Here is a 96,161-nt window from a genome sequence, read left to right on the forward strand (position 1 = left end):
CCGGCGTGTCGTGGTGAAGGCGCGTATCGTGAAGCTGGGTGGCAAGGGCCAGGCGGCAGCACTGGCGCATCTGCGCTATCTCCAGCGCGACGGTACGACCCGCGAGGGCGAGCGCGGCACGCTCTATGGCGCCGATGCGGATCGCGCCGATGGCCGCGCGTTCCTGGAACGCGGGCAGGGCGACCGTCACCAGTTCCGGTTCATCGTCGCGCCCGAAGACGGCGCCGAATATGACGACCTCAAACCCCTCGTCCGGCGCTGGATGAAGCAGATGAGCCAGGACCTCGGGAGCAGCCTCGACTGGGTAGCCGTCGATCACTTCAACACCGGCCATCCCCATGCCCATGTCATGCTTCGGGGTAAGGACGATAAAGGCAAGGACCTTATCATCGCCCGCGAGTATATGACCCACGGCCTGCGCGCCCGCGCCGCCGAACTGGTCGACCTGGATTTGGGGCCCCGCTCGCCCCAGGAAATCCTGCGCGCGAAGCTGCGCGAGGTCGAGCAGGAGCGGTTCACGACCATCGACCGGCGCCTGCTGCGCGAAGCCGAGGACGGGCTGGTCCGTCCCGCCCATCGCGATGGGGTCGAGCAGTCGCTGCGCGCGGGTCGCCTGCAGACGCTCGGGCGCATGGGGCTCGCCCATGAGGAGAGAAGGGGGCTCTGGCGGCTCGATCCCGGCCTCGAACAGACGCTGCGCCGCATAGGCGAGCGGGGCGATATCATCCGTACGATGCAGCGCGCGATAACCGAGCGCCTCCCCGAGCGGGCGCCGACCGACTATGCCATCTACGATCCTGCCCAAGCGCTGCCGGTCGTCGGCAAAGTGGTGGCGCGAGGCCTCTCGGACGAGCATGCCGACCGCCAGTATCTGATCGTCGATGGCGTGGACGGGCTCAGCCATTGTGTCGACATCGGGATCGACGCACCCGCCACGCCGGACCGGAGCCTGGTGCGGGTCGCACCCACGCGCATCCAAGTGCGCGCGGTCGACCGCACCGTTGTCGAGATCGCTGCTGCCCATGACGGCCTCTACAGCGTCGACCTGCACTTGCAGCACGATCCTTCCGCCAGCGAGGCGTTCGCCAAGACACACGTGCGCCGTCTGGAAGCGATCCGGCGGGGCACGGCCGGCGTCGAGCGCCGGCCGGATGGCAGCTGGGCGATTTCCGCCGATCATCTCGCTCGGGTCGAGGTCTATGAGAGGGCCAGGGCGAAGGACAAGCCGGTCGCGATCGAGATACTGTCCGATAGACCGCTCGCGGAGCTGGTCCGCCATGACGGGGCGACCTGGCTCGACCGGGAGCTGACCAGCGCAAATCCGATCCCGACCGGGCGCGGCTATGGCGCCGAGGTCCGCAAGGCGCTGGATCTGCGCCGGCAATGGCTGATCGAGCAGCAGCTGGCCGTGGGGGAGGGGGAGGCTATCCGACTGCGGTCCAACCTGCTGGCCACTCTCCATCAGCGCGAGCTGTGCCGCGTCGTCGGCCAGCTCAGCGCAGAACTGGGACTGCCGTTCGCCGAGGCGAGGGCGGGGCAGCCCGTCGAGGGCATCTATCGCCGCCCGGTGCAATTGAGCGACGGCAAATATGCGCTCATCGAGAAGAGCAGGGAGTTTACATTGGTGCCGTGGCGGCCGGTGCTCGAACGCTCGATCGGCCGGGAGGTGGCGGGGATCATGCGTGAGGGCGGCGTCAGTTGGACGATCGGCCGCAGCCGAAGCCGCGGCCTGGAAATTTCGTGATCTCGCGCCGGACCCGCCCGGACCCGGCCCAAGATGGCCTGTGAGAGCCATTCTCAGTCGATCGTCAATCGATCATGGTGACACCGAAATGCACCCTCCGTGCACCAGCGAGGTACTTCGCAATGGGCGCGTGAGGTCGCATCATCGCGGATAGTCTGGATCAGCGGATTGGTCGATGAAGACACTCAAGACCCGCCATCAATTTTACCTCCCCGATGACCTGTCGGAGACGCTCGCGGCCTTGGCAGCGAAGCCCGGCGCGTCCAAAACCGCGATCCTGACCGATGCATTGCGCGCTTGGCTCGAGCGCAAAGCCGGCCATGAATTGGACGAGCGGTTCGGCCCGCGGCTCGACCGTCAGCAGCGCATCGCCCAGCGCAGCGAAGCGACACTCAACGCCATGGCCGAGATGCTCGATCTGTTCGTCGCGCATCAGCTGACCCTCGTTGCCCACCAGCCCCCGTTCGACGAAGAGACGGGCAGGTTGGGACTGCAGCGCTACCGCCGGTTTATGGACCAGGTGGCCCGGCGGCTCGCCAGCAATCGAGGTGCACTCAGACTTGCCGGCTCCACAGCCGTGAAGGAGGACGGCGCATGATCGACAGCAATCCCCAGCCTATCACCGTCAGGATCAGGGAGGCCTGTCGCATGACAGGCATCGGGCGGTCCAAACTCTATGAGCTCATCGCACAAGGTGAGATCGAGATCGTCAAAGTCGGCGCCATAACGCTGGTTCCGGTGAAGAGCCTTGAGGCGATGGTGGAAAGGCGACGCGCCGCCGACGGGCAGCGCACAACGACAAGGAACCTATGACCATCGACCCGCTTGTGCTGCTTCCGATCCTGGTGGCTAGCCTCATTAGAACGCCCGCGCAGCAACGCAGCTATTTCGGTTCAGCTGATCCGCTGGCGCTGACAATAGCCGTCAACGCGATCGTCGATCGGGTTATGTCAGACCTCAGGCAGTTGGACAAACCAGAGGGCGCGGCTTCCGAATAGCGCCCGGAGCCGACGCTCCGCGACGATCCTGCCAATCTCAGAGCTCCGTACGTTTGGCAGCTAATGCCCCTGTAGCCGAAAGAACATCCTGCGCTATCATACGGCATGATCAAAGAGGACGAATACTTAGAGCGCGTAGTGGCCGGCATTCACGCCGTCAGTAGCGGCGACGCTGAGGTCATTTGGAACGAGAGCATCAATGGCCGCCAGTTCGACGTGGTGGTTCGCTTCCAGCTGGGCACACTTGCCTACCTTGTGCTGGTCGAGGTCAAGAATCGGAGCCGGCGGGCGAGTGCACAGGACGTCGAGGCGTTCGTGACCAAGGCCCGCGACCAGCAGGCGAGCAAGGCCGTGTTCGTCACTGTGGCAGGCTTCCAGGAAGGTGCCGTCGCCGTGGCTAAGCGCCACGGCGTCGACCTGTTCACCGTCGCGTTCGACAAGAATTTGCCGACGCTGTCGGCGACCGGGACGTACATCAGTCTCCACAACCCGGACTACGCGGGCGACCCGATTCCGCAGCTTTCAATAGGCGAGCCGACGCTTGTCGATGTCATCGAGGATGCGGAGCTGGAATACTCCGACGGCCGCCGGTTCGCCGTTCCGTCCGAAGCGTCGCAGATGAACTACTACGCCGCGAAGACCCTACTTGGGGACGGACGCACGCTCGGCGATGTGATGCAGACCGCGCCCCAGCGCTGGCTGGCGGAAGGTAGGAGCAGGACCGAGACCATCGAACTGCCGTCCGGCGTTGTCATCTCGCCACCGGATGAATACCACTTCCCGGCCGGGATGCTTGCGCGATTACGGCTGACGCTCGTCACGCGCATGTCGCGCCCGCTGTCGGGCAACATCGGCATTGAGCCGACTTCATTCCGCAATCCAGTGAGCTACACGAACGATCTCACAGGGGAAAAAACCACCTACACGCTGGACCAGCTGCCGCTCAACACTTCGCCCCTAGTGAAGGGTGGCTTCTACATGCAGCTACATCCACTGCGCTACTATCACTGCGCCGGGGTCGCCGGAGGCAGCGTTACATGGCGGTTAGTCGAGAGCTTTCAGCACCAGCAACTCATCCGCGGCACGTACACCCAGGAAGTGAAATACGGCGCCTTCTACGTACCCGTCAGCGATCGTGTCACGCTGAAGAGACTGCAAGGCCGACTTGAGGACTACCTTCGGCTCTCCGCTGCCCGCAGTCCGACGCGCACGGCATCGCCATAATGGGGACAGAGCACTGATGTTGCACCCTCAAGCTAAAAAACGGCTATTGGAGGAGTTGAAAAAGGCACTGCCCTCGCTCGCAATCCGCCACGGGCTGTTCCTCGAGTCCTTCATCGCCTTCTTGGCGCTGCACAAGGCAGAAGAGGTGATTCCGAAGACCGGAAAATTACGTGTCGTCTATGAGGAATGGATCGATGATACCCCGGTGACGACCTTCGTCGGAGGACGGCTACGGGAGGAGCTCAGACGCGACTCAAAATATGAGAGCGGGGATAAGCTTAAGAAGCTCGGAGAAATAGAAGGATTCAATGACACCGATGCTCTGGCACAGTCACTCGTGGAAGAGTTCGACCGCCTGCCTCACAAATATACTCTCACCATGCATTTTCCCGACGCGCTTCCGACCTTTCCGAAGGACCGAACGGCCGTACAACTAGGTCGGCGTTCACGTCTGGCGCTGTGTGATCTCTTTTTTCGAGAAGCGTACCCGACGCAACACGAGGATAAAGAGGTGATGGACCGCATCAGCGGTCGTTCTGGCATGTTCCTAGGGGTAGTTGATGATTTTAATTGGACCGACGACGCGCCTTACTTCCAAGTAGAGGCGACCGGATACATCGGTCCCTATGGTTCAGGCTCGCAGTTTGACGAAGCGAACCGCGCATTGCGGAGATTCGTCGGGCTCGGGCTGGGATTGAAACTGTTCGCCTACGAGCAACAGTACAAGGCGTTTCCCACGAAGCGCTTCTGGATCATCCACACCAAGGACAGCGATCACTGGCGAATTCATGATCGTCTGGACGTGGACGGCGACGATGCCGGAGTGTTGGACGGCTTAAAACTCTGGAACAGTTTTGAGTCATCGTATCCTGAGGAGCACAAGATACCGTGGCTCCAATCGGTGCTAATTCATCTTAGCGCTGCCCTTGGGGCGCCTGCCACGACGAACGTGGCACTTGCTGCGGAATGGTTTTTCGACAGCTTCAAGGGTCGGGATGAGACGCTGACTTATGTCCGCCGGATGACCTGCATTGAGATTCTGTGCGGGGAGCACGCTGACACCTCGAAGGTGAGCCTTGGAGAGTTGCTTGGGAATCGCTTGGCGTACCTGATTGGCCGTAGCCACGCAGATCGAGAGAAGGTTCTCAGGGACTTTCGCGACATTTACAGCTTGCGCTCTAGGATCCTGCACCACGGCAAGCACCGCTTCTCGTTGGAAGAGAGGGCTCACCTTTGGGCGTTACGTGGCTTCTGCGAGCGCGCCTTGGAAGCTGAGGCAAAGATGCTCGCTGCGGACGCTGACAGCTGACGCCCAAAGACGTACGTGCAGCCCGATCGAGCTGCTGAGAGGCTAGATACGCTATACAGCTCAAATGCGGCCCTCTGGGAAAATAAGACGCGTGCGTCCACGACTCTTACCAGCCCTTACTATATCCGGTTTCTCGCACTGCCACTTCAAAGCTGACCGTCCGCTTGCGGCCAATCCTCGCCGCAGGCTCACCTTATAGGGGGCGATCAAAAGTGATGCGAATCACTCGTCCTGCGCCAATCAGCGAATCCACGTTCAGGTTGCTCCGCGCGACGCTTGTCCAAGAACAATGCGCTAACATCCACCGCAATCCTGCTACGGTTTTGCAGTAAATTTGCAGTAAGTACTGATCTGCAACGCGTAACGAGTGGCTAAGCTATTGAAATCACTGGTGACCCCTACGGGACTCGAACCCGTGTTTTCGCCGTGAGAGGGCGACGTCCTGGACCGCTAGACGAAGGGGCCGACGCGGATGCCCGCGTGGGCGAGGCCCGGCGCATATGAGGCGGGAGGCGAGTCTGTCAAGCCGTCAGGCGGCGGCCGACGCGCCGCGGTTCGGCTTCCGCAGCGTGTCGGCCAGCAACTGCGCCAGCTCCATCGCCTGGGCGGCATTGAGGCGGGGATCGCAATGGGTGTGGTAGCGATCGGAAAGGTCCTGCTCTGTGAGCGCCGCCGCGCCGCCGGTGCACTCGGTGACATTCTGCCCCGTCATCTCGATGTGAATGCCGCCGGCGCGAGCGCCCTCGGCCGGGCAGAGGGCGAAGAAGGCGCGGACTTCGGCGAGGATGCGGGCCATCGGGCGGGTCTTGTAGCCGTTGGCCGATTTGATCGTGTTGCCATGCATCGGATCGCAGGACCAGAGGACCGGATGACCCTCCCGCCCGGCGGAGCGGAGGAGCGGGGGAAGGGCGGCCTCGATGCGGTCATGGCCCATGCGGGCGATGAGGGTGATGCGACCGGGCGCGTGGTCCGGGTTGAGCCTGTCCAGGAGGCGGCGAAGCGTATCGGGATCAAGGCTCGGTCCGCATTTGATGCCGATCGGATTGGCGAGGCCGCGGGCGAATTCGACATGAGCCGAGCCGGGGAAACGGGTGCGGTCGCCGATCCAGAGGAAATGCGCCGACGCTCCGTAATAGCGGCCGGTGTGTTCGTCCCGGCGGACGAGCGCCTGCTCGAAGGGCAGGAGCAGCGCCTCATGGCTCGTGTAAAAGGTCGAGCCTTCAGAAGCGGCGAGGTTTTTCAGATGCGCAAGCGTCGCCGTGGCCTGGCTGTAGGCGCGGAACATGCGCTCCGGATCCGGCATGCGTGCTGTCTCGTCGAAGGCGATGCCGTTGACGATGTCGCCCCTGTAGGCGGGAAGGGCGCGCCCGTCCTTCTCCTCCTCGCTGATCGAACGCGGCTTGGCGAACTGGCCGGCCATCCGGCCGATCCGAATGACGGGCAGGCCCGAAGCCGCGGTGAGGATGTCGGCCATATCGGAGATCAGGCGGTGGCTGGCGCGGATATTGTCCGGTGAGAATTCCGCGAAGCTTTCCGCGCAGTCTCCGCCTTGCAGAAGGAAGGCACGGCCCGCCTGCGCCTGAGTCAGCGCGGCCCGCAAGGCGTCAGTATCGGCCGGACTCACCAGCGGCGGATAGGCGGCGAGCTCGCGGGTCGCGGCGGCGAGAGCGCCGGCGTCCGGCCATGAAGGCTGCTGGCGTACGTCATGGCGTTGCCAGCTCGAGGGGGTCCAGTCCGGCATCATCGGCGATGCCATAGGACTTGCGGCGGGCAGTGCAAGGGGGATTGGTCAGAGGCGGTCGGCGCGCTGCGGTTCGAGCAGGAATTCGGCGATGGCCTCGGCGATCCTCTGGGCCGCGTCGCCTTCGCCGAACGGGAAGGCCGGCGTGGCCATCCGCGCATATCGCGCTTGGTCCGCCACCAGCGCCGCGACGGCGGCGACGATGCGCTCCGGATCGGTGCCGCCCAGCTCGGCGCTGCCGCTGGCGATTGCCTCCTCCTGCTCCCTCACGTCGCGCAGGATGAGGACGGGCCGGCCGAGCGCCGGTCCTTCCTCTTGCAGGCCGCCGCCGTCGCTGAGGATAAGCCAGCTTTGCATCATCAGCGCGACCATCCCCTCATAGTCGAGCGGTTCGATCAGGGCGATGTGTTGTTCCTGTGCGAAGTGGCGTTCGTATCGCCCTGGACCAGGACCAGATCGGCGCGGCGGCGGACGAAATGGCCGCACAGCGCATGATGGATGCTTCCGCGGATTTCGCCGGCGCTCTGGTGGCTGGGGTCGATGGCGAGGGCGCGCACGGGAAGGGGGCCGAAACGCTCAGCCAGCCCGGAGTGCTGACCCGTGAGGATGACCTGCTGATCGAAGCGGCCGCGTCGGCCAATCTCCCTTATGAGCGGCGCCATCTTGATGGCTTCGGGACGAGTCCCGATCACCGAAGCAATGAGAGGCCGCCTAGCTCCCACGCGGCACGCCGAGCTCCTCGGCGGCGCGATTTATCTGGGCGGTGGTCGTCGCGTCGCCCTCGAAAGCGGCGAGACCGGACCGTAGCGCCTGCGAAGCGGCGTCGGTTTCGCCCAGTACCATGCGGGCCCGCATCAGCCGGATCCAGCCCGTGGCGTCCTTGGGATTGGCCTCCAGACGCCGGGCCAGGCCGTCGACCATGCCCTGCACCATGGTGTCCTGCTGAGAGGGTGGAATCGAGGAGGCGGCGGCTATTTGCTCCGCCGTAGGGCCGGGAATGGCCGCCGTGGCGACAGAGCCTTGGGAAACCCACGGCAGTCGGCCGGCGACGTCGATATTCTGCTTCTGCGCCACCTGCTGGATGGTGCGGCGAAGGTCCGCTTCCCAGGGCGCGCCGGGCGGCGTGTCCTTCAGCAGCGCGATCCAGTCGCCGATCGCCGCCTCGTGCTGGCCCCTGAGATCCTTCTGCACGGCGAGAAAATAGCGGGCGCGAGCGTCCGCGGGGTCGAGCTTCAGCGCACGCTGGAAAGCGGCTTCGGCTTCGGGCGAGACGCTGGTACTGGCGGTCTGTAGAGCTTCGCCGAGGGAAGACCAGTTTTCCGCCTTGTCAGGTTCTATTTCGGCGGCGCGACGGTAGGCGGAGGCGGAGCGCATCAGGTCGCCGGTCTCGAAATAGGACCAGCCGAGCATTCGCCAGCCCTCGGCATTGTTGGGATCCTGCGCAAGGCGGGCTTCGAGACCCGCGATCATCGTCCCGACGTCGGCAACGGGCTCGTCCGGTGGGACACTGCCGTGCGGCCCGGCTTCCTCGGAGGCAGCCTCTCCCGAGCGGTAGACGGCCACTCCGGCCGAGGCGGCGGCGATGATGCCGGCCCCCACCAGGGCAATGGTGGCCATTTGCGGGCGCGACCTGATCGATGAAGAAGCTGTCATAAGTCGAAGGTGTCCCTCGCAAAATAATCGCCGTCAAGTCTGGCGTGAGGCCTTGAAGCTGCTACAGTATGTGACAGCTGTTCACCGGTGGAATTGTCGCGCGCAACCTGGGACGCGTGCGAGGGTCGCGGTGGCAGGGGGGAGAGAAAAGTGACCGCGGCATTCGACATCGCCATTGTCGGATCGGGACCCGCCGGCCTCAGCGCCGCGGCGCGGGCGGCGCAGCTGGGTCTCAGCCATGTGCTGCTGGAGAAGACCGACCATCTCTCCGACACCATCTACAAATATCAGAAGGGCAAGCACGTGATGGCGACGCCGAGCCAGCTCGTGCTGCGCTCGGACATGGATTTCGAGGCCGGCAAGCGCGAGAAGGTGCTGGGCGTCTGGGACGAGCAGGCGGCGGGCCGCAAGGTCAATGTGATGCTCAACGCCGACGTGAAGGCGATCACCGGAGAAAAAGGCGATTTTACGCTGACCCTCACCAGTGGCGAAGCGATCCAGGCGGGCAGCGTCATCCTCGCCATCGGGACCCAGGGCAATCCCAACAAGATGCGTTGCGAGGGCGGTGATTTGCCGCACATCCAGTATCAGCTCGACGATCCAGGCGAGTATGTCGACGAGCATATCACCGTCATCGGTTCGGGCGACGCCGGCATCGAGAATGCGCTGGGCCTGGCCGCGGACCCCGAGCAGGGCAATGTCGTCACCATCCTCAATCGCGGCGCCGATTTCGCGCGGGCCAAGGGTGCCAACGTCAAGCTGCTGATGGAGGCGCGCGACGGCGGCCGCATCAACGTGATGACGGAAACTTCGCCTTCGAAGGTGGAGCCGGGCTCGCTGGTCCTCGACACCCGCGACGGCGAGCAGAAGATACGCTGCGACCGCATCATCGCCCGTATGGGGTCGGCGGCGCCCAGGGCTTTCGTCGAGAGCTGCGGGATCGAATTCAGCAGCGAGGATCGCGAGGCCTTTCCGAAACTCAACCCGAGCTTCGAGAGCACGAAGGAGGGCATCTACGTCATCGGCGCGCTGGCCGGCTATCCGCTGATCAAGCATTGCATGAACCAGGGCTATGACGTCGTCGAGTTCATCAACGGCAACCGGTCGCTGAAGCCCGCGGACGAGCCGATCCTGGAGGCCAAGTTCAGGGGGCTGCCGGGCCGCAAGGCCGTCGACGAGTGGCTGGAGTTTCTCCGTGCCAACGTCACCATCCTCAATGAGCTGTCGCCGCTCCAGATACGCGAGTTCATGTTGGACAGCGAGGTTCGCTACTATCCCGCAGGGTCGCTGGTATTCGAGCGCAACGAGCCGGGCTCGTCACTCTTCACCATCGCGGACGGCTCGGTGCTGGTCGAAGTCAATCCGAAGGACCCGTCGATCACCGTTCCCATCGGCACCGGCTCGATCTTCGGCGAAGTGGGCCTCATTTCCGGACGCCGCCGCGGCGCCACCATAAGGACCGCCGAGGACTCCATCCTCGTCGAGGTTTCGCGGACGGCCGCGCTGAAACTGATGGCGACCGTGCCGGCAGCCAAGCGTGCGATCACCCGCATTTCGACCGAGCGGCAGCTTCTCCAGATGTTCGGCTCGGGGCTTATGCCCGACGATCTTGCCGAAGTATTGGAGACCTCCGAGATCAAGCGCGTTCGCGCCGGCGAGGCGATCATCACCGAGGGCGAAGAAGGCTATGACATCTATGTCATCCGCCAGGGCTCGATGGTGGTGGAGAAGGCGATCGGTGGAAAGCCCGTCTTCCTCTCCTATCTCCCGGCGGGCTCCTATGTCGGCGAGATGGCGCTGATCGACGGCGGCCGCCGCACTGCGACCGTTCGCGCCGCGATCAAGTCGGAAGTCATCAAGCTCGACGGCGACGCCTTCCGAAGACTGCTCGCCAGGAAGCCGCAGCTCAAGATGAAGGCCGAGACCGACATGGCCTCGCGCAAGGCGCTGACCAGCTTCGTCGAGTCCAAGAAGGATGGTTTCGAGGGCGTGGTCGACATGTATTCCTCGGTCGCCAACTTCCTCGTCGAGAACGGCATCGGCGAGGCGACCGACGTCCTCCTCATCGACGAGAATCTCTGCGTCGGCTGCGACAATTGCGAGAAGGCCTGCGCGGACAGCCACGAGGGCCTATCCCGCCTCAACCGCGAGGCGGGCAAGACCTACGCCCACCTTCATGTGCCCACCTCCTGCCGCCATTGCGAGCATCCGCACTGCATGGCGGACTGCCCGCCCAACGCCATCCATCGCGGCCCGGACGGCGAGGTGTTCATCGACGATACATGCATCGGCTGCGGAAATTGCCAGCGCAACTGTCCCTATGGCGTCATCCGCATGGACAAGGTGCCGCCCAAGAAGCCGAACCTGCTCGCTTGGATGCTGGCGGGGTTGGGCCCCGGCCCTGGCGAACCGCCCAAGAAATGGACCGAGGCGCGGGTCTCTCCGGAGACTCCGAAGAAGGCGATCAAATGCGACATGTGCGCCGGCATCTCCGGCGGCCCGGCCTGTGTCCGTGCCTGCCCGACCGGCGCCGCCATTCGCGTCGCGCCGGAACAGTTTCTGTCCGTGGCGCGGCTGGGGGAATGAAATGCCGTCCTTCGTCATTCCGGCGAACGCCGGAACCCCAGAACACTGCCGGCGGCTATCCTGTCAGGACGGTGTTCATGGATTCCGGATCAAGTCCGGGATGACGGCGAGAAAGGCGAGGGGGATCGTGCGTTAGACCATGGCCAGCAGGGGGATATCACGCACCGAGCTGAAGGATGGGGTGAGCCATGAGGGCTTTCTCCGCCATAAGCGATTCCGCTGGCTGAAAATCACGCTCGGGCTCTCGCTGCTGAGCTTGCTCGTCTACGCCTTCACCGATGTCCAGCCGCGCCACAATGGAGGGAGCTGGCTCGGTTATACGCTTGGTACGATCGGAGCGCTGTTGATCCTGTGGCTGACCCTGCTCGGTCTTCGCAAGCGCGCGATGACGAGTGGACGGTGGTCGCTGAAGGCCTGGACGTCGGCCCATGTCTATCTCGGCCTGTCGCTGATCGTAGTCGCGACGCTCCACACCGGTTTTCAGTTCGGCTGGAACGTCCATACGCTCGCTTATGCGTTGATGATGCTGGTCATCGCCTCCGGCGTCTACGGCATCTCGGTCTACGCGACGCTGCCCCAGGAGCTCAGCGACAATCGCGCCGAGATGACCAAGCCGCAGATGATCGATGCGGTGGCCAAGCTCGACCGGCAGCTTCAGGTCGCCGCGCAGCCGCTCACCGTGGGGGACACCGAAATCGTCAGCCTTTCGCTCGACGACAATGTCTTCGGTGGGGGCCTGATTCGGCGCCTTTCCGGCCGCTACCCGAGATGCGGAACGGCGCGGGCGCTGCGCGAGCTGCAACAGCGGCTGGCCGTTTCATCGGGCAGAGAAGCGGAGGCGTTGGAAACGGTCACGAACCTCCTGGAGCGCAAGCTCGCGGCGCTCGACCGTATCCGCCGCCAGCTCAAGCTCCGGGCGATGCTCGAGGTCTGGCTCTATATCCATGTGCCGGTCACCTTCGCGCTGATCGCGGCGCTCACCGCCCACATCATCAGCGTGTTCTTCTACTGGTGATCGGCGCGCGATGACCTTTCTCCTCCGTCAGATTTCGCGCAGCGCCGAAGGACGCGAGATCGTTCGCTCCTCGCGCGTCGAAGGCGACCGACTAACGATCGGCCGCGGCCCGGAATGCGACATCCACCTGACCGATCTCGCCGTCGCCCTTCACCACGCAACCGTCGAGCGAACCGGGGATCGGCTGAGCGTTAGGACCGAGAAAGGGCTCTATGTCGATCTGAACGGGCGCAAGGCGACCGAAGGGTCGTTCGACCTTCCCGCGGGCGGCGACATCCGCATCGCCAGCCACCGGATCCGAGTCCTTCCCGCCGCCGCCGGCGCCGAGGTCGCGATCGACATCTCGCGCGTCGAGGAAGCAGGGAGCAAGGACCGGTCCGCAGGCATGTTCTCGCTCACCTCGGTGATGCCGAGCAAGCGTGCGGCCGCCTGGGCGCTCATCGCGGTGGTGCTCGCCGTGTTTCTTGCCTGGCCGATCAAGGGCTATATCGACCGGCAACAGGAGAAAGAGGCAGTCGAGCGCTTTCATGCCGATGAGATGTGGTCCAGCGGCAAATTGTCGCTCGCCCATACCGCCCTCGAGAACGACTGCCAGGCTTGCCACGTAAGGGCGTTCGAGGCGGTGACCGACGCCGCCTGCAAGGATTGCCACACCGGCATCCACGACCACGCCGACCCGTTCCGCCTGGCGCGCGCCCAGCCGGGCCTCACCACCTGGGGCAAGGTCGAGCTCGCCTTCAAGGAAACGTTCGACATCCCGCCCGGCCGCTGCGTCGAATGCCATACCGAGCATGAGGGCGCGACCCAAATGGCGCCGACCGCCCAGCGTTTCTGCAGCGATTGCCACGCGACGCTGGAGGAACAGCTGCCGGATACCGAGCTTGCCAATGCCGGCGATTTCGGCACCGCCCATCCCGAGTTCCAGCCCGCCTTCATCACCCGCTGGGACGGCGATCGGCCGGTCCTCGGGCGCGCGTCGCTCGCGCGCAATCCCCGCGAGGACAGCAACCTCAAATTTCCGCACGACCTCCATCTGTCGAAGACCGGCGGCGTCGCGCAGATGGCGCGGCGCCTGGGGACCGATTTCGGCTTCGGCGACGCGCTCGTCTGCAAGGATTGCCACGACGCGACGCCCGACGGCGTGCGCTTTCAGCCGGTCAACATGGAGGCGGACTGCGCCATGTGCCACAGCCTCGCCTTCGATCGGGTCGGGGGGACGATCCGGACCCTGCGGCATGGCGAGCCGGAGCAGGTAGTGGCCGACCTGCGCGACTTCTATCGCTCCCGTTCGCCGGCTCCGCGCGCCGGCGCGACCCGGCGGCGCCCCGGGCAGGTCGGGCGCGCGTTCGGTTCAGTGGGCGCGGTCCAGGCGATCCGGGCGGTCTTCTCGCAGGGCGGTGCCTGTTATGACTGTCATCAGGTCGTCGCGCCACCGCCCGGCTCGCTCGCCTTCGACATCCGCCCAGTGGCCTTCCCGGTGCGCTATATGCACAAGGGCTGGTTCGATCATAAGCCGCACGAGACGGAGGAATGCACCTCCTGCCACCTGGCGGAGAAGTCCGGCGCGGCTAGCGACCTGCTGCTGCCGGACCTCGCCAGCTGCCGCGAATGTCACGGCGGCGAGAGCGCCCGCGCCGAAGTGCCGTCGGGCTGCGCCATGTGTCACGATTATCATATGGACGAGGGCGCCCCATCCATGCTGATCAGGCAGAGGGTGGGCGGTAAGAAGAAAGATACGGTCATAGCCGATACAGCAACCCTGCGGCGCGCCGCCGCCGAGAGACGATAGGCCGTCCATGCTGATAGCGCAGATCACCGACATCCATCTGGGCTTCGAGCCCAACAATCCCGCCGAGTTCAACCGGAAGCGGCTGGACCGGACGCTTCGGGCCCTCACCGCGATGACGCCGCAGCCGGACCTGCTGCTGGCGACCGGCGACCTATCCGACAGCGGCGACGACGAGGTATCCTACCGGCGCCTCAAGAGCGCGCTCGCCGCCTGTTCTTTCCCGGTCTGGTTCTGCATGGGCAATCACGACAATCGGGAGGCCTTCCTAAAGTATTTTCCGCACGTGCCGACGGCCGATGGCTTCATTCAATATGCGATCGAGGATTTTCCCGTACGCATCCTCGTATTGGACACCCTGGAGGAAGGGCGGCACGGCGGCGGCTTTTGCGAGATCCGCGCTGCGTGGCTGGAAGCGCGCCTCGCCGAACAGTCGGAGCGGCCGACCATCCTCGTCCTCCATCATCCGCCGATCGAAACTGGGCTAAGCTGGATGACGGAAAACCCCGATGCCGAATGGGTGCGGCGGCTCCGGGGCATTGTCGAAGCGCGCCGCAATATCGTCGCCATGGTGTCCGGTCATCTCCACCGCCAGATCACGACCCAGTGGGCCGGAACGACGCTCGCCGTCTGCCCTTCGACGGCGCCGCAGGTCGCTCTCGATCTGGCCGACATCGATCCCGACCGACCCGATGGCCGCCCGATGATCGTCGCCGATCCGCCGGGATATGCGATCCACTACTGGAACGGCGAGGGCCTAATATCGCATTACGACACCGCCGAGGACCACACTGTCCTCGCCCGCTACGAACCCGCGCTGCAGCCGCTGGTGCAGATGCTCGTGGCGGAGAGGAACGGCAAAGACTGATACCTTCGACGTCATCCTGAACTCGTTTCAGCATCCATCCAAGAGCCGCTGCGCCGCTGGAGAGCTGGATCCTCGAACAAGTTCAGGATGACGGCCTACCCTCACTGCACCCAATCGGCGAAGGTGCCGGTGTCGCTGACCTTGTAGGTGAAGCCGCGCCGGTTGAGGAACAGGCGTTCCATCTCTTTCCGGTTGAATGGGCGGGAGCCGAGGCGGCCGAAGACGGCGATCTGGCCGCCGGTCTCGTCGACCGCGCGATCTCGGTCGAGACCTTTGGATAGCGCCAGCGCAGGCTGCGGCGTCCGCGCCCAGGCGATGAGCTCCGGCTTGGGCGCGGGGGAGAAGCCGTAGAAATTGGGCTGGCTATCGGGCGAGGTGAGCTGGATCACCTTGAGGCCGTTCCTCCCGTCGGCGACATAGGCATAGAGCGAGGCGTTGGTGGAGCCGACGATCACGTCGCGGACGTCGTTCATCCGGCCGTCGAACGTCACCTTCTGATAGATTTTTGGCGCCTCCGGATTGGTGACGTTGAGGATCACCAGGCCTTCGGGGCCGCCGGCGACATAGGCATAGGTCCGCGCGACATAGAGACCCTGCGCATTGGCCAGCGGCACCGTCGCCTCCGGGATCAAGCGCGGCTCGTCCGTGCGCGTCACGTCCAGCACCTTCAGGCCATCAGCGTCCGTCACCCAGAGATAGCGGAACTGGAGGGCCGAGGCGCGCGGGTCGTTGAGCGGCACGGTGGCGACGTGGCGGGGATGAAGCGGATCGTCGAGGTCGATCACGACCAGCCCGGCGGCGGCGGTGATGTAGGCGTAATGGCCCGCCAGGGTGATATGGCGCGCGTCGGCGAGGACGCCGCCCTCGTTCCAGGTGACGGCGCGCTTGATGTTGTTGTTGCGCGGTTCGCCGTCGGCGAAGGTGTTGACGTCGACCAGGATGAGACCTTCGTCGGCATCGGTGACGACGGCGTAATTGTAGATCGGGTGGAAGGGCTGCTCCTGGTTCGCCTCGCGCATGGCCGGGGTGTTCCGCTCCGGCGCGATCGACTGGTTGGTCGGGAGCGCCATGCAGGTCGCGTTCTTCGTCTTCACATGGGCGTCGTGGCCGAGCGGGGAGAAGGGCGCGGTGATGATTCGCTCCGACAGGCCCTTGTTGCCGATCGAGGCTACGTCGTAGACGCGAAAGCCGCCCTTGCCTTCGGCCACGAACATGTATTCGCCGCGCAGTTGCAGGCAGCGGGCGGAGCCGTCCGTGTCCTGGACGACATTGGCGAACTGCTCCAGGGCCTGCGTCTCACCGCTGAAATTACTGTCGAAGGTTTTGCCGCGGGTCCATTCGATCAGCTCGCGATCGTTGCGCTCGACGTGGAGGCGCCAATAATCGGGGTAGGCGTAGCGGTGGAGGTAGGAGCCGAGCACCGCCTGCGGCTCCTCCCATTCGGTGACCCGGACCGCCTCGAAGCCGTCCTCCATCCCGACCCAGGCGTGGAGGCCGACGAAGTTCACGAAATTGGTACCCTGGAGCAGCAACTGCGCCATGATGGCGTTGTTGTCGTTCGCCTCGCTCAAATGGCAGTCGGAGCAGGTCTTGGTCTCGGTCTTGCGCACCGTGTGCGGGAAATGGGGCGCGAAGGCCTGGCTCGAAAAACCGATGGCGCTGATCGGCGGCTGCTGGATGTAGATGCGCTCGCGGTTGAGGTTGGTTGAGGAGAGGACCAGCGCCGAGCTCGAGCGGACCGGGGCGACAATGTTGCCCTTGGTTGTCTGATGGATACCAAGCTGGAACATCTGGTCTCGCGCGACCTGCGGATTGTAGGTCGCGAAGTTGCGGGTTTCGATGCCGTCATATTTGTGGCTGGAGGTCTTCCAGTTTGCCTCGATCGGGAGGTGGCAGCCGCCGCAGGACGTGGTCCAGCTGAGATGGCAGGTGAAGCAGGCCATCTCGTCGGGCTTGTGCGCCAGGTCTTCGTCGAAGACGCCGGGGCCAAAGGTGAACTGGCCAGTATCGGCGCCCGCTTTCGACATCAGCTTGGCCCGCGCCGACTTCATGTTGAAGCTCGGGTGATCGCGGTCGACGCTGTCTTTGACCAGGCTCACTTCCCATTCGAGGGTCGGGTCGATGATCGAACGCTGGATAAGGACGCGGCGGCCGTCGTCGCCCGTCATCCATTCGAAGCGGCGGCGGCCGTCCTCGTTGCGGATGAGCGCGAGGTTGTTGCCCTTGGGCGGCGCGGCGGGGCCGGAGGTGAGAAGGGTAGGATAGTCCTTGGCCGTGCCGTGGCAGTCCTTGCAGGCGATCTCGATGGCGTTGGCTACCTCGCCATAGATGAAGCCGGTGCCGTGGCTGTCCTGGGAGAAGTGGCAGTCCGAGCACTGCATGCCCTTTTCGGCATGGATATCCATGAGGTGAACGGCCTTGCCCGGGTTGACGCCGACATCGACGAATAGCCCCTCATTCTCCCGGCGGAATTTGTCCGGATCGTCGGGCGGGACGATATTTCCCCCGGCGTCGAGCAGATTGCCCTCGCGGTCGCGTTTGAAAACGGCGCGGAAGTTCCAGCCGTGGCCGTGATAATCGGCGAACTGCGTGTGTTTCGCCTTCGGATTTACATCGTCATAGACATTGCGGAGGAAATCGAGGTCGGACCATTTGCCGCGCGGCGCCGCGCCCTCGGGGTTGCGCTCCAGTGTCTCATGAACCTCTTCCGCCGTCGGATATTTCTGCTTCTCGGGCCACATCAACGGCGCGTCGGACTCATAGTCCCACATGGTGTAGCCGAGGTACGAGTTCAGGAAGATGTTGGGCTGGTGCATGTGGCAGTTCATGCACTGGGCGGTCGGGATGGCGCGGGTGAAGACGTGCCGGATGGGGTGGCCCTTTTCCTTCACCGCCTCATGATTTGAATCTGCGGGCGCCTCATGTTCGTCGCCGCCCTTCAAGGCGCCATGCTCCAGCTTGTTCGCAATGGTGGGATCGACGGTCGCGGTCTGCCCGTCGCGACCATATTTTGCGTAAAGGAGGCTGTGCCTGGGCTCGCGGTCGTTGGCGTAGACGACGTGGCAGCCGGCGCAGCCTGATTGCCGATAATCGCCGGGCTGGTCGTTCGTTCCCATGAACCACATGAAGGGGTCGTTGAGACGCGTCTTGTGAATGTTGAGAATAGGGATGGCGACGCGCAGGCCCGTGCCGGGGCCGCGGTTCGACTGGCGGATGTCCGGGCGGCCGGATTCCTCGAGGCGTTGGATCGAGCCAGTGGGCGAGGGGAGGCCGATCTCCGGGAACTGCGTGTTGATGGTGCGCCCGCCGCGCTCGAACACGCGAAAGATGTCGGCGGGTGGAATGACGTGCCAGGTGGGCAGCGGATAGAGTTCGGCGAGGACGCCGCGCGCCTCCTGTTTCTCGCTGAGCTTGCCGTCCGGCCCGGTCGGCGAGACGATCTTCGCGGGTTCGCCCTTGCGGGTATAGGCTTCGCCGAAGATGTAATTCTTCATCGGCGCGATGCCGTTATTGTAGGCGGCACCGCCCATGAACATCGCGCCGGTCGCCATCAGCGATCGTTCGGCGGCCTCGATGATCTCGATATGGCAGGCGCCGCAGCTTTCGCGCGCTACCCGATAATCGGATGGATTGACGAAGCGGACATATTCCGGCGCCTCCCGGTTCAGCAAGGTATAGCTGCGCGTCGGATTGGCGCTCGACGGCCAATGCCAGCTATCCGGATATTGGGGGAGCACATGCGCCTGGTTCCGGGCGGCGACATAGACGGGTGCATCGTGGTCCGACACGTCGGTTGCGACGATGCTGGGGTTGCCGCCGTGACAATCGGTGCAGCCAAGCACGACGGCAGTCGATTTGTGCATCGTCTTGGCGTCGCTCGCGGTGTGACAACTGACGCAGCCGGCGCTCTTGGCGTCCGCCATGTCCCATTCCTGGGTGCGCGGTGCCGGCTCGGCGCGCACGAGGCTGTAATCACGTTCGACCGCCTTTTCGATCTCGGCGGCGAGTAGGGGGGCGGTGATGATGCCGGCCAGAACCGTCATTCCGGCGAAAACCGGAACCCAAAAGCGCCGAAGGCGCAGGACTTTCGCGAGCCGTGTTCTTGGGTCCCGGATCAAGTCCGGGATGACGCGGGAAGGGGTGCGGAGCCAGACCATCAGAAGGTCAGCACCGCGTTGAACAGAACGGAATAATAGACGTCGTCGCGGTCGCTGTTGGCGAAGAGGTCCTTGAAGCCGTCGCCGGGGATGAGCGCGGCGGCCGACGCGCGGAAGACGATGTTCTGGGTCATCTTCGGTCGCCAGATGGTGGCGACCGAGAGATCGAAGCCGATGTCCTTGGGGATGCTGCCTTCATTGCGCAGCTCCTGGAGGACCGCTGTGTCGTCGAACCAGAGATGGTTGGCGTTGGCGCTGACGCGGAATTCGGGCGTGAGGTCGGCGTCGACGCCGACGCCGGCGAGGATAGTGCCGGGATTGTTGAAATTGGACTGACCCTGCTCCTTGGAGGATCGGAGCGAATTCAAAATGCCGTTGCGGCCGTTGATCGACACGGCGCGGCCGCCGCCGGCGAAGGGGATCGTCTGGCGAATCCAGTAGCTCGTGTCGGCGCCGGCGAAGATCGGGTTCTCGAAGATGGCGTCGAAGCCGGCTTCGGTGTCATTATAGGGATCGCTGTCGCCGCTGGCGTAGAGGAAGGAGCCGCGGAAGCGGAGCCAATCGACGTCGTAGCTGGGCTCGGCGGCGACGAACCAGGCGCGGATATCGGATTTCTCGCCGGTGAAGATGCTGTCCCGGTCGGTGCCGAACGCGCCATAGGCCTGGGCCGAAAGGTTCAGACGCCCGATCCGGCCGTCGGCGGCGTAGCCCAGGTAGAAGACGTCATAGTCGCGGGCGCGCAGGTTACCGATCAACGCGGGCCGTACAGGAAAGCCATTGTCGTCGACTTCGATCTCGCCTTTCTCGCGGTTGGCGTTCCAGGTGAGGCTGAGCTGGCTGGTGAGGCCGACGACCGGGAAATCCTGGCGATAGACGTTCGCAGTGACGACCCAATCGTCGCGCGGGCTTTGCGTCACGTCGTTGAGGCCGCTGTTGGTGTCCTTCTCCAGCCGCCAGAAGCCGGCTAGATTATACTGCCACCGGTTGTTGTCGCGGTTGCCGAACAGGCGCACGCCCAGTTGCTGGTCGTTGAACAGGAAGCCCCGGAAATCCGACTGGAACGGCTGGATGCCGGCCCGGACGGAATCGAAGTCGTAGCGGTCCGAGACGTTGCGGATGTGGTAGTCGACGAAGGCTTCCTGCACGCCCAGGAAATAGTCGAAGCGATCGGTGCCCTTGCTCGGCTCGACGAACAGGACGCGCCGTTCCGACACGTCGACATAATTAGCCTGGAGCGCGAGGGTGAGGCGATATTCGATGTCGGGCGGCTTGTAGGCGGTCGAACCCTTCAGGAGCGACACGCTGCCGATCAGCGTTTGGGCCAGGACCAGGCTGTCATTCTTGCCGAAGACGTCGATGCTACCGGGGCGATCGGTGGTCTGGACGCCGACGGGGATCGGGAAGGTGCGCGGCTCGATCACGGTGTCCGAAATGGCGTTGAGGACGAAGAACCAGTCGTCGCCTTCCAGGCCGAGGAATTTGGGCGTCCGGCATTTGGGAAGCCCGGCCTCGCGCCGCCGCGCCTGCTCCTCCTTGGTCGGTATGCAGAGCGGGCGATCTCCTTTCAGGGTGTTCTGGTTGTAGGGATCCCACCAGCGTTCCTTGACGATGCCCAGCGTCTCGATCAGCCGCCAGCGATCCGGCACGGGAATCTGGTCGGTAGGGAAGGCTTCCGGCGGCGGTGAGCGGAGGGCTCCTTCGTTGGTCTGGGTGATTTCGTCGGGAAGCTCGCGCTGCGGAACGCCGGGCCGGCGTCGGCCTTCGAGAAGAGGATCCTCGACCTGGGCTTCGCTGGGGAATGGCCCGTTTTGCGGCAGCGGCGAAGGCGCCTCGATGGCGGGCTTCTCATCAGTCGCGTCGGTAGCCTGTTCCTCCGACGCGGACGCTTTCGGAAGGGGCGAATGGATCGTTTCGACCGACGTCTCGCTGGTGAGCGCGACAGGCGCAGACCGAGGGCCGGAAACGCCAGCATCGGTCAATCCCGTAGATGGGGCGGCGTCGCGCTCGGAAGGAACCGGCGTCAGCGGGATATAGTCGCCATCACCCAGGAGTTCGGCTTCGACAGGCACGATTTCCAGAGCCGGAATGGGCGCCTCGCTCGTGGTCGATCCCGCGGACGCCACGAGAGTCCGGTCGGCACCTGCAGATGGCGCGGATTCTACTTTCTCCGCTTGCGCGACTTTTGAGGATTCGACCCTACGGTCCGTCAGAATATCGGTGATCTGATCGACATAGACTCTCGGATCGTAGAAACGCTCGTCCGGCGCCGGCGCCGGCGTCGCGGACAGCGCCTGCGCCATCGTCAGTTGCAGGGGCGGCGGAGCGATCGCCTGCTGCATCGTCAGCAGCAAGGGAGGCGGCGGCAACGCGCTCTGCATCGTCAGAAGGAGCGCGCCATCCGCCTCGGGATCGACCTCGGGTGGGGGCGCCGCCGCGACGACCAATGTCTGCGGATCGATATCGGCGCCGCCCATCGACGCGACAAGCTGGATCAGAGGGGCGGAGAGCTGCACCGATGCCGCCTACTTGCCCTGGCAGACGTTCTGGGCGCTGGTGTCGAGGAACGGCGCGAACGGGCAGTTGACGTAGCGCAGCCGCACCAGCGCATTGCCAAGGTCGACCTCGATCTGGTCGGCGCGGATGGCCGGATCGGCGTTGCCGATGCCGCCCGCCCGGAGACCGCCTTCGTGGAGGCCAAGGAAGCTGATCATGTCGTCCTGGTCGATGCCGTCGCCCGAGACGCCGATGCCGCCAACCAGCTGCGAGCCACGATAGATGGGCATGGAGCCGGGGAAGATCTGGACGCCGTTTTCCAGCGGGTTCTGCCCTGGCGCCACGTCGGGCGTCTGGGTGCAGCGCCGCGGCGTGTCGGCGCCGGCACCCAGGATGAAGGCGGCATGGTCGCGGATGTTCTTCTCGACCAGGGCCGACTGAAGGCCGGTCGAGAAAGGATTGAACTCGGCGACCGGGCGAGAGAAGGGACCGGGCGGGCGCCCGAGCTCGCCATCGGGGAAATAAGGCCGCGAGAGATTGCCGTTGGCGCGATCTGAGAAGGCGAACTGACCCGTTAGCGCCGAGGAATCGCCGAGGAAGGTCCGCGCGGCCGCGACATACATGCTGACGTCGGGGTCGGGATTGGCGTCTAGGAGCTGCGCGGCGCGGGCGCTGGAGAAGAAGGCTGCGGTGCGGGCCTTCTGCAGCGACACATCGATACCGAAGATCGGCGCGTCCGGCGCGCGAACGATGCCCAGCACTTCGCCATGCGTGTCGACGACCGAAATCGTGACCTGCGCCCGGCTGTCGAGCGGCCGCCGGATCTGAGCGCGGGCACGGCTCATGATCTCGAACGCTTCCTCGAGAACCGCCTCTACCTCGGCGCGGGTAAGGGGGCCTGCGACGTCGCCGGCGTCGGTGGCGCCGCGGACGGGATAACGGTTGGCGCCCGAGCCGTTGGAGAGGATGAAGGCGTCCGGATTGTCGAATTCGGACGCCGTCGCCGCGCGAATGCCCGACGCCTCGGTGCCGTAGGCGCGCCCGGCGACGAGGCCGCTGGAGCTGTCATAATAACCGCGTACCGAGGTCAGCACGCCCGCCTGCCGGTCGATCGTCGCGAAGCCGGGCGCCGTCGCGGGATCGCTGGCGAAATCGTCGGGCGTGGCTTCGGCGAAGCGCAAGGTGGTGCCGTCGACCGTGATGCGGTTGGCGCGTATCGCCTCCGGCGCCGCAAAGCCGGTCGTTGCGGCCAGCGCGATGATCTCTTCCGGGTCTTTGTCGACGTCCTGGATTTCCGGATCGAAACCATAGACGCCGTCGGCCATGATGCCGACGCCGCCGACGAGCACGCCGTTCTTGTAGAGCGGCAGGCCGCCCGGATCGGCGCTGAGGCCGAGCGGCGAGCGTTTGGGACCAATGAAGCTGTTCGCGGCGGTCGTGCCGTTGAAGCGGGCGGCGAGGTCGGAGCAAGGGAGCTGGCTGAACTGGACGCCGAACAGCGGTCCGCTTTCGAGCCCGCGCGTGGCGGCCGAGGGCGGGAAATGCTCCTGCACGATCATGCTCGCCGTGCGCGTCGAAAAGGCGTTGCCGCCAGACGAGAGGTAGGCACCGGTAATCGCCTTGGCGATCGCGCCCACGACCGCGGCGGGCAGATCGACGCCCTGCAGATCATGCGTGCTGCCATTGGGCCCGCGGGGCACGAACAGGCGCTGGTTGGCCCCGTTCATCGTGAAGACGGCGAGGACATTGCCGACCCGATCGACCACCGCGATGGTGGCGGGGAGGCTTTGTGCACTCGCTTCGGCTACGGCCTGGGCGATGACCTTGCCGACATCGGCGGACGTGAGCGCCAGCTGGGCGGGCGCCTGATAGAGGCGGGTCGGCGTGGGCGTCGGTGTAGGCGTTGGGGTAGGCGTGCCGCTTCCGCCGCCGCCGCCGCAGGAGGCGACGAGCAGAGAGGCGATCGCGACGAGGCTGGTGCCGGCGTAGCGCATCAGCGAAGACTTCTGATGGAGGACGCTGCCCGGCCGAGGCTCGCCCGGAAGTCGCGGGGGGAATAGGCGTTGGGATCGCGAACGGCGCGATAGGCCGCATTGATGTCGGAGCGGATCGCGTCGGCCTGGCCGGGGCTGACCCCGCCCATGTTGACCAGCGCCGAAAGCAACGTGTCGGTCGCCATCACGGCCTGGACGCTGCCGGCATAATCGGTGAAGCGGCTGGAGATGGCTTCGCTGGTGATCGCGTCGATGATCGCGAAAGCCTGTGTCCGGCCGAGGTCGGCGCTGGCGAACGCATTGGCGAGAGCGCGGGCGCTGCCGCGCAGGATGACGGCGGCGGCGACGGCGGCGGCACGGTCCCTACCCATCGCCTGGTGGAAAGCGCGGCTGTCGCGTGCGAAGCGCTCCGCGAGTTGAGGAGCGACCACCTTCGCCGCCGCCGACAGCATGATCATGTTCTCGTCGTTATAGGGCGGCATGCCCTCGGGGATGGGGCGGCCGGGATTGTCGAGCGCGGTCGGCTCGAAACGTGGATCGTCGGAAATGGGGCGATGGCAGCTATGGCAGTCGAGGAAGTAGAATTCTGGGAACACGCCCTCGGTGCCGCGCCGGGCGTCGGCGAAAAGAGTCAGTGAGCGGTCGAGAGCCATGGCCTGGCCGACCGCCCACATCTTCACCGAGTTGGTCCGGCCCTTGCGCCGGGCATAGTCGGCGTCCTCATTGTGATGCTGCTGCAGGGTCGAAAAGAGATCGAGCTCGAAGGCGATGCGGGGATGGCCGGCGGCCATGATGCGGTGATTGACGAACTGGCCCGGGTCGGCCGAACCGAAATGGCAGTCGAGGCAGACGCTGGCGCGCGCCTTGGGGTTGTCGAGCGGGATCATGCCGCGCGACACGTTGGCGGCATGACTCGCGCCGACGGCATAATGGCTGGAGAGCCAACCCGAGGCGGCGCCATGGCAGGCCTCGCAGCCGACGCCGTCCGAGGTCTGGAAGCGGGAACCCCGCGATCCGCCCGCCGCGGGCGTCGCATGGCAGCCGAGGCACATCGGCGCGCTCGCCGCCTCGCCGATGCCGAGGCGCTGGGCGATGGCGCGGGAGCGGGGCTCGGTCAGCACCTGCCAGGCCCGGCTGTGTGCGCCCGACGGGCTCGACGGGTCCTGCCAAATCATCAGCTCGTCCTGCCGAACGATCTTGCCGTCGGCCTCCGAGCGTCCATGGCAGGTTGTGCCGCCGCAGGTCGCTACGCCCACCAGCGTGCTGCCGCCGGCGCCTTGCGCGGTCGCCACGGCCGCGCCTGGCCGGAAAAGAAACAGCAGGACGAGCGCGAGCACGAGGCCCGCGGCCCCTGTCATCATCGCCAGTTTGCGACTGCGCCCCATTTCGTTCCCCCACGCCGCCCGAACGGGTCGGGCGGCAGCCCTCGCCCGCGACTATGTTCAAAGTCGCCGCCGCTTTCAAGCGCATGATACGCCTTCACTGGTTGGATGACAGCCGAAACAAAGCCCGATAGAGCTATGTCCCGGGGGAAAAGGGGACCGGTTGCGACTCTCCGCTCGCCCCGATGTGGTTACGTCGACAGTTCGTGCTCAAAAACAAGACTCAGCGGAGACGGCGATATGGCAATCAAGGCCTCGGACCTGTTCATCCAGTGCCTCGAAGAAGAGGGTGTCGAATATATATTCGGGGTGCCCGGCGAAGAGAATCTGGACTTCCTCGACAGCCTGTCGCGCTCCAAAAAGATCGAGCTCATCCTGACCCGGCACGAACAGGGCGCCGGCTTCATGGCCGCGACTTACGGGCGGCACACGGGCAAGACCGGCGTCTGTCTCGCCACCCTCGGCCCCGGCGCGACCAACTTCGTCACCGCCGCCGCCTATGCCCAGCTGGGCGGAATGCCGATGATGATGATCACCGGGCAGAAGCCGATCAAGAAGTCCAAGCAGGGCCGCTTCCAGATACTGGACGTGGTCGCGATGATGGGGCCGATCACCAAATACACCCACCAGCTCGCCTCGTCGGACAACATCCCGAGCCGCGTTCGCGAGGCCTTCCGCCTGGCCGAGGAGGAGAAGCCGGGCGCCGTCCATCTCGAGCTGCCCGAGGATATCGCCGACGAACGCACCGATTCCCGACCCTTGAAGGCCAGCCTCCACCGCCGCCCCACCGCCGACGTGAAGGCGGTCCGCGCCGCGGTGAACGCCATCGAAAAGGCGCGGTCCCCCGTCCTCGTTATCGGCGCGGGCGCCAACCGCAAGATGACCAGCCGGATGCTGGGCCAGTTCGTCGAGAAGACCGGGATACCGTTCGTCACCACCCAACTCGGCAAGGGCGTCCTCGACGAGACCAGCCCCAAATTCCTCGGCTGCGCGGCGCTGTCGGCCGGCGACTTCGTCCACCGCGCGATCGAATCGGCCGACCTCATCATCAATGTCGGGCACGACGTGATCGAGAAACCGCCCTTCTTCATGAAGCAGGGCGGCGTCGAGGTCGTCCACATCAGCACCAAGTCGGCCGAGGTCGATCCGGTCTATTTCCCGCAGATCGAAGTGATCGGCGACATCGCCAACGCCATTTGGCAGATCAAGGAGGACATCATGCCCTCCGGCGCCTGGAACTTCGATGCGATCATGAAGGCGCGGGCGGCCGAGATCGCGCACCGGGACGGCATGTGCGACGATAGCCGGTTCCCGATTTTCCCGGCCTGCCTCGTCAAGCATGTGCGCGAAGCGATGCCCGCCGACGGCATCATCTGCCTCGACAACGGAGTCTACAAAATCTGGTTCGCGCGTAATTATGCCGCGCGGATGCCGAACACGGTGCTGCTCGACAACGCGCTGGCGACGATGGGGGCGGGGCTTCCCTCCGCCATGGCCTCCAAGATGGTGCACCCCGGCCGCAAGGTGATGGCGATCTGCGGCGACGGCGGCTTCATGATGAACAGCCAGGAGATGGAGACGGCTGTCCGCCTCGGGCTCGACCTCACCGTGCTGGTCCTGAACGACAACAGCTACGGCATGATTCGCTGGAAGCAGGCCAATATGGGGTTCAAGGATTGGGGCCTCACCTACGGCAATCCCGATTTCGTCAAATATGCGGAGAGCTACGGCGCCAAGGGGCATCGCGTCGAAAGCGCCGAGATGCTGCCAGGGCTGCTGAAGCAATGCCTCGACACACCCGGCGTCCATCTGGTCGACTGCCCGATCGACTATGTCGACAATGATCGTATCCTCAACAAGGAAATCAAGGAGCTGAGCGCGGCGGTGTGACCGTCATCCCGGCAGATGGCGGGATCTCAGGACGATCACACACGGCCCTTCACCACGAGACCCCGCCTTCGCCGGGGTGACGCCAGGGAAAGCGACATGATCAAGCTGAAGGACGTTTATCCTCTCTACCTCGCCAATGAGGCGAAGCAGCCGAATACCGACCTGGAAGTCACCGACAAATATACCGGCAAGGTCGCGTTTCGGACGGCGCTAGCGGACGCGGGAACGATCGATGCGGGCATTGCCGCCGCCGTCGAGGCGGCCGAGCCGATGGCGCGGATGGCGAGCTATGAGCGGCAGGCGGTGCTCCAGCATTGCGTCGATCGGTTCAAGGAGCGGTTCGACGAGATGGCCTATGCGCTGTGCGTCGAGGCGGGGAAGCCGATCAACGATGCCGAGGGAGAGGTCACGCGGCTGATCGACACCTTCCGCATCGCCGCCGAGGAATCGGTGCGGATGACGGGCGAAGTGCAGCCACTCGACATCTCCAAGCGCGCGCGGGGCTATCTCGGCATCTGGAAGCGGGTGCCGATCGGGCCTTGCAGCTTCATCGCCCCGTTCAATTTCCCGCTGAACCTTGCCGCCCACAAGATCGCGCCCGCGCTGGCCGTCGGCTGCCCCTTCGTGATGAAGCCCGCCAGCCGGACGCCATTGGGCGCTATCATCATCGGCGAGGTGCTGGCCGAGACGGACCTGCCGAAGGGCGCTTTCTCGATCCTCCCCGCCAGCCGCGACGGCGCCGACCTCTTCACCGAGGACGACCGGCTGAAGCTCTTGAGCTTCACCGGCTCGCCGGGCGTGGGCTGGGAATTGAAGGCCAAGGCCGGCAAGAAGAAGGTGGTGCTGGAGCTGGGCGGCAACGCGGCGGTGATCGTCGATGCCGATGCCGATCTCGACGATGCCGTGGAACGCATTGCTTTCGGCGCCTTTTACCAGTCCGGGCAGAGCTGCATCGGGGTCCAGCGCATCATCATCCACGAAGCGGTGTACGACGATCTCAAGAAGCGACTCGTGGCGAAAACCAAGACGCTCGTCGCGGGCAATCCGCACGACCGCAAGACCTTTGTCGGCCCAATGATCGACGTCAAGGAAGCGCAACGCCTCGACAACTGGATTCAGGAAGCCGTCGAAGGTGGCGCCAAGTTGCTCGTGGGCGGCAAGCGCGACGGCGCGATGCTGGAGGCGACCTTGCTCGAAGGCGTCAATCGCTCGGCGACCGTCTATCGCGAGGAAGCGTTCGGACCCATCGCGATCCTCTCGAAGTTCAGCGACTTCGACGCAGCGCTGGACGAGGTGAACGACAGCAAGTTCGGCCTCCAGGCTGGCATCTTCACCCGCGACCTGTTCAAGACCCTGAACGCCTGGGATCGGCTCGAAGTCGGCGGCGTCGTCATCAACGACGTGCCCAGCTACCGCGTCGACAACATGCCCTATGGCGGCGTCAAGGATTCGGGGCTCGGCCGCGAAGGCATCCGCTTCGCCATCGAGGACATGACCGAAATCCGGAACCTGGTGATCCGGCGGCGGGAAGAGGGGTGATGAACGACGCGGCGATTCCGACGGAGGATCGCAAGACACCGCTGCGGCGGGTTGTCGCGGCGAGCCTGATCGGCACCACGATCGAATGGTACGATTTCTTCCTCTACGGTTCGGCCGCGGCGCTGATCTTCAACGAGCTGTTCTTTCCCCAGTTCGAGCCGCTGGTCGGCACCTTGCTCGCCTTCGCCACCTATGCGCTGGGCTTCATCGCGCGCCCGGTCGGCGGGATCGTGTTCGGCCATTTCGGCGACCGCATCGGCCGCAAGAAGCTGCTGATGTTCAGCCTCATCCTGATGGGCGTCGCCACTATCCTCATCGGATTGCTTCCCACCTACGCCCAGATCGGTATCTGGGCCCCGATCGCGCTCATCATCTTGCGGCTGGTCCAGGGATTCGCGGTCGGCGGCGAATGGGGCGGCGCGGTGTTGCTCGCCGCCGAGCATGGCGATGCCGCACGGCGCGGCTTCTGGGCGAGCTGGCCGCAGGCGGGTGTTCCCGCCGGAAGCCTGCTCGCGGCCGGCGTGCTCGCGATCCTCGCCGGGACTCTCAGCGAAGCCGATTTCGTCGCCTGGGGTTGGCGGGTCGCCTTCGTCCTGTCGGCAGTGCTGGTCGTGGTCGGCTGGTGGATACGGACGTCCGTCGCTGAGAGCCGGACGTTCGAGGAGCAGCTGGAGGCCGCCGAGATGCCGCCCAAGGCGCCGGCGCTGGACGTGATCCGGGAGTGTCCGCGCGCCGTGATCCTTGGCTCGGGGCTGCGGCTCGGCGAGAACATCTCCTATTACATCATCACCACCTTCTCGATCACGTACTTGACCGAAGTGGCCGCCGAGAGCCACAGCCTCGCGCTCAACGCGATCCTGATCGGCGCGATCGTGCAATTCTTCGCCATCCCGCTGCTCGCGCTGCTTTCGGACAAGATCGGGCGACGGCCGGTCTACGCGTTCGGCGGCTTCGGCCTCGCCGCCTTCAGCTTCGTCTTCTTCTCGATGCTGGGCAGCGGCAGCTCGGCGGCGATCGTGGCCGCCATCGTCATCGCTCTCGTCCTCCACGGCGCGATGTATGGACCTCAGGCGGCCTTCATCGCCGAGCTCTTCCCCACCCGCATCCGCTATTCCGGTGTGTCGATCGCCTATCAGCTCACTTCGATCGTGGCCGGTTCGCTGGCGCCGATCATCGCGCTCGCCCTCTACAGGGAATATGAATCCGCCCTGCCGGTGGCGATCTATGTCGGCGCGGCCTGCGCGATCAGCGGCATCACTGCGCTGCTGGCGCGTGAGACCAAGGGCGTGGAGCTGTCGACGATACGCTAGTCAGGAGCAGATCCGGACCGGCACCTCCTCCCGGTCCCGATCGCTCCACACCCATTGAGTGCGGCAGCTGACGGAAGCGGATTGGTCATGGAAGGCTGGCCCGCGGTCATAGCCGCCGTGGCCATAGTCGTAATGATCGTAGGGATAGCCCCGGTCGTAACGGTAGCGCGCCTCGCCGTTGACGACGTCGACAGCGCCGCTCGAATAGTGCCTTCGGTAAGGCCGATATCCGTATCGGTAGTGCCTGTATTGCAAGTCCCTGAAGAAACCATCGTCCCAAGACCATAGCGGGTCGCGCCCATAGCCCACCCAGACAAATCCGGGCGTCCACCGGCGATGAAAACGCCCGTGATCGCGAAAATCGTGACTTCGCGCTCCGGAGGATGGCATGAGGCCGATTCCAGGCGCGTCAGCCGCGAAGGTCGGGCTTGCACCGGTGAGGAAGATTGTCAGGACCGCTGTCAGGGTACGCTTCATCCTCACCTCCAGCCGATGAGATTATGCGAACTGGCATTTATAGCAGATAGGCGAGCTTCTGTCTTGGCTAGGGCCTAGGGCCGGTCACCCCATCGGCGGAGCAGGTTCGACTGGACGAGCTGAAGCCGGGTGAAATTCTCCGGCGCCATGTTGAGGCCTTCGAGCGCGGCGACCTCGTTGAGCTCATAGAGCAGCTCGCGGCGGGAGGTGTCGGCGATGCGGCTCTGAATGAAGGTGATGGCGACCCAGCGTTCGCCCTTGGTGATCGGCTCGACCTCGTGGAGCCTGTCGGACGGATAGACGATCGCCGTCCCCGCCTCGCCCTTGAAGCGGAGATCGCGCGTGCCGAGCTGGATGCGGAGCGCGCCGCCTTCATAGGTGTTGGGCTGGCCGAGAAAGATGGTGCAGCTGAGGTCGGAGCGGACCGACATACTGCCGAGCTGGAGGAAAGCGGCGTCGGCATGGGCACCATAATGCATGTCGGCGGTGTAGCGCGTCATCAGCGGTGGCAGCATCGCGACGGGGAAGGCGAAATTGCGGAAGTCCTCATGGGCGAGCATCGCCTGCGACAATAATTGCGAGGATTTGCGGTAGGCGGCCTCGTCGTGAAGCTGGAGATTCTGCTTCACCTTAGAGTGCGGGTTGCTGATGCGGCCGTCGACGAAATTGGCCGAAGCCGCGATCTGCCGCAGCTCCTCGATCTGGCTGGCGTTCAGCAGCTCGATTTCCTTGAACATCATGCTTCCCTTCGCGCGCGCCGAATCGCCTGCGCGACGGCAGGATAGTCGCTCGCTAAGGCATCGAGCCAGCCAAGAGCGTCGCTGATGGCGGGGCCATGCGTGGCCCGCGCCTCAGCCAGGATCTCGCGGCGAAGCTCAGGGCTGTATTCATATTCCAGCGCCTTGGAATAGCGGCGCATCAGCGGCCCGTCGCATACGGTTTGGGCGGTGGCGGCCTCGACCGGATGGCTGAAGAAGGCGGCGAGTTCGGCGAAATGGCGGGCGGGGTCGGCCAGAAACAGGTCGAAGTCCATCCAGCGGACGCTGTCAGCGGGGAGCTTAGATGCATTGAGTTCGAGGGAAGTCATCTCGCAGGCCCAACCCAGCGCCGCCTTGCGGGCTTCGGACATGGGAGCGAGGTCCAGTTCAAGACCCGGGCATCGGCTTTGGAGTCGTTGGAGGCGCGAAGGGCTCACGATCTGGAGCAGCTTCCGCGAATTCTCGCCGGCGAGGATGTTTTCGAGATAATGCTCCGGCGTCGCGAAGAGGAACAGGGTGTTTGAGGCGGGTGGGATGAGACGGCGGGCGATCTCGCTCGTGAAGCTGGTTGCCTTGACGATGGCGCGCTGCTCCGGCCGGAAAGTACGCGAGAGGAGCGCCGTAAGAGTGTCGAGCCGCCCATCGGTGTCGACCCAGGGCGACGGCGGCGACACGGGCCCCAGCATTTCCGCGAAAGCGCGGAGCAGAAGCGGCTCACGAAGAGCCAGCACCCCGGGCAACTCACCGAGCAGCCGTGAGATCAGAGTCGAGCCGACATTGCCGATGTGGAAAATATATTGGGCGTCACGCCGCGCGTCCCGCGGAACGTCATCCGCCAAAGCCTTCCATTCAACGGCTCGCATTTCTGCGCCTGGGCGGAGCGCCCGCTGGTCGAGGAAGCTGGCCGCGCGGTAGTCCGCCTCGCTCATGCGAAGCAGCACGACCCGGTCTGTGGCTAGATCGATCTGGTGCGGGAACCACTCGGGCGAGCGTCCGATCATGGCCACCCCGCGCGGAGCCAAAAGAAAGGCCGCCCGCTCATAGGAGCGGGCGGCCTTGTTCGTTGGGCATCATGCAGGATCAGCCCTGTCCGGCTGTCTCGTCCTCGGCGGTCTCGCCGTCGGCCTCAGCCTCAGCAGCGGCGACGGCCTCGGCGGCGGGCTCCTCCGAGGCGATGGTGCCGGGCTCGGCATTGGCATCGAACTCTTCGGTGAAGGTCGCGACATCCTTCTCGAACATCTCGGCCATGACATCGACGCCCTGCGCTTGGAGCTCGGCCTCTTCGGGCGAGCGGGCGACGTTGACGTGGATCATCACCGACACTTCCGGGTGGAGCGAAACCTTCACGTCCTGGACGCCGATCGCCTTGATCGGACGGTCGAGGATGATCTGGTTCTTGGCGACCTTGTGACCCTGGGCCTCGAGCGCTTCGGCGAGGTCGCGCGCGGACACCGATCCATAGAGCGCGCCAGCGTTGGACGCCTGGCGAATCAGCTGGACCTTGGCGCCCTCGATCCCCTTGGAATCCTTCTCGGCGACCTTGCGGCGCTCGGCATTGTCGGCCTCGATCTTCTCGCGATTGGCTTCGAAGACCTTGCGGTTCGACTCGTTGGCGCGCAGCGCCTTGCCATTGGGAAGGAGGAAGTTGCGGGCGTAGCCGTTCTTCACCTTCACCACGTCGCCGATGGCGCCGAGCTTCTCGATGCGTTCGAGCAGAATAACGTCCATGGGTCTGCTCCTTATTTCACGACGTAGGGGAGAAGGCCGAGATGCCGCGAGCGCTTGATCGCCTTGGCGAGCTCGCGCTGCTTCTTGGCCGAAACGGCGGTGATGCGCGACGGGACGATCTTGCCCCGCTCGGAGACGAAGCCCTGGAGCAGGCGTACGTCCTTATAATCGATGACGGGAGCGTCCTTGCCGGAGAACGGGCAGCTCTTGCGGCGGCGGAAAAATGGGCGTGCCATATGTCTGATCCTTCTCGCTTAGCTGTCGCGGTCGTCGCGGTCACGGCGGGGACCGCGATCGTCGCGGTCGCCCCGTCCGCCGCGGTCGCGGCCGCCACGCTCGCTGCGCTCGTTGCGGCGCATCATCGCCGACGGGCCGGCCTCATGCGCATCGACCTTGATGGTCAGGTAGCGGATGACGTCCTCGTTGATCTGCGTCTGGCGCTCCAGCTCGGCGACGAGCGGCGGGGGCGCGTCGACCTCGAGCATGACGTAATGCGCCTTGCGGTTCTTCTGGATGCGGTAGGCGAGGCTGCGAAGACCCCAGGTCTCGGTCTTTACGACCTTGCCGCCATTGTCCTCGATGATCTTGGTGGCGCTTTCCGCCAGCGCGTCGACCTGGGCTTGCGCCAGGTCCTGACGCGCGAGAAACACATGCTCGTACAGAGGCATGGAGTGCGTCCTTCATATTGGCCGATCGCTGACGCCGCACCGTGCGAACGCCCCTCCGGCTATCGTCTCATTCTTGTTTGTCGCGATTTTCGAGCCGGCGGCGTCGCCACCTCGAAATCGCTTCAGTTCAATGCAGACCGGGGCTGAAGGCAGCGCCTCCGCCCTGGACGAGCGGCCTAATGGCGGAAAGCACTCTGAAAAGCAAGTGCGGCTTGCGCTTCGCCGAAGCCTTGGCTTACCAGCCGCGCCAACAGGAGGACAGACATGCGCGCTTTCATCTTTCCCGGGCAGGGGAGCCAGTCTGTCGGCATGGGCAAGGCCCTGGCCGACGCGAGCACCGTCGCTCGTGCACTGTTCGAGGAAGTGGACGACGCGCTCGGCCAGCATCTAACGCGGCTGATGGCCGAAGGGCCGCAGGAGGAGCTGACGCTTACCGAAAATGCTCAGCCGGCAATCATGGCCAACGCGGTGGCGACGCTGCGGGTGTCCGGCATCTCGCTCGACAAGGCTGATTTCGTCGCCGGGCACAGCCTCGGCGAATATTCGGCGCTGTGCGTGGCCGAGGCGTTCGACGTCGCCACGACGGCGCGGCTGCTGAAGCTGCGTGGGCGTGCGATGCAAGTAGCCGTTCCGGTGGGCGAGGGCGCGATGGCGGCGCTGCTCGGTCTCGGCCTGGAGGCCGCGCAGCAAGTCGCCGCCGAGGCCGCCCAGGGCGAGGTCTGCACGGTCGCCAACGACAATGATCCGGGCCAGGTGGTCGTGTCGGGGCACAAGGCGGCGGTCGAGCGGTCGCTGGAGATCGCCAAGGCCAAGGGCGCCAAGCGGGCGCTGCTGCTTCCCGTGTCGGCGCCCTTCCATTGCCCTTTGATGCAGCCCGCGGCCGACGCGATGGCTGAGGCGCTGGCGCATGCCGGCCTTCGGGCGCCGGCCCTGCCGGTCTATGTCAACGTCACCGCCGCGCCGGCCAATGACCCCGCCGATATCCGGCGGCTGCTGGTCGAGCAGGTCACCGGAATGGTCCGCTGGCGCGAGAGCGTTGGCGCCATGGCGGAAGCGGGCGTCACCCACTTCGTCGAATTCGGCGGTAAGGTGCTGTCGCCCATGGTGAAGCGCATCGCGCCCGACGTGAAAACGACCAGCGTCATCTCGATGGACGACATCGACACGCTCGTGAAGGAGATTTGAGCATGTTCGATCTTTCGGGAATGACGGCGCTGGTGACCGGCGCGTCGGGCGGCATCGGTTCCGCCATCGCCAAGGCGCTGGCGGGGCAGGGTGCGCGGGTCGCGCTTTCCGGGACTCGGGAGGAGACGCTGAAGCGCGTTCAGGCGGAGATCGGCGGCGATCATATCGTCCTGCCGTGCAATCTTTCCGATTCCGCCGCGGTCGATGTGCTGGTCCCGCAGGCGGTCGAGGCGCTGGGGCAGCTCGACATCCTCGTCAACAATGCCGGCGTCACGCGTGACAATCTCGCCATGCGGATGAAGGACGAGGAATGGTCCGACGTGATCCGCATCAATCTCGAAGCCGCCTTCCGTCTCGCCCGCGCCGCGCTCAAACCGATGATGCGCGCGCGACATGGCCGGATCATCTCCATCACGTCCGTGGTGGGCGCGACCGGCAATCCGGGGCAGGCCAACTACGCCGCCTCGAAGGCGGGGTTGGTCGGCATGTCCAAGGCGCTGGCGCAGGAAGTCGCGAGCCGCGGAATCACGGTTAACTGTATCGCTCCCGGCTTCATCGCCTCGGCGATGACCGACGCGTTGCCGGAGGCGCAGAAGGAGTCCTTGCTCGGCCGCATTCCGGCTGGCAAGCTGGGTGAGGGGAACGACGTGGCCGCGGCCGCCGTTTACCTCGCGAGCCGCGAAGCCGCTTATGTGACGGGACAGACCCTCCACGTGAACGGCGGTATGGCGATGCTCTAGGGCGTCGTCGTAAGGCCTTGTAATTCCATGAGATGACCCCGGCCACTTGCCATCAGGCTTTGCGAACGGCTAGGGCGGATGACAACGATATCTAGGGAAGGCAAAAATATGAGCGAGACCGCCGAGCGCGTTAAGAAGATTGTCGTCGAGCATCTGGGCGTCGAAGCCGACAAGGTCACCGAGGAAGCGAGCTTCATCGACGATCTGGGCGCCGACAGCCTCGACATCGTCGAGCTGGTGATGGCATTCGAGGAAGAGTTCGGGGTCGAGATCCCCGACGACGCCGCCGAAAAGATCATGACGGTCAAGGACGCGATCGACTATATCGAGGCGAACAAGGCCTGAGCCGCAAGGCCCACGGCGTCCGGCCCGGCGAGATCGAGCCGTAGTTTGATAAACGGCTCCCCGTCGCAAGGCCGGGGGGCCGTTTTCGTCTGAATACAGGAGTTTTGAATGCGCCGCGTAGTCGTCACCGGTCTCGGACTCGTCACCCCGCTGGGACCGGACGTCGAGACCAGCTGGAAGAACATCCTCGCTTCGAAAAGCGGCGCCACCCGGATCACGCGGTTCGATCCGACCGACTATGCCTGCCAGATCGCGTGCGAGGTAAAGGCGCCCGACCACGAATACGGCTTCGATCCCGGCAAGCGCGTCGACCACAAGGTGCAGCGGCAGGTCGATCCGTTCATCGTCTACGGCATAGACGCCGCCGGCCAGGCGCTGGAGGATGCCGGCCTCACCGACATGGGCGACGAAGAGCGTTACCGCGCTGGCGTTTCGATCGGCTCGGGCATCGGCGGTCTGCCGGGAATCGAGAAGGAATCGATCGTCCTTCACGAGAAGGGCCCGCGTCGCGTATCCCCTCATTTCGTCCACGGCCGGTTGATCAATCTCATCTCGGGCCAGGTTTCGATCAAATATGGTCTGATGGGCCCGAATCATGCCGTCGTCACCGCCTGCTCGACGGGCGCGCACTCGATCGGCGATGCTGCGCGCATGATCTCCATGGACGACGCCGATGTGATGCTGGCGGGCGGCGCCGAGAGCGCGCTCTGCCCGCTGGGCATCGCTGGTTTCGCCCAGGCGCGGGCGCTCGCCACCAACTTCAACGACCAGCCCGAGAAGGCTTCGCGTCCCTATGACAAGGATCGCGACGGCTTCGTCATGGGCGAGGGCGCGGGCGTGGTCGTGCTCGAGGAATATGAGCGGGCCAAGGCGCGCGGCGCCAAAATCTATGCCGAGCTGATCGGCTACGGCATGTCGGGCGACGCCTATCATGTCACCGCGCCGCACCCCGAAGGCGCCGGTGGTTTCCGCGCCATGCAGGTGGCTGTGAAGCGCTCGGGCCTCGATCTGTCTGACATCGACTATATCAACGCCCACGGCACCTCGACGCCGCTAGGCGACGAGCTGGAGCTGGGCGCGGTCCGGCGCCTGTTCGGCAACGCCATCGGCGGCTTGTCGATGAGCTCGACCAAATCCGCCATCGGCCACCTGCTCGGCGGTGCGGGCGCGGTCGAATCGATCTTCTGTATCCTCGCCATGCGCGACCAGATCGTCCCGCCGACATTGAACCTCGACAATCCCGGCGACGGCTGCGCGGGCGTCGATCTGGTGCCCCATGTGGCCAAGGAACGGCCGGTGAAGGCGGTGCTCAACAACAGCTTCGGCTTCGGCGGCACCAATGCCAGCCTGATCATGCGGGCGGTGTGAGTCAGCGCCAGTGAAGCGATGGCTGCTGGTTTTACTCGGCCTGGCGGCGCTCGCCGCCGCCGGCGCGTATACCGCCTTGTGGACGAGCGCGGGTCCACAGGAGGGACCGCACACGCTCGTCATCGAACAGGGCGCCACCTTGACCAAGGTAGCGGAGCAGCTCGACGCGATGGGCGCCATTCCCGGCAGTGCCACGACCTTCCGAGCCATGGCCCGCCTGTTCGGATCGCCCGATCCGGTGCAGGCCGGGGAATTTCTCATCCCAAAAGGCGCGAGCGCCGCGGAAATTCTCGATCAGCTTCAACACGGCCAGCCGATCAGGCGCCTCGTCACCATTCCCGAGGGCATGCCGTCGATCCTGGTTCACGAGAGGCTGATGGCGGTCCCTTATCTCATCGGCACAATTCCGGTGCCGAACGAGGGGTCGATCCTCCCCGACAGCTACAGCTATCGGCGGGGCGAGAGCCGTTCCACCGTGCTGAAGCGTATGCAGGAGGCGATGACCAGGGAGCTGAACGCGCTCTGGGCGAAGCGGCAGCCGCACTCGGTTGTCGACACCAGGGAGGAAGCCCTCATCCTCGCCTCGATCGTCGAGAAGGAGACGGCGAAGCCCGCCGAGCGGCGGATGGTGGCCGGCGTCTACAGCAACCGGCTGGAGAAGGGGATGCCGCTCCAGGCCGACCCGACCGTCATCTATCCGATCACCAAGGGCAAGCCGCTCGGTCGCCGTATCCGCCAGTCGGAGCTGGACGCCCGGAATGGCTACAACACCTATGCGATGGCGGGCCTGCCCGAAGGACCGATCGCCAATCCCGGCCGTCTGTCAATCGCGGCGGTGCTCAACCCGGCCAGGACCGAGGCGCTCTACTTCGTCGCCGACGGCACCGGCGGCCACATCTTCGCCAACACCCTGGCCGAGCATAATGCCAACGTCGCCAAATGGTACGCCATCCGCCGCGCGCGAGGTGAGATGTAGGCTAGCGGAGGCGGCGGCGCTCGACGATGGCCGTCCGCGACGCGACCGCTTCCAGCGGCTCGATCGTAACATGGCCGCTATGGGCCGTGGCGTGGATGACGCGGGCCTCGTCCATCATCAGGGCGACGTGGCCATGGAAGAAGACGAGGTCGCCGTGCTGGAGCGGCGCCTCGGGGTCGAGCCGTTCCCCGAGCACATGTTGCTGGTCGCTGTCGCGCGGCGCATGCGTTCCGCACAGGCCGAGCGAAAGCTGGACGAGGCCGGAGCAGTCGATGCCACGGATGCTGCGGCCGCCGAGAAGATAGGGCGAGCCGAGAAGGCGCTCGGCGACATGCACCGGGTCATGCTCCCAGGCCCCCAATTCCCGCACATGGGTGTAAGGGATGAAGCCGCTGTCGGTGGCGAGGAAGCCGTGACCCTCATGGCCTGAGACCCGCGACCCCATCGGCAAATGCCCGATGGCGGGCGCATGGACATCGCTTTCCGGCAAGATTGGCGCGGCGGCGGCGGCGACGATGTGGGTGGGCGCTTGCGGCTCGACCAAAGCGATCGCCTCGACATAGCCGACATAATGGTCGTGGCGGCAATAGCCCCAGGCCCAACGGCCGGAGAATTCGAGGACGGCGAACTCCTCGCCCGGCAGGAGCTCGGAAGCAGGCTGGCCCTCGCTCGACGGCGTGGAAAAAACGAAGGTCGGACGCGAGCCGCACTGCCGGACGAGCGCGCGGGCGTAGTGCGGCGCGAAGAGCTGGCCGGCGAGGGCCACATCGGCGAGGTCGCGGCGATAGGCGTGGACGCGCGCGTCGAGGATCAGGGAGGGGCCGGCGAGACTGAAACGCTCAGCTGTGCTGGAGGATGAATCCTCGTTCCTTGGCGGAGCGGCGGGACGAGCCGTCCAGCTCGATATTTCGTTCGAAGCCGTCAAGGAATTCCTGTCCCGTATTGGTCTTGGCGACGAAGACGTTTCGCCGATCCGCTTCGTCGCGGACCCGGCGGAGATAGCCGAGCGAGCCCAGCGTGTTCAAGGCGCGCGTGATGACGGGTTTGGAAACGCCCAATATGTGCGCCAGTCCGCGCACCGTATGCGGGCCGGGGGTGAGATAGACCAGCAGCATCAAGGCCATCTGGCGGTTGGTGAGATCAGGCTGACCGGACCGCACATAGCCGATCAGCGTATGCATCCAGTTCTTCAGCGCGCGTTCCGACACGATGTTTCTCCGATATTCGCGCGAGTGATGTTTCGGAAGGTAAACCAGTCAAAACGCAAATCGTTTCGTTAAGCCGCCGGAATTTCGACGCATGGACGGGCATTTCCGTCTCATTTTCGATAGCGGGCCCTCAGCATGTGCCAGGCGGCGCGGAGGCCAAGGGCGTCGCCGCCCTTGGGTCGGCCGGGCTTGGCGGCGGGGCGCCAAGCGAAGGTATCGAAATGGGCCCAGGGAATGTCTTCCGGCACGAATTTCTGTAGAAAGAGCGCGGCGGTGACGGAGCCCGCCATGGCGCTGTCGGCCGCGTTGCCGAGGTCGGCGACGTCGGAGGCGAGCATCTCCTCATAATGTTTCCATAGCGGCATCCGCCAGACGCAGTCGGAGACGGCCTCGCCGCTCGTCAGTAGCGCCTCGGCGAGATCGTCGCGATTGGTGAAGATGGGCGGAAGGTCGGGGCCGAGAGCGATGCGGGCGGCGCCGGTCAGGGTCGCGAAATCGAGGATCAGCTCGGGCTTGCCTTCGGCGGCCTTGGCCAGGGCGTCGCCCAGGATCAGACGGCCTTCGGCGTCGGTATTGCCGATCTCGACGGTAAGGCCCTTGCGGCTCCTGAGGATATCGCCGGGACGGAAGGCGCCGCCGGAAATGGCGTTCTCGACCGCGGGGATGAGGAGGTGGAGGCGCACGGGCAGGCGGCTCTTCATGATCAGCCGGGCGAGCGCGAGGGCATGTGCCGCGCCGCCCATGTCCTTCTTCATCAGGCGCATGCCGGCCGCGGGCTTGATGTCGAGGCCGCCCGAATCGAAAACGACACCCTTGCCGACGAGGGCGAGGCGCGGGTTCTTCGGATCGCCCCATTCCAACTCGATGAGACGCGGCGCGCGTTCCGCTGTCGCCGCCATGCCGACGGCGTGGATCATCGGATAGCCCGAGACGAGGTCGGTGCCGGAGGTGATGATGACGCTGGCGCCGCATTCGGCGGCGACCTCTTCGGCCGCCTTCTGCAGTTCGGCGGGGCCGAGCGCGCCGGCCGGGATGTTGACCAGATCGCGGACGAGGTTCGTGGCCTCGGCGCTCAGCACCGTCTCGTCGATCCGCGCGGGTTCGTCGGTGAGGAGGACGCGCGGCCCTTTCTTCGACGGCTCCTTCTTGTAGCGCTCGAACTTGTACTGTCCGAGCAGCCAACCCAGCACCGCCGGACCGGGCCCGCGATCGGCGACGCGATAGGTGCCTTCGGATAGCGCCTCCGCAGCCTTGGCGAGGCACCAGGGGCTGAGCTCCTCGACGTTGGCGACGCCGAGCAGGGCGGACCAGCCCTCCTTTTCTCCGGGCAGGATAGCGAGCTGGAACCCTTCTCCCTTGAAACCCTGCGCCGACACCGCCTGTCGCACCCTTTCCGGCTGGCCACCGAGCCAGGCGTCGAAACCTTTCTTGTCGACGAGATGGAGGAGGGTGGCGGGCTGGCCCTGGTCGGGCTTCAGGAGGTTGTTCAGGTCGATCATCAGGCGGCCTTAGCGGAACGGCCCGGCGCCCGCCACGTTCGGAGCGACGAAAAGGAAGGTGCAATGTGTCAATGGAAGAAGACCTCTATGCGATCGAAGAAGGGTTCTGGCTGAAGGGCGAGTAGCATTTCCTCGATCATGTCGACGAGAAATGCCTGCTGGCCTTCCCGCAGATGGGGCAGATGCATGGCGTTCATCCCCGCGAGCGTATCGCGGCGACCGCGCAGATGCCGAACCGATGGAAGGGCTCGCGCATTTCCGACCGCAACCTGCTCCAGCCCGCGGACGATGTCGCGATCATCAGCTACCGGGCTAGTGTGAAGCGCGCCGACGATATGGCCTACGACGCGCTAATCAGTTCCGCCTATGTGCGGCGTGCCGAGGGATGGAAGCTCGCCTTCCATCAGCATTCGCCGATCGAGAAGGTGGAAAGCACCGCCACCTAGGCGGGCGCGCCGAAGAGGGTCGCGCCTTCCGAACGGCCGACCTCAGCCCGGGAGCTTGGCGGCGGGGATGGCAACTGTCCTTTCCATCAAGTGAGTCCGGCGAATTACCGTAAGAACCGCGAGGGCCTTCCGCCGGGGTGGCGTGCCGCAGCCAACCTTCCCATATGCGTGCCAGAGTCGTTGAGTGATAATGAAGATGCCGTGCGCCCCTGGCACTGACGAACAGATCGGGGATGCTCGGCGAGGCGATTTGCCGCGGCGCACGATTCTCGCCTTTGCAGCCGCCTTCTTCCTGTTGATCTTCGGCGTCAGCGCGCTGCGCTCGTGGTTGCGCGATCCGCTGGCGTTCGACGCGTTCCAGCTCAACCGTTTGGCGAGCAGCCTCCTCGGCACGGCCTTCTTCGCATCGATGATCGGCGGACTTGCCCAGCGGGCGACCGCGCCGCTCGCCGCCCATGCGAAACTTATCCTGAGTCGGGCGATGCTTGCCGCCGTGGCCGTCGCCGTGGCCCGTACCGCGATCGACCTCAACGCCGACCCGGCGCGCGGGCTTGTCGCGAGCCTGCCGCAGAGCGGTCGCTGGCTGATGGTCTGGCTCGGCTACTACCTGGCTGGCTGCGCCGTTTTCCTTGCCCTTCGTAGCGAACGTTTCCTGGCCGGGCAGGATAGGCGTGGGGCGCCGACGCCGGCAATCGCTTCCGATGGGGCGGCCGATGCGCTGTGGGTGGAGCGTCACCGCGAGCGCGTGCGCATCCCGATCGAGCTGATCGAATGGGTGGAGGCGGAAGGTGATTATATCCGCGTCCATACGGCCGACGAGGACGGCGGTGGAACGATCCGCATGACCCTCACCGCCGCCGCGAAGATGCTGGCCGGTGCGGGCATCGTTCGCACGCATCGCTCCGCCCTGTGTCGGCGCGACGCGGTGGTGGCGCTGGCGCGCTCGCGCTACGGCGCGCTCCAGACGCGGATGCAGAGCGGCGCCCTGATCCCGGTCGGGCGCAATCATCGCCATGCAGTGATGGCGCTGATGAAATCGCGATCGGATGTGCCGGGCTGACGCTCGTCGCGCAGGCTTGCCGTTCGTCGCGATCGGCTTGGACTCCATCCGGCATCGCGCCAGTCGGCTGTCATGTCCAGATTCCTTCTTACCGAGACCGATCGCTCCCGGGCCGCCGACCTGCTGATCCGCCAGCTGGCCGAGCTCATGGCTTCCGAAGGCAGGGGCGACCCTGCACTGCTCAAGGCGCGGCTCGAGGCGGTTCTGCGGCAGAGCGTTGGAGATTGCCCTGCCCCCTCGGCGGCCAAGCCCGCGCTCGTCTCCGTTACGCCTTTGAGCCTTGAAGCCTACCTGCCGCTGATGTTCCCGGACCCGTAGACCGGTCCACCGCAGCCGGGGCGCGAAGCGGCTGCCGGTCAGGCGAGCGGAACGCCGTAGAGGTCGTGCTCGTCGGCGTCCTCGACGAGGACCCGGACGATGTCGCCCTGGCCGACGCCGTGGGCATCGCGGAGGTGCACTTCGCCGTCGATCTCGGGCGCGTCGGCCTTGGAGCGGCCAGTGGCGCCGCCTTCTCCGTCGGCGAGATCGATGATGACGTCGATCGTGCGGCCGATCTTGGCCTGGAGCTTGGCGGCGGAGATGGCGGCGGTCTTTTCCATCAGGCGGGCGTAGCGCTCTTCCTTCACTTCCTCCGGCACGGCGCCGGGGAGGGCGTTGGCGGCGGCGCCTTCGACCGGCTCGAAGCGGAAGGCGCCGACGCGGTCGAGCTGGGCTTCCTCCAGCCAGTCCATCAGATACTGGAAATCTTCCTCGGTCTCGCCGGGGAAGCCGACGACGAAGGAGGAGCGGATCGTGATGTCCGGGCAGATTTCGCGCCAGCCCTTCAGCCGCTCCAGCACCTTGGCCTCGTTGGCCGGGCGATTCATGGCCTTGAGCACCTTAGGACTCGCATGCTGGAAAGGGATGTCGAGATAGGGGAGGACCAGCCTCTCGGCCATCAGCGGGATGACCTTGTCGACGTGCGGGTAGGGATACACGTAGTGGAGACGGACCCACGCGCCGAGCTTCCCAAGCTCGAGGGCGAGGTCGGTCATGTGGGCGCGGACTTCGCCGCCTTTCCAGGGCCAGGAGCCGTGTTTGAGATCCACGCCATAGGCCGAGGTGTCCTGGCTGATGACCAGGAGTTCCCTCGTGCCGGCGGCGACCAGCTTTTCGGCCTCTCGCAGGACGGCGTCGGGGCGGCGGGAGGCGAGGTCGCCGCGGATCGACGGGATTATGCAGAAGCTGCAACGGTGGTTGCAGCCCTCGGAAATCTTCAAATAGCTGTAGTGGCGCGGGGTGAGCTTGAGGCCGCCTTCGGGCACCAAGTTGAGGAAGGCATTGGGCGGCATCGGCGCGGCTTCGTGGACCGCACCCACCACCTGCTCATATTGATGCGGGCCGGTGACGGCGAGCACTTCGGGGAAGCGCTCGCGGATGAGGTCGGCTTCCTTGCCCATGCAGCCGGTGACGACGACGCGGCCATTCTCGGCGATCGCCTCGCCGATGGCGGCGAGGCTCTCCTCCTTGGCGGAATCGAGGAAGCCGCAGGTATTGACCAGCACCACGTCCGCCTGGTCGTAATCGGGCGACAGCGCATAGCCGTCGCTCCTGAGCTTGGTCAGGATGCGTTCGGAATCGACCAGCGCCTTGGGGCAGCCGAGCGAAACCATGCCGACTTTCGGCGGAGAAGGGAGCGTCGTTACCATGAGTGGCGCCCAAATAGGGGCAGACGCGGCATTTTCCTAGAGCGCTGTTGATCGGCAGGCCGGCGCCAGCCTCAAAGGAAGCGATGCATCGACATCATTCACAGGGTGGGGGTTGGTGCTTGTCGTACGGCAAAAAAAAGCGGCGGTGGGATTTTCCACCGCCGCTCCCGTCCGCTGATTATTGCGGGTTCGATTTCAACGCGGCCAATTCCGACGCGCTGACTTCGCCATTTCCGTCGGCGTCGGCCTGGGTGAAGACGGCCGACAGATCTTGATCGCTGGGCGGCGAATCCCAGGCCTGCGTGCGCGCCCAAGCCGAGAATTCGGTCTGATTGAGACTGCCGTTCTGGTCAGTGTCGTGGGCCGCGAAACCGTCCCCACCCTCGGTAGCCGGACTCGTCTCCGCAGGTGGCGTTTCCGTCTGGCCCGCCGGCGGATCGGTCGGCGGCTGCTGGATATCCGCGGCTGCGACCGGGGCGGCCAGGATCAGGATGGTGGCAAAGAAGATATTGCGGTGCATACTGTGCTCCGTTGCGATTGCGAGGTGACAAGGATGGATAGGAAGGGGCCCCCGCGGTCCCCGCCCAAAGCCAAAACCACCCTTGAAAATCTCCGTTCCCGGTCTGTTTTCGGCTCGTCCCGTGGAACCGTCGTTATTGGCATGAGTCGTTTCGCCGGGGCGACCACCGGCGCCGAATTCAGCGCGGTTCCGCTTCGGCCTTCGTGGTCGGCACGATCTCGACGATGACATCGCCGGAGATGAGCATTTCCGCCTCGGGCTCCCAAAAACCGTAGGGCTTGCCCTGGCGGTAGAGGCGGACCGCGATGCCCTTCGACACCTCGGAGAGCGGCTTGCCGTGCTCGTCGGGGCCGATCATGCGCTCCGCGAGCTGGACGCGGCCGCTGCTGGTGGCGAGGTCGGCGAGATAGTCGGCGATGTGCTCCCCATGGGTGGAGCCGGCGAGGAGAAGGCCGGCGAAGCTCACCGGATTGATGACGGTTGTCGCGCCGGCCTGGCGGGCGAGCAGCTCGTTGTCGGAATTGCGGACGGTGACGCTGATCGGGATATCGTGGGCGAGATGGCGGGCGGTCAACGTGATGAGGATCGAGGTGTCGTCGCTGCCGGCGGAGACGATCATCGCGCGGGCGCGGTCGATCCGGACCGCCGTGAGTGTCTTGTCCCTCGTTGCGTCGGCCTGCATCACCGCACAGCCAAGCGACTCGGCCCGTTCAAGCGCCGCCGCTTCGGCGTCCATGACGACGATGCAGGATGCGTCCGTGCCCCGCGCGATGAGCTCGTCCACCGCCTGGTTGCCACTGGTGCCGTAGCCGGCGACGACGATATGGTCGTGGAGGTTCCGCTGAATGATCGCCATGCGCCATCTATCCCATGTGCGTTTGAAAACGAAGCTGTAGGCCGTGCCGAGGAAGATCAGCACGGCGAAGATTCGGATGGGGGTCACGATCAGCGCGTCGAACAGCCGCGCCTGGTCGCTCACTGGGGCGATGTCGCCATAGCCGGTAGTCGTGACGCTGATCATCGTGAAATAGACGACGTCGAGGAAGCTGATGTGCCCGTCGAAATTGTCGCGTAAGCCGTCGCGCTCGAACCAGTGCACCGCCACGGCGACGCCGAGCAGGGCTACCACGAACAGCGCCCGCCAGCTGATCTGCGCCCAGACGGGAAGGCTTCCCTTGCGCTGCAGGGTAGAATAATCCGGCCCCCTGCGGCGACGGCGGCGCGGCATCAGGGATAAAGCTCCGCCAGGCGCCCGAGAGAGGGGCCATGGGTAAGGTCGAGATGGAGCGGCGTCACAGCGATATAGCCGTCGGCGACGGCTTCGAGGTCGGTGGAGTGGCCGGGCGTCTCGATCATGGGGCCGAGGCCGAACCAGAAATAGTCGTAGCCGCGCGTGTCGGTGCGCTGGACGATGCGCAGCCGGCCGTAATCGCGAAGGCCCTGCTGGGTGACGCGGATGCCCCTGACCTTCGTCGGAAGGAGGGCCGGGAAGTTGACGTTGACGAGCGTGCGGGGCGCCATTGGCGCGGCGATGAGAGGGCGCAGCACCTCGTCCGCCCATGCTTCGGCGGCGGCGAAGGGGACGGTGTCGCCCATGCCTTCGCGAGCATAGGCCTGGCTGAGCGCGACCGAGGGGATGCCGGCGAGCGCGCCCTCCATCGCCGCGGAAACGGTGCCGGAATAGGTAACGTCCTCGCCGAGATTGGCGCCGCGGTTGACGCCGGAGAGGATGAGGTCGGGCGGATCGTCCTTCATGATCCAGGCGATCGCCATCATCACCGAGTCGGTAGGCGTGCCCGTGACGCAGAAGCGGCGTTCGCCCAGCTTCCTGAGCCTTACTGGGAAGGTAAGGGTCAGCGAGTGGCCGGCGCCCGATTGCTCCTCGGTCGGCGCCACGACCCAGATATCGTCGGAGAATTCCCTGGCGATCTTTTCCAATACCTTGAGCCCGGCCGCGTTTACGCCGTCATCGTTGGTGAGGAGGATGCGCATCGGTCCTAGCTATGCGTTGGGGCGGGGGCGAGGCAAGCCTCGCGGCGGCAACTATCGCCACATTTCCGGCGTTGACGGAGTAAATCCAGAGGAGACCGATATGCGCGTTCCGCACAACAGCTTCGTCGTCGTCGCGGACGGCGAGAAAATGCTCTTTTTCCGCAATGATGGAGACAGCGACTATCTGAAGCTGGAAGTGGAACGCAAAAGGCAAAGCGAAAATCCGGCCAACCGCGACATCAAGACCGACAGCCCGGGCCGCGCCTTCGCGAGTGTCGGCAACGGACGCAGTGCCATGGAGGAAGCCGATTTCCACCAGATCGAGGAGGATCGCTTTGCCGCGGAGACGGCCGATCTGCTGCGCGAGCGGGCGTTGCGCAACGATTTCGACGCGCTGATCGTGGTGGCGCCGCCTCGAACCCTGGGCGAGCTTCGCAAGCATTATCACAAGGAAGTGGAGAAGCGGCTCGCCGGCGAGATCGCCAAGGATCTGACCGGTCACCCCGTCGAAGAGATTGAAAAAATCATCCGCGCTGAATAACGTGCCTCTCGTGGCCGCGGGAGCGGCGACGCTCCCCCGCTTGTCTGGAAGACAGTTTCTGTTCAGTTCCAATGATTTATAGCGGGACAGGCTTATATTCAGGAGAGACCATGACCATCCGCAAGACTTTTCTCGTTTCCGCCGCCCTGCTGGCCTCGGCCGCGCTGCAGCCGGCCCTCGCCCAGGCGAGTTTCGCCAGCGGCGCCAAGGTGAGTGACACGGCCGGCGGCGCCGTCGGCACGATCACCAGCGTCGATGGCGAGTTTGTCATCCTCAAGACGGACAAGCATGAGGTCCGCCTGCCCAAAGCCTCGTTCACCTCCGTCGAGGACGGGTTCATCATGGCGATGACCCAGGCCCAGGTGAACGCCGCCGTCGAGCAGAGCCTGGCCAAGGCGGACAATCTTGTCACCGTCGGCGCTATGGTGCGTGACACGAGCGGCGGCTTTGTCGGCTCGATCCAGAAGGTCGAGGGCGAGCTCGCGACCCTGAAGCTGGCCGGCAACTCGCTGGTGCAGCTTCCCGTCTCGGCCTTCGGCTCAGGTCCGAGCGGTCCGGTGATCGCCATGACCGCTGCCGAGCTCCAGACCCAGGTGGCCGCGGCCGTTCCCGCGCTCGCTGTCGAAGCGGCCGCGGAGACCGAGACGGGGACGGCCGTCACCGCGCAGGCGACCGAGTCGACCGAACCGACCGAGTAATCAGCCTCGTCGGAACAGGTGAAGGCCGCGCCTGAAAGGGTCGGGCGCGGCCTTCTTCCTGTCCGGATTCCCCCCGAGGCTCTAGTCCGCCGAGCGGGCGAGCCTTTTTCGCGCGACCAGGGCAGCCGCCGCGGCACCGAACAGGATGACGATGGGCGGCGCCGGGACCGGCACGCCGCCCGTGGACGTGCTCGTCGAGCCGCCGCTGGACGTAGACGAGCTGGTGCTGCTGGAAGTCGAGGTCGAGGAGCTGGTGCTGCTCGATGTCGAAGAACTGGTGCTGCTCGATGTGCTGGTGCCGCCGCCGAAGCTGCTCGAGCTGGACGTCGACGAGACATTGCCGCTGGAGGTCGAGGTGCTGGTCGAACCGCCGCTGGTGCTCGACGTCGAAGAGACGTTGCCGCTGGATGTCGAGCTTCCGCCGGTTGACGTCGATGTGGAGCCGCCGCTGGTGCTGGAAGAACTTCCGCCGGTCGACGTGCTGGTCGATGCGGTGAAGATGGTGTTGCCACTGCTGGTGCCGCCGAAGAAACCGCCGCTGAAGAAGCCGCTGCCGAAGCCGCTGCCGAAGCCCCCGCCGCCGATCACGATCGGCACCGCGCCGCCGGTCGCGGCCGGGACGACCACGGGCGGGAGCGGCGGCATTGGATAGGGCAATGGGGGCGGATAAGTCACGGTCCGCGTCGTGACCGTGGTTACGGGCGTCACCTTGCGTTTGGCCGCCTTGACGACCTTGGTGCGCTTGACCCTCTTCACTCTCTTTACGCGCTCCGGCCGGTCGGAGCGCTTGACGGCGCCGGCCTTCGCCTCCTTGACGAGCACGGGCCTGGCGGGCGGGTTCGCGGCCACGTTGATCGCGCCGACGCCGATGATCGCGCCGCCGCAGGTGCAGGCACCGAGTTTCGCCAAGGCCATCTTTATCGACATGATACCTACCCTGTTCTTAGCTTTTGCGGCGCCGGGTAAATTGACCCCAAACACCCGGCATCGCTCCAAGCTTCAGGAACAGTGATGTCAAAGGAGGGGGTAAGCGCAAGGGCGTTAACCATATTACATCTCGCAAATGGCCATTTGGAAGTGTTCCGTCCCAATTGAAGACAGAGTGTCCGAAGTCATGAACGGGGCCGGCGCTTCAGGTCCCCCTCGACTGTGGTTAATCGTTCGCCGCCGATGCGCCGAGTCGCGGGCCCCCTTCCCCCTCGAAAGGATCCCGGCGGCCCAATGGCGCTCGTGGCGGCGACAAAAATGTCACGCTTCACTCCGAAAATCCGCGGGATTTTCGATCGCCTTTTGAGTGACTTGTTCTTCGCCAGCCGCGAAGTTATAGGCGCGCTGGGGCAGGTGCCGACACAACGCGAAAAGCGGACGGCGCCCAGGTTCGCGGACCGGCCTTCAGGCCGGACGCCAGGTGAGTGGAGGGGTTTATGGCTACGGCTCTCAATGACGTTTACGAACCGCAATATAATCCGGCGGTGGGGATGATGCTCGATGCCGGCTATCGGCCGTGCGCCAGCGAAGAGTTCATGAGCCCGCTCCAGCTCGCCTATTTCCGCAAGAAGCTGCTCGACTGGAAAGAGGCGATCGTCCGCGAATCGCGCGACACGATGGCACAACTCAAGAGCGGCCCGATCCGAGAAGCCGACGTTACCGACCGCGCGTCGAGCGAAACCGACTGGGGTATCGAGCTTAGGACCCGCGACCGCCAGCGCAAGCTTATCTCCAAGATCGACGCTGCGCTGCGCCGGATAGACCAGGGCGAATATGGCTTTTGCGAAGTGACCGGCGAGCCGATCTCGCTCGCCCGACTCGAAGCTCGTCCGGTTGCGACCATGACGGTCGAGGCGCAGGAGCGGCATGAGCGGCAGGAACGCGTTTCCCGCGACGACTGACGGGCCACACGTTAACCCGATTTCGACTATTTGAGGCTAGGCCTCGGGCGGGCCGCGCATGGAGGCGGTCCGCATAGGTAGCCGTCCGTGATCGACACCAAGATCGTCCAAGGCGGAGTCGCCAGGCCGCCCACCCGGCGCACGTCCAGCCGGGACAGCCTTTTTCTTTCCGCGACGATCCAAAGGGTCGACGACGCGCTTGGCGAGCCGATGTCCGTGCGCGTTCGCAATCTCTCGGCGATTGGCCTGATGGCTGATTATAACGGTGTCGCGGTACCCGGAGAGCCGGTGATCGTCACGGTTCGCGGGATCGGCTCGGTCGCCGGGAAGGTGGCATGGATTAAAAAGGGCAGGGTCGGCGTCAACTTCGATGTCGAAGTCGATCCGCTGATGGCTCGAAAGCCCCTCGGTCGGCGGGCGCCATAGCGCCCGCGCTAGCTCTGCTCGGCTAGATGCCGAGCATCGCTTCCTTAACCCTGAGCTTCTCTTTTTTCAGTCGGGAAAGCGTGGCCATGTCCGGATGGGGGCGTTGATTCTCTTCACTGATGCGAGCGTCGAGACCAGCATGTTTCAGCTCCAGTGCGGACATATGCGCGTTTTGCATTCCCATCTCCTCTGCCTGGTGTCGTATGGATCATTAGAACGTGGAAGGTCGGGCTTGTCTCCCCTGATCAGACAGTCGGTCATCCCTGTTCGACGACCCGTTGATGCTCTATCTATACCCGGAATCTATACCCGGAAAAGACTAAGCTTGAGTAGCGGGAGGGCGGCCATGGCAGCGAATGAGAACGGCGACCCCGGCGCGGCGGCGAAACTCATTCAGCTGAAGATGGAACATCGCGATCTCGATGCCGCGATCGAGGCGCTGAGGAGCACGCTGGCGGCCGATCAGCTGCAGCTCGCCCGGCTCAAGCGGCGCAAGCTCCGCCTCAAGGACGAGATCGCGCTGCTCGAGGACCAGCTCGTCCCCGACATCATCGCCTGACCGACGACATCGCCACAACGGCTTAACCCATTTTCGCCGTTCACCGCGGCCGCCTCCTGTGGCACTGTCCGTCTATGGCGATTGAAGAAGCCCGCAGCCAGATGACCCACCGGTTGATCGACTCGCTCTATGTCGAGGCGATGGTGCTCGCCGATGAGGCGCGGGCCTATTTCGACCGCAATGGACGCGACGACCGGATGGCGCTGGATCCCGTCGTGCGAGTCGGATTTTCCTGCGAGTCGCTGAAAGTCACGACGCGGCTGATGCACGTCATCGCCTGGCTGCTGACCCAGCGCGCGGTGGAAGCTGGCGAATTGACCGCCCTGCAGGCGCGTAAGCCCGCGCGACGCCTCGGCGAGGCGGCGGAGAGCGACCCCGGTTTCCTGGAGCAGCTGCCCGAGGCGGCGTTGCATCTCGTGCGGTCGAGCAGCGACCTTTATGCGAGGGTCCGGCGACTCGACGAGGGCAGCGCGGACGTCCAGCCGCAACCGAGCCCTGCCCGCAGCCTGCTGCATCGCCTGGAACGCTCCTTCTGACGATTGCGCTGGTCCCGGCGGTCCGGCTAGCGTCGCATTCATGACCGACTACCGGTTCAGCTATGGCCCAAGGCTGCTGTCGGGGGAGGGGGCGACTCGGCATCTCGGCGAGCTTCTCCCCGACGGACCATGCCTCTTCGTCACCGACGCTCGGATCCTGTCGTTGGGTCTGGCCAGTGCCGCCTTGGAAGCGCTCGAGGCGGCCGGGGTGACGGCCGTTATCTTCGACGCGATCGAGCAAGACCCCTCGCGCGGGACACTGATGAAGGCGGTGGAGACAGGCGTGGCCCGAGGCTGCGTCTCCGTGGTCGCGCTGGGCGGCGGCAGCCCGATGGATGTCGCCAAGCTGGCGGCCTATCTGATCGGCAGCGGGGACGACCTCGACTCGCTCTGGGGAGTCGACAAGGCCATGGGCGATCGCCTGCCGCTGGTCCTGATCCCGACTACGGCCGGGACCGGCTCGGAAGCGACTCCGGTCTCGGTCGTCACGGTGGCGGGCGCGGAGAAGAGGGGAGTGAGCAGCCCGGCGCTGGTCGCCGACTGGGCGATTCTCGACGCCGCGCTTACCCTCGACCTTCCACGAGACGTCGCCGCCGCGACCGGCATCGACGCCATGGTTCACGCGATCGAGGCCTATACGTCCGCGCGCCTCAAGAACCCGATATCGGACATGCTGGCGCGCGAGGCGCTGACCCTCCTCGCCGCGAATCTGGCGACGGTGTGCGATCGGCCCGACGACATCGAGGCGCGCAGTGCGATGCTACTCGGCGCCCATCTCGCCGGCGTCGCCTTTGCCAACGCTCCAGTCGCCGGCGTTCACGCGCTCGCCTATCCGCTGGGCGGGCATTTCCATGTTCCGCATGGCCTGTCCAACGCGCTGATGCTGCCGCATGTTCTGGGGCACAACATGTCTGCCGCCATGACGTCATATGCGGAGCTCGGCGCGCTGCTCGACCCCGGCCTGCAAGAGGTCGGGGCACAGGCGCAGGCGCGGGCGTTCGTCGAGCGATTGGGCGAGTTGTCCCGCCGGACCGGTCTACCGCAGCGTTTGTCGGACGTCGGCGTCTCGGCCGCCGATCTCGACCTTCTGGCGCGGGAGGCGATGAAGCAGGAGCGGTTGCTGGTAAACAATCCATGTCCAATCGGCGAAGCCGATGCCTATCGCCTTTATGAGGCGGCGCTGTGACTCGGGAGGCGCTGAAAGGACGCGAGCATTACAAGGCCTGGCGCGAAATCGGCACCCGCTGGGCCGACAACGACGCCTATGGGCATGTCAACAATACGGTCTACTATCAATGGTTCGACACGGCCGTGAATGGCTGGCTGATCGAGGCCGGGCTGCTCGATCCGCGCCGGGGCGATCCGATCGGCCTGGTCGTGGAGACGGGCTGCCGCTATGCCGTTGCCTTGTCCTATCCGCAAGCCGTCGACATTGGCTTGGCCGTAGAACATGTCGGAAACTCAAGCGTTATCTATCAGTTAGGCGTCTTTGCTGGGAACGCGCCGAAAGCGGCGGCGGAAGGCCGGTTCGTCCATATCTATGTCGATCGCGAAAGCCGCCGGCCGACCCGACTGTCCGAACGGTGGCGGGATGCGCTCCGAACGCTGCGCGTCTAGCCTGCCCGTTCTAGGAGCGCGGCCTTCGCTTCGGCATATTCGGTAACAAGGCGTTCGATATAGTCTGCCGTCGACCGCACCTCGTCGATCGCTCCGATCCCCTGACCCGAGCCCCAGATGTCTCGCCACGCCTTCTTGCTGCCTTCGCCGGTGCCGAAATCCATGGTCTTGAGGTCGCCCTCGGGCAGATTGTCGGGATCGAGGCCAGCGGCGACGATCGACTGGCGAAGGTAGTTGCCGTGAACCCCGGTGAACAGGCTCGAATAGATGATGTCGCCTGCTTTTCCGGCGGTAATCCCGCCCTTGTACCCGGGGGTGGCGTTGGCTTCTTCCGTGGCGATGAAAGCCGAACCGATATAGGCGAGGTCGGCGCCGATCGCCTGGGCGGCGAGGATGGCGCGGCCGGTAGCGATGGCGCCCGACAGGATCAGCGGCCCCTCGAACCAGGCCCGGATCTCCTGCACCAGGGCGAAGGGCGATAGCCGTCCCGCATGGCCGCCTGCTCCGGCGGCCACGGCGATAAGCCCGTCCGCGCCTTTCTCGATCGCCTTGCGCGCGAAGCGGTCGTTGATGATGTCATGGAGCGTGACCCCGCCCCAGCCGTGCACGGCGTGGTTGAGCTCCTCGATCGCGCCGAGCGACGTGATGACGATCGGCACCTTCCACTTGGCGCAGGTCGCCAGATCATCCTGGAGGCGGCTGTTGGAGCGGTGGACGATCTGGTTGACCGCGAAGGGCGCGGCCGGCGCCTTCGGATGGTCTCGATCCCATTGGGCGAGCTCCTCGGTAATACGGTGGAGCCATTCGTCGAGCACCGACTGCGGACGCGCGTTCAGCGCCGGGAACGACCCGACGACCCCCGCCTTGCACTGGGCGATGACGAGATCGGGGTTCGACACGATGAAAAGCGGCGCGCCGATGACGGGCAGCCGCAGCCGGCTGAACAGAGGGGGGAGGGCCATTACCTTCCCTTAACGTAAGGCCCTCCCGCGTCAACGCGGACCGTTTCAGAAACGGGTGCTGATGGTGAAGGAGAGCCGCGGATTCCGATCGCCATCGGAGAAGGGGCTGTCGGTCAGCGGAAAACCGAGCTCGAGTCCGATGGAAATATCGTCGAGGTCCATCCGGACGCCGCCGCCGGCTGACGCCAGTGTCGCGCCGCCCCGCCCGTCTCCGTAATTGCCGACGGAGCCTGCATCGACATAGCCATAGAGCTGCGCTGTCTCGATCGGGGCGGGCAGTTTTTCGAGGTCGAAGCGCAGCTCTGCTGAGCCGGCAATGCCTTTGTCGCCCGAGGCTTCGCGATAATCGAAGCTGCGCAGGAAATTTCGTCCGCCGAGGCCCATTTCCTCGCTGGACAGTAACGGCCGCGAGGCGACCTGCCCTTGGGCCTCGAGCTGGAAGCTGAAGCTGTTGCCAAGCGGCTGCCGATATTCGGCCCAGAGCTCGAGCTTGGTGAAGATGGCGCTGCCGTCTGGACGGGAGGCGTCGGGATCGCCCTCGCGGGTCGCATCGAACGCGCCGGTCCCCTGCACGACGGCGAGGAGCCCGCGCACGCGACCGTCGCCGACCTTGGCGACACCCAGCGCGCTGGCGGTGACCTTCGCCACCCGATCATCGCGCGTGACGTCGCCCGTCCGCTTCTGCGTCGCGTCACGAAGAGCGAACTCCACCTTGCCCCAAAGGCTTGCGGCGCGAGACCGCAGCAGCGGGTGAAGGAGGTCGATCGATCCTTGATAGCTGCTGCTGTCGACATCCCTGCCGGAGAGAACGCCGCCCGGCTCCGACCAGGCGGCATAGCCGCCGAGACCCACCGTCGTTCCATCAATGCCCAAGGCCTTGGAATAGCCGGCCCGGACGAGCTGGAACTCTTCGGGCTCGAAGGGCGTGATCACGCCGCCGAGCATGAGCTGATCGTCGTCCGCCAGCACACCGTTGGCTTCGATGATGGCGGAGAGGCTCACCGGCCCGACCGCGGACGAGCCCCAATTGTCGATATAGGCCCGGCCCCGGATCCGGTCCCGGCGCGTATCGACATGCAGGATATTACGCTCGCCGCGCCGCTCGAGGCGAGCGTTTCCGACCCAGATGCCGGCGATATCGCCGGCCAGCAGCAGCCGGCGTTCCAGCTCGCCCGTGCGGACCGGTCGCCCGTCGGCGAGCGGAGCGAGAAAGCGTCGTGCGACATCGGCGGCGTCACCTTCCGCTTCGATGGCGTCGACCCGGCCTGGGTCGAGCCGCACGCGAAGAACGCCGTTCGTCACCTTCTGTGGAGGTATCCAGGCGGTCGCCAGCCCAAATCCGGCGCCGCGGGCGACATTGGCGATGTCGGTCACCAGCGCCTGCATGTCCGCGCTCGTGAGCGGGCGTCCCGCATAGGAGGCGATGACCGGAGCAAAGGCGGAAGCGGGCAGGGCTTCGGCGCCCTCGACCAGAATTGCACCGGCGACGACCGAGCCCGACACCGCGACGTCGGGCTGGCGCTCGGGCTGTATCGAAAGAGGCTCGCTCGGCCTCGGCGTGGGCACCTGCTGGTCCAGCAATTCTTCTTCGATGACCGATGGGTCGGCGCGATCGGCGGGCGTCTGCGAGGCGAGTGACGGGGCCTGCGCCAGGCAGATTGCCGCCGTCGCGGCCATTATCAATCGGATGCATCGCAGGGTCATCGATGGCTCCACCCCTTGTTGGGTTAAGGCCGCGACTACCCGAGCAATTCTAATTTTTCGTTATACGCCAACTAATTATCGGCGAATTAACTGATCCCCTTAGGTCGCCGGCAAGTCCTCTTGCTCTATCGGGCAGAGTGAGGACGTCCCTCAAGCCGCAGTTTTGCGGTCGTGACGGGGAAAGGAATCGACATGCGTAAGATCGTTCTGGGATTAGCGCCGGTCCTGATGGCCGTTCACAGCGGCGCCTTCGCCGCGGCTCCCGAATGGAAGGTGAGCGAAGTCACCGGCGACGTCCACCTCACCCACGATGGGCGATCCCGCGCCGCGACCAAGGGCGCACTGCTGTCATCGGGCGCGGTCATCGCGACCGGCCCCAAAGCGCGCGCCGTGATCGTTCGCGGCCAGGAGTTTGTGGTCGTCTCGCCCTCCAGCCAGCTGAGGGTGCCGGCCGCCGATTCGCCGAACAAGATAATGCAGATCATCGAGGATTTCGGCACAGCCCTCTTCAATATCGAAAAGAAGAGCACGCCGCATTTCGGAGTGCAGACGCCCTATCTCGCGGCCGTCGTGAAAGGGACGACCTTCACGGTGACGGTAGGCGCCGAGGGAGCCTCGGTTCAGGTCACCGCGGGCGCGGTGGAGGTCACGACGCTGGATGGGGGCGCGGCGGAGCTTATCACGCCCGGCGACATCGCTCTCGTCGGCGCGAGCGATCTCTACCAATTGACGGTCGAAGGCGACGACGCGAAGGTGATCCGGTCGGATCAGGCTCCGGTGGAAGGCGCCGTCACGTCCACTCCGCCGCCTAAAACTTCCTCGAGCTATTCGGGTCCCTCCGACACGAGCGTCCGCATCGCCGCGCCTGTTTCGGAGAGCCCGCAGTCCTTATCGGACGTGACGGACGGCCTGCTGAGCGGCGACGCGACGCTGCAACTCGCCACCGCCTTGGTCGTTGATGAATCGAACGAGACGGCCGACGAGCAGCCTGCTCCTGATCCCGAGCCTGCGCCCGAGCCGGTCCCGACACCTCCCGTTGAGCCGCAACCCGAACCCGAGCCTGAGCCGGAACCCGAGCCGGAGCCTGAGCCAGAGCCAGAGCCAGAGCCAGAGCCAGAGCCAGAGCCTGAACCCGGTGACGACGACAACGGACACGGAAACGACGACGACAAGCCCGGGAAGGGCGATGACGACGACAAGCCCGGGAAGGGCGGTGACGACGACAAGCCCGGTATGGGTGATGACGACGACGATCACAGCGGTCCTGGCGGCGGCGACGACGGTGACGACAATTACAGCGGCGGCGGCGGCGACGACGACGATGATGACGACGATCACAGCGGCGGCGGCGACAACGACAAATCCGGTGACGACGGTGACGTTTCCCAGCCGGTTGACGAGTTGGACATGTCCGACGTCCCGGGATCCGGGACACCGCCGCCTTCGACGGATGGCGAACGCCCAGGCTCGGTCGAAACGCTGCTGGACAAATTGAGGGATGCCGGTGACGGGCGTTTCATCCCTCGCTGAAGATGGGTGCCAACCGTCCGCGGCCGAACCATCGGTCGCGGACGGGAGCCTTCGACATGTTTGATCTAGCCCGTCTCAGTCCTCTTTTTGCGCGCTGGCGCCGGAGAGTCATCTTCTGGCTGCCCGGCCTGCTGGGGTTGTTCCTGCTGCTGAGTGGCGCCGGCACCGGTCTCGATCAGCTGCTCCGGAACATGCGCGACGGGATCCGGTCCCATCCGGCGAGCGGCGAAATCCACATCGTCGAGATCGACGCGCGCAGCCTAGCGGAATTCGGCAAATGGCCCTTGCCGCGCCGCATCCACGCCGCAGCTATCGACCGCCTCCATCGCGCCGGGGCGCGCTCGATCGCTTTCGACGTCGATTTCTCGGCCACGTCCCGCCCGGCGGAAGACGACCGTCTCGCCGCGGCGCTGGAGCGGGCCCGAGGCAGCGTCGTGCTGCCGACATTCCGACAATATGCGGGCTCGAATTCTTCGCACTATGTTGATAATATACCGATCAAGTCATTCAAAGAAAATGCGTTTCTTGCCGCCGTGAATGTCTTTCCGGACCCGGACGGCTATATCCGGCACATGCCGCTCGGCCTCGATACCGCCGGCGTCCCCCGTCCATCGCTGGCGAGCATGGTGGCCGAACGCCAGGCCGGAATCGGGCGGCAATTCAGGATCGACTATGCGATCGAGCCGAGCAGTATTCCCCGCCACAGCCTAGTCGATCTGGTCAGCGGAAACATCCCTGACGCCGCGCTGGCCGGCAAGCGGGTCGTGATCGGCGCCACTGCCGTCGAGATGGGCGATCGTTATGCTGTCCCCCGCCACGGCGTGATTCCCGGCGTCGTGATCCAGGTGCTGGCGGCCGAAACGCTGCTGGCCGGGCCCGTCCCGCGGCAATGGAGCGCCGTCTACCCGCTTTTGCTCGCCCTGATATTCGTCGCCGCGAGCCTCGGCATCCGGTCCCGCCGGCTTGGATCCGCCTTCTTTGTCGTGAGCACGCTAGGTGTTCTTACCCTTCCGCTTGCCACGGAGGCGTTATTCTCCATCTCATTGCCTCTTGCTCCGGCCCTGGCCGTGCTGGCGGCCGCCGCTCTGCTCAGCGGTGCGGCTTTCGTCGCCGAGCAATATCTGCGCCGCGCGCTGACCGACGAGGCGACCGGGCTACCCAACCTGGCCGCGCTCGAGATCGCGACCGCGCGCGCGCCGGCCAATGTGGTGGTGGCGAGGATCGACCGCTTCGCCGCCATCGCTTCCGGCCTCGGTCCCGACGCCACGGCCCGTCTCGTCCTTCGGGTGGCCGAGCGGCTCGGTTTCGCCAAGGCGGAAACGGACATTTACCGCACCGACGAGGCCAGCCTCGCCTGGATCGAACGACCGGGGGATGAGGAAAGCCTCGACGACCGGATCGACGCCATCGCGGCAGTGATGCGCTCGCCTGTCGAATGCGGCCGTCTTGTCGACGTGACGCTCGCCTTCGGCCTCGCCACGGCGGAACATGGCAATGCCAAGCAGCTGGTCGCGAACGCGTCCCTCGCCGCCTTTCATGCGTCGCAGAAGGGCATAAGGTGGGAGCGCTTCGTCGATGCCGACAGCGACGAGACCAACTGGCATCTGTCATTGCTGGGCGAGCTCGATGCCGCGATGGAATCCGGCCAGCTCTGGAATGCCTATCAGCCGAAGCTGGATATCCGTTCCGGCCAGATTGTGGGGGTCGAGGCCCTGGTGCGGTGGATGCATCCCGAGCGCGGGCCGATCGCTCCCGACAGCTTCGTTCCGCTCGTCGAGGAACATGGCCGCGCCCGCGACCTGACGGTCCATGTGCTGGAGCAGGCGCTCGAGGACGCTTTCCGCTGGAGCGAGGAGGGCCATCCCATCGGCGTCGCCGTGAATGTGTCCGCGACCCTGCTCAGGGATCATGAATTCATCGAACTGGTAGGACAGATACTCGCGAGAAGCGCTGTGCCGACAGGCCGGGTGACGATCGAGGTGACGGAATCCGCCGCCATGAACAGCCCCGAGCAAGCGATCGCGGCCCTTGAGAGCTGGCGGGCGCTGGGAGTGGCCATCTCGATCGACGATTATGGCACCGGCCAGTCCTCGCTCGGCTACCTTCAGAAGCTTCCGGCAACGGAGCTAAAGATCGACAAGAGCTTCATCCAGACGATCTGCACCGACTCTCGCAATGCGATCATGGTGCGCTCGACGGTGGCGCTGGCGCATGAGCTCGGCATGAAGGTGGTCGCCGAGGGAATCGAGGAGGCGGCCTGCCTCCATCTGCTCGAACAGATGGGCTGCGACACCGGGCAGGGCTATTTCATCGGCCGGCCGATGTCGGCCAAGGCGTTGCTCGACTTCCTGTCCGAACGCTCCCGCGAAGCTGCCTGAAGCTTAGTGGCCCGCCTGGGGGCCGCGCTCCAGTCCCGACAGGGAAAGCTGCTCGTCGATCTGCCCGACGAGGCGATCGAGACCGTCGCGGGTCTTCGCTTCGGCGCGAGCGACCAGCACGTCCTGGGTGTTGGAAGCGCGCAGCAGCCACCAGCCGTCGTCGGTGTTGACGCGAGCGCCGTCGGTCCGGTTCACCTCCGCGCCGCTCGCCTCGAGTCGATCAAGCACTTCCTCAATCACCGGGAACTTGCGGCTCTCGTCGACCTGGAAACGCATCTCGGGCGTGTTGACCATGTCGGGCATGGCCGAGTGGAGCGCCGTCAGCGAACTACCGAGCCGGGTCACCGCCCGGATCAGCCGCACCGCCGCGTAAAGAGCGTCGTCATAACCGTAATAATCGTGGGCGAAGAAGATATGGCCGCTCATCTCACCGGCCAGCGGGGCGCCGGTCTCCTTCATCTTGGACTTGATGAGGCTGTGACCGGTCTTCCACATCAATGGCTTACCGCCCAATTCTTCGACTCGATCGAAAAGCGCCTGGCTCGCCTTAACGTCGGCGATGATCGTGGCCCCCGGCACTTCTTCCAGCACCGGTTCGGCGAGGATGGAGAGGAGCTGATCGCCCCAGATGACGCGTCCCTCGCCGTCGACTGCGCCGATGCGGTCGCCATCGCCATCGAAAGCGAAGCCGAGATCGAGCTGCCGTTCGGCCACCAGCGCCTTTAGATCCTCGAGATTCTTTTCCTCGGTGGGATCGGGATGGTGATTAGGGAAGCGGCTGTCGACGTCGGTATAGAGGAGATGGTGCTCGCCGGGCAGACGCGCGACCAGCTTCTCGACCACAGGGCCCGCCGCGCCGTTGCCGGCGTCCCAGCCGATGCGGAACGCTCCGCCATCGAAATTTTGAAGCAGGCGATCGACATAAAGATCCATGATATCGGCATCGCCAACAGTCCCCTCGCCGTCTTCCCAGTCGCCCGCGGTCGCCATGGCGCCCAGTTTCTGGATGTCTTCGCCGAAGAAGGCGTCGCCGAACATCACCATCTTGAAGCCGTTATAGTGGGCGGGATTGTGGCTGCCGGTGATCATGATGCCGCCATCGACCTCCAGCTCCGCCTCGGCGTAATAAAGCATCGGTGTCGGTCCGAGGCCGATGCGGACGACATCGACGCCTGATTCGTTGAGGCCGCGGATCAGGGCTTTTTCGAGGACGGGCGAGCTTTCCCGCCCGTCATAGCCGACCGCGACCCGCGTGCCGCCGCCGCGCCGGACGAGAGTCGCGAAGCCGCGGCCGATCGCGTGGGCGTCCGCCTCTCCGAGCGTCTCCCCGACGATCCCGCGTATGTCATATTCGCGAAGCGAGGTCGGATGGAAGCGATGGCTCATGGAGATCTCCGGCATGGGTGAAAGTTTCAAGACGCGCGAGGCGTCCTGCGGTTCATTTCCTCCACCAGGGTGTCGCGGGCGACGTTGACCCGGTGGGCCAGCTCCGCCGATCCGCCCGTGTCCGGGTGGACCTTGGCGATCAGCCGGCGATGGGCGTCGCGAATGTCGGCTAGGCTGGCACTCTCGTCGACGCCGAGCAGCTGGCGCGCTTCGGCCAACGGCATGGACAGGGGGCGCGCACGCTTGCGCCGATAGAAAGCCCAGAGCGTCGCCCCGGCCACCAGCGGAAGACCGAGGGCCGGCTTGCCCGTGGTGGCGAAGCGCATCCCAAGCAGGAAAGCCGCCCCGGCGATTCCGTCCTCGAAGGCCAGCCCCTTGAGGCGCCCGGTCCACCAGGCCCAGCCGAGCCCGGCCGCGATCAGCAGGAGCAATGCTACAGGCATGTCAGCCGGCCGCGGCGGCCTTGAGCGGCGGCGCATCGCGCGCCTCGTCCGGAAGGCCGAAGCCGGCGATCATCTCGCGCAGTTCCTGGCGCGCGGCGATGTGGCTGAGTCCGACCTTGCCGAGATGGCCGAGGTCGAGCAGGGTCAGGCCCTTGGGGAAAAGTTCGCGATAGATGACGCGCTCGCCGAGCCCCGGGATGACGCGGAAGCCGACCCGCCGCGACAGTTCGTCGAGCGCGGTGCCGACACGGCGCATATTCTTCGCTTCGACATATTGAAGGCGGTTGCGAAGCACGACCCAGTCGACGCTTGCCCCTGTCGTCTTGGCCTTCTGGGTGCGGCTGCTCCAGACCAGCTCCGCATAGAAGCTCGGCCGCCGGATCCTGTACGTCTCGGCATCGACCTCGCCGATGAGGTCGAGATCCACGAAGCTGTCGTTGATCGGGGTCACCAGCGTGTCGGCCCGCAGCATCGCCTCGCGCGCATGGGGATCGTCGCGGCCGGGCGTGTCGACGACCATCACCTCGGCGCCGGCCGCGAGCCGTTCGATCTGGTCGTGCAGCGTCTCCCCTTTGGCGGGGTCGAATGTCTCGTAGGTCGGCATCGGCAGGGGCGTGCCCAGCCGCTCGATTGAGGCGGCGCGGTTGTCGAGGTAGCGGCCCAAGGTCCGTTGCCGTGTGTCGAGGTCGATCGCCGCCACCCGGCGCCCGGCGGCGGCGAGCGCAACCGCGCTGTGTACCGCCGTCGTCGATTTGCCCGTCCCGCCCTTTTCGTTGGCGAACACGATGAAATGCGGCTTCACCCCGGCCATGGTCTTCTGTCAGCCCCTCTTGATATCACCGCCGCGCTCCACCACAGAGCGCCCGGTCATGAATAAGCCAAGCCTGTACCGGAGGCCATGAGGCCGTGCAATTAATCCGTGAAATAGACGCGCTTAGAAGCGCCGTGGCAACACTTCGCGAGGGCGGGAGGATCGCGCTCGTCCCCACGATGGGCGCGCTCCACGCCGGTCATATGGCATTGGTGGCGGAGGCCAAACGGCGTGCGGCGCATGTCGTCGCCTCGGTCTTCGTCAATCCGGCCCAGTTCGGCCCCAACGAGGACCTTTCCAGCTATCCTCGCCGCGAAGCGAGCGACGCCCGGATGCTGGAGGAGGCGGGCTGCGCTATACTTTGGGCTCCGGACGCCGCCACGATGTATCCAGAGGGCTATGCCACGACCGTCTCCGTCAGCGGCGTCAGCGAGGGCCTATGCGGTGCGTCGCGTCCCGGCCATTTCGACGGAGTTGCGACCGTGGTCGCCAAGCTCTTCAGCCAGGTGCGGCCGGACGTCGTCCTGTTCGGCGAGAAGGATTATCAGCAGCTCGCCGTCATCCGCCGCATGACGCGAGACCTCGACTTGCCCGTCGAGGTGGTGGGCGTGCCCACCCAGCGCGACGCCGACGGCCTCGCGCTCTCCTCGCGGAACGTCTACCTCTCGGACGAGGAAAGGATCGCCGCCCGTGCTCTTCCGCGGGCGCTGGGCGAGGCGGCCCAGGCGATCCGGGACGGCGAACCTGTTGAGGAAGCCATCGCCGTCGCGCGCCGCAAGCTCGGCGCGGCCGGGTTCGATCCCGTCGAATATGTCGAGCTGCGAGACGCGGACACGCTGGAGCCCGTGTCGGCGCTCTCCCGTCCCGCCCGCCTCCTCGCCGCCGCCCGCCTCGGCGGGACTCGCCTGATCGATAACCTCGGCGTGCTGCCGAAAGAGGATGAAGAACCCTCACTGGGTCGTTAACCATTTCTTTGCATTGATGGGCCGACACTCGCCTCCGACATAAGTCGAGAGGGGGCATGTTATGGGGAACAGCCTGAAGTCCGCGAGCTTCCTGATGGAAAGCAGACTCGCGGAAGCGGCCCGCGGAAACGCGGTCGCTCTGTATGAACTGGGTGTCGCTTATTCCACCGGATCGAACGGGGTCGAGGTCGATCTCATCGAAGCCCACAAATGGTTCAACCTCGCGGCGCTGAACGGCAACCGCAAGGGCCAGCAATGCCGCGCCGAGATCGCCGATGAAATGACCGCGCGCGAAATCGCCGAGGCGCAGCGCCAGGCCCGCGCCTGGCTGGCCAGCACGGTCGCCCGCGCCGCCTGATCGGCAACAGGGGAACGGCGCCTCGAAGGGGGCGTTACACTCCTGTTATCATTGGTGGAGGCCGACATGGACGAACGCGAGCCCGTCGAGGGCGTGAAAGAGAAGGAAACCGTCATAGTCGAACGCGGCGGCGGCGGTGGGATCATCGCCGCGATCGCGCTCTTGATCCTGGTGGTCGCGGTCCTCGCCTATTTCGGCATGCTGCCTATCTAGAACCGTCTTTGTCGGTCTTCTTGGACCGGTTGGCGTAGAGCAGGGCGGCGACGATCGCCGCCGACCCAATGCCGACGGCGACGCCGGTAGTCAGTCGTTTCTTGTTCTTGCTGGATTCGTCAGGCTTCGCGCCTGAGGCGGGCTCGCTTTCATCGGACATGCGGCAACCCCTAGCCGAGAGCGGATGACCTGCGCAACGCTTGCCTTGCCGGTTCGTTGGCTCCGCATAGCGATGGAGAATCTCAATGGGAACGACCAAGAGCGGACGCGGCCACGAGAAGACCGTCAATCAGGGCCCGGCGCCCGAAAAGCGTCGCGAGGAAAAGGCCGACGTCACCGGCAATGTGAAGGAACGGGGGCAGAATCCATCGCCGAGCGGCCGCAGGCGTGGCGAAACCTCGGATGCCGATACCGCCCGCGAACGCGCGGAATAGAATTCAGATTCGCCGTTTCAGCCGGTGCTCGCGCTGCCCGACCTTGCGGTAGATGCGTGGTCCTAGGTCCAGCCGGAATGCGCCCATCTTCTCGGCGGGCGGATCGCTTTCGCTCCCGACCAGATAGGAAGCCGAGGTCTGGCCCGTCTGCGTCTCGCCCCAGCGATAGTGGACGTTGAACGCTACCATGGGGATGAACAGCCGCCGGCCCTGCACGCTTACTTCGCGCACCTGTTCGCGGGGCAGAAGGACCGTGCCGCGATAAGGCATCTGAGTTTGCGGCGCGATCGGCCGTGGCGCCGGAATGCCCGCGGCGCCGGGGGCGGCGAAGAAGACGCCGATCTCACTATCCTGCTGCGTGCCGGCGTTGAACATGCGGCCGTCGATCTTCACGTCGCGCGCCTCGCCATCGCCGGTATTGCGCACCATCAGCTCGAACTTGATCATGGCGTGGCTGTCGTTCGTGCCGGCCTCGCTCGGACGGAATTGGAGGTCGATCCAGGGTCGCGGTTCGGCGACAGGCGCCGGCGCAGGCTCCGTGGGAACGGCCGCTCGGGGAGCACGCGTGGCGACGGGCGCGGCCATCGCCGGCTCCGCTCGTCCCTTCCGGCGCAAAACCACGAAACCGAGGCCGACGACAAGGCCGGCGAACAGCAGGTAGAGCCACCAGTTGCTGGAAGTCTCACCGGCGTTCAGCGTCGGCTGCGCCGCCGGCGGTTCCGCCTGTGGAGTTGGAGGCAGCGGCTGCGCCTCCAGTGGTGCCCGCACCAGGGGGTCCGCTGGCGAGACAGGGGCAGTCTCGCTCCGAGCGGATGGCGCGACCGATCGCTCCTGCACATTCTCAGGCCTCGGGGCGGTTACCTGCTCCCGCGTCGGCGCGGGAATGGGCGCGGGCGGAGGCGCAATGGAAACGACGGGTTCGGACGCGGGCGGCCGCTGCCTTTCCCCCGTGGGTGCGGACGGGGCTAGTGGGGCGATGATAGGCCCCGGCTCGGCCGTCGACCTCATCTGATTGTCCGGCTGAAGCTCGAAGTCGCGAAGCGCGGGCGGACCGACGCTGTTGCTCACCGGTGCCGGCGGCGCAGCCTGCTGCGCATGGACCGGCGCGCTCAGGATCACCGATCCGAGCGCGGCCAGCAACAGCCCCCGACCCATTTTCACCATCGATTCTTCATTTGTCCCGCACGCGATTGCCAGCGCCTAAGCCCTTGGCTTGGCGCGAGTCCATCCTTTCTTTCCCAAATGCGACAAGGTGGATGAACCGGGGGTTTAGGGGCGCCCGCTCCGGCCCGCCATCAAAATCAGAGGCGGTGCCGCTCGCGCCGGTTGTTCCTGTCGATCGACATCAGCATGCCCAGGCAGAGCATGACGGTCAGCATCGCCGAGCCGCCGTAGGAGAAGAGGGGGAGGGGGATGCCCACCACCGGCGCCAGGCCCATCACCATCAGGAGGTTGATCGCGAAATAGAAGAAGATGGTCATGGTGAGGCCGGCGGCGGCCAGTCGCTCGAACCGGTCCTTGCTCTCGAGCGCGACGGTCATGCCCCAGCGGAACAGGAGGGCAAAGCACAAGATGAGGAACAGGCCGCCCATCAGCCCCCATTCCTCCACCATCGCCGGGAAGATGAAATCGGTATGCTGCTCGGGAAGGTAGTGGAGGTGGCTTTGCGTGCCGTTGAGATACCCCTTGCCGAAAAGCCCGCCCGATCCGATTGCGATCTTCGACTGAGTGATGTGATATCCGGCGCCCAGGGGATCGTCCTCCGGGTTGAGGAAGATCAGCACCCTTTTCTGCTGATGCGGCATCATGAAGAAGGTGTAGACGATGGGAATCATCGCCGCGACCGCCAGTCCGCCGCCGATGAACAGCCTGAGCGGCAGCCCGGCGAGGAACATGACGGTGAGCGCCGAGAAGAGCAGCAGCAACGTCGTGCCGAGATCAGGCTGGAGCAGGATCATAACGCTCGGGACGATGGTGAGCAGCGCCGGCGGCCAGATCGCGCTCCATTTGCGGATTTCGCCGGTCGGCAGGCCTGCGTAGAAGCCGGCCAGGATGAGCACAATGACAGGCTTCATCAATTCCGAGGGCTGCAGCTGGAAAACGCCGAGATCAAGCCAGCTCTGGGCGCCGCCCCCCACCACGCCGATCAGTTCGACGACGATCAGCAGGACGATGATAAGTCCGTAGGCGGGATAGGCCCAGTCGCGAAAGGTTCGGGGTTGGAAATAGGAAAGGACTATCGCGACGGCGAGCAGCGCGACGAAGCGGACGAAGTGATTGAGCGCCCACGGGCTGAGCGATCCGCCGGCCGCCGAAAACAGTGTCATTCCCCCGAACAGGCCGATGGCGAGGACGAGGAAGATGAGCTTCCAGGGAAGCGCTGCGATCGGGGCCGGGACGAGGGAGCTGCCGATCATGCCACGCCTTCTCCGGCTCCGGCGGCCTTGTTCGCGGCCTGGGTGGCGAGCCAGCGGCGCTCGTCACGCTTCATCCGCTCGGCGATGTTCCCGCCCCAGCCTTCCTCGAGCGCGGTCAGGGCGTCCATCGCCTTCTGCTTGTCGAACAGCCAGGTCAGCACGTCCTTCGCGACCGGCGCCGCGGCGCGCGATCCGCCCATGCCGTGCTCGATCACCACCGAGGCGGCGTAGCGCGGATTGTCGGTGGGCGCGAAGCAGACGAACAGGCCGTGATCGCGGTACTTCCAGTCGCCGCCCTGGCCGCGCTGGCCGGCGCTGATGCGGCGGACCTGGGCGGTGCCGGTCTTGCCGCCCATCTGGATCCCCTCCAGCGGTAGCCGGCTGCGCCCGGCCGTGCCGGCGCCGTTCACCACTTCCCACATGCCGTGGCGAACCTTCTCGAAATGTTCGGGCGGCATGTCGAGGGGCTGAGCCGGCTTCTCGCGTCCACCGACGAGGATCGGCTGGACGTTTCGGCCCGAGGCGATCCGCGCGGCCATCACGGCGAGCTGGAGCGGATTGACCAGCACATAACCCTGGCCGATCACCGCGTTGAGGGTGTCCGACCGGGTCCATTCCTGCTTGTACTTGCGCAGCTTCCAGGCGCTGTCGGGGACGGTGCCATAGCTCTGGGAGACGACGGGGAGGGGATATTCCTCGCCGAGGCCGAGACGGCGGGCCATGACCGCGATCGCGTCGTAGCCGATGCGGTTCCCCATCGAGTAGAAATAGGTGTTGCAGCTCCGGGCTATGGCGGTGTGCATCGTCATCGACCCGTGCCGGCCGAGGCAGCGGAAGAAGCGGTTGCCGAGCTGGTATCCGCCGCCGCAATAGACCCGTTCCTCCGGATCGATGCCGGCGCCCAGCAGGGCCATGGCCGCCATCGGCTTCACCGTCGATCCCGGCGGGTAGAGCGAGCTCAGCGCCTTGTTGACCAGCGGCCGGCGTTCGTCCTTCGACAGCATGTTCCATTCGTTATGGCTGATGCCGTCGGAGAAGCTGTTTGGGTCGAAGGAGGGCATCGACGCCATGCACAGGATGTCGCCGGTGTGACAGTCCATGACGATGACGGAGCCGGATTCGTCGCCGAGGCGCCGCGCGGCGAAGGTCTGGAGTCCGGCGTCGATCGCCAGCGGCAGGGTCGCGCCGGGCTTGTCGGAAACGGTCGAAAGCTCGCGCACCAGCTTGCCGCGCGCCGTTACCTCGAGCCGCTTGGCGCCCGGCATGCCGCGCAGGCGATGTTCCATCGTCTTTTCAAGACCATCTTTGCCGATCTTGAAACCAGGAGTGATGAGGAGGGTATTCTTTTCCTTCTCATATTCCTCCTTGTTGGCGATGCCGACATAGCCGACCAGCTGGCCGACCGCGGCGCCGTCCGGATAGAAGCGGCTGAACCCTCGCGTCGGTGACACGCCCGGCAGCTCGGGCAGGCGGAGAGTGACGGCTGCATATTTATCGAAGCTCAGATTTTCGGCCACGGGCACCGGCTGATAGCCGGCGGCACGGTCCAGATCCGTGCGGATACGCTGGATTTCCTCGGGCGGGAGCTGGAGGAGCTTGGTGAGCTGAGCGATGATCCAGTCCGGCTGCTCGAGCTGGTCGGGGATCAGGTCGACCCGATAGTCGCTGCGGTTGATGGCGATCGGCTGACCCGCGCGGTCCACGATCCATCCGCGCCTCGGCGGGATCAGCACCATCTGGAACCGATTGCTCTCCGACAGCAACTTGTAACGCTCATTCTCGGCGATGGAGAGCCAGGCCATGCGGCCGGCGAGGAGAGCCGCGATTCCGCCCTGCAGCCCGCCCAGCACCAGCGCGCGCCGGGTAAAGGTGTAGGTCTGGCTGTTCTCAGTGACGAGGGGAACGCGCCGATTCATCGCGACAGTCGCCATCTGTCGAGACCGAGGACGATCCGGGCGACCAGCGGAAAGGCAAGGACCGACGCGCCGAGCTGCGGCGCCATTACGGCGAAGGCAACGCTGCTTCCCATCAGCTGGCCGATCAGCCAGCCGCTCCACACATAGAAGAGGATCGCCAGCGCGGCGAAGAACCAGTCCATCCAATAGTCGCGGAAGAGGACGCGGCTGTCGAGCAGGTCGAACGCGAGGAAGGTAATCGTCCACAGCGCCATCGACTGACCGATCGGATGGCCCGCCAGGAGATCATTGAGCAGTCCGAGCGGGAGCGCCGTCGTCGCCGACCACATTTCGGGCCTCAGCAGCCGCCATGCCACCAGGGTCAGGAAGGCGAAATCGGGCAGGATCGGCGAGGTCACCACGATTGGCAGCACGGTCAGCAGGCAGGCGGCGATGGTCGAGGCGATCGGAACATAGCGCCGCCGCCAGCCCGCCATGCGGACATCGCCTTGGGTGAGCGCTATCCGGCTCATCGCGACGCGCTCGCCGGCACGGAGCGGGCCGGGGTCAGCGGTTCTCCGGCCGCCGGCTCGTAAAGAGTCTGCACCACCGCGAAATCGATGCGTGCGGGATCGGCGAGCGGACGGGCGATGGTCCTGTCGCGGTCGGCGGTGACGACCATGGCGACCGGGATGTTGGGTGCATAGATGCCGCCGGTGCCCGAAGTCACGAAGATGTCGCCCCGCTTGAAGGGATTCTCGCCCAGCTCGAGCGGCTTCACCTCGATCGTCCCGTCGCCGCGGCCGGTCGCCATCGCCGGCGTGCCGTCCCTTGCCAGCTGGACCGGAACGTTGCTCGCTCCATCGGTGAGGAGGAGGACGCGCGAGGCGAACTGGCCGGTTTCGACGATTCGGCCGACTAGTCCTTCGGGCGCCCGGACCGGATAGCCGATCTGGACGCCGTCGCCTCGGCCGGCAGCGAGCGTCGCCAAGCGCCGGCTAGATTCGAACGATGAGGAAACGATGCGGCTCGTGGTCACCTCGTCGGTCAGGTCCTGCGTGAGCTTCAAGAGCCGCTTCAGCCGCTGGTTCTCGAGCTCGATCGCCCGCGCTTCCACGATTTGGTTGTGAGCGGCCTCGAGCTCCCGCTTCAGGTCGTCATTCTGCGACGCGGCCAGGAAATAATTGCTGACCATATCGCCGCTGTTGGTGACGCCGCGGATGACGCTCCGGCCGGCGGAGCTGATCGGGAGAGTCGCGTCGAGCGCGGCCCCGCGGAGCACATTGAAGCCCTTTGGGTCGAGGATGGCGACGATCAGCAGCAGAACGGCGAACAGGACTCCGCCGACGGCCACGACATAGCCGATGAACAGTCCATATTGCGCCCTGCGGGAAAATCCGGGGCGCCGGGTCGATGGCGGCGCCATGGTCGCGTCCCGCCCCGACTAGGCCGTCGTGAGGACGCCGCGGAAGATTTCCTCTTCCAGCGCCCGGCCAGTCCCCAGCGCGACGCAGGTCAACGGATCGTCGGCGACGGTGACGGGGAGGCCGGTCTCGTCGCGCAGCACTTCGTCGAGACCCTGCAACAGCGCGCCGCCGCCGGTGAGGACGATGCCCTGGTCGACGATGTCGGCGGCCAGCTCCGGCGCGGTATTCTCGAGCGCGATGCGGACGCCCTCGACGATCGTGCCGACCGGCTCCGAAAGCGCTTCGGCGATCTGGCGCTGATTGATCGTGATTTCCTTGGGAACGCCGTTCACCAGGTCGCGGCCCTTGATATGAACGGTAAGGCCGTCCCCGTCCGCCGGTGGCTTGGCGATGCCGACCTGCTGCTTGATGCGCTCGGCCGTCGCTTCGCCTATGAGCAAATTGTGGTTGCGGCGGACATAGGAGGAAATGGCCTCGTCCATCTTGTCGCCGCCGACGCGCACCGACGTAGTGTAGGCTAGGCCGCGGAGAGAGAGCACGGCGACTTCCGTCGTGCCGCCGCCGATGTCAACGACCATCGATCCGATCGGCTCGGTCACCGGCATGTCGGCGCCGATCGCGGCCGCCATCGGCTCCTCGATCAGCCACACCTGCGACGCGCCGGCGTTGGAGGCGGCGTCGCGAATCGCACGGCGCTCGACCGACGTCGAGCCCGACGGGACGCAGATCACGATCTCCGGCCAGCGCGGGAAGCGGCGCTTGCCATGAACCTTCTGGATGAAATGCTTGATCATCTGCTCGGCGACGTCGATGTCGGCGATGACGCCGTCGCGTAAGGGGCGAATCGCCTCGATCTGATCGGGAGTCTTGCCCATCATCAGCTTGGCGTCGTCGCCCACGGCCTTGACACGCTTGACGCCGTTGATCGTCTCGATCGCCACCACCGACGGCTCGTTCAGGACCACGCCTCGACCGCGCACATAGACGACGGTGTTCGCCGTCCCGAGGTCGATCGCCATGTCGTGGGACGGGAACTTCAGAAAACGGAAAAATGACATAGTGGCAGGGTCTCGCTTCCTCGGAATCGCGGCGCCGGGCCGAGGCCGGTTCCGCCAGTATCGCCTCTATAGGGTGCCCCCGCGCGCCGCGTCCACAAAACAGTTAACGCCTCGCGGGAGCGCGCCGATTGGTCTAGAGCCTTGTCCATGTCAATACGCCGTCTTCCTGAACATCTCGTCAACCGCATCGCCGCCGGTGAAGTGGTCGAAAGACCGGCCAGTGCGTTGAAAGAATTGGTGGAAAACGCGATCGACGCCGGCGCGACGCGGATCGCGATCTCGCTATCGGGCGGGGGCACGGACCGGGTCGAGGTCAGCGATGACGGCTGCGGCATGAGCCCCGCCGACATGGCCTTGGCGCTCGAACGCCACGCCACCTCCAAATTGCCCGGCGACGCGATCGAGACGGTCACGACCCTGGGCTTCCGGGGAGAGGCGTTGCCGTCCATCGCCAGCGTCGCCCGACTCAGGATCGAAAGCCGGGTGCGGGGAGAGGACGGCTGGTCGCGCACGATCGACAATGGAAAGCCGGCGGGGGAGGGGCCGGCAGCGCTCCCGCCCGGCACGCGAATCACCGTCGAGGAGTTGTTCGCGAGGGTGCCGGCGCGCCGCAAGTTCCTCCGCTCGACACGGTCGGAATACGGCGCCTCGGTCGACGTGGTGAAGCGGCTCGCCATGGCGCGTCCGGATATCGGCTTCAGCCTCGACCATGACGGGCGCCGCGGCCTGTCGGTCCAGCCGGGCGAGGATCGTCCCGCCCGCGTGGCAGCCCTCACCGATCGCGGCCTAGCCGACAACAGCGTCGCCATCGACTATGAGCGGGGCGTCGCGCGATTGGGCGGCGTGGCCGGCCTTCCCACCTTCAACCGCGGCATCGCCGACCATCAATATCTGTTCGTCAACGGCCGCCCGGTGAAGGACCGCCTGTTGATCGGCGCTGTCCGCGCCGCCTATCAGGACCTGCTCGCCCGCGACCGGCATCCGATCGTCGCCTTGTTCATCGATCTTTCCGGCGAGGAGGTCGACGTCAACGTCCACCCGGCCAAGACTGAGGTCCGATTCCGCGACCCCGGCAACATCCGCGGCCTCATCATCGGTGGCCTCCGCCACGCTTTGGACTCGGCCGGCCACCGCAGTGCTCAGCGTCCCTCCGCGGCGGCGCTCGGCAATTGGCGTCAGGAGTCCGCGCAGCCGATGCGGAGCCCAAGCTTTCCGATGGCGACGCCCGGCCAGACGAATGTGTGGGATCGCCACCAGGATTATGCCGCGCCGCTCCATGCCCGCGCCGAGCCGGCCGTCGAGGCCCCGCCCCAGGCGCGCACCTTCCCGCTGGGCGTCGCCCGCGGCCAGGTCGCCGCCACCTATATCGTCGCCGAAGCCGAAGACGGGCTCGTCCTCGTCGATCAGCATGCCGCCCACGAACGCCTCGTTCTGGAGCGGATGCGTAAGGCAATGACGAATGGCGGCGTCGCCGCCCAGGCGCTGCTCCTCCCCGAGGTCGTGGAGCTCGACGAGCCCGCCTGCGACCGTCTCGAATCGCGCGCGCCGGAGCTCGCCAAAATGGGCCTGGAGCTGGAGCGGTTCGGGCCCCGCGCCATCCTGGTCCGCGCCACGCCAGCCTTACTCGGCCAAGGCGACATCAAGGGCCTCGTCACCGACCTCGCCGACGAGCTCGCCGCCTATGACGAAGCGCTCTCCCTTAAGGAACGCCTCGATCATGTCGCCGCCACCATGGCTTGTCACGGCTCGGTGAGGGCGGGGCGTCTGCTGTCGGTCGCCGAAATGAACGCCCTGCTGCGCGAGATGGAAGTCACGCCCCACTCCGGCCAGTGCAACCACGGCCGTCCGACCTGGGTGAAGCTGGGGCATGGTGACATCGAGAAGCTGTTCGGGAGGAAATAGCGGTGAAGACCCTTCTGACCCTGTTGTTGGCGGCGCTCGCCAGCTGCGCTCCGGCCTCTCCGGAGGGCGCGTCGCAGGGCAGCCTGGCCGTTACGACGCCTCGCGAGCCTGACGTCCGTTACGAGCCTAGCCCTAAGCCGGTGGTTCGGGATATGCTGGAGCTTGCCGAGGTGGGCCCTGAGGATGTGGTCTACGATCTCGGCTCCGGCGATGGGCGGATACCGATCATGGCCGCCGAGGTCTTCGGCGCGCGTGGCGTGGGGATCGATATCGATCCCAAGCGCATCACCGAGGCGGAGGCGAATGCGCGCGAGGCCGGCGTCACCGATCGGGTCAGCTTCCGCAACGAGGACCTGTTCGAAGCGGATTTCAGCGATGCGACGGTGGTGACGCTGTTCCTCTCGGCGGACGTCAATCTGAAGCTGCGACCGATATTGCTCCGCCAATTGAGGCCGGGAACGCGGGTCGTCAGCTACTGGCACGACATGGGCGATTGGAAGCCCGAGCGGACGGTTACAACCGAGCGGGCCAACATTTATCTCTGGACGATTTCGCCGCGCTAGGCCCGCCGCCGTTCCGTCCATTCGCTGGCGAGCAGCGCAGAATAATCGTCGTCGAGCCATTCGCCATGGCACAGGAAGCTCTCGCGAAAATGCCCTTCCTTGCGAAAGCCGAGGGAGCGAAGCAGGGCGGTCGAGGCGTCATTGGCCGTGGCGGCGACGGCCACGAAGCGGTGGATGCCGTGGTCCGCGACGAGATGGTCGAGGATCGCGCCGACGGCCTCGCGTGCATAGCCCTTGCGATGATGAGCGGGCAGGATGCGGTAGCCGAGCTCGACCTGGCGTTCGCCTGGAACCCCGAAGCCGACGCCGACGTCGCCCACCAGAACGCCATCCGCCGCGCGCTCGACGACATATTGGTACCAGGGACCGCCGGGTTCAGTGTCGCCCGGGTTCTTCCGTTGCATGTCGGCGATCATCCCGGCGAGGAATTGCCGGATGTTGGGCCGCAGGCCCGTATACCGGGTCATGTCCGGATCGGACCAGCTCAGCAGGAGCGGCTCGACATCTTCCTCCCGCGCCTTGCGCAGGATCAGGCGGTCGGTGCGGGCGAAGATCATGGCTGTTTCGTCAGGTCGCGCAGTCGCGCCCGCGCCGCCTCTATGGGATGCGCCGCCGCCACGGCTCGCGACGCTTTCAGAAGCGGATATCCGGCCTCAGCATCGGCGATCAAATCCTTGACGAAGCTCCCGTTTCTGACCTCGCGCAGGATACGCCGCATTTCGGTGCGGGTGTCGGCGGTGATGATGCGGTCTCCGCCCTTGAGCGCGCCGAACTCGGCGGTGTTGGAGATGGCTTCGCGCATGTCGGCGATGCCGCGCGCGTGGATGAGATCGGCGATCAGCTTCACCTCTGTGAGGCATTCGAGATAGGCGACTTCGGGCGAGAAGCCAGCTTCCACGAGCGTATCGAAGCCGGCGTGAATCAGCTCAGGGATCGCGCCCCAGAGGACGGCCTGCTCATTGAACAGGTCGGCCTCGCATTCCTCGGCGAAGCTGGTCTCCAGCGTGCCGACCCGGCCGCTGCCCAGCGCCGCCGCATAGGAGAGGGCGAGGGCGCGGGCCGAACCGGTCGAGTCCTTATGGACGGCGAAAAGGGAGATGAGCCCACCGTCCTTCAGATATTCCTCGCGAAGCGCCGTGCCAGGCCCCTTGGGCGCGACCAGGAAGACGTCGAGGTCCGGCCGGGGTTCGATGAGCGCGAAGCGGATGGCGAGCCCGTGGGCGAAGGCGAGGGCGGCGCCTGGGCGAAGGTTCGGCGCCAGTTCCTCACGATAGACCCGGGCCTGCTCCTCGTCGGGGAAGAGCATGACGACGACGTCGGCCCAGCCGGCGGCCGCATCCGGCGTCATGACGTCAAATCCGTCGGCACGGGCGCGTTCGGCGCCGGCGGAGCCGGGGCGGAGGGCGATCCGAAGCTCCTCGACTCCGCTGTCGCGCAGGTTCAGCGCCTGCGGCCGGCCCTGATTGCCATAGCCCAGGATGGCGATCTTCCTGGTCCGGATCAGCCCCGGGTCGGCATCGGCCTCGAAATAGACGCGCATCAGCTTTCCATCTGCCCTTCGAGCCGCGCTAGAGCATTTGCCATGCCCTCGCAATCGAGGGGCTCGCCAAAGCGGGGCCAGTCCGCCGGCGGCTGCCGCGAGAACCAGGTATATTGCCGCTTGGCATATTGCCGGGTCGCAGTTCGGCCTGCTTGCAGCGCGGCTTCCCGGCTGAGCTCGCCCGAAAGGAAGGCCGAGATTTCGGACACGCCGATGGCGCGCATGACCGGAAGGGCGGGGTCCAATCCCCGCGCCAGCAGCGCGCGGACCTCCGACAATCCCTCCTCGCTCATCATTGTCTCGAAGCGCCGGTCGCAGCGCGCGTAGAGCCAGTTGCGCGGCGGTAAGAGGACCAGCGGTACGAGCTGCATGTCGCACGCGATCCCGCCGACCTTCTCCGCCTGCCACTCACCGAGCTGCCGGCCGGTCGATCGCACCACCTCTAGGGCGCGTGCGACCCGGCTGGTATCGCTCGGCCGAAGCCGCGCCGCCGCCGCCTGATCTTCGGTCCTTAGCGCCTCATGAGCCTCCGCAACCGGAAGTCCGCGGACAGTCGCGCGAATGTCGGGGTCGATCGGCGGAATGGGGGCGATGCCATCCAGAAGGGTCCTGACGTACAGGCCGGTCCCGCCGACCAGGATAGGCAGCTGGCCCGCGCCGTGAGCCTCGCATATTGCCGCCTTCGCGTCGGCGGCCCAGGCGGCCGCCGAGCAGGGCTCGGCACCGTCGCGATAGCCATAGAGGCGGTGGGGCGCGCGGTCTTCCTCTTCCCGCGAAGGCCGGGCGGTGACGATCCGAAGATCGCGATAGACCTGGGCGCTGTCGGCGTTGATGACGACGCCCTCGCGCCGCTCGGCCAGCGACAAGGTCAGAGCCGACTTGCCGCTCGCCGTCGCTCCCGCGATAAGCGCCAGCCTCGGTTTTGGAAGGGAATCCATGTTCATCGCCACCCTGATAGCAGCCAGGCGGATTTCGAGCGGCGATATTTCGCTCGCCGAGGATGCCCTGCGCGAGCGGGGCATCGAGCCGATGGGCCGCAGCTGGATCGAAGAGGACAAGGCCTGCGACATCCTCTTTTCGGCCGACCCGACGATCGCCCGCGATGCCTTGGAAGGGATGATCTCAGGAGCCGACCTCGTCGTTCAAGGCGAGGCGGGTCGCCGCAAGCGGCTGCTGGTCGCCGACATGGATTCGACGATGATCACCGTAGAGTGCATCGACGAACTCGCCGATTATGCGGGGCGCAAGGCCGAAGTCGCGGAGATCACCGAACGGGCGATGCGCGGCGAGATCGATTTCACCGCCGCGCTTCGCGACCGGGTCGCGCTTCTCAAGGGACTGGAAGAGGCGGTGCTCGACCGCTGTCACGACGAGCGGGTGCGGATCACGCCCGGCGCGCGGGCCCTGGTCCGCACCATGCGTCGCGAGGGTGCCTATTGCCTGCTCGTCTCCGGCGGCTTTTCGGCCTTCGCGGACCGGGTGGCGGGCGCGATCGGCTTCGACGGCGCCGTCGCGAATACGCTGCTCGTCGAGGAGGGGCGGCTGAGCGGCACCGTGGGCGAACCGATCGTCGGAGCAGAGGGGAAGCTGCAGGCGCTGATCGATGCCGCCGAAGCGCGCGCGATCGAGCTCGGCGAGAGCCTCGCCATAGGCGACGGCGCCAACGACATCCCCATGCTTAAGGCGGCCGGTCTCGGCGTTGCCTATCATGCCAAGCCTAAGGTCGCCGCTGCCGCGGACGCGCGGATCGAGCATGGCGACGTGGGCGCACTGCTGTTCGCCCAGGGCTATGCCCGGAGCGAGTGGGAAGCGAATTAGGCCGCCGGCTGGCTCATGTCGGCGGTGATGGCGGCCAGCGCGAAGGCGACCGAATGCTCGCCGCAGTCGAATCCGATGGCGATGCCGTCGTCGGCGAGGGATTGGACGGTGCCGGCTATGGCTCCCGCCTCGGGATGGTGAAGTTCCACGTCGGCGCCGAGTGGCGGCCGGGCGTTGGTTTCAAGGACGGCGCCGGTTGCGGAAACCTCGCGAAGCGCCGCCGGCATTGGCAGTTCGGCGATCAGAACGCACATCCGCCGGCGCCGCCATCGCGAGGCCATCGCCGAAGCGCCGACATATTGCCGCCTTGCCCCCATCTGCCTTCCCCCGAGCGAATACGCATCCCCGGAAAGAGGCTAGGAGAGGGGAACGAAAAATTCGTTAAGGCGCGAACCTAGGGCGCGACGGTGAAGCAGCCTTGCCCCGCCGCCTTGGCGGCGGCGCAGACCCGCTCCGCCGCGGCCTTGTCGGCGAGCGGCCCGACACGAAGGCGCGTGAGCTTGCCGGCGGATTCGTAGCTGGGCTGGAGGCCTTTCAAGGCCGCAATCTTTGCGCTGGCGGCGGTCCATTGCTCTCGCGCCGACTGGGGGCTGCTGTAGGCGCCGAGCTGAACGCGCCAGCGGCCCGTGGCGGCAGGGGGAGCGGGCTTGGGCGCGACAGGCTTGGGCGCTGAAGGTTTGGCCTGGGCCGACCCGGTTCCGGCCACGCGCGCCGGCTTCGGCGGAGGCGCCTTCGTCACGCTCGCCACGGCGGAGCCCTTTTCCATCTGCCGCGCGAGGGCAACACCCTTCTGGCGGTCGGTTGCGGGCATATATTTGTCCATCTGCGCGAGGCTGTCGGCGGCCGGCGGCAGGCCGGCCGCGGCGGCGCGCGTCATCAAGGCATAGGCGTGTGGCCAGTCCTTGGCGGCGAGGTCGCCGTTGAACAGGGCGGTGCCCAGCACATATTGCGCTCGCGGATCGCCGCGATCGGCGGCTTTCCTGATCCACGACATGGCTTCCGTCCGCTTGCCGGTGTCGAACAGGAGTATGCCGAGGTTCGCCTGGGCCTTTTCATGGCCCTGCTGCGCCGCTTTCTCGTACCAGCTTTGCGTGATCCTGAGGTCCTTGGGCACGCCTTTGCCGAATCGGTAGGCCTGGCCCATGTTGAACTGCGCGTCGGCATCGCCCTTGTCGGCGAGCGGCCGCCATTCGGCGATGGCGGCACTGTAGTTGCCGGCGTTCCAGGCATCGACGCCGGCCTTGACGTCGGCGGCGGCCGGCGTCGCGCCGAGCCATGCCGCGGCCGCGGCAATGAGAATGTGCCGACGATGGTGCATCTGATAACCTCCCCCAAGGCATGAAAGCCGAGGCGGCGGCCTAGCGGCTTATCCTTAAGACGTTCTTTACATTAAAGTCAGCGACTTCGCTATGAGCGCGCCATGGCGTCATTCCGTCCCGCAGATGTTAACCAGATTTTAGCAGCCCGAGGCGCAATCCTCTCTCCGAAGGTCCGCGAACCGAGGGGAAATCATGCGCGTCTTGGCATTGTCGTCTCAGAAAGGTGGCTCGGGCAAGACCACGCTGTCCGGCCATCTGGCCGTGCAGGCCCAGCTTGCCGGCTATGGACCGGTCTGCCTGATCGACATCGACCCTCAGGGTTCGCTGGCCGACTGGTGGAACGAGCGCGAATCGGAAATGCCCGCTTTCGCCCAGACCACCGTCGCGCGCCTCGGCGCCGATCTGGAGGTGCTGCGGCAGCAGGGTTTCCGCCTCGCCGTCATCGACACGCCGCCGGCGATCACCATGGCCATTCAAAGCGTCATCCAGGTGGCCGAGCTGGTCGTCATTCCGACGCGGCCGAGCCCGCACGACCTGCGCGCCGTCGGCGCCACCGTCGACCTTTGCGAACGTGCCGGCAAGCCGCTTATCTTCGTCGTCAACGGCGCCACGCCCAAGGCCAAGATCACCTACGAAGCCGCGGTCGCTTTGTCGCAGCATGGCACCGTCGCGCCGATCACGCTCCACCACCGCACCGATTTCGCCGCTTCGATGATCGACGGCCGCACAGTGATGGAGGTCGATCCCAAGGGCAAGTCGGCCGCCGAAGTGGCCGAGCTGTGGGATTATGTCGCCGACCGGCTCGAAAAGAATTTCCGCCGCACGATCTTCTCCGCCCCGGGCGGCCTTTCGCCGCACGCCGTTCCCCGCCCCGCGGCCAGCGGCTTCGGCCGCCGCGTGGTGGGCCAGTAAGGTGGGGGGGCGGTTGATGAGCGAGCCCAAACCCTTCGCCTCGCTGTCGTCCGGCCTGCTCGCCCGCAAGGGCGCGGCCAAGCCGGCCATGCGCCCGCAGGGCTTCGGCCAGATCGGCGTCGGCACCGAGGACCTCGGCTGGAACGACATGGGCTATGCGCCGGCTCCGGCAGAGCCCTATCCGGATTTTGAGCACGATATTCCTGAGCGCGTGCCGAGCAAGATCTCGGCGCTGACGCCGGCGCCCAAGTTCGGCGAGGAGCCGGAAAGCGCCCCTCAGGAACAGGAAGAGGAATTCGCGCCGCCGTCCGTCGTCGAGCAGCAGCGCGCGATCGAGGCCAACTTCGCCACGGAAGATGAAGAGGTCCAGGTCCCGCTCAAGAAGCCGAAAGCCGGAAAGGCGGCCGATGTCGTCACACTGCCGGCCCGTCAGCGCCAGCAGCCGGGCGCCAGGGGTAAGGCGGCCTTCACCCTCCGCCTCGATGCGGAGCGTCATCTGAAATTGCGGCTCGCCTGCGCGGTCACCCATCGCTCGGCGCAGCAGATCGTCAGCGAAGCTCTCGACGAGTTTCTCGATGCGCTGCCCGAGCTCGACGTGTTGGCGGGCAAGGTGCCTGCCAAGCTCGGCAAGCGCAGCTGAAAAGCGGAGTTGTCATCATGAACAACAATGTAGCTGTAAAGCTGGCGGCCTCGACGCTGGTGCTCGGCGTCACCATGGTGGGTTGCACGCCGTCGCCCGAAATGTCGCGTCCGTCCTCTTTCTCCTCCAAGGCGCCGCAAACCGTAGTGCAGGCAGCCGAGCTTCATGCCCAGGCATTGGAAGCCGTGCGGCAGGGGAGGTTGTCGGAAGCGCTGACCTTGACCGAGCAGGCCGTCGAGCTGGAGCCCCGCGACGTCGGCTACCGGATGGTCCTCGCCGATCTCTATCTGAAGAACGGCCGTTTTCGCTCGGCCGCCACCAGCTTCAAGGATGTACTAACTCTCAATCCCAGCAACGAACGCGCCGCACTCAGCCTCGCGCTCACGCAGATCGCCCTCGGCAACAGCTATCAGGCGACGGCTCAGCTCGATGGCCTTACGGAAACCGCGAAGCCCGGCGATATCGGCCTCGCCTACGCTCTCGCCGGACAGCCGGAGCGCGCCATCGCGATGCTCGAGCCCGCCGCGCGCGCCCCGGGCGCCGACGCCCGCGTTCGCCAGAATCTCGCGCTCGCCTATGCCCTTGCCGGCGATTGGCTGAAGGCGCGCACCACGGCCGCCCAAGACATTTCGCCCGCCCAGTTGGGCGAGCGCATGGAGCAATGGGCCGCGCTCGCCCAGCCGGATGCCGGTTCGACCCGAGTCGCGGCGCTGCTCGGAGTCACGCCGGTCGCGGATCCGGGCCAGCCGGTCCGGCTCGCCCTGGCGCCCGAGGTTCTGGAAACCCGCTTCGCCGAGGCGGTGGTCGAAAGCCCGGCTCCGGCCCCGACGATCGAGCCGGCCCCCGTTGAAGTCGCTTTCGCGGCTCCTCCGACGCCCGAAAATACCATCGTGTCCGCACCTGTGCCGGTCGCGACTCCGGAAACCCGTTTCGCCGAGGCCGTGCAGGCGCTGGTCGAGCCCGAGCCCGAGTCCGTTCGCGCTTCGGCGCCGGTTATCCAGGCCTCCGTTCCGGCCTTCGAGCCCGCCAGGAAGGCCCCGCGCATCGCGGGGCGGACCGAGCGCCAGGAAGAAGTGCGGGTCGCGCTCGGCGCACGGCCCAGCCGCTTCGTCGTCCAGATCGGCGCCTTCAGCACGCCCGAGAATGTCGAGCGCGCATGGGTCATGGCGATCGACCGCTTCCCGACCACCGCCGAGCGCGTGCCGCTCAGCACCACGGTCACCATCCCGGGCCGCGGCACCTTCCACCGCCTGTCGGTGTCCGGGTTCGACTCGCGCGGCGACGCCAACGGTCTTTGCGGAGAAATCCGCGCCAAGGGCGGTGCCTGCTTCGTCCGCGAAACGGCGGGCGACGCGCCGGTGCGTTGGGCCTCGCGCTACACCCGCAACGGCTGATTCCTGCATAGCAGTTCCCTCGGGAGGGCGGCGGTCGGGCCAACGGCCGCCGCCTTTTTCTCTAGGCGCCGCGGTCCGGCCGGGTGAAGACGTCGAGGCAGGCCATGCGGACGGCGACTCCCATTTCCACCTGGTCGAGGATCAGTGACCGTTCGGGGTCTTCCGCCACGTCGCCGTCGATCTCGACGCCCCGGTTCATCGGCCCCGGATGCATCACGACCGCGTTCGGCGCCAGCCGCTCCAGACGTTCGCGCGTGAGGCCATAAAGGCTGTGATAATCGCCGAGCGAATCCGACAGCGCCTCCTCCATCCGTTCCCGCTGGATGCGGAGCGTCATGACGACGTCGGCGCCGGATATGCCTTCCTCGAAATCGGTGAAGGAGGCGAAGCCGGGCGGCGGGGAGGGGGGCAGGAGCTCCTCCGGCCCCACGATCCTGACTTCGGCGCCCAGCAAGGGCAGCGAATGCAGGTTCGATCCGGCCACCCGGCTGTGGCGGATATCGCCGCAGATCGCGATCTTCAGCCCCTCGATCCGCCCGAAACGGCGCCGGAGCGTAAGCGCGTCGAGCAGGGCCTGGGTCGGATGCTCGCCGCTGCCGTCGCCGGCGTTGATGACGGGACAGCCCATGACCTCGGCGACTTCGGCCGCCGCTCCATTTGCCTCGTGGCGGATGACCAGCACGTCTGGCTGCATCGCGTTCAGGGTCAGTGCCGTATCCGTCAGGCTCTCGCCCTTCTTCACGCTCGACGAGTCGACGTGGAAGTTGGCGACCTGCGCGCCCAGCCTCTTGCCCGCGATCTCGAACGAGAAAAGCGTTCGCGTGCTGTTCTCGAAAAAGGCGTTGATCTGCGTCAACCCGATCAGCCGCCCGTCCTGCTTTCGGGCGCGGCGGTTGAACTCCACCCACTGCTCCGCTTCGTCGAGAAGAAAGCGGATATCGTCTGCGGAAAGCCCCTCTATGCCGAGGAGATGGCGGTGCGGGAAGGCGCTGGACATCAAAGCCGCTCTAGGGACGGATGAGGCCGATCTCAAGCACGCCTGAGCCGTCCCCATCGCGTCGCGACAGGGGGGTCATTTGCCTATCTCAGTTGCGCGTTCAGGAACTTCAGATACGCTTCGGACGCGTCGATGCGGTTCTGCTTCCTAAGGAAGCCGTGGCCCTCGTCGGGGAAAACCACATATTCGACCGGCACATCGTTGGCTTTCACCGCCGCCACGAGCTCGTCGCTCTCGACCTTCAGCACGCGCGGATCGTTGGCGCCCTGGATGACCAGCAGCGGCTTCACGATGTTCTTGGCGTGGAAGAGCGGCGAGATCGCCCGGTGCCGCTCGGCGTCCGTCGCGGGGTCGCCCATTTCGTCATAGAGCGCCTCGCGGAACGCGGCCCACCAGGGCGGGATCGATTCGAGCGTCCGCACCCAGTTGGTGACGCCGAAAATGTCGATGCCGAGCTCGAACGCCTGCGGCTCGAAGGCGAGGGCGGCGGCGACCATATAGCCGCCATAGGAGCCGCCGATGATGCCGATGTCGTCGTCCGACACCCAGTCCAGCGACTGGAGATAGCCCTTGGAGGCGACCACGTCCTTCAGGTCGACGTCGCCGTGCTTCTTGTCGTCGAGGTGGAAGAAGGTCTTGCCGTAGCCCGACGAACCCCGGTTGTTGATCGCATAGACGGCATAGCCGTGGTTCACGAGATGCTGGATGGTCGCGCTATAGCCCCGGCGGCTCTGTCCGCCCGGGCCGCCATGCACCCAGACCAGGGCCGGCACCGGATTCGAGGCGCTCGCCTCGCGCGGCTTGTAGAGGACGCCCGGCACTTCCAGCCCGTCATAGCTCTTGAAGCGCGCCACCGTCGCCTCGACGAGCTGGTTCTCGTCGATATCTGGATTGAGCGCCGTGGTCAGCCGCCGCGCCTTTCCGGTGGCGAGGTCGGCGACGAAGATGTCGGCGGGCGAGGTGTCGGCGGCCACGGTGAATGCCACCATCGTCTCGTCGCGATTGAACCGGACGCCGCCGATGTCGCCATCGGGAATGCCGGTCAGAGTCAGGGCCTTGCCTTCGCGGTCCTGGATGGTGAGGTCTGTCGCGGCGTCGTTATTGAGCGCCGACACGCGGTAGCGGCCCGAGGGCGAGAAGGAGACGTACATCACGTCCCAGTCCCCTTCGATCGCGGACTTCTTCTCGCCGGTCGCCAGGTCGTAGCGCCAGGCCTGGTTCCATTCCCCGGCTTCGTTGGTCGCGTAGACCAGCGCGCGGCTGTCGGGCGTGAAATCGTAGACGCCGTAGCTGACATTGCCTTCATGCGGCGTGAGGTGTTTCGGCTCGGGCGAAGCGGCCTTGAGGTCGACGAGATGGAGATCGTTGTCGGAGCTGGTGCGTTCCTTCACCAGCGCGACATAGCGCCCGTCGCGCGAAATGCCGCCGACATTGTAACCGTCGTTCTGGAAGACGATGCGGCGCTCATAATCGTCGGTGTCATAGGCGTAGATGTCGAACATCTGCGGGTTGCGCTCGTTGCTCGTCACCCAGAAAGTCTCGCCGTCGGCGCTCCAGCCGATGAAGTCCGCCTTCACCTTTTCACCCGGAGTCAGGTCCCGCACGGTGCCGTCGGCGGCGCGGACATAGACATGGTCGAGCTCGTTCCCGCCCTTGTCTGCGGTGAACAGCACGCGGTCGTCCTTCGGGAAATAGCTCGCCGCGAAGGTCGCGTTGTCGGGGGAGTTCGTGATCGCCACGGGCGTTCCGCCTGCCACAGGCAGAGCATAGGTGTTGAAGACGCCCGAGTTGTCGCTGCTGATCAGGATCGCCTGACCGTCCGCTGAAAAGCCGTAACCGGCGGGCGAGGCCATGACGAAGCTGGTCGTGTCGTAAAAGGCTTCGGCCGAATAGCGAACGGGCTCGGCGGGAGCCTGGGCCGATGCGGCGCCGAGCGCCAGGCAGGTCGAAGCGAGCGAAATCGCGGAAGCCTTCAGGTAACCCATAACCCCTCCCTCTGTGTGTTACTCGGCTATATCAGCGAAACTTCTCCCGCGCTAGCTCATAGTAAGAGCATCGATAGCACCCTGCAGAATGTAGGCCGCGGCCATCTTGTCTACCAGCTCGGCCCGCCGCGCACGGCTGGCGTCGGCGTCGATCAGGGTCCGAGTGACGGCTTGAGTCGACCAGCGCTCGTCCCAGAGCAGAATGGGCAAGCCAAGCGGCGCCAGATTGCGGGCGAAGGCGCGGACCGATTGGGTGCGGGGGCTGTCGCTGCCGTTGAGGTTGAGGGGGAGGCCGACGACGAGGCCCTTCACCCCTTGCCCCGCGACGGTCACCTTCAGCCGCTCCAGGTCCGCCGAGAACTTGCCCCGCTTCATCAGCTCGGCGGCGGTAGCGATCGTCCAGCCGGCGTCGCACAGCGCCACGCCGATCGTCTTCGTGCCCACGTCCAGCCCCATCAGCCTTCCGCCACCCGGCAGGGCGTCGCGAAAGGCGAGAACGGTCATGGTGATCATCGCGCACCCCTACCGTCATGCTGAACTTGTTTCAGCATCCAATTACAAGCACCCGTTGGTTGGAAAATTGGACCGTGAAACGAGTTCAGGGTGACGGTTCAGCGGGTAGGTCGGCGCCTAGGAAGCTCTCCAGGCGCCGTTCGGCATCGACGCGTATGTTCGCCCAGAACAGCGCATAGTCATACACATGATAATTGTTCCCGGGCAGCACATAGTTGCCCATGTCCGGAGCGTCCTCGCCGATCAGCAGAAAGCCGCGCACGTCGCATCGCGCCGGCACCGCCGCTTCGACCAGCTCCGCCTCAGTAAGGTCGCCATTGGGAACAAGCGTGCCGAGATTGGCGTCGGCGACCGCATCGCCCCCGCGCTCGCCGGTGATCGGGTTGACGCACAACATGGGCGAGCCGGCGCGCGAGGTTCCATCGGGCGCGGCCGAGGCGTCGTACACGTCGGTCACCATTTGGGGGTCCGCCGGCTGGGCGAAGCTCTGCCAGCTGAGGATGCAGCCCGAATCTTCCGCCTCTTCGCAGGCGGGGAGGCCGAGGGCGCCCAGGTCCGCCGTGGTCGAGATCGGCCAGCCGACGACATAGGCGGCGGCGACGCGCTGCTCGACAGACGAGCCCGCGATCCAGTCCCTCAGCAGCCGCATCAGGTGCAGGCTGCCCTGGCTATGCGCCGCAAGGATGATCGGGCGGTCCGCCGGCGCCTGTTCGAGGAACGCCTCGAACGCCGCGAGGACGTCGCGATAGGCGAAATCCAGCGCCTTTTCCGCATCCGCCTTGGTGGTCAGGAACGCGCCGAACGTCGCCTGGCGATATTTGGGCGCCCAGATTTCCGCGATGGCGTTGAAGGCGCTCGCCTGACTGCGCACGAACAGCTCCGCCCGTTCCTGCGATTCCTCATGGTCGAGCGGCGCATTCCAGTGCGACCGCTCCAGATAGGAGGTTGGGTGGATGAAGAAGAGCGATGCTCTCGGCTCCGCTGTCGGCGCGAAGCCTTCCGGCGTCCATGCCGCGGGATTGTTCGGGATATCCGGTCTCGCGATCCACATCGCGGCGTCGGCATAGGTCGGTCCCGGTTCCGGCTTCTCCTGCTCGACGAACTCGGCGGTCGGCACCAGTGCCGCCTTCATCAGGTCCATCTGGAAAATGCGATAGGCGAGCGCGCCGATCAGCAGGAGCACCACCAGTCCCGCCACTATCCAAAGGAAACGCCGCGCCAACATCCACTTCTCCAATCAAACAGCCGCGCTCCCAACAGCAAGCGCGGTGATAGTGCAAGCCTTGCTTGAAGCCCGCCCCCGCCGATGCTAGCGGCGCGACCTATGTCCGTCGACACCGCCACCGTCCGCCATATCGCCAAGCTGGCCCGCATCGCCGTCACCGACGGCGAGGTCGAGGCGCTGGTGCCCGAGCTCAACAACATCCTCGGCTGGATCGAGCAACTGCAGGAGGTCGATGTCTCCGGCGTCGAGCCGATGACCGCCGTCATCCCCAATCATCTGCGCCTTCGCGACGATATCGTCACCGACGGCGACAAGCGCGACGACGTCCTCGCCAATGCGCCGGTGGCCGAACATGGCTTCTTCGCCGTTCCCAAGGTGATCGAATAGTGACCAGTTTTACCGATCTCGGCGTCGCGGCGATCCGCGACGGGGTGAAGGCAGGCAGCTTCTCGGCCCGCGAAGTGGCCGACGCCTTCATTTCCGCCGTCGAGAAGGCGAGACGCCTCAACGCTTTCGTCATTGAGACGCCCGATCACGCCATCGCCGCCGCCGAGGAGGCGGACCGCGAGCGGGCCGAAGGAAAGCTCCGTCCGCTGTCAGGCGTGCCGCTCGGCATCAAGGACCTGTTCGCCACCAAGGGCCATCAGACTACCGCCGGCAGCCACATGCTCGAAGGCTTCACGCCGACCTATGAATCCACCGTCAGCGGCAAATTGCTCGCCGCCGGGGCGGGCATGCTCGGCAAGCTCAACATGGACGAGTTCGCGATGGGCTCCTCGAACGAGACCAGCGCCTTCGGCAACGTCATCTCGCCCTGGCGGCGCAGCGACGGCGGCAATACGCCGCTCACCCCCGGCGGCTCCTCGGGCGGCTCGGCCACTGCCGTCGCCGCGCGCATTGCGCCGGGCGTGACCGGCACCGATACCGGCGGCTCGATCCGCCAGCCTGCCGCCTTCACCGGCATCACCGGCATCAAGCCGACCTATGGCCGCTGTTCGCGCTACGGGATGGTCGCGTTCGCCTCGTCGCTCGACCAGGCGGGTCCGATGGCGCGGGACGTCCGCGATTGCGCGATCATGCTCGAGACCATGAGCGGCTTCGATCCGAAGGATTCGACCTCGCTCGACCTCCCGGTGCCGAAATGGGAGGCCGGCCTCTCCAGCGACATCCGAGGCAAACGCATCGGCATCCCCAGGGAATATCGCATCGACGGTATTCCCGAGGAGATCGGCAAGGTCTGGGACCAGGGCATTGAATGGATGAAGGATGCCGGCGCCGAGATCGTCGAGGTCTCGCTCCCGCACACGAAATACGCCTTGCCGACCTATTACATCATCGCCCCGGCCGAGGCCTCGTCCAACCTCGCCCGCTATGACGGCGTCCGCTACGGCCAGCGTCGCGCGCCCGACGCTTCAGATGGGAGGGGAGGCAGCCTCGACGACATGTACAACGCCACCCGCGCCGCCGGCTTCGGCGCCGAAGTGAAGCGGCGAATCATGATCGGCACCTACGTCCTTTCGGCCGGCTTCTACGACGCCTATTTCAACCAAGCGCAGAAGGTGAGAGCCCTGATCGCCCGCGATTTCGAGCGTGTATGGCAGGATTGCGACATTCTCCTGACGCCGACCGCCCCATCGGCGGCTTTCGCGCTGGGCGAAAAATCGGACGACCCCATCGCCATGTATCTGAACGACGTCTTCGCCGTCCCCGCCAGCCTCGCCGGCCTTCCAGCGATGTCGGTCCCCGCCGGCCTCGACGCCTTGGGCCTGCCGCTCGGCCTCCAGATCATCGGCCAGCCGCTGGACGAGCAGGGCGTGCTGAACGCGGGATTGGCATTCGAGGAACGCGCCGGCTTCACGGCCCGTCCGGAGGCATGGTGGTGAACGTCAGGACGCCCCCCAACGAACTGTTTGGACTTGTCCATGTCTGATTATCGAATCCACGGCGCCACGGGCGAATGGGAGGTTGTGATTGGCCTCGAGGTCCACGCCCAGATCACGTCCAACGCCAAGCTCTTCTCCGGCGCCTCGACCGAATTCGGGGCGGAGCCGAACACGCAGGTGAGCCTGGTCGACGCGGCGATGCCGGGCATGCTGCCGGTCCTTAACGTCGAATGCGTGCGTCAAGCCGTCCGCACCGGCATGGCGCTGGAGGCGAAGATCAACGCCTTCTCGCGCTTCGACCGGAAGAATTATTTCTATGCCGACCTGCCGCAGGGCTACCAGATCAGCCAGCTCTATCACCCGATCGTGGGTGAAGGCGCGATAGAGATCGAACTGGAGAGCGGGGCGACTAAGACGGTCGGCGTCGAGCGCATCCATATCGAGCAGGATGCGGGCAAGCTGATGCACGACCAGCATCCCAGCTTCTCCTATGTCGACCTCAACCGTTGCGGCGTCGCCCTGATGGAGATCGTGTCCAAGCCCGACATGCGTTCACCCGAGGAAGCAGGGGCTTATGTCAGGAAACTCAGGTCCATTCTCCGCTATGTCGGCTCATGCGACGGCAATATGGAGCAGGGCTCGATGCGCGCCGACGTCAATGTGTCGGTCCGCAAGCCCGGCCAGGAATTCGGCACCCGCACCGAGACCAAGAACGTCAATTCGGTCCGCTTCATCATGGCGACGATCGAATATGAGGCGAACCGGCAGGTCGACGTGCTGGAGGGCGGCGGCGCCATCGTTCAGGAAACCCGCCTGTTCGATCCCGACAAGGTAGAGACGCGGCCGCTGCGGTCAAAGGAAGACGCGCACGATTACCGTTATTTCCCCGATCCGGATCTTCTGCCGCTGGAGCTGACGCCCGAATTCATCGACGAATGCCGCCACAGCCTTCCCGAACTGCCCGACGCCAAGCGCCGCCGGTATGAGGAGGAACTGGGTCTTTCCCCCTATAACGCCGCCGTCCTCACCGCCGAGGCCGAGACCGCCCGCTGGTTCGAGGCTTTGCTCGCCGAAGGGGCGTTGAAGCAGGAGCGCCCTGAGACCCAGGTCGCCAAGGCCGCTGCCAACTGGCTGATCTCCGATCTGTTCGGCGCCCTCAACCGGATTGGCAAGACGATCGAGGAAAGCCCGGTAACGCCTTCTCAGGGCGCTGAATTGCTGGCGCTGGTGGCGGACGGCACGCTCTCCGGCACGCTCGCCAAGCAGGTTTTTGAGATCATGCTCGAAAGCGGCAACGACCCTGCCAGGATCGTCAATGAGCGCGGTCTTAAGCAGACCTCGGACACCGGCACGATCGAAGTTGTGATCGCCGACGTGATGGCGGCGAACGCCGACAAGGTCGCCGAATATCGCTCGGGCAAGGACAAGCTCTTCGGCTTCTTCGTCGGCCAGACGATGAAAGCGATGCAGGGCAAGGCCAACCCGCAGGTCGTCAACGAACTGCTGAAGAAGGCGCTCGGGTAACTAGCGCGGCGCTACCGTCAGGTCGCCCTTCATGCCGGGGTGATAGACGCAATAGAACGGAAATTTTCCGCCCTTGGTAACCACGGTCTTTCCGCTCTTTCCCGCGGGAAGGTCGATATTGAAGCTCTTGTCGCGCGCCGTCGCCGTGTGCCGGAACATGTCGCGGTTGATCCAGAGGATCGTGTCGCCGGCGCGGATGCCGGCCGGGACGGGACCGAACTTCATCTTGTCGATGACGACTTTGTGGACCCTCGGCGCAGGCCCGGCGGTGGGAGATGCCGGGGCGCCGAGGGTCGGCGGAGACGGGAGAAGGGTGAGACCCGCCCCCGCTGCGAGAATGGTGAGCCTCGACATGGTCAGTCGAGCGTACCCGCGAGCTGCTCGGCATGCGCCTGGTGTTCGCGGAAAAGGGTGAGGCCGGTCTCCAGCAGCGCCTTCAGCTCGGCGTTATCGGCGCTGGGGATCAGCGTGTCCGCGAGCGCGCCGTTCACGGTGGCGTGATAGGCAACCTCATTCTTCACATAGGCGGTATCGAAGGCATCGCCGCTGAGTGAGGCGAGCTTCTGGTGCTGGGTGGCGGCGGCATCGGTGAGCGCCTGGCTCGTCGGGTTGGCCTCGGGGGTGACGCCGAGCTTCTTCACCAGCGCGAGCGCCTTGTCGTTCACCGCCGCATGGTCGCGCACCATCGACTCGGCGAAGGCGCGGACGTCGGCGTCCCGAGACTTGTCCAGCGCCTGCTTCGCCGCCTCGACGTCGAGCTGCCCGGCCGTATAGGCGATATGGGCGATCTGGGCGTCGGTGGGGCCGGCGGCGTCCTGCGACAGGGCCGGCGCCGCCAGAAGGATAAGGGCCGCGGCCCCGGCTAGTGCGACTTTGATGGTCATTCGATGCTCCCATTGGGCACCGCCGTCGGGCGGGGCCGGTTGACGCCTCTTTGATGCCGCCCGCGCGCTAAGGTTCCCGGGAACGGATCGCGCCGACCGGACATCAAAGGGGTTCGGAGAGGGAGACACCTGGATGGAATTGTACGCGTTCGAGCCGCACCGCGCGGCGGATGAAGAGGAGGCGTTCGATCTCCGCCAGCCGGGCAGACCGGCGGTGGAGGCGGCGGTGCGAACCCTGATCGCGGCGACCGGCGACGACCCGGCGCGCGAGGGTTTGAGGGACACGCCGGCGCGGGTGGCGCGCGCCTATGGCGAGTGGTTCGCCGGCTATGCGGTCGATCCGGCACGGTTGCTCGAAACGACCTTCGGCGAGGCCGAGGATTATGAGGAAACGATCCTGCTCCGCTCCATCCCGTTGGTATCCACCTGCGAGCATCATCTGGCGCCGATCATCGGCCAGGCCCATGTCGCCTACAGGCCCAATGGCCGCGTCGTCGGCATCTCGAAACTGTCGCGGCTGGTCGATGCCTTCGCCCGGCGGCTGCAGCTCCAGGAGCGCCTCACCCGCCAGATCGCGACGGCGCTGGAGGACGCGCTGGAGCCGCGGGGCGTTGCCGTTGTTATCGAGGCCGCCCATGGCTGCATGGCGACGCGCGGTGTAAGGCAGCATGGCGTGACGATGGTGACCAAATGCTGGCTGGGTGAGTTCCGGAGCGATCCGGACCTCCGGGCCGAGCTGATCGCGGCGCTGCCCGGAACGGGAGCGACGGGATTCGGGAACCTCTGACGGCAGACGGCATCCAAGGATGTCGGGAGGAAGAACATGGCGACGCTGGCGAAGCTTGAGCTCGAGGGGCTGGACGATCTCGCATTGGCCGGAAAGGTGGCGACGCGGGATCCGGCGGCGGTTCGTCTCGTCACGGAGCGCAACAACCAGCGGCTCTACCGCGCCGCCTGGAGCATCGTCCGGAACCGCGCCGAGGCGGAGGACGCCGTGCAAAGCGGTTATCTCCGCGCCTTCGCCGCGATCGGCGATTTCGCGGGGCGCTCGTCGCTCGGCACCTGGCTGATGCGGATCGTGATCAACGAGGCGCTGGGGCGAGCGCGCGCGGCGCGGCGGCGACGAAAGCATCTGGACGGCGGCGGGGTGGCGGTGATGGAGCTTTATCGGGACAGGCTTATGCGCGGATCGACGACGGAATTGCTGCCCGACGGCGCCCTGGCGCGGACCGAGGTCAGGCTAATGCTCGAGGAGGCGATTTCGCGGCTCCCCGCCAGCTTCCGGCTGGTCTTCGTGATGCGCGAGGTCGAGGAGCTGAGCGTCGAGGAAACGGCCGAGGCGATCGGTATCCCCCCAGCGACCGTCAAGACCCGCCACCACCGCGCCCGGCGGCGGCTGAGGGAGGAACTGGCGCCGGAGCTCAGGACGGCGCTCACCGGTACCTTCCCCTTCGCGGGCGCCGACTGCGAGGCGATGACCGACCGGGTGCTTCGCGCCTATTGCTGAGTTGCCGATCGACCTCGCCGCGGCCCGCGGCTCGTGCTATAAAACCGCCCGACCTGAGAGAGAGGAGGGGCAGCCATGGCGCGGGCTCTGTATCTGCTGTTCGGTGTCGTTGCTTACTGCATATTTTTCGCGACTTTCCTTTACCTGATCGCTTTCGTGGGCGACCTGCCCGGCGTTCCGCGTACCGTCGATCGCGGGCCTGTGGGCGCTGTCGGCGCGGCCATCGTGGTCGACATCGCGCTCATCGCGCTTTTCGGCCTCCAGCACAGCGTGATGGCGCGGCAAGGGTTCAAGAGAGGCTGGACCCGCATCGTCCCGCATCCGATCGAGCGCAGCACCTATATGCTGTTCGCCAGCCTCGCGCTGATCGTCATGTTTCTCTTCTGGCGACCCATTCCAACGACGGTCTGGAATATCGAAAATCCGATCGGCGCCGTTTTCATGTGGGCCCTGTTCGCCATCGGCTGGGCCATCGTTCTAATGAGCACCTTCCTGCTCAGCCATTTCGAGCTGTTCGGCCTCACACAGGTGTGGAGCCATGCGCGCGGCAGAGCCGTTCCGCCACCGACATTCCGCGAACCCTTATTCTACAAGAAGGTCCGCCACCCGCTTTATTCCGGCTTCGTCCTGGCGTTCTGGGCGATTCCGCAGATGAGCGCCGGTCATGCGCTGCTGGCGGCGGGGATGACAATCTACATCCTCATCGCCATTCGCTACGAGGAGCGCGACCTCGTCGGTCTCTTCGGTCCGCAATATGAGGAATATCGCGGCCGGGCCGGCATGCTCACGCCGAGATGGCGGCGGCGGGCACACTGAGACTCACAGGAGGCGTTCGAGGTCCCCTTCCGTCACCGCGAGCAGGGCGGAGAGATCGTCGACGACGAAGTAGCGCTCCTGGAGGGTGTCGCTCCTGTAGGGCGTCGCCATCGCGTGTGCGACGTCGAACGCTGGCCGGTCAGGCTCGGCGCTCTCCAGCGCATAGGCGGTTTCGCCGAAGCTGGAGGCAATGCCGGCGCCGTAGATTTTCAGCGCGCCATCCTCCCAGGCGAGGCCGAATTCGACCGTATGCCAGTAGAGACGGGCGAGGCGTTCCAGCGTGCCTTCCGCGCGCGCGCGAAGGCCGAGGCGGCCGAGCGTCACCATGAAGTCCGCCATGCGGGGGTCGGCGAGCAGGGGGACGTGGCCGAACAGGTCGTGGAAGACGTCCGGCTCCTCCAGATAATCGAGCTGGTCGGCGCGGCGGTGAAGTTGCCGGCGGTAAAGCGGCGTTCGCTGAGGTGATGGAAGAAGACGTCGTCCGGGACGAGGCCAGCCGGTGCGCGCCTTCAGCGTCCGGTTGAGCTCGGCGAGGTTCGGAATGCCGGGGCGGGAAAGGCGCAGGAGGTCGAGGCCCTCCATGAAGGCGCGAACGGCGCGGCCGGCGAGGCGCTCTTGCTGGCGGGCGAAGAGCAGGTCCCAGACGCGATGCTCCTCGGCCGTGAAGGCATGCCAGTTCTGCGGGATCGTCCAATCCTCGGCCGCGCCCGGCGCGCGCGCGGGCGAGGGCGGCGGGCTGGAAGACGTGAAGGCGGTTCACAATGAAAAACCCCGCCCGGAGAGCCGGACGGGGTCGAAGAAAACGCGACTGTTGAAGGCGCGTCAGTTCGGTCCCGCCCGAGGGCTGGCATAGGAATAATAATAAGCGGCGGCGACCGTGGCGGCGCGGAAGCGGCATTCAGCCGAAAGGGTCGCGGTCGAGGACATGCGCGGCGAAGGTGGCGGCGGCGCGGTCCCGTGTCAAGCGCCCGCCGCTTCGAGCTTCACCGTTCCACGCCCAACTCATCCAGCATGAAGGCGTAATATTCGGCCGTTTCGCGATATTTGTGAAAGCGACCGGACTTGCCGCCATGGCCCGCCTCCATGTTGGTCCGGAAGACGAGCGGCTCGCTGCCCGTCCCGCGATCGCGGAGGCGGGCGACCCATTTGGCCGGCTCGAAATACTGGACCTGCGAGTCCCACAGGCCTGTGCCGACGAACATCGCCGGATAGGCCTTCGCCTCGACATGATCGTGAGGGGAATAGGACAGCATGTAGGCATAGGCCTCCGGCTCCCTCGGATCGCCCCATTCGTCCCATTCGTTGCTGGTGAGCGGGATCGTTTCGTCGAGCATAGTGGTGACGACGTCGACGAACGGCACATGGGTGACGATCACCTCGTAATCGTCTGGAGCCATGTTGACGACGGCACCCATCAGCAGGCCGCCGGCGCTGCGGCCCGCCGCCGCCACCCGGTCCTTCGCCGCATAGCCTTCGGCGACCAGATAGCGCGTCACGTCGATGAAGTCGGTGAAGCTGTTCTTCTTGTTCATGAGATGGCCGTCGTCGTACCAGGCGCGGCCCATCTCCTGCCCGCCGCGGATATGGGCGATGGCATAGGCCATGCCGCGGTCGAGCAGGCTGACCCTGGCATAGTCGAAGGCCGGGTCCATCGACGAGCCGTAGCTGCCATAGCCATATTGAAGGAGGGCGGCGGTGCCGTCCGGCTTGAAGCCCTTCTTGTAGACGATCGAGACCGGGATCTTCGTCCCGTCCCGCGCCGGCGCCCACAGCCGTTCTGTGACGTAATGGGCGAGGTCATAGCCGCCGAGGACAGGCATGCGCTTCAGGAGCTTCCGCTCGCCGGTCGCCATGTTCACTTCGTAGGTCGTGTCGGGCGTGGTCAGCGACGTATACTCGTAGCGCAGCCATTCGGTGTCCGGTTCGGCATTCTTCCCCAGCGCCATGGCATAGGCCGGCTCGTCGGACGCGACGAAATCGCTCTTGCCGTTCGCCGCGAGGGTGCGGAGGCGCTTCACGCCGCCGGAGCGTTCCTCGATGGCGGTAAAGCCGTCGAACAGCTCGAAACCCTCGATGAAGACGTCGGCGCTGGGGGGCACCCTGTCCTTCCAAAGCGAACGATCGCCAAGCTTTTGCCCATCGGCCAGGGTCATCAGCCGGTAATTGGGCGCGTCCCAATTGGTGCGGATGACCCAGCGGCCGCCCAGATGATCCGCCTGATATTCGAAGTCGCGCTCGCGCGGGGCGATGACGGCGAACGCGCCGGGCGTCTCGGCCGAGGTGCAGCGCTGCTCGCTGCTGACCGTGCTTTCGACATAGATGCAGATGAAATCGTCGTCGCGGGTGCGATCGATGCCCATGTAGAAGGTGTCGTCTTGTTCCTCATAGACGAGCGGGTCGGCGCTGGCGGGCGTGCCGAGCACATGCGCCTTGACCCGCTTGCCGAGCAGGGTCGTCGCGTTCTTGTCGATGTAGAACAGGGTGCGGTTGTCGTCGGCCCAGACGATGTTCGGTTCGATATTGGTGACGATATCGGGGAGCATCTCGCCGGTTTCGAGGCTCTTGACCTTCAGCACATATTGGCGGCGCCCCACCGTGTCCTCGGCCCAGGCGAGGAGCTTGTTGTCAGGGCTCACCACCCAGTCGGAGACCTGAAAGAAGCCGTGACCCTCGGCCATGGCATTCTGGTCGAGCAGCACTTCCTCCGGCGCGTCCATGCTGCCCTCGCGGCGAGCTATGACTGGATAGTTCTGCCCTTCCTCGAAGCGCGAATAATAATGATAGCCGCGCAGGCGATAGGGCACGGAGCTGTCGTCCTGCTTTATGCGACCGACAATCTCCTCGTAGAGTTTGGCCTGAAGCGGCTTCGTAGGGGCGAGGACCGCATCGGCATAGGCGTTCTCGGCCTTGAGATAGGCGAGCATTTCGGGGTCTTCGCGGCTGTCGTCGCGGAGCCAGTAATATTCGTCCTGCCGAGCCGCGCCGTGCGGCGCGCGAACCTCGTGGGGCTTCTTGGCGGCGACGGGAGGCTCCGGGAGCTGCGCGGGCGCCAGCGACGGGAGGGTGAAGGAGGCGCAGACCAAAGCGGCGCGGACAAGCGTCAGACGGTTCATGAAGTCCCCCGGGGAGCGATGGCGACGGGACACGATGGCACGGCGCCGACCTTCTTGCCAAGCCGGGCTCAGGCGCTCCGTGGATAAAGGCCCCGCCCCTGCGCGAACAGGCGGGCGAGACCGAAGAGGGCGTCCATATTGGGTGTGTCGACGTTGACGAGGCGACCGATCTCGCGCGGGGCGCCGAGAAGGGCGTCGAGCTCGATAGCGCGGCCCGCCTCGACGTCCTGGAGCATCGAGGTCTTGAAGGCGCCCAGGCGGCGGGTGACGGCGATGCGGTCGCGGCCGCTTTCCTCGATGGGACAGCCTATTCGCGCGCCGATTTCCGACGCCTCGGCCATGATGCGCAGGATGAAATCCTCGACCAGCTCGTCGTTGAGAATCTTGTCGCAGGTCGCGGCCGCCAGGGCGGACAGCGGGTTCATCGTCATATTGCCCCACAATTTGTACCAGATGTCCTTCTGGATGCGGGGGCTGGCGGTCGCGGCGAAACCGGCATCGGAAAAGAGGGCGGTTAGCGCGGTCAGGCGCTCGCTCGCGCCCCCTGCGGGTTCACCGAAGATGAGGCCGTTTCCGGCGATGTACTGGACAATTCCCGGCGCGGTCGTCGCACAACTGGCATGGACGACGCAGCCGATCACTTGCGACAGTCGAAGCGCGCTCGCGACCGCGCCGTCCGGATCGACCGACGAAAGACTCTCACCGCGATCGGCGAGGAACCACCAGGGAACGCCATTCAGCATCGGTACGATCAGCGTGTCCGCGCCGATCATTGGCCGCGCGGCCGACGCGGCCGAGGCGAGAGCCGGTGCCTTGACCGCGAAGATGACGAGATCGCGGAGGTCAAGCCGTGCGGCATCGTCGGACGCCTCCATCGGGATGGTCCGTTCAACATCCCCGCGCAAGACAAGCCCGTTCGTCCGAATGGCCTGGAGCGTCGCGCCTCTGGCGAGGACGGCGACGTCACGGCCAGCTTCGGCGAGCCGGGCCGCGATCCAGCCGCCGATCGCCCCCGCGCCGACGACCGCGATC

At 65.6% G+C, this 96,161-nt stretch carries 97 protein-coding genes and 1 tRNA gene; 49 read left to right on the top strand and 49 right to left on the bottom strand.

The genetic code is table 11. The annotated features are described in order from the left end of the window. From rlxS to VIR62_RS07905, 6 genes are all read left to right on the top strand, one after another. A partial coding sequence (gene rlxS / locus VIR62_RS07880) for a relaxase/mobilization nuclease RlxS (RefSeq protein ID WP_431870182.1) occupies positions 1–1,744 on the top strand: 1,744 nt, incomplete at its 5' end. A gap of 175 nt (positions 1,745–1,919) precedes the next feature. Further along, a complete protein-coding gene (locus tag VIR62_RS07885; protein ID WP_431870183.1) occupies positions 1,920–2,342 on the top strand; it encodes a ribbon-helix-helix protein, CopG family in 423 nt (140 codons plus the stop codon). Then, positions 2,339–2,557 carry a helix-turn-helix domain-containing protein gene (locus VIR62_RS07890; RefSeq protein WP_431870185.1) on the top strand — a complete coding sequence of 73 codons (219 nt, stop codon included), beginning with the start codon at positions 2,339–2,341 and terminating at the stop codon, positions 2,555–2,557. Before VIR62_RS07885 ends, VIR62_RS07890 begins: the two co-directional genes overlap by 4 nt. Next, positions 2,554–2,742, top strand: a complete 189-nt coding sequence (locus VIR62_RS07895; protein ID WP_431870187.1) for a hypothetical protein — start codon at positions 2,554–2,556, stop codon at positions 2,740–2,742. The genes VIR62_RS07890 and VIR62_RS07895 overlap by 4 nt, the downstream gene beginning before the upstream one ends. A gap of 105 nt (positions 2,743–2,847) precedes the next feature. Then, positions 2,848–3,966, top strand: coding sequence for a restriction endonuclease (locus tag VIR62_RS07900; protein WP_431870189.1), 1,119 nt, complete (start codon positions 2,848–2,850; stop codon positions 3,964–3,966). Positions 3,967–3,982: 16 nt separating this feature from the next. Beyond that, on the top strand, positions 3,983–5,275 hold the full coding sequence (locus tag VIR62_RS07905; RefSeq protein ID WP_431870191.1) for a hypothetical protein: 1,293 nt from the start codon (positions 3,983–3,985) through the stop codon (positions 5,273–5,275). 389 nt (positions 5,276–5,664) lie between these two features. On the opposite strand, the gene VIR62_RS07910 is transcribed toward VIR62_RS07905, so the two are convergent. From VIR62_RS07910 to VIR62_RS07930, 5 genes are all read right to left on the bottom strand, one after another. Further along, positions 5,665–5,740, bottom strand: a tRNA-Glu gene (locus tag VIR62_RS07910). A gap of 64 nt (positions 5,741–5,804) precedes the next feature. Then, positions 5,805–7,019, bottom strand: coding sequence for a 3-deoxy-7-phosphoheptulonate synthase class II (locus tag VIR62_RS07915; protein ID WP_431870193.1), 1,215 nt, complete (start codon positions 7,017–7,019; stop codon positions 5,805–5,807). A gap of 45 nt (positions 7,020–7,064) precedes the next feature. Then, complete coding sequence (locus VIR62_RS07920; protein WP_431870195.1) at positions 7,065–7,376, bottom strand: UDP-N-acetylglucosamine 2-epimerase; 312 nt, start codon at positions 7,374–7,376, stop codon at positions 7,065–7,067. 35 nt (positions 7,377–7,411) lie between these two features. Next, positions 7,412–7,678 carry a hypothetical protein gene (locus VIR62_RS07925; protein ID WP_431870197.1) on the bottom strand — a complete coding sequence of 89 codons (267 nt, stop codon included), beginning with the start codon at positions 7,676–7,678 and terminating at the stop codon, positions 7,412–7,414. A 49-nt stretch (positions 7,679–7,727) separates the two neighbouring features. Next, entirely contained in the window at positions 7,728–8,633 is a 906-nt protein-coding gene (locus tag VIR62_RS07930; RefSeq protein WP_431870198.1) for a TPR domain-containing protein, read from the bottom strand. A gap of 186 nt (positions 8,634–8,819) precedes the next feature. On the opposite strand from VIR62_RS07930, the gene VIR62_RS07935 reads away from it, so the two are divergent. From VIR62_RS07935 to VIR62_RS07950, 4 genes are all read left to right on the top strand, one after another. Continuing rightward, positions 8,820–11,255: a cyclic nucleotide-binding domain-containing protein gene (locus tag VIR62_RS07935; protein ID WP_431870199.1), complete on the top strand. Its 2,436-nt coding sequence runs from the start codon at positions 8,820–8,822 to the stop codon at positions 11,253–11,255. A gap of 139 nt (positions 11,256–11,394) precedes the next feature. Continuing rightward, complete coding sequence (locus tag VIR62_RS07940; RefSeq protein WP_431870201.1) at positions 11,395–12,270, top strand: hypothetical protein; 876 nt, start codon at positions 11,395–11,397, stop codon at positions 12,268–12,270. 10 nt (positions 12,271–12,280) lie between these two features. Next, positions 12,281–14,059 (top strand): cytochrome c3 family protein, encoded by a 1,779-nt coding sequence (locus tag VIR62_RS07945; RefSeq protein WP_431870203.1) that lies wholly within the window; start codon positions 12,281–12,283, stop codon positions 14,057–14,059. 7 nt (positions 14,060–14,066) lie between these two features. Further along, a complete protein-coding gene (locus tag VIR62_RS07950; protein ID WP_431870205.1) occupies positions 14,067–14,924 on the top strand; it encodes a phosphodiesterase in 858 nt (285 codons plus the stop codon). Between the two features lie 101 nt (positions 14,925–15,025). On the opposite strand, the gene VIR62_RS07955 is transcribed toward VIR62_RS07950, so the two are convergent. The 4 genes from VIR62_RS07955 to VIR62_RS07970 all read right to left on the bottom strand — a co-directional run bounded on the left by VIR62_RS07955 (position 15,026) and on the right by VIR62_RS07970 (position 24,953). After that, on the bottom strand, positions 15,026–18,967 hold the full coding sequence (locus VIR62_RS07955) for a hypothetical protein (RefSeq protein ID WP_431870207.1): 3,942 nt from the start codon (positions 18,965–18,967) through the stop codon (positions 15,026–15,028). A 113-nt stretch (positions 18,968–19,080) separates the two neighbouring features. Beyond that, positions 19,081–20,898 (bottom strand): hypothetical protein, encoded by a 1,818-nt coding sequence (locus tag VIR62_RS07960; protein ID WP_431870339.1) that lies wholly within the window; start codon positions 20,896–20,898, stop codon positions 19,081–19,083. A gap of 705 nt (positions 20,899–21,603) precedes the next feature. Further along, positions 21,604–23,568, bottom strand: coding sequence for a heme-binding protein (locus VIR62_RS07965; protein ID WP_431870208.1), 1,965 nt, complete (start codon positions 23,566–23,568; stop codon positions 21,604–21,606). Continuing rightward, positions 23,568–24,953, bottom strand: coding sequence for a multiheme c-type cytochrome (locus VIR62_RS07970; protein ID WP_431870211.1), 1,386 nt, complete (start codon positions 24,951–24,953; stop codon positions 23,568–23,570). The genes VIR62_RS07965 and VIR62_RS07970 overlap by 1 nt, the downstream gene beginning before the upstream one ends. A 237-nt stretch (positions 24,954–25,190) precedes the next feature. Between VIR62_RS07970 and VIR62_RS07975 the strand changes: the two genes are divergently transcribed. The 3 genes from VIR62_RS07975 (at position 25,191) to VIR62_RS07985 (ending at position 29,689) form a co-directional block, all read left to right on the top strand. Continuing rightward, positions 25,191–26,840: an acetolactate synthase large subunit gene (locus VIR62_RS07975; protein WP_431870212.1), complete on the top strand. Its 1,650-nt coding sequence runs from the start codon at positions 25,191–25,193 to the stop codon at positions 26,838–26,840. A gap of 96 nt (positions 26,841–26,936) precedes the next feature. Then, the gene (locus VIR62_RS07980) at positions 26,937–28,379 is read left to right on the top strand and encodes an aldehyde dehydrogenase family protein (RefSeq protein WP_431870214.1); all 1,443 of its coding nucleotides are present in this window, start codon (positions 26,937–26,939) and stop codon (positions 28,377–28,379) included. Beyond that, positions 28,379–29,689, top strand: coding sequence for an MFS transporter (locus tag VIR62_RS07985; RefSeq protein WP_431870216.1), 1,311 nt, complete (start codon positions 28,379–28,381; stop codon positions 29,687–29,689). Before VIR62_RS07980 ends, VIR62_RS07985 begins: the two co-directional genes overlap by 1 nt. Here VIR62_RS07985 and VIR62_RS07990 read toward each other — a convergent pair whose 3' ends face one another. The 6 genes from VIR62_RS07990 to rpsF all read right to left on the bottom strand — a co-directional run bounded on the left by VIR62_RS07990 (position 29,690) and on the right by rpsF (position 33,320). Further along, the gene (locus VIR62_RS07990) at positions 29,690–30,166 is read right to left on the bottom strand and encodes a hypothetical protein (RefSeq protein WP_431870218.1); all 477 of its coding nucleotides are present in this window, start codon (positions 30,164–30,166) and stop codon (positions 29,690–29,692) included. A 74-nt stretch (positions 30,167–30,240) separates the two neighbouring features. Further along, on the bottom strand, positions 30,241–30,903 hold the full coding sequence (locus VIR62_RS07995; RefSeq protein WP_431870219.1) for a Fe2+-dependent dioxygenase: 663 nt from the start codon (positions 30,901–30,903) through the stop codon (positions 30,241–30,243). After that, positions 30,903–31,925, bottom strand: a complete 1,023-nt coding sequence (locus VIR62_RS08000; RefSeq protein ID WP_431870221.1) for a hypothetical protein — start codon at positions 31,923–31,925, stop codon at positions 30,903–30,905. Before VIR62_RS08000 ends, VIR62_RS07995 begins: the two co-directional genes overlap by 1 nt. Before the next feature lie 79 nt (positions 31,926–32,004). Continuing rightward, positions 32,005–32,652 (bottom strand): 50S ribosomal protein L9, encoded by a 648-nt coding sequence (gene rplI, locus VIR62_RS08005; RefSeq protein ID WP_431870223.1) that lies wholly within the window; start codon positions 32,650–32,652, stop codon positions 32,005–32,007. An 11-nt stretch (positions 32,653–32,663) separates the two neighbouring features. Further along, positions 32,664–32,888, bottom strand: coding sequence for a 30S ribosomal protein S18 (gene rpsR, locus VIR62_RS08010; RefSeq protein WP_431870225.1), 225 nt, complete (start codon positions 32,886–32,888; stop codon positions 32,664–32,666). An 18-nt stretch (positions 32,889–32,906) separates the two neighbouring features. After that, positions 32,907–33,320: a 30S ribosomal protein S6 gene (gene rpsF, locus VIR62_RS08015; RefSeq protein ID WP_431870227.1), complete on the bottom strand. Its 414-nt coding sequence runs from the start codon at positions 33,318–33,320 to the stop codon at positions 32,907–32,909. Positions 33,321–33,584: 264 nt separating this feature from the next. Here rpsF and fabD point away from each other — a divergent pair, with 264 nt between their 5' ends. The 5 genes from fabD (at position 33,585) to mltG (ending at position 37,934) form a co-directional block, all read left to right on the top strand. Next, a complete protein-coding gene (gene fabD / locus VIR62_RS08020; protein ID WP_431870229.1) occupies positions 33,585–34,505 on the top strand; it encodes an ACP S-malonyltransferase in 921 nt (306 codons plus the stop codon). Between the two features lie 2 nt (positions 34,506–34,507). Further along, positions 34,508–35,245, top strand: coding sequence for a 3-oxoacyl-[acyl-carrier-protein] reductase (gene fabG / locus VIR62_RS08025; RefSeq protein ID WP_431870231.1), 738 nt, complete (start codon positions 34,508–34,510; stop codon positions 35,243–35,245). 108 nt (positions 35,246–35,353) lie between these two features. Beyond that, positions 35,354–35,590 (top strand): acyl carrier protein, encoded by a 237-nt coding sequence (locus VIR62_RS08030; RefSeq protein WP_431870233.1) that lies wholly within the window; start codon positions 35,354–35,356, stop codon positions 35,588–35,590. Positions 35,591–35,698: 108 nt separating this feature from the next. Then, positions 35,699–36,958 (top strand): beta-ketoacyl-ACP synthase II, encoded by a 1,260-nt coding sequence (gene fabF, locus VIR62_RS08035; protein ID WP_431870235.1) that lies wholly within the window; start codon positions 35,699–35,701, stop codon positions 36,956–36,958. A gap of 10 nt (positions 36,959–36,968) precedes the next feature. Beyond that, a complete protein-coding gene (mltG, locus tag VIR62_RS08040) occupies positions 36,969–37,934 on the top strand; it encodes an endolytic transglycosylase MltG (RefSeq protein WP_431870238.1) in 966 nt (321 codons plus the stop codon). 1 nt (position 37,935) lies between these two features. Here the strand turns inward: mltG and VIR62_RS08045 are convergent, their stop codons facing one another. The 3 genes from VIR62_RS08045 to VIR62_RS08055 all read right to left on the bottom strand — a co-directional run bounded on the left by VIR62_RS08045 (position 37,936) and on the right by VIR62_RS08055 (position 40,641). Next, a complete protein-coding gene (locus VIR62_RS08045) occupies positions 37,936–38,859 on the bottom strand; it encodes an NlpC/P60 family protein (RefSeq protein WP_431870240.1) in 924 nt (307 codons plus the stop codon). Further along, a complete protein-coding gene (locus VIR62_RS08050; protein WP_431870242.1) occupies positions 38,774–39,142 on the bottom strand; it encodes a MarR family winged helix-turn-helix transcriptional regulator in 369 nt (122 codons plus the stop codon). Before VIR62_RS08050 ends, VIR62_RS08045 begins: the two co-directional genes overlap by 86 nt. A 110-nt stretch (positions 39,143–39,252) precedes the next feature. Then, complete coding sequence (locus VIR62_RS08055) at positions 39,253–40,641, bottom strand: leucyl aminopeptidase family protein (protein ID WP_431870244.1); 1,389 nt, start codon at positions 40,639–40,641, stop codon at positions 39,253–39,255. Positions 40,642–40,823: 182 nt separating this feature from the next. Here VIR62_RS08055 and VIR62_RS08060 point away from each other — a divergent pair, with 182 nt between their 5' ends. The 3 genes from VIR62_RS08060 to VIR62_RS08070 all read left to right on the top strand — a co-directional run bounded on the left by VIR62_RS08060 (position 40,824) and on the right by VIR62_RS08070 (position 42,465). After that, positions 40,824–41,087 (top strand): hypothetical protein, encoded by a 264-nt coding sequence (locus VIR62_RS08060; RefSeq protein WP_431870246.1) that lies wholly within the window; start codon positions 40,824–40,826, stop codon positions 41,085–41,087. A 250-nt stretch (positions 41,088–41,337) separates the two neighbouring features. Then, a complete protein-coding gene (locus VIR62_RS08065; RefSeq protein ID WP_431870248.1) occupies positions 41,338–42,147 on the top strand; it encodes a LytTR family DNA-binding domain-containing protein in 810 nt (269 codons plus the stop codon). A 72-nt stretch (positions 42,148–42,219) separates the two neighbouring features. Continuing rightward, positions 42,220–42,465 (top strand): hypothetical protein, encoded by a 246-nt coding sequence (locus VIR62_RS08070; RefSeq protein WP_431870250.1) that lies wholly within the window; start codon positions 42,220–42,222, stop codon positions 42,463–42,465. Positions 42,466–42,503: 38 nt separating this feature from the next. On the opposite strand, the gene rimO is transcribed toward VIR62_RS08070, so the two are convergent. The 4 genes from rimO to surE form a co-directional block, all read right to left on the bottom strand. Beyond that, positions 42,504–43,835, bottom strand: a complete 1,332-nt coding sequence (gene rimO / locus VIR62_RS08075; protein ID WP_431870252.1) for a 30S ribosomal protein S12 methylthiotransferase RimO — start codon at positions 43,833–43,835, stop codon at positions 42,504–42,506. A 178-nt stretch (positions 43,836–44,013) separates the two neighbouring features. Then, positions 44,014–44,355 (bottom strand): EF-hand domain-containing protein, encoded by a 342-nt coding sequence (locus VIR62_RS08080; RefSeq protein ID WP_431870253.1) that lies wholly within the window; start codon positions 44,353–44,355, stop codon positions 44,014–44,016. Between the two features lie 178 nt (positions 44,356–44,533). Next, positions 44,534–45,583, bottom strand: a complete 1,050-nt coding sequence (locus VIR62_RS08085; protein ID WP_431870255.1) for a potassium channel family protein — start codon at positions 45,581–45,583, stop codon at positions 44,534–44,536. Continuing rightward, entirely contained in the window at positions 45,583–46,347 is a 765-nt protein-coding gene (gene surE, locus VIR62_RS08090; RefSeq protein ID WP_431870257.1) for a 5'/3'-nucleotidase SurE, read from the bottom strand. Before surE ends, VIR62_RS08085 begins: the two co-directional genes overlap by 1 nt. Positions 46,348–46,447: 100 nt before the next feature. Here surE and VIR62_RS08095 point away from each other — a divergent pair, with 100 nt between their 5' ends. The 6 genes from VIR62_RS08095 to VIR62_RS08120 all read left to right on the top strand — a co-directional run bounded on the left by VIR62_RS08095 (position 46,448) and on the right by VIR62_RS08120 (position 49,901). Continuing rightward, positions 46,448–46,888 (top strand): host attachment family protein, encoded by a 441-nt coding sequence (locus VIR62_RS08095; protein ID WP_431870259.1) that lies wholly within the window; start codon positions 46,448–46,450, stop codon positions 46,886–46,888. Between the two features lie 110 nt (positions 46,889–46,998). Further along, positions 46,999–47,586, top strand: coding sequence for a hypothetical protein (locus tag VIR62_RS08100; RefSeq protein ID WP_431870260.1), 588 nt, complete (start codon positions 46,999–47,001; stop codon positions 47,584–47,586). A gap of 151 nt (positions 47,587–47,737) precedes the next feature. Next, the gene (locus VIR62_RS08105) at positions 47,738–48,238 is read left to right on the top strand and encodes a hypothetical protein (protein WP_431870261.1); all 501 of its coding nucleotides are present in this window, start codon (positions 47,738–47,740) and stop codon (positions 48,236–48,238) included. Between the two features lie 57 nt (positions 48,239–48,295). Further along, positions 48,296–48,598, top strand: a complete 303-nt coding sequence (locus VIR62_RS08110; RefSeq protein ID WP_431870262.1) for a hypothetical protein — start codon at positions 48,296–48,298, stop codon at positions 48,596–48,598. 412 nt (positions 48,599–49,010) lie between these two features. After that, positions 49,011–49,475 carry an RNA polymerase-binding protein DksA gene (gene dksA / locus VIR62_RS08115; protein WP_431870263.1) on the top strand — a complete coding sequence of 155 codons (465 nt, stop codon included), beginning with the start codon at positions 49,011–49,013 and terminating at the stop codon, positions 49,473–49,475. Positions 49,476–49,562: 87 nt separating this feature from the next. Further along, positions 49,563–49,901 carry a PilZ domain-containing protein gene (locus tag VIR62_RS08120; RefSeq protein WP_431870264.1) on the top strand — a complete coding sequence of 113 codons (339 nt, stop codon included), beginning with the start codon at positions 49,563–49,565 and terminating at the stop codon, positions 49,899–49,901. Between the two features lie 22 nt (positions 49,902–49,923). Here the strand turns inward: VIR62_RS08120 and VIR62_RS08125 are convergent, their stop codons facing one another. Continuing rightward, positions 49,924–50,079, bottom strand: coding sequence for a YdcH family protein (locus VIR62_RS08125; protein WP_431870265.1), 156 nt, complete (start codon positions 50,077–50,079; stop codon positions 49,924–49,926). 168 nt (positions 50,080–50,247) lie between these two features. Between VIR62_RS08125 and VIR62_RS08130 the strand changes: the two genes are divergently transcribed. From VIR62_RS08130 to VIR62_RS08145, 4 genes are all read left to right on the top strand, one after another. After that, positions 50,248–50,460, top strand: coding sequence for a YdcH family protein (locus tag VIR62_RS08130; protein ID WP_431870266.1), 213 nt, complete (start codon positions 50,248–50,250; stop codon positions 50,458–50,460). Positions 50,461–50,534: 74 nt separating this feature from the next. Continuing rightward, entirely contained in the window at positions 50,535–50,996 is a 462-nt protein-coding gene (locus tag VIR62_RS08135; protein ID WP_431870267.1) for a DUF1465 family protein, read from the top strand. A gap of 40 nt (positions 50,997–51,036) precedes the next feature. Next, the gene (locus VIR62_RS08140) at positions 51,037–52,182 is read left to right on the top strand and encodes an iron-containing alcohol dehydrogenase (protein ID WP_431870268.1); all 1,146 of its coding nucleotides are present in this window, start codon (positions 51,037–51,039) and stop codon (positions 52,180–52,182) included. Further along, a complete protein-coding gene (locus VIR62_RS08145; protein WP_431870269.1) occupies positions 52,179–52,613 on the top strand; it encodes an acyl-CoA thioesterase in 435 nt (144 codons plus the stop codon). The genes VIR62_RS08140 and VIR62_RS08145 overlap by 4 nt, the downstream gene beginning before the upstream one ends. Here the strand turns inward: VIR62_RS08145 and VIR62_RS08150 are convergent. Both VIR62_RS08150 and VIR62_RS08155 read right to left on the bottom strand, forming a co-directional pair. Then, positions 52,610–53,575 carry an NAD(P)H-dependent flavin oxidoreductase gene (locus VIR62_RS08150; protein ID WP_431870270.1) on the bottom strand — a complete coding sequence of 322 codons (966 nt, stop codon included), beginning with the start codon at positions 53,573–53,575 and terminating at the stop codon, positions 52,610–52,612. The two genes, VIR62_RS08145 and VIR62_RS08150, sit on opposite strands and share 4 nt — an antisense overlap. Before the next feature lie 45 nt (positions 53,576–53,620). Next, positions 53,621–55,279 (bottom strand): ShlB/FhaC/HecB family hemolysin secretion/activation protein, encoded by a 1,659-nt coding sequence (locus VIR62_RS08155; RefSeq protein WP_431870271.1) that lies wholly within the window; start codon positions 55,277–55,279, stop codon positions 53,621–53,623. 192 nt (positions 55,280–55,471) lie between these two features. Between VIR62_RS08155 and VIR62_RS08160 the strand changes: the two genes are divergently transcribed. Continuing rightward, positions 55,472–56,809 carry a FecR domain-containing protein gene (locus VIR62_RS08160; protein WP_431870272.1) on the top strand — a complete coding sequence of 446 codons (1,338 nt, stop codon included), beginning with the start codon at positions 55,472–55,474 and terminating at the stop codon, positions 56,807–56,809. Between the two features lie 56 nt (positions 56,810–56,865). Then, positions 56,866–59,187 carry a putative bifunctional diguanylate cyclase/phosphodiesterase gene (locus VIR62_RS08165; RefSeq protein ID WP_431870274.1) on the top strand — a complete coding sequence of 774 codons (2,322 nt, stop codon included), beginning with the start codon at positions 56,866–56,868 and terminating at the stop codon, positions 59,185–59,187. Between the two features lie 3 nt (positions 59,188–59,190). Here the strand turns inward: VIR62_RS08165 and pgmG are convergent, their stop codons facing one another. The 3 genes from pgmG to VIR62_RS08180 are packed head-to-tail and all read right to left on the bottom strand — an operon-like array spanning position 59,191 to position 61,827. Next, entirely contained in the window at positions 59,191–60,573 is a 1,383-nt protein-coding gene (gene pgmG / locus VIR62_RS08170; RefSeq protein ID WP_431870275.1) for a phosphoglucomutase/phosphomannomutase PgmG, read from the bottom strand. 26 nt (positions 60,574–60,599) lie between these two features. Continuing rightward, positions 60,600–61,016, bottom strand: coding sequence for a J domain-containing protein (locus VIR62_RS08175; RefSeq protein WP_431870277.1), 417 nt, complete (start codon positions 61,014–61,016; stop codon positions 60,600–60,602). Between the two features lies 1 nt (position 61,017). Further along, complete coding sequence (locus VIR62_RS08180) at positions 61,018–61,827, bottom strand: division plane positioning ATPase MipZ (protein WP_431870278.1); 810 nt, start codon at positions 61,825–61,827, stop codon at positions 61,018–61,020. 95 nt (positions 61,828–61,922) lie between these two features. On the opposite strand from VIR62_RS08180, the gene panC reads away from it, so the two are divergent. From panC to VIR62_RS08195, 3 genes are all read left to right on the top strand, one after another. Further along, positions 61,923–62,792, top strand: coding sequence for a pantoate--beta-alanine ligase (gene panC / locus VIR62_RS08185; protein WP_431870279.1), 870 nt, complete (start codon positions 61,923–61,925; stop codon positions 62,790–62,792). A 61-nt stretch (positions 62,793–62,853) separates the two neighbouring features. Further along, positions 62,854–63,150 carry an SEL1-like repeat protein gene (locus VIR62_RS08190; protein ID WP_431870281.1) on the top strand — a complete coding sequence of 99 codons (297 nt, stop codon included), beginning with the start codon at positions 62,854–62,856 and terminating at the stop codon, positions 63,148–63,150. Between the two features lie 66 nt (positions 63,151–63,216). After that, complete coding sequence (locus VIR62_RS08195) at positions 63,217–63,363, top strand: hypothetical protein (protein WP_431870282.1); 147 nt, start codon at positions 63,217–63,219, stop codon at positions 63,361–63,363. On the opposite strand, the gene VIR62_RS08200 is transcribed toward VIR62_RS08195, so the two are convergent. Continuing rightward, positions 63,356–63,523: a hypothetical protein gene (locus VIR62_RS08200; protein WP_431870283.1), complete on the bottom strand. Its 168-nt coding sequence runs from the start codon at positions 63,521–63,523 to the stop codon at positions 63,356–63,358. The genes VIR62_RS08195 and VIR62_RS08200 overlap by 8 nt on opposite strands. 85 nt (positions 63,524–63,608) lie before the next feature. Between VIR62_RS08200 and VIR62_RS08205 the strand changes: the two genes are divergently transcribed. Continuing rightward, positions 63,609–63,797 carry a hypothetical protein gene (locus tag VIR62_RS08205; RefSeq protein WP_431870285.1) on the top strand — a complete coding sequence of 63 codons (189 nt, stop codon included), beginning with the start codon at positions 63,609–63,611 and terminating at the stop codon, positions 63,795–63,797. A 3-nt stretch (positions 63,798–63,800) separates the two neighbouring features. On the opposite strand, the gene VIR62_RS08210 is transcribed toward VIR62_RS08205, so the two are convergent. From VIR62_RS08210 to VIR62_RS08235, 6 genes are all read right to left on the bottom strand, one after another. Then, complete coding sequence (locus tag VIR62_RS08210) at positions 63,801–64,565, bottom strand: hypothetical protein (RefSeq protein WP_431870287.1); 765 nt, start codon at positions 64,563–64,565, stop codon at positions 63,801–63,803. 533 nt (positions 64,566–65,098) lie between these two features. Continuing rightward, positions 65,099–66,214, bottom strand: a complete 1,116-nt coding sequence (rodA, locus tag VIR62_RS08215) for a rod shape-determining protein RodA (RefSeq protein WP_431870288.1) — start codon at positions 66,212–66,214, stop codon at positions 65,099–65,101. Then, positions 66,211–68,130 (bottom strand): penicillin-binding protein 2, encoded by a 1,920-nt coding sequence (mrdA, locus tag VIR62_RS08220; RefSeq protein WP_431870289.1) that lies wholly within the window; start codon positions 68,128–68,130, stop codon positions 66,211–66,213. Before mrdA ends, rodA begins: the two co-directional genes overlap by 4 nt. Beyond that, a complete protein-coding gene (mreD, locus tag VIR62_RS08225; RefSeq protein ID WP_431870291.1) occupies positions 68,127–68,642 on the bottom strand; it encodes a rod shape-determining protein MreD in 516 nt (171 codons plus the stop codon). The genes mrdA and mreD overlap by 4 nt, the downstream gene beginning before the upstream one ends. Then, a complete protein-coding gene (mreC, locus tag VIR62_RS08230) occupies positions 68,639–69,535 on the bottom strand; it encodes a rod shape-determining protein MreC (protein ID WP_431870293.1) in 897 nt (298 codons plus the stop codon). Before mreC ends, mreD begins: the two co-directional genes overlap by 4 nt. Positions 69,536–69,553: 18 nt before the next feature. Continuing rightward, positions 69,554–70,594: a rod shape-determining protein gene (locus VIR62_RS08235; protein ID WP_431870294.1), complete on the bottom strand. Its 1,041-nt coding sequence runs from the start codon at positions 70,592–70,594 to the stop codon at positions 69,554–69,556. Positions 70,595–70,741: 147 nt separating this feature from the next. Between VIR62_RS08235 and mutL the strand changes: the two genes are divergently transcribed. Next, the gene (mutL, locus tag VIR62_RS08240) at positions 70,742–72,496 is read left to right on the top strand and encodes a DNA mismatch repair endonuclease MutL (protein ID WP_431870297.1); all 1,755 of its coding nucleotides are present in this window, start codon (positions 70,742–70,744) and stop codon (positions 72,494–72,496) included. A 2-nt stretch (positions 72,497–72,498) separates the two neighbouring features. Then, positions 72,499–73,059 carry an SAM-dependent methyltransferase gene (locus tag VIR62_RS08245; protein ID WP_431870299.1) on the top strand — a complete coding sequence of 187 codons (561 nt, stop codon included), beginning with the start codon at positions 72,499–72,501 and terminating at the stop codon, positions 73,057–73,059. Here VIR62_RS08245 and VIR62_RS08250 read toward each other — a convergent pair. Genes VIR62_RS08250 through miaA form a run of 3 tightly spaced genes read right to left on the bottom strand, consistent with a single transcriptional unit; the run spans position 73,056 to position 75,537 of the window. After that, the gene (locus VIR62_RS08250; RefSeq protein WP_431870301.1) at positions 73,056–73,616 is read right to left on the bottom strand and encodes a GNAT family N-acetyltransferase; all 561 of its coding nucleotides are present in this window, start codon (positions 73,614–73,616) and stop codon (positions 73,056–73,058) included. The two genes, VIR62_RS08245 and VIR62_RS08250, sit on opposite strands and share 4 nt — an antisense overlap. Continuing rightward, positions 73,613–74,599: a ketol-acid reductoisomerase gene (ilvC, locus tag VIR62_RS08255; RefSeq protein WP_431870302.1), complete on the bottom strand. Its 987-nt coding sequence runs from the start codon at positions 74,597–74,599 to the stop codon at positions 73,613–73,615. Before ilvC ends, VIR62_RS08250 begins: the two co-directional genes overlap by 4 nt. After that, the gene (gene miaA, locus VIR62_RS08260; RefSeq protein ID WP_431870304.1) at positions 74,599–75,537 is read right to left on the bottom strand and encodes a tRNA (adenosine(37)-N6)-dimethylallyltransferase MiaA; all 939 of its coding nucleotides are present in this window, start codon (positions 75,535–75,537) and stop codon (positions 74,599–74,601) included. The genes ilvC and miaA overlap by 1 nt, the downstream gene beginning before the upstream one ends. Here miaA and serB point away from each other — a divergent pair. After that, the gene (gene serB / locus VIR62_RS08265; protein WP_431870305.1) at positions 75,536–76,417 is read left to right on the top strand and encodes a phosphoserine phosphatase SerB; all 882 of its coding nucleotides are present in this window, start codon (positions 75,536–75,538) and stop codon (positions 76,415–76,417) included. The genes miaA and serB overlap by 2 nt on opposite strands. On the opposite strand, the gene VIR62_RS08270 is transcribed toward serB, so the two are convergent. Beyond that, positions 76,414–76,671, bottom strand: a complete 258-nt coding sequence (locus VIR62_RS08270) for a hypothetical protein (RefSeq protein WP_431870307.1) — start codon at positions 76,669–76,671, stop codon at positions 76,414–76,416. The two genes, serB and VIR62_RS08270, sit on opposite strands and share 4 nt — an antisense overlap. A 140-nt stretch (positions 76,672–76,811) precedes the next feature. After that, entirely contained in the window at positions 76,812–77,735 is a 924-nt protein-coding gene (locus tag VIR62_RS08275; RefSeq protein WP_431870309.1) for an SPOR domain-containing protein, read from the bottom strand. A gap of 193 nt (positions 77,736–77,928) precedes the next feature. On the opposite strand from VIR62_RS08275, the gene VIR62_RS08280 reads away from it, so the two are divergent. The 3 genes from VIR62_RS08280 to VIR62_RS08290 are packed head-to-tail and all read left to right on the top strand — an operon-like array spanning position 77,929 to position 80,682. Then, positions 77,929–78,648 carry an AAA family ATPase gene (locus tag VIR62_RS08280; RefSeq protein ID WP_431870311.1) on the top strand — a complete coding sequence of 240 codons (720 nt, stop codon included), beginning with the start codon at positions 77,929–77,931 and terminating at the stop codon, positions 78,646–78,648. A 16-nt stretch (positions 78,649–78,664) separates the two neighbouring features. Continuing rightward, positions 78,665–79,288 (top strand): hypothetical protein, encoded by a 624-nt coding sequence (locus VIR62_RS08285; RefSeq protein WP_431870313.1) that lies wholly within the window; start codon positions 78,665–78,667, stop codon positions 79,286–79,288. A 17-nt stretch (positions 79,289–79,305) separates the two neighbouring features. Next, complete coding sequence (locus tag VIR62_RS08290) at positions 79,306–80,682, top strand: tetratricopeptide repeat protein (RefSeq protein ID WP_431870315.1); 1,377 nt, start codon at positions 79,306–79,308, stop codon at positions 80,680–80,682. Between the two features lie 61 nt (positions 80,683–80,743). Here the strand turns inward: VIR62_RS08290 and VIR62_RS08295 are convergent, their stop codons facing one another. The 4 genes from VIR62_RS08295 to VIR62_RS08310 all read right to left on the bottom strand — a co-directional run bounded on the left by VIR62_RS08295 (position 80,744) and on the right by VIR62_RS08310 (position 85,399). After that, on the bottom strand, positions 80,744–81,679 hold the full coding sequence (locus tag VIR62_RS08295) for an aspartate carbamoyltransferase catalytic subunit (protein ID WP_431870317.1): 936 nt from the start codon (positions 81,677–81,679) through the stop codon (positions 80,744–80,746). Positions 81,680–81,762: 83 nt separating this feature from the next. Further along, positions 81,763–83,664: a S9 family peptidase gene (locus tag VIR62_RS08300; protein ID WP_431870319.1), complete on the bottom strand. Its 1,902-nt coding sequence runs from the start codon at positions 83,662–83,664 to the stop codon at positions 81,763–81,765. 51 nt (positions 83,665–83,715) lie between these two features. Then, the gene (gene ruvX / locus VIR62_RS08305; RefSeq protein WP_431870321.1) at positions 83,716–84,177 is read right to left on the bottom strand and encodes a Holliday junction resolvase RuvX; all 462 of its coding nucleotides are present in this window, start codon (positions 84,175–84,177) and stop codon (positions 83,716–83,718) included. Between the two features lie 85 nt (positions 84,178–84,262). After that, entirely contained in the window at positions 84,263–85,399 is a 1,137-nt protein-coding gene (locus VIR62_RS08310) for a DUF3089 domain-containing protein (RefSeq protein ID WP_431870340.1), read from the bottom strand. A gap of 102 nt (positions 85,400–85,501) precedes the next feature. Between VIR62_RS08310 and gatC the strand changes: the two genes are divergently transcribed. From gatC to gatB, 3 genes are read left to right on the top strand one after another with little or no spacing between them, the layout of a single operon-like run. Further along, the gene (gene gatC, locus VIR62_RS08315; protein ID WP_431870323.1) at positions 85,502–85,789 is read left to right on the top strand and encodes an Asp-tRNA(Asn)/Glu-tRNA(Gln) amidotransferase subunit GatC; all 288 of its coding nucleotides are present in this window, start codon (positions 85,502–85,504) and stop codon (positions 85,787–85,789) included. Then, positions 85,789–87,285 (top strand): Asp-tRNA(Asn)/Glu-tRNA(Gln) amidotransferase subunit GatA, encoded by a 1,497-nt coding sequence (gene gatA, locus VIR62_RS08320; protein ID WP_431870325.1) that lies wholly within the window; start codon positions 85,789–85,791, stop codon positions 87,283–87,285. The genes gatC and gatA overlap by 1 nt, the downstream gene beginning before the upstream one ends. A 39-nt stretch (positions 87,286–87,324) precedes the next feature. Continuing rightward, the gene (gatB, locus tag VIR62_RS08325; RefSeq protein ID WP_431870326.1) at positions 87,325–88,809 is read left to right on the top strand and encodes an Asp-tRNA(Asn)/Glu-tRNA(Gln) amidotransferase subunit GatB; all 1,485 of its coding nucleotides are present in this window, start codon (positions 87,325–87,327) and stop codon (positions 88,807–88,809) included. Here the strand turns inward: gatB and VIR62_RS08330 are convergent, their stop codons facing one another. Beyond that, positions 88,810–89,163, bottom strand: coding sequence for a cupredoxin domain-containing protein (locus VIR62_RS08330; protein ID WP_431870328.1), 354 nt, complete (start codon positions 89,161–89,163; stop codon positions 88,810–88,812). Between the two features lie 2 nt (positions 89,164–89,165). Continuing rightward, positions 89,166–89,693, bottom strand: coding sequence for a DUF4142 domain-containing protein (locus VIR62_RS08335; protein WP_431870329.1), 528 nt, complete (start codon positions 89,691–89,693; stop codon positions 89,166–89,168). Positions 89,694–89,826: 133 nt separating this feature from the next. Between VIR62_RS08335 and folE the strand changes: the two genes are divergently transcribed. The 3 genes from folE (at position 89,827) to mddA (ending at position 92,016) form a co-directional block, all read left to right on the top strand. Then, positions 89,827–90,480, top strand: coding sequence for a GTP cyclohydrolase I FolE (gene folE / locus VIR62_RS08340; RefSeq protein ID WP_431870331.1), 654 nt, complete (start codon positions 89,827–89,829; stop codon positions 90,478–90,480). A 36-nt stretch (positions 90,481–90,516) separates the two neighbouring features. Beyond that, positions 90,517–91,200 carry an RNA polymerase sigma factor gene (locus tag VIR62_RS08345; protein WP_431870333.1) on the top strand — a complete coding sequence of 228 codons (684 nt, stop codon included), beginning with the start codon at positions 90,517–90,519 and terminating at the stop codon, positions 91,198–91,200. Positions 91,201–91,275: 75 nt separating this feature from the next. Beyond that, positions 91,276–92,016, top strand: a complete 741-nt coding sequence (gene mddA, locus VIR62_RS08350; RefSeq protein ID WP_431870334.1) for a methanethiol S-methyltransferase — start codon at positions 91,276–91,278, stop codon at positions 92,014–92,016. 3 nt (positions 92,017–92,019) lie between these two features. Here mddA and VIR62_RS08355 read toward each other — a convergent pair whose 3' ends face one another. The 3 genes from VIR62_RS08355 to VIR62_RS08365 form a co-directional block, all read right to left on the bottom strand. Further along, a complete protein-coding gene (locus tag VIR62_RS08355; protein ID WP_431870342.1) occupies positions 92,020–92,703 on the bottom strand; it encodes a phenylalanine 4-monooxygenase in 684 nt (227 codons plus the stop codon). A gap of 296 nt (positions 92,704–92,999) precedes the next feature. Continuing rightward, on the bottom strand, positions 93,000–95,129 hold the full coding sequence (locus VIR62_RS08360) for a S9 family peptidase (RefSeq protein WP_431870336.1): 2,130 nt from the start codon (positions 95,127–95,129) through the stop codon (positions 93,000–93,002). Between the two features lie 68 nt (positions 95,130–95,197). After that, positions 95,198–96,161: 2-dehydropantoate 2-reductase (locus tag VIR62_RS08365; protein WP_431870337.1), on the bottom strand; the 964-nt coding region annotated here is incomplete at its 5' end.

Source organism: Allosphingosinicella sp., assembly GCF_036570505.1.
In the GTDB taxonomy this organism is placed as follows: Bacteria; Pseudomonadota; Alphaproteobacteria; order Sphingomonadales; family Sphingomonadaceae; genus Allosphingosinicella.

Bases quoted from the DNA above. Each gene is read 5' to 3' on its own strand.
- VIR62_RS07885 (WP_431870183.1), top strand. From the start codon at position 1,920: ATGAAGACACTCAAGACCCGCCATCAATTTTACCTCCCCGATGACCTG.
- VIR62_RS07890 (WP_431870185.1), top strand. From the start codon at position 2,339: ATGATCGACAGCAATCCCCAGCCTATCACCGTCAGGATCAGGGAGGCC.
- VIR62_RS07895 (WP_431870187.1), top strand. From the start codon at position 2,554: ATGACCATCGACCCGCTTGTGCTGCTTCCGATCCTGGTGGCTAGCCTC.
- VIR62_RS07900 (WP_431870189.1), top strand. From the start codon at position 2,848: ATGATCAAAGAGGACGAATACTTAGAGCGCGTAGTGGCCGGCATTCAC.
- VIR62_RS07905 (WP_431870191.1), top strand. From the start codon at position 3,983: ATGTTGCACCCTCAAGCTAAAAAACGGCTATTGGAGGAGTTGAAAAAG.
- VIR62_RS07915 (WP_431870193.1), bottom strand. From the start codon at position 7,019: ATGATGCCGGACTGGACCCCCTCGAGCTGGCAACGCCATGACGTACGC.
- VIR62_RS07920 (WP_431870195.1), bottom strand. From the start codon at position 7,376: ATGATGCAAAGCTGGCTTATCCTCAGCGACGGCGGCGGCCTGCAAGAG.
- VIR62_RS07925 (WP_431870197.1), bottom strand. From the start codon at position 7,678: ATGGCGCCGCTCATAAGGGAGATTGGCCGACGCGGCCGCTTCGATCAG.
- VIR62_RS07930 (WP_431870198.1), bottom strand. From the start codon at position 8,633: ATGGCCACCATTGCCCTGGTGGGGGCCGGCATCATCGCCGCCGCCTCG.
- VIR62_RS07940 (WP_431870201.1), top strand. From the start codon at position 11,395: ATGGCCAGCAGGGGGATATCACGCACCGAGCTGAAGGATGGGGTGAGC.
- VIR62_RS07945 (WP_431870203.1), top strand. From the start codon at position 12,281: ATGACCTTTCTCCTCCGTCAGATTTCGCGCAGCGCCGAAGGACGCGAG.
- VIR62_RS07950 (WP_431870205.1), top strand. From the start codon at position 14,067: ATGCTGATAGCGCAGATCACCGACATCCATCTGGGCTTCGAGCCCAAC.
- VIR62_RS07955 (WP_431870207.1), bottom strand. From the start codon at position 18,967: ATGACGGTTCTGGCCGGCATCATCACCGCCCCCCTACTCGCCGCCGAG.
- VIR62_RS07965 (WP_431870208.1), bottom strand. From the start codon at position 23,568: ATGCGCTACGCCGGCACCAGCCTCGTCGCGATCGCCTCTCTGCTCGTC.
- VIR62_RS07970 (WP_431870211.1), bottom strand. From the start codon at position 24,953: ATGGGGCGCAGTCGCAAACTGGCGATGATGACAGGGGCCGCGGGCCTC.
- VIR62_RS07975 (WP_431870212.1), top strand. From the start codon at position 25,191: ATGGCAATCAAGGCCTCGGACCTGTTCATCCAGTGCCTCGAAGAAGAG.
- VIR62_RS07980 (WP_431870214.1), top strand. From the start codon at position 26,937: ATGATCAAGCTGAAGGACGTTTATCCTCTCTACCTCGCCAATGAGGCG.
- VIR62_RS07985 (WP_431870216.1), top strand. From the start codon at position 28,379: ATGAACGACGCGGCGATTCCGACGGAGGATCGCAAGACACCGCTGCGG.
- VIR62_RS07990 (WP_431870218.1), bottom strand. From the start codon at position 30,166: ATGAAGCGTACCCTGACAGCGGTCCTGACAATCTTCCTCACCGGTGCA.
- VIR62_RS07995 (WP_431870219.1), bottom strand. From the start codon at position 30,903: ATGTTCAAGGAAATCGAGCTGCTGAACGCCAGCCAGATCGAGGAGCTG.
- VIR62_RS08000 (WP_431870221.1), bottom strand. From the start codon at position 31,925: ATGATCGGACGCTCGCCCGAGTGGTTCCCGCACCAGATCGATCTAGCC.
- rplI (WP_431870223.1), bottom strand. From the start codon at position 32,652: ATGGACGTTATTCTGCTCGAACGCATCGAGAAGCTCGGCGCCATCGGC.
- rpsR (WP_431870225.1), bottom strand. From the start codon at position 32,888: ATGGCACGCCCATTTTTCCGCCGCCGCAAGAGCTGCCCGTTCTCCGGC.
- rpsF (WP_431870227.1), bottom strand. From the start codon at position 33,320: ATGCCTCTGTACGAGCATGTGTTTCTCGCGCGTCAGGACCTGGCGCAA.
- fabD (WP_431870229.1), top strand. From the start codon at position 33,585: ATGCGCGCTTTCATCTTTCCCGGGCAGGGGAGCCAGTCTGTCGGCATG.
- fabG (WP_431870231.1), top strand. From the start codon at position 34,508: ATGTTCGATCTTTCGGGAATGACGGCGCTGGTGACCGGCGCGTCGGGC.
- VIR62_RS08030 (WP_431870233.1), top strand. From the start codon at position 35,354: ATGAGCGAGACCGCCGAGCGCGTTAAGAAGATTGTCGTCGAGCATCTG.
- fabF (WP_431870235.1), top strand. From the start codon at position 35,699: ATGCGCCGCGTAGTCGTCACCGGTCTCGGACTCGTCACCCCGCTGGGA.
- VIR62_RS08055 (WP_431870244.1), bottom strand. From the start codon at position 40,641: ATGATCGACCTGAACAACCTCCTGAAGCCCGACCAGGGCCAGCCCGCC.
- VIR62_RS08060 (WP_431870246.1), top strand. From the start codon at position 40,824: ATGCATGGCGTTCATCCCCGCGAGCGTATCGCGGCGACCGCGCAGATG.
- VIR62_RS08070 (WP_431870250.1), top strand. From the start codon at position 42,220: ATGTCCAGATTCCTTCTTACCGAGACCGATCGCTCCCGGGCCGCCGAC.
- rimO (WP_431870252.1), bottom strand. From the start codon at position 43,835: ATGGTAACGACGCTCCCTTCTCCGCCGAAAGTCGGCATGGTTTCGCTC.
- VIR62_RS08080 (WP_431870253.1), bottom strand. From the start codon at position 44,355: ATGCACCGCAATATCTTCTTTGCCACCATCCTGATCCTGGCCGCCCCG.
- VIR62_RS08085 (WP_431870255.1), bottom strand. From the start codon at position 45,583: ATGCCGCGCCGCCGTCGCCGCAGGGGGCCGGATTATTCTACCCTGCAG.
- surE (WP_431870257.1), bottom strand. From the start codon at position 46,347: ATGCGCATCCTCCTCACCAACGATGACGGCGTAAACGCGGCCGGGCTC.
- VIR62_RS08095 (WP_431870259.1), top strand. From the start codon at position 46,448: ATGCGCGTTCCGCACAACAGCTTCGTCGTCGTCGCGGACGGCGAGAAA.
- VIR62_RS08100 (WP_431870260.1), top strand. From the start codon at position 46,999: ATGACCATCCGCAAGACTTTTCTCGTTTCCGCCGCCCTGCTGGCCTCG.
- VIR62_RS08105 (WP_431870261.1), top strand. From the start codon at position 47,738: ATGGGCGGCGCCGGGACCGGCACGCCGCCCGTGGACGTGCTCGTCGAG.
- dksA (WP_431870263.1), top strand. From the start codon at position 49,011: ATGGCTACGGCTCTCAATGACGTTTACGAACCGCAATATAATCCGGCG.
- VIR62_RS08125 (WP_431870265.1), bottom strand. From the start codon at position 50,079: ATGCAAAACGCGCATATGTCCGCACTGGAGCTGAAACATGCTGGTCTC.
- VIR62_RS08130 (WP_431870266.1), top strand. From the start codon at position 50,248: ATGGCAGCGAATGAGAACGGCGACCCCGGCGCGGCGGCGAAACTCATT.
- VIR62_RS08135 (WP_431870267.1), top strand. From the start codon at position 50,535: ATGGCGATTGAAGAAGCCCGCAGCCAGATGACCCACCGGTTGATCGAC.
- VIR62_RS08140 (WP_431870268.1), top strand. From the start codon at position 51,037: ATGACCGACTACCGGTTCAGCTATGGCCCAAGGCTGCTGTCGGGGGAG.
- VIR62_RS08150 (WP_431870270.1), bottom strand. From the start codon at position 53,575: ATGGCCCTCCCCCCTCTGTTCAGCCGGCTGCGGCTGCCCGTCATCGGC.
- VIR62_RS08155 (WP_431870271.1), bottom strand. From the start codon at position 55,279: ATGACCCTGCGATGCATCCGATTGATAATGGCCGCGACGGCGGCAATC.
- VIR62_RS08160 (WP_431870272.1), top strand. From the start codon at position 55,472: ATGCGTAAGATCGTTCTGGGATTAGCGCCGGTCCTGATGGCCGTTCAC.
- VIR62_RS08165 (WP_431870274.1), top strand. From the start codon at position 56,866: ATGTTTGATCTAGCCCGTCTCAGTCCTCTTTTTGCGCGCTGGCGCCGG.
- pgmG (WP_431870275.1), bottom strand. From the start codon at position 60,573: ATGAGCCATCGCTTCCATCCGACCTCGCTTCGCGAATATGACATACGC.
- VIR62_RS08175 (WP_431870277.1), bottom strand. From the start codon at position 61,016: ATGCCTGTAGCATTGCTCCTGCTGATCGCGGCCGGGCTCGGCTGGGCC.
- VIR62_RS08180 (WP_431870278.1), bottom strand. From the start codon at position 61,827: ATGGCCGGGGTGAAGCCGCATTTCATCGTGTTCGCCAACGAAAAGGGC.
- VIR62_RS08190 (WP_431870281.1), top strand. From the start codon at position 62,854: ATGGGGAACAGCCTGAAGTCCGCGAGCTTCCTGATGGAAAGCAGACTC.
- VIR62_RS08195 (WP_431870282.1), top strand. From the start codon at position 63,217: ATGGACGAACGCGAGCCCGTCGAGGGCGTGAAAGAGAAGGAAACCGTC.
- VIR62_RS08200 (WP_431870283.1), bottom strand. From the start codon at position 63,523: ATGTCCGATGAAAGCGAGCCCGCCTCAGGCGCGAAGCCTGACGAATCC.
- VIR62_RS08205 (WP_431870285.1), top strand. From the start codon at position 63,609: ATGGGAACGACCAAGAGCGGACGCGGCCACGAGAAGACCGTCAATCAG.
- rodA (WP_431870288.1), bottom strand. From the start codon at position 66,214: ATGATCGGCAGCTCCCTCGTCCCGGCCCCGATCGCAGCGCTTCCCTGG.
- mrdA (WP_431870289.1), bottom strand. From the start codon at position 68,130: ATGAATCGGCGCGTTCCCCTCGTCACTGAGAACAGCCAGACCTACACC.
- mreD (WP_431870291.1), bottom strand. From the start codon at position 68,642: ATGAGCCGGATAGCGCTCACCCAAGGCGATGTCCGCATGGCGGGCTGG.
- mreC (WP_431870293.1), bottom strand. From the start codon at position 69,535: ATGGCGCCGCCATCGACCCGGCGCCCCGGATTTTCCCGCAGGGCGCAA.
- VIR62_RS08235 (WP_431870294.1), bottom strand. From the start codon at position 70,594: ATGTCATTTTTCCGTTTTCTGAAGTTCCCGTCCCACGACATGGCGATC.
- mutL (WP_431870297.1), top strand. From the start codon at position 70,742: ATGTCAATACGCCGTCTTCCTGAACATCTCGTCAACCGCATCGCCGCC.
- VIR62_RS08250 (WP_431870301.1), bottom strand. From the start codon at position 73,616: ATGATCTTCGCCCGCACCGACCGCCTGATCCTGCGCAAGGCGCGGGAG.
- ilvC (WP_431870302.1), bottom strand. From the start codon at position 74,599: ATGCGCGTCTATTTCGAGGCCGATGCCGACCCGGGGCTGATCCGGACC.
- serB (WP_431870305.1), top strand. From the start codon at position 75,536: ATGTTCATCGCCACCCTGATAGCAGCCAGGCGGATTTCGAGCGGCGAT.
- miaA (WP_431870304.1), bottom strand. From the start codon at position 75,537: ATGGATTCCCTTCCAAAACCGAGGCTGGCGCTTATCGCGGGAGCGACG.
- VIR62_RS08270 (WP_431870307.1), bottom strand. From the start codon at position 76,671: ATGTGCGTTCTGATCGCCGAACTGCCAATGCCGGCGGCGCTTCGCGAG.
- VIR62_RS08275 (WP_431870309.1), bottom strand. From the start codon at position 77,735: ATGCACCATCGTCGGCACATTCTCATTGCCGCGGCCGCGGCATGGCTC.
- VIR62_RS08280 (WP_431870311.1), top strand. From the start codon at position 77,929: ATGCGCGTCTTGGCATTGTCGTCTCAGAAAGGTGGCTCGGGCAAGACC.
- VIR62_RS08285 (WP_431870313.1), top strand. From the start codon at position 78,665: ATGAGCGAGCCCAAACCCTTCGCCTCGCTGTCGTCCGGCCTGCTCGCC.
- VIR62_RS08290 (WP_431870315.1), top strand. From the start codon at position 79,306: ATGAACAACAATGTAGCTGTAAAGCTGGCGGCCTCGACGCTGGTGCTC.
- VIR62_RS08295 (WP_431870317.1), bottom strand. From the start codon at position 81,679: ATGTCCAGCGCCTTCCCGCACCGCCATCTCCTCGGCATAGAGGGGCTT.
- VIR62_RS08300 (WP_431870319.1), bottom strand. From the start codon at position 83,664: ATGGGTTACCTGAAGGCTTCCGCGATTTCGCTCGCTTCGACCTGCCTG.
- ruvX (WP_431870321.1), bottom strand. From the start codon at position 84,177: ATGATCACCATGACCGTTCTCGCCTTTCGCGACGCCCTGCCGGGTGGC.
- gatC (WP_431870323.1), top strand. From the start codon at position 85,502: ATGTCCGTCGACACCGCCACCGTCCGCCATATCGCCAAGCTGGCCCGC.
- gatB (WP_431870326.1), top strand. From the start codon at position 87,325: ATGTCTGATTATCGAATCCACGGCGCCACGGGCGAATGGGAGGTTGTG.
- VIR62_RS08330 (WP_431870328.1), bottom strand. From the start codon at position 89,163: ATGTCGAGGCTCACCATTCTCGCAGCGGGGGCGGGTCTCACCCTTCTC.
- VIR62_RS08335 (WP_431870329.1), bottom strand. From the start codon at position 89,693: ATGACCATCAAAGTCGCACTAGCCGGGGCCGCGGCCCTTATCCTTCTG.
- folE (WP_431870331.1), top strand. From the start codon at position 89,827: ATGGAATTGTACGCGTTCGAGCCGCACCGCGCGGCGGATGAAGAGGAG.
- VIR62_RS08345 (WP_431870333.1), top strand. From the start codon at position 90,517: ATGGCGACGCTGGCGAAGCTTGAGCTCGAGGGGCTGGACGATCTCGCA.
- mddA (WP_431870334.1), top strand. From the start codon at position 91,276: ATGGCGCGGGCTCTGTATCTGCTGTTCGGTGTCGTTGCTTACTGCATA.
- VIR62_RS08360 (WP_431870336.1), bottom strand. From the start codon at position 95,129: ATGAACCGTCTGACGCTTGTCCGCGCCGCTTTGGTCTGCGCCTCCTTC.